General features: G+C 41.1%; 114 protein-coding genes and 3 pseudogenes (2 of these 117 only partly in view). 67 read left to right on the forward strand and 50 right to left on the reverse strand.

What is annotated here, in order from left to right:
- Positions 1–729, reverse strand: the 5' portion of a protein-coding gene (locus E4N69_RS02475) for an ABC transporter permease (RefSeq protein WP_253715049.1). The gene continues 186 nt to the left of window position 1, outside the view; 729 of the gene's 915 nt are visible here — the first part of the coding sequence; its start codon is at positions 727–729; its stop codon lies beyond the left edge, outside the window.
- 220 nt (positions 730–949) lie between these two features.
- On the opposite strand from E4N69_RS02475, the gene E4N69_RS02480 reads away from it, so the two are divergent.
- The 9 genes from E4N69_RS02480 (at position 950) to E4N69_RS02520 (ending at position 7785) form a co-directional block, all read left to right on the forward strand.
- Positions 950–2371, forward strand: coding sequence for an alpha-L-fucosidase (locus E4N69_RS02480; RefSeq protein ID WP_253824376.1), 1422 nt, complete (start codon positions 950–952; stop codon positions 2369–2371).
- Between the two features lie 144 nt (positions 2372–2515).
- Entirely contained in the window at positions 2516–3154 is a 639-nt protein-coding gene (locus E4N69_RS02485) for a TetR/AcrR family transcriptional regulator (RefSeq protein ID WP_253824377.1), read from the forward strand.
- Positions 3155–3434: 280 nt separating this feature from the next.
- Positions 3435–4013 carry an MptD family putative ECF transporter S component gene (locus E4N69_RS02490; RefSeq protein ID WP_253824378.1) on the forward strand — a complete coding sequence of 193 codons (579 nt, stop codon included), beginning with the start codon at positions 3435–3437 and terminating at the stop codon, positions 4011–4013.
- The gene (locus E4N69_RS02495; RefSeq protein WP_253824379.1) at positions 4013–4693 is read left to right on the forward strand and encodes an energy-coupling factor transporter transmembrane component T family protein; all 681 of its coding nucleotides are present in this window, start codon (positions 4013–4015) and stop codon (positions 4691–4693) included. The genes E4N69_RS02490 and E4N69_RS02495 overlap by 1 nt, the downstream gene beginning before the upstream one ends.
- 48 nt (positions 4694–4741) lie before the next feature.
- Positions 4742–5038, forward strand: a complete 297-nt coding sequence (locus E4N69_RS02500; RefSeq protein WP_162662421.1) for a DUF4258 domain-containing protein — start codon at positions 4742–4744, stop codon at positions 5036–5038.
- Positions 5016–5255: a type II toxin-antitoxin system MqsA family antitoxin gene (locus tag E4N69_RS02505; RefSeq protein WP_230977938.1), complete on the forward strand. Its 240-nt coding sequence runs from the start codon at positions 5016–5018 to the stop codon at positions 5253–5255. The genes E4N69_RS02500 and E4N69_RS02505 overlap by 23 nt, the downstream gene beginning before the upstream one ends.
- Before the next feature lie 41 nt (positions 5256–5296).
- Positions 5297–6742 (forward strand): ABC transporter ATP-binding protein, encoded by a 1446-nt coding sequence (locus E4N69_RS02510; RefSeq protein ID WP_253824380.1) that lies wholly within the window; start codon positions 5297–5299, stop codon positions 6740–6742.
- Positions 6743–6865: 123 nt separating this feature from the next.
- The gene (locus E4N69_RS02515; protein ID WP_253824381.1) at positions 6866–7153 is read left to right on the forward strand and encodes a TRL-like family protein; all 288 of its coding nucleotides are present in this window, start codon (positions 6866–6868) and stop codon (positions 7151–7153) included.
- A 98-nt stretch (positions 7154–7251) separates the two neighbouring features.
- Entirely contained in the window at positions 7252–7785 is a 534-nt protein-coding gene (locus tag E4N69_RS02520; RefSeq protein WP_253824382.1) for a hypothetical protein, read from the forward strand.
- A 53-nt stretch (positions 7786–7838) separates the two neighbouring features.
- Here the strand turns inward: E4N69_RS02520 and E4N69_RS02525 are convergent, their stop codons facing one another.
- Positions 7839–8660, reverse strand: a complete 822-nt coding sequence (locus E4N69_RS02525; protein ID WP_253824383.1) for a glycoside hydrolase family 191 protein — start codon at positions 8658–8660, stop codon at positions 7839–7841.
- A gap of 38 nt (positions 8661–8698) precedes the next feature.
- A complete protein-coding gene (locus E4N69_RS02530; protein ID WP_253824384.1) occupies positions 8699–9418 on the reverse strand; it encodes a class I SAM-dependent methyltransferase in 720 nt (239 codons plus the stop codon).
- A gap of 65 nt (positions 9419–9483) precedes the next feature.
- On the opposite strand from E4N69_RS02530, the gene E4N69_RS02535 reads away from it, so the two are divergent.
- Both E4N69_RS02535 and E4N69_RS02540 read left to right on the forward strand, forming a co-directional pair.
- The gene (locus E4N69_RS02535) at positions 9484–10317 is read left to right on the forward strand and encodes a hypothetical protein (RefSeq protein WP_253824385.1); all 834 of its coding nucleotides are present in this window, start codon (positions 9484–9486) and stop codon (positions 10315–10317) included.
- Positions 10318–10350: 33 nt separating this feature from the next.
- Positions 10351–11337 (forward strand): helix-turn-helix domain-containing protein, encoded by a 987-nt coding sequence (locus E4N69_RS02540; protein ID WP_253824386.1) that lies wholly within the window; start codon positions 10351–10353, stop codon positions 11335–11337.
- Positions 11338–11664: 327 nt separating this feature from the next.
- Here E4N69_RS02540 and E4N69_RS02545 read toward each other — a convergent pair whose 3' ends face one another.
- The 3 genes from E4N69_RS02545 to E4N69_RS02555 form a co-directional block, all read right to left on the reverse strand.
- Positions 11665–12414 carry a CPBP family intramembrane glutamic endopeptidase gene (locus tag E4N69_RS02545; RefSeq protein WP_253824387.1) on the reverse strand — a complete coding sequence of 250 codons (750 nt, stop codon included), beginning with the start codon at positions 12412–12414 and terminating at the stop codon, positions 11665–11667.
- An 84-nt stretch (positions 12415–12498) separates the two neighbouring features.
- Complete coding sequence (locus tag E4N69_RS02550; protein ID WP_253824388.1) at positions 12499–13413, reverse strand: alpha/beta hydrolase; 915 nt, start codon at positions 13411–13413, stop codon at positions 12499–12501.
- 63 nt (positions 13414–13476) lie between these two features.
- Positions 13477–15399: a beta-N-acetylhexosaminidase gene (locus tag E4N69_RS02555; RefSeq protein ID WP_253715061.1), complete on the reverse strand. Its 1923-nt coding sequence runs from the start codon at positions 15397–15399 to the stop codon at positions 13477–13479.
- A gap of 263 nt (positions 15400–15662) precedes the next feature.
- On the opposite strand from E4N69_RS02555, the gene E4N69_RS02560 reads away from it, so the two are divergent.
- Positions 15663–16337 carry a B3/B4 domain-containing protein gene (locus tag E4N69_RS02560; RefSeq protein WP_253824389.1) on the forward strand — a complete coding sequence of 225 codons (675 nt, stop codon included), beginning with the start codon at positions 15663–15665 and terminating at the stop codon, positions 16335–16337.
- A gap of 10 nt (positions 16338–16347) precedes the next feature.
- Here the strand turns inward: E4N69_RS02560 and lepA are convergent, their stop codons facing one another.
- Positions 16348–18153: a translation elongation factor 4 gene (gene lepA, locus E4N69_RS02565; RefSeq protein ID WP_253824390.1), complete on the reverse strand. Its 1806-nt coding sequence runs from the start codon at positions 18151–18153 to the stop codon at positions 16348–16350.
- Between the two features lie 210 nt (positions 18154–18363).
- Here lepA and E4N69_RS02570 point away from each other — a divergent pair, with 210 nt between their 5' ends.
- Both E4N69_RS02570 and E4N69_RS02575 read left to right on the forward strand, forming a co-directional pair.
- Positions 18364–19215, forward strand: coding sequence for an Rpn family recombination-promoting nuclease/putative transposase (locus E4N69_RS02570; protein WP_253715064.1), 852 nt, complete (start codon positions 18364–18366; stop codon positions 19213–19215).
- Positions 19216–19457: 242 nt separating this feature from the next.
- Positions 19458–20969 carry a major outer sheath protein Msp gene (locus tag E4N69_RS02575; protein WP_253824391.1) on the forward strand — a complete coding sequence of 504 codons (1512 nt, stop codon included), beginning with the start codon at positions 19458–19460 and terminating at the stop codon, positions 20967–20969.
- A gap of 233 nt (positions 20970–21202) precedes the next feature.
- On the opposite strand, the gene E4N69_RS02580 is transcribed toward E4N69_RS02575, so the two are convergent.
- The 3 genes from E4N69_RS02580 to argS form a co-directional block, all read right to left on the reverse strand.
- Positions 21203–22189 carry a hypothetical protein gene (locus E4N69_RS02580; protein ID WP_253824392.1) on the reverse strand — a complete coding sequence of 329 codons (987 nt, stop codon included), beginning with the start codon at positions 22187–22189 and terminating at the stop codon, positions 21203–21205.
- The gene (locus tag E4N69_RS02585) at positions 22186–23112 is read right to left on the reverse strand and encodes a DUF58 domain-containing protein (protein WP_253824393.1); all 927 of its coding nucleotides are present in this window, start codon (positions 23110–23112) and stop codon (positions 22186–22188) included. Before E4N69_RS02585 ends, E4N69_RS02580 begins: the two co-directional genes overlap by 4 nt.
- Before the next feature lie 88 nt (positions 23113–23200).
- Positions 23201–24964, reverse strand: a complete 1764-nt coding sequence (argS, locus tag E4N69_RS02590) for an arginine--tRNA ligase (RefSeq protein WP_253824394.1) — start codon at positions 24962–24964, stop codon at positions 23201–23203.
- Between the two features lie 331 nt (positions 24965–25295).
- Between argS and arcA the strand changes: the two genes are divergently transcribed.
- The 4 genes from arcA to E4N69_RS02610 all read left to right on the forward strand — a co-directional run bounded on the left by arcA (position 25296) and on the right by E4N69_RS02610 (position 30219).
- The gene (gene arcA, locus E4N69_RS02595) at positions 25296–26522 is read left to right on the forward strand and encodes an arginine deiminase (RefSeq protein ID WP_253715068.1); all 1227 of its coding nucleotides are present in this window, start codon (positions 25296–25298) and stop codon (positions 26520–26522) included.
- A gap of 139 nt (positions 26523–26661) precedes the next feature.
- Positions 26662–27654 carry an ornithine carbamoyltransferase gene (gene argF / locus E4N69_RS02600; RefSeq protein ID WP_253715069.1) on the forward strand — a complete coding sequence of 331 codons (993 nt, stop codon included), beginning with the start codon at positions 26662–26664 and terminating at the stop codon, positions 27652–27654.
- A 19-nt stretch (positions 27655–27673) separates the two neighbouring features.
- Entirely contained in the window at positions 27674–28618 is a 945-nt protein-coding gene (gene arcC, locus E4N69_RS02605; protein WP_162662450.1) for a carbamate kinase, read from the forward strand.
- Between the two features lie 179 nt (positions 28619–28797).
- Positions 28798–30219 carry a YfcC family protein gene (locus tag E4N69_RS02610; protein WP_162662451.1) on the forward strand — a complete coding sequence of 474 codons (1422 nt, stop codon included), beginning with the start codon at positions 28798–28800 and terminating at the stop codon, positions 30217–30219.
- A gap of 278 nt (positions 30220–30497) precedes the next feature.
- On the opposite strand, the gene murD is transcribed toward E4N69_RS02610, so the two are convergent.
- Positions 30498–31949, reverse strand: a complete 1452-nt coding sequence (gene murD / locus E4N69_RS02615) for a UDP-N-acetylmuramoyl-L-alanine--D-glutamate ligase (RefSeq protein WP_253824395.1) — start codon at positions 31947–31949, stop codon at positions 30498–30500.
- Between the two features lie 166 nt (positions 31950–32115).
- Here murD and E4N69_RS02620 point away from each other — a divergent pair, with 166 nt between their 5' ends.
- From E4N69_RS02620 to E4N69_RS02630, 3 genes are all read left to right on the forward strand, one after another.
- Positions 32116–32646 carry an adenine phosphoribosyltransferase gene (locus E4N69_RS02620; RefSeq protein WP_253715071.1) on the forward strand — a complete coding sequence of 177 codons (531 nt, stop codon included), beginning with the start codon at positions 32116–32118 and terminating at the stop codon, positions 32644–32646.
- Positions 32647–32661: 15 nt separating this feature from the next.
- Positions 32662–34083 (forward strand): asparagine--tRNA ligase, encoded by a 1422-nt coding sequence (asnS, locus tag E4N69_RS02625; RefSeq protein WP_253824396.1) that lies wholly within the window; start codon positions 32662–32664, stop codon positions 34081–34083.
- A gap of 123 nt (positions 34084–34206) precedes the next feature.
- Complete coding sequence (locus tag E4N69_RS02630; RefSeq protein ID WP_253824397.1) at positions 34207–34995, forward strand: DNA repair protein RecO; 789 nt, start codon at positions 34207–34209, stop codon at positions 34993–34995.
- A gap of 73 nt (positions 34996–35068) precedes the next feature.
- Here E4N69_RS02630 and E4N69_RS02635 read toward each other — a convergent pair whose 3' ends face one another.
- From E4N69_RS02635 to E4N69_RS02645, 3 genes are all read right to left on the reverse strand, one after another.
- Entirely contained in the window at positions 35069–35689 is a 621-nt protein-coding gene (locus tag E4N69_RS02635) for a DUF2812 domain-containing protein (protein WP_253824398.1), read from the reverse strand.
- A 1-nt stretch (position 35690) separates the two neighbouring features.
- Positions 35691–36005, reverse strand: a complete 315-nt coding sequence (locus E4N69_RS02640) for a PadR family transcriptional regulator (protein ID WP_162662462.1) — start codon at positions 36003–36005, stop codon at positions 35691–35693.
- Between the two features lie 309 nt (positions 36006–36314).
- On the reverse strand, positions 36315–36518 hold the full coding sequence (locus tag E4N69_RS02645) for a hypothetical protein (RefSeq protein WP_230977950.1): 204 nt from the start codon (positions 36516–36518) through the stop codon (positions 36315–36317).
- Between the two features lie 26 nt (positions 36519–36544).
- On the opposite strand from E4N69_RS02645, the gene E4N69_RS02650 reads away from it, so the two are divergent.
- Entirely contained in the window at positions 36545–36745 is a 201-nt protein-coding gene (locus E4N69_RS02650; protein ID WP_230977952.1) for a winged helix-turn-helix transcriptional regulator, read from the forward strand.
- Between the two features lie 227 nt (positions 36746–36972).
- Here the strand turns inward: E4N69_RS02650 and E4N69_RS02655 are convergent, their stop codons facing one another.
- The 16 genes and pseudogenes from E4N69_RS02655 to E4N69_RS02730 form a co-directional block, all read right to left on the reverse strand.
- A complete protein-coding gene (locus tag E4N69_RS02655; RefSeq protein WP_253824399.1) occupies positions 36973–37983 on the reverse strand; it encodes an SH3 domain-containing protein in 1011 nt (336 codons plus the stop codon).
- Between the two features lie 100 nt (positions 37984–38083).
- Entirely contained in the window at positions 38084–38404 is a 321-nt protein-coding gene (locus E4N69_RS02660) for a type II toxin-antitoxin system RelE/ParE family toxin (RefSeq protein WP_253824400.1), read from the reverse strand.
- A complete protein-coding gene (locus tag E4N69_RS02665) occupies positions 38404–38649 on the reverse strand; it encodes a type II toxin-antitoxin system prevent-host-death family antitoxin (protein WP_253824401.1) in 246 nt (81 codons plus the stop codon). Before E4N69_RS02665 ends, E4N69_RS02660 begins: the two co-directional genes overlap by 1 nt.
- Before the next feature lie 886 nt (positions 38650–39535).
- On the reverse strand, positions 39536–40273 hold the full coding sequence (locus E4N69_RS02670; protein ID WP_253824402.1) for a hypothetical protein: 738 nt from the start codon (positions 40271–40273) through the stop codon (positions 39536–39538).
- 245 nt (positions 40274–40518) lie between these two features.
- The gene (locus E4N69_RS02675) at positions 40519–40842 is read right to left on the reverse strand and encodes a type II toxin-antitoxin system RelE family toxin (RefSeq protein ID WP_253824403.1); all 324 of its coding nucleotides are present in this window, start codon (positions 40840–40842) and stop codon (positions 40519–40521) included.
- The gene (locus E4N69_RS02680) at positions 40830–41102 is read right to left on the reverse strand and encodes a type II toxin-antitoxin system Phd/YefM family antitoxin (protein WP_253684203.1); all 273 of its coding nucleotides are present in this window, start codon (positions 41100–41102) and stop codon (positions 40830–40832) included. The genes E4N69_RS02675 and E4N69_RS02680 overlap by 13 nt, the downstream gene beginning before the upstream one ends.
- A 161-nt stretch (positions 41103–41263) precedes the next feature.
- Positions 41264–41626, reverse strand: a complete 363-nt coding sequence (locus E4N69_RS02685) for a hypothetical protein (protein WP_253824404.1) — start codon at positions 41624–41626, stop codon at positions 41264–41266.
- 173 nt (positions 41627–41799) lie between these two features.
- Positions 41800–43332: a protein kinase domain-containing protein gene (locus E4N69_RS02690; protein WP_253824405.1), complete on the reverse strand. Its 1533-nt coding sequence runs from the start codon at positions 43330–43332 to the stop codon at positions 41800–41802.
- Between the two features lie 206 nt (positions 43333–43538).
- Positions 43539–43643: pseudogene (locus tag E4N69_RS02695) on the reverse strand (integron integrase); the annotation flags it as partial.
- Between the two features lie 217 nt (positions 43644–43860).
- Positions 43861–44433: an SAP domain-containing protein gene (locus E4N69_RS02700; RefSeq protein ID WP_253824406.1), complete on the reverse strand. Its 573-nt coding sequence runs from the start codon at positions 44431–44433 to the stop codon at positions 43861–43863.
- A 117-nt stretch (positions 44434–44550) separates the two neighbouring features.
- Positions 44551–45798, reverse strand: coding sequence for an NAD(P)/FAD-dependent oxidoreductase (locus E4N69_RS02705; RefSeq protein ID WP_253824407.1), 1248 nt, complete (start codon positions 45796–45798; stop codon positions 44551–44553).
- Positions 45799–45812: 14 nt separating this feature from the next.
- Positions 45813–47360 (reverse strand): NAD(P)/FAD-dependent oxidoreductase, encoded by a 1548-nt coding sequence (locus E4N69_RS02710; RefSeq protein WP_253824408.1) that lies wholly within the window; start codon positions 47358–47360, stop codon positions 45813–45815.
- A gap of 352 nt (positions 47361–47712) precedes the next feature.
- The gene (glpK, locus tag E4N69_RS02715) at positions 47713–49206 is read right to left on the reverse strand and encodes a glycerol kinase GlpK (protein ID WP_253824409.1); all 1494 of its coding nucleotides are present in this window, start codon (positions 49204–49206) and stop codon (positions 47713–47715) included.
- 135 nt (positions 49207–49341) lie between these two features.
- On the reverse strand, positions 49342–50451 hold the full coding sequence (locus tag E4N69_RS02720) for a D-alanine--D-alanine ligase family protein (RefSeq protein WP_253715093.1): 1110 nt from the start codon (positions 50449–50451) through the stop codon (positions 49342–49344).
- A gap of 84 nt (positions 50452–50535) precedes the next feature.
- The gene (locus E4N69_RS02725; RefSeq protein WP_253715094.1) at positions 50536–51678 is read right to left on the reverse strand and encodes a tetratricopeptide repeat protein; all 1143 of its coding nucleotides are present in this window, start codon (positions 51676–51678) and stop codon (positions 50536–50538) included.
- 51 nt (positions 51679–51729) lie between these two features.
- Positions 51730–52548, reverse strand: coding sequence for a PilZ domain-containing protein (locus tag E4N69_RS02730; protein ID WP_162662500.1), 819 nt, complete (start codon positions 52546–52548; stop codon positions 51730–51732).
- Between the two features lie 87 nt (positions 52549–52635).
- On the opposite strand from E4N69_RS02730, the gene E4N69_RS02735 reads away from it, so the two are divergent.
- The 10 genes from E4N69_RS02735 to cydC all read left to right on the forward strand — a co-directional run bounded on the left by E4N69_RS02735 (position 52636) and on the right by cydC (position 63640).
- Entirely contained in the window at positions 52636–52896 is a 261-nt protein-coding gene (locus E4N69_RS02735; RefSeq protein WP_253824410.1) for an exodeoxyribonuclease VII large subunit, read from the forward strand.
- A gap of 151 nt (positions 52897–53047) precedes the next feature.
- Positions 53048–53842: a DUF4261 domain-containing protein gene (locus E4N69_RS02740; RefSeq protein ID WP_253824411.1), complete on the forward strand. Its 795-nt coding sequence runs from the start codon at positions 53048–53050 to the stop codon at positions 53840–53842.
- Positions 53843–54087: 245 nt separating this feature from the next.
- On the forward strand, positions 54088–54984 hold the full coding sequence (locus E4N69_RS02745) for a helix-turn-helix transcriptional regulator (RefSeq protein WP_253824412.1): 897 nt from the start codon (positions 54088–54090) through the stop codon (positions 54982–54984).
- Positions 54985–55122: 138 nt separating this feature from the next.
- Positions 55123–56670 carry an ABC transporter substrate-binding protein gene (locus E4N69_RS02750; RefSeq protein ID WP_253824413.1) on the forward strand — a complete coding sequence of 516 codons (1548 nt, stop codon included), beginning with the start codon at positions 55123–55125 and terminating at the stop codon, positions 56668–56670.
- 151 nt (positions 56671–56821) lie between these two features.
- Entirely contained in the window at positions 56822–57766 is a 945-nt protein-coding gene (locus E4N69_RS02755; protein WP_253715099.1) for an ABC transporter permease, read from the forward strand.
- Positions 57756–58586 (forward strand): ABC transporter permease, encoded by an 831-nt coding sequence (locus tag E4N69_RS02760; protein ID WP_253824414.1) that lies wholly within the window; start codon positions 57756–57758, stop codon positions 58584–58586. Before E4N69_RS02755 ends, E4N69_RS02760 begins: the two co-directional genes overlap by 11 nt.
- Positions 58583–59368 carry an ATP-binding cassette domain-containing protein gene (locus E4N69_RS02765; protein ID WP_253824415.1) on the forward strand — a complete coding sequence of 262 codons (786 nt, stop codon included), beginning with the start codon at positions 58583–58585 and terminating at the stop codon, positions 59366–59368. The genes E4N69_RS02760 and E4N69_RS02765 overlap by 4 nt, the downstream gene beginning before the upstream one ends.
- 10 nt (positions 59369–59378) lie before the next feature.
- A complete protein-coding gene (locus tag E4N69_RS02770; RefSeq protein WP_253824416.1) occupies positions 59379–60158 on the forward strand; it encodes an ABC transporter ATP-binding protein in 780 nt (259 codons plus the stop codon).
- Between the two features lie 78 nt (positions 60159–60236).
- Positions 60237–61961, forward strand: coding sequence for an ABC transporter ATP-binding protein (locus tag E4N69_RS02775; RefSeq protein ID WP_253824417.1), 1725 nt, complete (start codon positions 60237–60239; stop codon positions 61959–61961).
- Positions 61962–61975: 14 nt separating this feature from the next.
- Positions 61976–63640 carry a thiol reductant ABC exporter subunit CydC gene (cydC, locus tag E4N69_RS02780; RefSeq protein WP_253824418.1) on the forward strand — a complete coding sequence of 555 codons (1665 nt, stop codon included), beginning with the start codon at positions 61976–61978 and terminating at the stop codon, positions 63638–63640.
- Between the two features lie 521 nt (positions 63641–64161).
- On the opposite strand, the gene grdD is transcribed toward cydC, so the two are convergent.
- Entirely contained in the window at positions 64162–65310 is a 1149-nt protein-coding gene (gene grdD, locus E4N69_RS02785) for a glycine/sarcosine/betaine reductase complex component C subunit alpha (protein WP_253824419.1), read from the reverse strand.
- The gene (gene grdC / locus E4N69_RS02790) at positions 65307–66857 is read right to left on the reverse strand and encodes a glycine/sarcosine/betaine reductase complex component C subunit beta (protein WP_253824420.1); all 1551 of its coding nucleotides are present in this window, start codon (positions 66855–66857) and stop codon (positions 65307–65309) included. The genes grdD and grdC overlap by 4 nt, the downstream gene beginning before the upstream one ends.
- Before the next feature lie 321 nt (positions 66858–67178).
- On the opposite strand from grdC, the gene E4N69_RS02795 reads away from it, so the two are divergent.
- Together E4N69_RS02795 and nudC are read left to right on the forward strand one after the other, a co-directional pair.
- Positions 67179–67703, forward strand: coding sequence for a cysteine hydrolase family protein (locus E4N69_RS02795; protein WP_253715106.1), 525 nt, complete (start codon positions 67179–67181; stop codon positions 67701–67703).
- Between the two features lie 66 nt (positions 67704–67769).
- Entirely contained in the window at positions 67770–68561 is a 792-nt protein-coding gene (nudC, locus tag E4N69_RS02800) for an NAD(+) diphosphatase (RefSeq protein ID WP_253824421.1), read from the forward strand.
- Between the two features lie 120 nt (positions 68562–68681).
- On the opposite strand, the gene E4N69_RS02805 is transcribed toward nudC, so the two are convergent.
- The 3 genes from E4N69_RS02805 to E4N69_RS02815 all read right to left on the reverse strand — a co-directional run bounded on the left by E4N69_RS02805 (position 68682) and on the right by E4N69_RS02815 (position 73558).
- The gene (locus E4N69_RS02805) at positions 68682–70406 is read right to left on the reverse strand and encodes a thiol-activated cytolysin family protein (RefSeq protein ID WP_253824422.1); all 1725 of its coding nucleotides are present in this window, start codon (positions 70404–70406) and stop codon (positions 68682–68684) included.
- Between the two features lie 174 nt (positions 70407–70580).
- Positions 70581–72341 (reverse strand): pyruvate kinase, encoded by a 1761-nt coding sequence (pyk, locus tag E4N69_RS02810; protein WP_253824423.1) that lies wholly within the window; start codon positions 72339–72341, stop codon positions 70581–70583.
- Between the two features lie 29 nt (positions 72342–72370).
- Positions 72371–73558: a dicarboxylate/amino acid:cation symporter gene (locus E4N69_RS02815; RefSeq protein ID WP_162662529.1), complete on the reverse strand. Its 1188-nt coding sequence runs from the start codon at positions 73556–73558 to the stop codon at positions 72371–72373.
- 206 nt (positions 73559–73764) lie between these two features.
- Here E4N69_RS02815 and E4N69_RS02820 point away from each other — a divergent pair, with 206 nt between their 5' ends.
- From E4N69_RS02820 to E4N69_RS02985, 33 genes are all read left to right on the forward strand, one after another.
- Positions 73765–75207, forward strand: coding sequence for an aminopeptidase (locus E4N69_RS02820; protein WP_253824424.1), 1443 nt, complete (start codon positions 73765–73767; stop codon positions 75205–75207).
- Positions 75208–75280: 73 nt separating this feature from the next.
- Entirely contained in the window at positions 75281–77161 is a 1881-nt protein-coding gene (locus tag E4N69_RS02825) for a phosphoglucomutase (RefSeq protein WP_253824425.1), read from the forward strand.
- Positions 77162–77327: 166 nt separating this feature from the next.
- Positions 77328–77714 carry a PUR family DNA/RNA-binding protein gene (locus E4N69_RS02830; RefSeq protein WP_162662534.1) on the forward strand — a complete coding sequence of 129 codons (387 nt, stop codon included), beginning with the start codon at positions 77328–77330 and terminating at the stop codon, positions 77712–77714.
- A gap of 268 nt (positions 77715–77982) precedes the next feature.
- Complete coding sequence (locus E4N69_RS02835; protein WP_253824426.1) at positions 77983–78375, forward strand: VanZ family protein; 393 nt, start codon at positions 77983–77985, stop codon at positions 78373–78375.
- 25 nt (positions 78376–78400) lie between these two features.
- Positions 78401–78610: a hypothetical protein gene (locus E4N69_RS02840; protein ID WP_253824427.1), complete on the forward strand. Its 210-nt coding sequence runs from the start codon at positions 78401–78403 to the stop codon at positions 78608–78610.
- A gap of 26 nt (positions 78611–78636) precedes the next feature.
- Positions 78637–79734 (forward strand): Gfo/Idh/MocA family protein, encoded by a 1098-nt coding sequence (locus tag E4N69_RS02845; protein ID WP_253824428.1) that lies wholly within the window; start codon positions 78637–78639, stop codon positions 79732–79734.
- Between the two features lie 16 nt (positions 79735–79750).
- On the forward strand, positions 79751–80869 hold the full coding sequence (locus tag E4N69_RS02850) for a DegT/DnrJ/EryC1/StrS family aminotransferase (RefSeq protein ID WP_253824429.1): 1119 nt from the start codon (positions 79751–79753) through the stop codon (positions 80867–80869).
- Positions 80870–80925: 56 nt separating this feature from the next.
- A complete protein-coding gene (locus E4N69_RS02855) occupies positions 80926–81243 on the forward strand; it encodes a nucleotidyltransferase domain-containing protein (protein ID WP_253824430.1) in 318 nt (105 codons plus the stop codon).
- Positions 81222–81713: a hypothetical protein gene (locus E4N69_RS02860; RefSeq protein ID WP_253824432.1), complete on the forward strand. Its 492-nt coding sequence runs from the start codon at positions 81222–81224 to the stop codon at positions 81711–81713. Before E4N69_RS02855 ends, E4N69_RS02860 begins: the two co-directional genes overlap by 22 nt.
- Positions 81714–81832: 119 nt before the next feature.
- The gene (locus E4N69_RS12700; protein WP_305880163.1) at positions 81833–82327 is read left to right on the forward strand and encodes an acyltransferase; all 495 of its coding nucleotides are present in this window, start codon (positions 81833–81835) and stop codon (positions 82325–82327) included.
- 7 nt (positions 82328–82334) lie between these two features.
- Positions 82335–83213, forward strand: coding sequence for a glucose-1-phosphate thymidylyltransferase RfbA (gene rfbA, locus E4N69_RS02875; RefSeq protein ID WP_253824433.1), 879 nt, complete (start codon positions 82335–82337; stop codon positions 83211–83213).
- A 36-nt stretch (positions 83214–83249) separates the two neighbouring features.
- Complete coding sequence (gene rffA / locus E4N69_RS02880) at positions 83250–84386, forward strand: dTDP-4-amino-4,6-dideoxygalactose transaminase (RefSeq protein WP_253824435.1); 1137 nt, start codon at positions 83250–83252, stop codon at positions 84384–84386.
- 77 nt (positions 84387–84463) lie between these two features.
- The gene (locus E4N69_RS02885) at positions 84464–85369 is read left to right on the forward strand and encodes an ATP-grasp domain-containing protein (RefSeq protein ID WP_253824437.1); all 906 of its coding nucleotides are present in this window, start codon (positions 84464–84466) and stop codon (positions 85367–85369) included.
- Positions 85303–85611 (forward strand): hypothetical protein, encoded by a 309-nt coding sequence (locus E4N69_RS02890; protein ID WP_253824438.1) that lies wholly within the window; start codon positions 85303–85305, stop codon positions 85609–85611. Before E4N69_RS02885 ends, E4N69_RS02890 begins: the two co-directional genes overlap by 67 nt.
- A gap of 112 nt (positions 85612–85723) precedes the next feature.
- The gene (locus E4N69_RS02895; protein ID WP_253824440.1) at positions 85724–86866 is read left to right on the forward strand and encodes an ATP-grasp domain-containing protein; all 1143 of its coding nucleotides are present in this window, start codon (positions 85724–85726) and stop codon (positions 86864–86866) included.
- Positions 86867–86874: 8 nt separating this feature from the next.
- Complete coding sequence (locus E4N69_RS02900) at positions 86875–87873, forward strand: hypothetical protein (protein WP_253824441.1); 999 nt, start codon at positions 86875–86877, stop codon at positions 87871–87873.
- A 3-nt stretch (positions 87874–87876) separates the two neighbouring features.
- Complete coding sequence (locus E4N69_RS02905) at positions 87877–89307, forward strand: MOP flippase family protein (RefSeq protein ID WP_016522274.1); 1431 nt, start codon at positions 87877–87879, stop codon at positions 89305–89307.
- 1 nt (position 89308) lies between these two features.
- A complete protein-coding gene (locus tag E4N69_RS02910) occupies positions 89309–90373 on the forward strand; it encodes a TDP-N-acetylfucosamine:lipid II N-acetylfucosaminyltransferase family protein (protein WP_253824442.1) in 1065 nt (354 codons plus the stop codon).
- 13 nt (positions 90374–90386) lie between these two features.
- Positions 90387–91880, forward strand: coding sequence for a hypothetical protein (locus E4N69_RS02915; protein WP_253824444.1), 1494 nt, complete (start codon positions 90387–90389; stop codon positions 91878–91880).
- A 1-nt stretch (position 91881) separates the two neighbouring features.
- Entirely contained in the window at positions 91882–93060 is a 1179-nt protein-coding gene (locus tag E4N69_RS02920) for an EpsG family protein (protein ID WP_253824446.1), read from the forward strand.
- Between the two features lie 39 nt (positions 93061–93099).
- Positions 93100–94215 carry a glycosyltransferase gene (locus tag E4N69_RS02925; RefSeq protein WP_253824447.1) on the forward strand — a complete coding sequence of 372 codons (1116 nt, stop codon included), beginning with the start codon at positions 93100–93102 and terminating at the stop codon, positions 94213–94215.
- The gene (locus tag E4N69_RS02930; RefSeq protein WP_253824449.1) at positions 94206–95015 is read left to right on the forward strand and encodes a polysaccharide deacetylase family protein; all 810 of its coding nucleotides are present in this window, start codon (positions 94206–94208) and stop codon (positions 95013–95015) included. Before E4N69_RS02925 ends, E4N69_RS02930 begins: the two co-directional genes overlap by 10 nt.
- Positions 95005–95952 (forward strand): GNAT family N-acetyltransferase, encoded by a 948-nt coding sequence (locus E4N69_RS02935; RefSeq protein WP_253824450.1) that lies wholly within the window; start codon positions 95005–95007, stop codon positions 95950–95952. The genes E4N69_RS02930 and E4N69_RS02935 overlap by 11 nt, the downstream gene beginning before the upstream one ends.
- A gap of 11 nt (positions 95953–95963) precedes the next feature.
- Complete coding sequence (gene wecB, locus E4N69_RS02940; RefSeq protein WP_253824451.1) at positions 95964–97037, forward strand: non-hydrolyzing UDP-N-acetylglucosamine 2-epimerase; 1074 nt, start codon at positions 95964–95966, stop codon at positions 97035–97037.
- Between the two features lie 2 nt (positions 97038–97039).
- Positions 97040–98395, forward strand: a complete 1356-nt coding sequence (locus E4N69_RS02945) for an ATP-binding protein (RefSeq protein ID WP_253824452.1) — start codon at positions 97040–97042, stop codon at positions 98393–98395.
- Positions 98367–98807, forward strand: a complete 441-nt coding sequence (locus E4N69_RS02950) for a hypothetical protein (RefSeq protein WP_253824453.1) — start codon at positions 98367–98369, stop codon at positions 98805–98807. Before E4N69_RS02945 ends, E4N69_RS02950 begins: the two co-directional genes overlap by 29 nt.
- A 63-nt stretch (positions 98808–98870) precedes the next feature.
- Entirely contained in the window at positions 98871–100193 is a 1323-nt protein-coding gene (locus E4N69_RS02955; protein ID WP_253824454.1) for a nucleotide sugar dehydrogenase, read from the forward strand.
- Between the two features lie 20 nt (positions 100194–100213).
- Positions 100214–101452: a glycosyltransferase family 4 protein gene (locus E4N69_RS02960; RefSeq protein WP_253824455.1), complete on the forward strand. Its 1239-nt coding sequence runs from the start codon at positions 100214–100216 to the stop codon at positions 101450–101452.
- Between the two features lie 70 nt (positions 101453–101522).
- A complete protein-coding gene (gene rfbB, locus E4N69_RS02965; protein ID WP_253824456.1) occupies positions 101523–102623 on the forward strand; it encodes a dTDP-glucose 4,6-dehydratase in 1101 nt (366 codons plus the stop codon).
- Positions 102624–102666: 43 nt separating this feature from the next.
- Positions 102667–103662 (forward strand): GNVR domain-containing protein, encoded by a 996-nt coding sequence (locus E4N69_RS02970; RefSeq protein ID WP_162662568.1) that lies wholly within the window; start codon positions 102667–102669, stop codon positions 103660–103662.
- Between the two features lie 235 nt (positions 103663–103897).
- Positions 103898–104515 carry a hypothetical protein gene (locus tag E4N69_RS02975; RefSeq protein WP_253824457.1) on the forward strand — a complete coding sequence of 206 codons (618 nt, stop codon included), beginning with the start codon at positions 103898–103900 and terminating at the stop codon, positions 104513–104515.
- A 10-nt stretch (positions 104516–104525) separates the two neighbouring features.
- Positions 104526–104744, forward strand: coding sequence for a hypothetical protein (locus E4N69_RS02980; RefSeq protein ID WP_253824458.1), 219 nt, complete (start codon positions 104526–104528; stop codon positions 104742–104744).
- 88 nt (positions 104745–104832) lie between these two features.
- Positions 104833–105183, forward strand: a complete 351-nt coding sequence (locus E4N69_RS02985) for an arsenate reductase family protein (RefSeq protein WP_253824459.1) — start codon at positions 104833–104835, stop codon at positions 105181–105183.
- Between the two features lie 65 nt (positions 105184–105248).
- Here E4N69_RS02985 and E4N69_RS02990 read toward each other — a convergent pair whose 3' ends face one another.
- The 15 genes and pseudogenes from E4N69_RS02990 to E4N69_RS03060 all read right to left on the reverse strand — a co-directional run.
- The gene (locus E4N69_RS02990) at positions 105249–105662 is read right to left on the reverse strand and encodes a type II toxin-antitoxin system VapC family toxin (protein WP_253824460.1); all 414 of its coding nucleotides are present in this window, start codon (positions 105660–105662) and stop codon (positions 105249–105251) included.
- Between the two features lie 458 nt (positions 105663–106120).
- Positions 106121–106792: a hypothetical protein gene (locus E4N69_RS02995; protein WP_253824461.1), complete on the reverse strand. Its 672-nt coding sequence runs from the start codon at positions 106790–106792 to the stop codon at positions 106121–106123.
- Positions 106793–106947: 155 nt separating this feature from the next.
- Entirely contained in the window at positions 106948–107652 is a 705-nt protein-coding gene (locus E4N69_RS03000; protein ID WP_253824462.1) for a hypothetical protein, read from the reverse strand.
- A 138-nt stretch (positions 107653–107790) separates the two neighbouring features.
- The gene (locus E4N69_RS03005; protein ID WP_253824463.1) at positions 107791–108567 is read right to left on the reverse strand and encodes a hypothetical protein; all 777 of its coding nucleotides are present in this window, start codon (positions 108565–108567) and stop codon (positions 107791–107793) included.
- 368 nt (positions 108568–108935) lie between these two features.
- Positions 108936–109125, reverse strand: a pseudogene (locus E4N69_RS03010) (integron integrase); the annotation flags it as partial.
- 13 nt (positions 109126–109138) lie between these two features.
- The gene (locus E4N69_RS03015) at positions 109139–109630 is read right to left on the reverse strand and encodes a hypothetical protein (protein ID WP_253824464.1); all 492 of its coding nucleotides are present in this window, start codon (positions 109628–109630) and stop codon (positions 109139–109141) included.
- Between the two features lie 136 nt (positions 109631–109766).
- The gene (locus E4N69_RS03020; protein WP_253824465.1) at positions 109767–110564 is read right to left on the reverse strand and encodes a TM2 domain-containing protein; all 798 of its coding nucleotides are present in this window, start codon (positions 110562–110564) and stop codon (positions 109767–109769) included.
- A 757-nt stretch (positions 110565–111321) separates the two neighbouring features.
- A pseudogene (locus tag E4N69_RS12765) lies at positions 111322–111666 on the reverse strand (DUF86 domain-containing protein); the annotation flags it as partial.
- Positions 111650–111958 (reverse strand): nucleotidyltransferase family protein, encoded by a 309-nt coding sequence (locus E4N69_RS03030; RefSeq protein ID WP_253824467.1) that lies wholly within the window; start codon positions 111956–111958, stop codon positions 111650–111652. The gene E4N69_RS03030 and the pseudogene E4N69_RS12765, both read right to left, overlap by 17 nt.
- Positions 111959–112117: 159 nt before the next feature.
- Positions 112118–112537: an Rrf2 family transcriptional regulator gene (locus E4N69_RS03035; RefSeq protein ID WP_253824468.1), complete on the reverse strand. Its 420-nt coding sequence runs from the start codon at positions 112535–112537 to the stop codon at positions 112118–112120.
- Between the two features lie 8 nt (positions 112538–112545).
- The gene (locus E4N69_RS03040; RefSeq protein WP_253824469.1) at positions 112546–113403 is read right to left on the reverse strand and encodes an SIR2 family NAD-dependent protein deacylase; all 858 of its coding nucleotides are present in this window, start codon (positions 113401–113403) and stop codon (positions 112546–112548) included.
- Positions 113404–113421: 18 nt separating this feature from the next.
- Entirely contained in the window at positions 113422–114237 is an 816-nt protein-coding gene (locus E4N69_RS03045; protein WP_253824470.1) for a protein-ADP-ribose hydrolase, read from the reverse strand.
- Between the two features lie 157 nt (positions 114238–114394).
- Entirely contained in the window at positions 114395–114727 is a 333-nt protein-coding gene (locus E4N69_RS03050) for a hypothetical protein (protein ID WP_253824471.1), read from the reverse strand.
- 24 nt (positions 114728–114751) lie between these two features.
- Positions 114752–114892 carry a hypothetical protein gene (locus E4N69_RS03055; RefSeq protein WP_253824472.1) on the reverse strand — a complete coding sequence of 47 codons (141 nt, stop codon included), beginning with the start codon at positions 114890–114892 and terminating at the stop codon, positions 114752–114754.
- A 210-nt stretch (positions 114893–115102) separates the two neighbouring features.
- Positions 115103–115343, reverse strand: partial view of a DMT family transporter gene (locus tag E4N69_RS03060; protein WP_253824473.1) — the 3' end only. It continues 815 nt past the right edge of the window; the window shows 241 of its 1056 coding nt (coding positions 816–1056); its start codon lies beyond the right edge, outside the window; its stop codon occupies positions 115103–115105.

The following is a 115343-nucleotide window of genomic DNA, read 5'->3' on the forward strand; positions in this document are numbered from 1 at the left end:
CATCAAAAAGGCCTTTTCAAAACCTAAGCTCATAACAAAACCCATGTTCAAAATAAACATGATAACGATCGTGTTTCTGATACACGGCAAATCGATATACCAAATTTTCTGAAATTTATTTACGCCGTCTACACGCGCGGCTTCATACAATCCGGGGTCGACGGAGGTAAGTGCCGCAAGATAAATAATGGCATTATAACCGGTATTCTGCCATAAGGCCGACCACACATAGATATGCCGGAAAAGTTTCGGCTCCCCCATAAAATTTAAGGGCTCAAGCCCGAATTCCGCCCGTATTACATTGAACAGTCCCAACGCAGGATCCATAAACTGCATCAAAATTGAGACCATAACCACCGTCGAAATAAAATACGGCGCATACGTCACCATTTGAACGGATTTACGCCAGAGCCTGTTTTGCGTTTCGTTCAATGCAAGCGCCATAATAACCGCAATCGGGATTGAGGCAAACAGCGCATACATACTCAGTATGAACGTGTTCCACATAATTTGCAGCGCAGAAGGATTACTGAAGAATTTGACAAACTGCGCCAAACCTACCCACGGACTTCCCCAAATACCTTTCGAAATACGGTATTTTTTGAACGCAAGCAGGATGCCGTACATCGGCACGTACTTAAATACGATAAAATACAGCATCGGTAAGGCGATAATGACATAAAATTGCCAATGCGCACATATTTGACGTTTTGTGTTTTTACTTAACATATATATAGTATTACACCGGTTCTTCCGATTTGAAAGTGTTGATATTTAAAAATTAGGTATGCTGATATAAAAAGAAGAGGTATTTTATGTAAAAACGGTCATTTTTTGAACATCATCGAAATACCCCTTTATTTTGCCGGCATATCAAGTACAATAATTGCACAGGCGTACCGTTATTCGTGTGGAGGGTTTGAATACCCCGACGCTGTTCGGAGGATATATGAAAACAAGTTTATATACGGAACATCAATTACAGACAATACAGAGGTGGCAAAACCTGCAATTCGGTATGTTTATCCACTTCGGCCTCTACTCGCTTGCGGGCGGTTGCTGGAAGGGGCTTCCCGTCAAAAGGGGGTATTGTGAACAAATACTTTCGCACGGGGAGCTGCCGCAAGCCGACTATGAAGCTTTACTGCATGAATTTCTCATACCCGATTTCAATGCGGAATCGATTGTCCGCCTTGCCAAGGCTGCCGGAATGCGTTATGTAGTGGTTACCTCGAAGCATCATGACGGCTTTTGTCTTTTTAATACAAAGACTACATCTTATAATAGCATGAATGCGGCTTGTAAGCGGGATATCGTTGCCGAACTCAGCGCAGCTTGTAAAAAAGAAGGGCTTGCTTTCGGCGTATATTTTTCACTCATCGACTGGCACTGCCCTGATGCTCTTCCGATAAGCGCTCACAATTCCGACCGTATTCCTCCGAAACACCATGAATATAACTGTGCTCAGTTAACCGAACTGCTGACAAACTACGGCGAGATTTGCGAATTATGGCTCGATATGGGATACCCGACCGCCGAACAATCGAAGGATATGTATGCGCTTGTACATTCGCTCCAAAAACACATTATGATTAACGGGCGGATATGGAACGATATGGGCGACTTTGCTACACTCCCTGATAATGCAATGCCCGAATTGCCGGCGAATGAATACGAATTAAACATTCCCTGGCAAACGCCGGCTTCTATTTATAAAGAAACATGGGGATATAAAAGCTGGCAGGAACGCGGCAGCATTGATGAAAAAATTGCCGAATTAACCGGAAGTTTACGCCGTGTTGTATCCGGCGGCGGTAACTACCTTCTCAATATCGGGCCGGATAATACCGGTAAGGTTATTCCTTTTGAAAAAGAAGTCTTAGAGGGAATCGGCCGCAGTGTACGCGAAGCCCCTCTTCCGCCCGCGCACAGTTTCGGCAGGGATGAAGGTCAAACCGCAGCGTTTCATGTTCCCCCTATTCAGGCAGAAAAAGACGGGTCTTTCCGCTTGACCGCCTGTACAAACCTCTTTCGCTATACGGGCGGTGAATACTATACCCTGCGGCCGATTATAACGGGAAAACGCTGGCGGTTGGCTGTTTCGCCTGAATCTACCCAAACGGTCTTTCTGTTGGGGTGGAAGTGTGTTTCCCCTCTAAAAGAAGATATAAAGCTCTGCTTTGAAGATGACGATACGCGGCTGTATTTTTCGCTCCGCAAGGGAAAAATATGCGGTCTTATCAGCTCTTGCTACCGCTTACCACAAAACCGCCGTATATGCACACTGGAGCTTTCCACCGTTGGGGCACCCAACTGCCGCGGGGAACTCATCCCTGACAGCATGGTGCTGACCTTGGAAAAACAACTTTAAATGCGACGGGTGAACAAAGCGAACAAAGCGTGAACTTTAGAAACTGTTGCATTGACGTGCGAACAACGTACACGTTCCGTTCTCATTGACAGAGAATGAGAAATATCTATAATATAACTAAGTTATATTTGACGGGTGTTTTAAATGGCAAACGGAGACTTCGACCTGACGCATAAGAAAATACTGGAATGCGGAAAAAAGATTTTCAAAGAAAAGGGCTTTGAAAAAGCCAATCTGCGGGAAATCTGTGCGCAGGCAGGCGTTACGACCGGAGCCTTTTACGGTCATTTTGAAGACAAAGAAGCTCTTTTTTCCGAATTGGTACAGCCGATCATTACCGATATAGAGTACCATTATAGCTTGCTCAAACAACAAAGTTTTACAATGTATAAAAAAGAAACGGTAATCACAAAACAAACAATCGAATCCATCCTTGATTTAAAACTAAAGGGCGCAATTAGTATGGTGTCCTATTTTTTTGATAACAAAGATATTTTCGAGCTTTTGGCGTTTTGCTCATACGGAACAAAGTATGAACATTTTTTAGATGAAATAATAGAAAAAGAAGATGAAAATCACCTGAAGATCTTAGAAATGATTCACGGAAAAAAGAAAGCAGCCCAAGTAATCACCAAAAAAGGCATTCACTTACTGAACCATGCGTACCTGTATGCGCTATCGGAAGTTGCCGTTCATTGTGAAACAAAAGAAGAAGCCGAACGCAATGCCTATTTAATTGCAGACTTCTTTAATGAAGGCTGGAAAAAAATGCGCACGGTTTAATTGTAATTATGAATTAAAACTTATTTATAATTATGAATGAGGAAAGTGAATTTTTTTAGATTCAAATATAACTAAGTTATATTACGGGGAGCAGAGGAGATGGAAATTCTTTTATTAGTTATTCCCAATTAGAGAAAACCTTTTTGAAAATAGAGGGAGCAGATTCAAGGCGCGTGCAAAAAACACCCGCAGGCGTACTTGCTGTACGTTGAGGATTGTTTTTTGCTAAGCAACGCAGAAGATGCCCGTATATTTTCAAAAAAATTAGAGGAGGTGTTTTATGAAACTAAAAGACATCGTGCAAATAGCTGTGTTGACAGTTATTGGGTTCGCAATCGGAATGGCAATTTCGATGCTGACGGGAACACTGGGAGCCATAGCCTTATACGCTTCCGCAGGATTTGCTGCTTTTGCAGTCGGTCCTGTTTTTGTGATAACGGCTAAAAAAATAAAGCAACGCTGGACGGCTGTTTTATTTTGGGTTATCTACGGATTGTTATATACCCTTATGGGCTATTGGATAATGATACCGATTTGTTTGGTTTCGGCAGTGCTTGGCGAAATCATCATCGGCGATTATTCAAGCAATGTAAAAGTTTCAATCGCTTTTTCGGCTGCAATGTTTGTCGTTGCAATGCACCCGATTATATTTGTCAAAGTATTAGGTGCGGAAGGAATTACGAAGTTCGCTCCGTCTATTTCAAGTGAACAGGCTCAGTGGATGATTCAATTTTACACGGGAAAGGCTATCGCAATAGCGGTAGCGTGCAACATCATCTTGGAATCTTTGGCAGGCTTATTCGGTACTTATATCAACAAAAAATTCTTTGAAAAGAGCAGTAAAAAGAGCGTATTATAATGAAGCCGGCAAGAAACACTCAAGGATGGTCAATGAATCCGATAACGCTTTTTATCCTCATACTGCTCACATCATTCTTGGTGTTTTTTGTCGATCAAACGATGTATTATGTGCTGCTCGGTATGAGCTTTCTCTTTTTGGTTTTATTTTCATACTCGGAAGGCATAAAAAGGGCTGTAGTCTATATCGGTTTATTTTTGCTGATAAAGCTCTTGGCATATATCGATTTGGGAATGACAACCGGAGCATTGATAGGATTGATTGCTTTATTTTTAAGGCTCTATCCTATCTTTAACATTGGAAGGATATTGATTTTAACCAGTCCTTTAAAAATTATGAGCGCATTGCGTGCGGTAAAAGCGCCGCAATCTCTTTCGATAGGACTGGTTACCGCCTTACGCTTTTTGGACGAGATGACGGCGCGGCTAAAAGAAATAAGAAACGGCATGAAGGTGCGGGGCTTGCGTTTGAGCCTGTTACATCCTCTTCGCTCGTTTGAACTCTATCTTATTCCCCTCATTTATAAATGCCTTCATGTAAGTGAAACGCTGACCTCATCGATAATCGCAAAGGGGATTGAGTACGAAGGAAAAAAGACGAGTTATAAACCGGTGCGCTTCGGCTGGTACGATACGCTGGGTTTATCGGCGGCTGTATTTTTAGTATGGAAAGTACTATGAAAATATGTTACTTTACAATAGAGATAGAATGCAAGGCGGTATTGTATATTGAATTATTTATTTTCCGCACATGTTTTTAGACGAATGGTGGAACGTGAGTTTTCACCTGATGTTATAAAATCCGTTATAGAAACCGGTTCCGTTATCAAGGAATACCTTGATGATGAGCCGTATCCGAGCAGACTGATTCTTGGATTTGCAGGCGATCGTCCGATACATGTCGTATCAGCATTCGATGCGGCCAGTGTTACCGAACATGTGATTACGGTTTATCAACCGGATGAAGCGCTTTGGTCTGCAGATTTTACTCAGAGGAGAACCCATGATGAAGTGCCAAATTTGTAAGTTCGGGGAAATGAAAAAAGGGCGTACGCAGGTTGTGCTGACCCGTAACAATGCAACGCTGATTTTCCGTAATGTTCCTGCTCTTATTTGCGATGACTGCGGAGAATATTATCTTGATGAACAGACCGCAGCGGATATATATACTCGTGCAGAAGCATGTTTTTCTTTGGGTCAACAGATAGCGATCATTGAGTATCGGCAGCTTGTTTCTGCGTAGCAAAAGTGCAAATGAATTTGTTTTTATAAAGGAATTATGCCATGAGCATAATAGAAGCGCGGATAAAAAATTTTACGTATGAAAATGATGAAAGTCCCACGCTCCACGCTATTGATTTGAATATTGAAGAAGGCGAGCTTGTTGTGCTTACAGGACTTTCCGGCTGTGGGAAGACTACCTTAACGCGGATATTAAACGGCTTAATTCCCTATCATTACGGCGGAATACTCGACGGTGAGGTGCGCATTTTAGGGAAGAACATCTTGGATTATAAAAAGGGCGAATTGGCAAAGTACATCGGCAATGTGTTTCAAAATCCGAGCGATCAGTTTTTTGCTACCATTGCGGAGGAAGAGGTTGCCTTTGCCGGAGAAAACCTCGGTATGGATTTTCAAACCCTGTGCGAAAAAACCGATGCTGCTTTTCAAACGATGCAGATAGAATCGCTTAAAGGTGCAAAACTTTCAGAGCTTTCCGGCGGGCAAAAACAAAAGGTCGCCATCGCTTCCACACTCATCTATGACACAAAGCTGCTGTTTTTCGATGAGCCTTCTTCCAATCTCGACTATGAAGGTATTGTACAATTTCAAGCGATGATACGGGATTTAAAGGCGATGGGAAAAACGATTATCATTGCCGAGCATCGTTTATTTTTCTTAAATGAATTGTACGATAAGCTCATCTACATGAAGGACGGCACTATCGAAAAAATTTTTTTGAAGGGTGAATTGACAACAGAGGATTGCAGGCGGTACGGACTGAGGGCAATACGGTATGACAGTCTTGTCTGCGAAAACCCTTCGGTACCGAAACAAGCGGTTACGCATATCGAGGACTTGAGCGTTTCTATCGGCAGGCAGGAACTTATCAGAAATCTTTCGTTTGATGTACACGCAGGAGAGATTACCGCCGTTATCGGAAAAAACGGTATAGGAAAGACCACGCTCGGCAAAGCCTTAGGCGGGCTTTTGTCTTGCAAAGGGTATATCGGTTACGGTAAGCGGCGGCGGCAGCGCTTAAAGACAGCGTATTACATGATGCAGGATGTTGACTATCAGATTTTTTTTGACACGGTAGAAAACGAGCTTATTCCTTCTTCAAAACGGAAGGATGAATCCTATTTGCAGCAAGCGGCTGAGTACCTGCGCATAATTGACCTTTGGGAAAAAAGGCTTGACCATCCGCAGGAACTTTCAGGCGGACAAAAGCAGCGGCTCGCCCTTGCAACGGCATTTTTGAGCGACAGGCGCATCATCATCTTAGACGAACCGACCAGCGGTCTCGACTACAAGCATATGGACGAAATCGCAAAGCTCATCTTACACTGCGCTCAAGAAACGCCCGTCCTCATCATCACCCACGACTTGGAACTCTTATTCAAAGTCTGCAACACCGCTCTCCTTCTCCGTGAAAACGCATACAAGAAAATTCCGGTAAACGGAAATGAAAGAGAAATTCGGGAATTTCTAACGGCTTCAGTTTTTTAAAAGAGGGGGGCTTGTTTTATATATTGATTATTGGTATAGTAGCAAGGATTTGTTTTAAAGCGAATCACTAAATTATTTTTCATGCAATATAATTTTTATGCATGATAAGAAGGAGAAATATTTATGAAGAAAGGTTTATTTGCCTTAGCTGTGTTGGTATCAGCGCTGTTTATTGCGTCCTGTTCCAGCGTGGACCCCATAGCGGGAGCTACCGGTACTGTCGGTAAGAAAACCGGTGAGGCTTCACAGAAGTTTATTCTCATTTTTCCGCTGAAAGGTGAAGGTGGAATTATGCAGGCTGCCAAAAACGGCGGTATTACCAAAGTAGGTACCGTTGACGTTCGTGTTGACTGGCCGGCAAGTCCTATTATTCCTTATAAAATTGTCACAACCGTTGTTTCCGGAGAATAGGTCTACTGTTTTCTAGGTAATGGGACGCTTCCGGCTTATAATTCAAGGAGGTCGGAAGCGCTTTATTTTTATTATTCCATATATGATAGGGTGATTCTATGAAAAAATTAATTCTTTTATCTTGTATAATCGTAAGTGTAATTGCAGCTTCTTCATGTGCTACGGCGGCATATACACGAGATAAAGAAAAGGTTATTACTGCCTATATGGAATCAAAAAATTTAAAATATTATATTCGTCCGGGTAAGATGATTGCTGAGCATGCAAACATCGATGCATATGTAATGATCGATTTTTCATATCAGATGAATAAGCGCGCCTATGTCTCGGATGCGTATACCAATTTTACTTGTTATAATCGTTTAGGCGCCTTTATCGAAGCCGCTGCATTTTTGATATCTAATAGTAAGGAGACAATACCTCTTACCGATATTTCAACCTTGGATAGAGATGTAAAAAAAGGATATATAAGAGTTTCTACGATCCTCGCAAATCAATATGTTGAAAAAGTCTTAAAGGCGCTCCATGATTCCGACTGTGTGTTGAGTATTACTTTTGATGATGGGAATACACAATCATTCGTTGCTACAGATGATTTAAAAGAGCGGATTTTTGAAGCCTTTTCAAAATAATGGCGACTAGTTTTCTAGGTTGCCGTGAGAACTTTTAAAGACTTTCTTTAAACTTAAAACAGCTTATCGAGCTCTACTGAATAGGATATGTCGTATATAAATCCGTTGCGTTCGCAATATGCTTTTATTTCTTTTGTCAGTTTTTTCGTTGCACCGTATTCGAGTACATAGACGGTGAGTCCATACGTTTTACATTGCGCCAGATATTCCATAAAATATGCTCTGTCTTCTATCGGTTTTGCTCCAAACGTATTATTCTTAAAATGTATTTCGGTAAATACGCTTTCTTGATTAACGCCATTTACTATCCCTTTAATGGAATCTTGCTGCATCGCTTCGGTGATAAATGTATCTCCGCCGTTAATGATAATGGGTTTATTCTCCGTATGTATTTTCTGTAAGATGGTTATAAGTCCTTGATATATTTCGGGTGTGTGATAATGATAATAAACGTCAGCGTTATCAAGAAAAAAACCGTCTATGCCTTTTTGAGATAAAAGCTGCGCTTTGTGTTTTATCCTTTTTTGCCATCTTTTATCCGCAACATTTACCCATTGTTCTTCGTCCCAATTTTCATAGTGTCCTAAAGCGATATCCGCAAATGCTGCATAGTCATCGCGGAATGTTTCGATAGAGCCGATGTTTAAATAAGAAAATATATGGACGTTTCCGTTTTTGTGAAGCTGCGCGATATCTTCTTGAGAAAAAAACTCCGCATCAATTACCAGCGTTTTAATTCCTTTAAGCTGCATCACTTTTTCATGATCCATACCTATCAGCACTTTATAATCTTTGGTGCTTTCTGCGGAGATACCGTCTATCACAATAATTGTAAAAAAAATTACAAACAAGCAAGTGAGCTTTTGATTTCTCATAAATAAACCTTATATTGAGAATTACGAAATTATTCCGATTATTTCTTTGCTGTGTACACTACGGCATAATCTTCTGCACAGCTTTCGGTAAAGTTGTAATCCGAATAAGAGGCAACAGATTGGAAGCCTGCCTGTTCAAATAGAGCTAACAGTGTTTGGCGCTGTAACGGATGTAATACCGTAAAGTCCGAACCTACGGTATTGTGCTGCTTGTCGATAAACTCTATGGTAAACTTGATATTCCCGTCCGGCAAAAAATCATAGCGCCGCTTAAAAATAAAAGCGTCCGTTTCTTTATCTTTAAAGTCCATTTTTTTCTCGGCAAGGATGCGGTCGTAATTGAGGACTTCAACAATAAAAATACCGTGCGCTTGTAAAGACTGATACACAGCGCTGAAAAAATGGCGAAGTGCCGTTTCATCAGGTAAATGCGGGAGCGTATTGCCGAAACACAGTACACCGTTACAGGCACCGAATTGCAGAATATCGGCAATATCCGCTTGATGAAATGCCAACTCTCCGGATGTGCGAATTCCCGAAGCTTTCTCTTTTGCGATTCCAATCATCTTTGCATTTAAGTCGAGCCCGTATATATCGTATCCACGTTGATGTAAACCCACCGCAAGGTCGCCGGTTGCACAACCTGCATCACACAATCTGCCCGGCAACGGACAAAGACGCCGGATAAAATCAAGCTTTTCCGCCTCAAGCGGGAAAAGTTCGCTGTAATGTTCTGCAATCAAATCGTATACGTTCATTCACTCTTCTCCATCGGTATAATTATGGTATACTATATCAATATAATATGCTATGGGAGAACGGTATGATCAAAATAACAAAACGCATATTTTTTTACGCAGCTTTTTTACTGTGCGCTGCACTTGTTTTTGCTGCTGATAACAGTAAAAAAACGGATAAACCGGCTATTAGAGTGTACGATTCAAAAGATAAGTTGGTGTGTGAACTCACAGAGAGCGAAGATATTGAATCCTTTAATTATTTATTGACGGAGAGTGCAGCAGTTGCTGCCGATGATGCCGCTTTTACGCAGGTGCCAAAAAATGCCAAGATAGCGTATCGCTATGATATACCTAACAATTCATCTGCCGATATACGCCTTCTTATCTACGCCGACAGTCATATTGCATATATACCCAATGCCCCGAAAGGCGATGATATGCCGGAGGTGTTTGCATGGGAGCTATTCGGAGAAGCATACAAGATACTATCCGAGCCTGCTTCGTTAAAAAAGGCACTTGCTCGGTATCAAGATAGCGACAAAAATATTTTTGTCTATGATGCAAAAGGTTTTTTGGTATCTGAGGCACGTATTCCGTCAATCTTGCACGTATTCGGCAAAGTCATGGACGTTTATGCCGGTGATGCAAATGACCACCAATTTTCGGGAAGCATTTTACCGGAAAGAAGCGTACACGAAGGAAAGCAACTGCTGTACCGCTATACCATTTGGGCTTTTAGAGATGAACCGATACGGATATACGTTTATAGCGATACGGATAAAATTGTACTCACAAACACATTTCCGGCTTGGATTGATTGCACACTGACAAAAGAAGGATATGAATTGTTTTCAAATCCGAAACGATTGATTGATCGGTTGAATAGGGTGGCGATTGAATTGATGGATATACGCTGATCGGAATTTTGATATTCCTTAAAAAGGGCGCTAATGCAATCGGTCTTAGTTATTAAACAGATAAATGATTATGATTATATATTAAGAGAGCAATTCGGCTTCCGCTGTGCGGATGAGGGGTGTTGTAAAACATATACGGTTCCGAAAGAGGTCGGAGTCGGAACTATCCGCAATATTTTCCCTTGCGGGAATGTCGGGCTTTCGATTATTCGACTCAAGCTGCGCTATCCGCTGGTGATGCAGTATGACGGCTATAATTCCGCATTTGAAACGACGTGTTGTTTTGGCGGGCATATCGCCTATTCCGAAACAGGTGTAATCGACACGTGCCTTTCGCCGAATGAGCTGGGCATTTATACCAAGCAAAACAGCTGCGGTATGATGATGTATCCGGCAGGGGAGGATATTACGGCTGTTTCTCTATTCGGTACGGATGAATTTAAGCAAGCGCTGCCCTTTGCGTTTGCAGGTATGCAATCAAAAAACACAGAGCCGGATGGCTTGACGGATTGGCTGATGGAGCCGAAAAAACCGGAACTTCCGTTGATACGGCTTTTTAAGGATATTATCGATAGTCCGGTAGAAGGCGCGATGCAGCAGATCTTTTATGAAGGTATTACCAAAACGCTGCTTACACAACTTTGGCAACGTTACATTGCAAACCCCATGCGCGGAATTACCCGTTCCTCGCTTTCTCCTGCCGAATATGCTGCCGTGTTACGCGCTCACGATATTTTATCGGAACGATATGCTGCTCCTCCGACAATTCCGCAATTAGCGCGGCTGGTATTTTTAAACGAAACCCGATTAAAACAGGGCTTTAAAGAAACATTCGGAAAAACAATTCATCAGTTTACTCATAGTATAAGGATGGAAACGGCACGATCATTATTGGATGATAAAAACACAACGGTCAGCCAAGCCGCTTATGCAGTCGGGTATGTGAATGTCAGTCATTTCTCGCAAGCCTTCCGAAAATTCTATGGAAGAAGTTTGAGGTTCCCTGCTATCTTCCCATAATAGCCGCATTACTCTGCCTCAATCAACTCATGCTCGGCAAAATGAGCCTTTCCCTCTTTTATATCACGCACAATATTTTCAAGATAGCGGATATTACTTTCAGAATAGAACGGGTTAATAGCGGCTTGTTTTTTTAGGCTTATGTTTTATAGGGTGGATGGGAAGTCCCACTATTTTGAGGCATACTATACTAGATATAAATTTTGAATTCTCTGAATTATAGGAAACAGTGCGATTTTTTAGAGCTAACAGGCTTTTTCTGAGCGGCGTAAAGCCACGTTTCATTTTAACAACGCTGCACGATGAGGCGGTGAACATACCGATTTCTTACGCGAGGGAAATGGCGGTATACAATTCGGAAAAGGTGAAGGATATTGCGTTCGCCGACAATTCGTACAGCCTCGATATGACGCGGGTACCAGTATTTCCCCACAAATAATAATACACCCCGATATTCCAAAGGCCGTGTACTATGGCTACCAGCGCGATACTTACTGCCGGATGGAATACCTGTTTGAGCTTGAGATAGGCAATGCGAAATACGATTCCGGCTCCTGCGGCGAAGAGCATAGACATACCCCCGAGGTAACGATGCGCGAGCGTGAAGAGCAGCAGGGCGAGGATTTCGGTGAAGCACAATTCAAAAAATACGGTAGTTTTAAATGAGGCGGCCTTTTTATAACGGGACTGATCCGTGCGGAGGGATAATGCTAACATGCCACGTTGGGAATGTTGATTATGCGATAAAGACTGCTGCTGCAAATCTATGGCGTTTTCGGTGGTGCCTTCCGAGCTACTTTCCGATGCAGGCACATTTCTCTGCAGCCGCGGTTCGATATAACCGGCATAGATGCGGTGCAGCCGATTTGGAGTATAGAGCCGATATAGTATTTCTTCATACGCGGCGGCACATATCGTATAAAAACAGAAAACACACTGTGCATATAGTCCGTCCGGCTTGGGCGGAAGGGTGAACGGTACCGCTGAAAACAGCGGAGGAAGCAATAAAAAAGCAGTTACAGCAGCGAATTCAATAAAGAGAAGTACATCGTTTTTATTAAAGTCGTTCCATTTCATCTCGTTATCTTATCGTGATTTTTTTTAAACTAGGTTATCGCCTATCGCGAACCTCTAAAAATCTCATTGAGTTTTTAGAGGTGCCTACAGCCGCTTTTCTATCCATTCCAAGATATCGGCTTTTACTTTCTCTTTATTTGTTTCATTCAAAATTTCGTGCCGCCCGTTCTCGTATAGTTTTAGCGTTACGTCCTGCATCCCGATGTCTTGATAGATACGGTAAAGGGTTTTTAGCGTTTTGCCTCCGTTTGAAACGGGATCTTCCGACCCGGCGGTAAGTAAAACAGGAAGAGCGGCCGGTATACCTTTTAAAGCTGTCTGCGTATGCAGTCTTTTAAGACCACGCATAAAATCCTGGAAAAAGCCTGCGGTACAGACAAATCCGCAGTATTCATCATCGATATATTTTTTTACTTCGCTTTCATCCCTCGAAAGCCAGTCAAAGGCTGTGTGCGGATTTTTTATCCTGTTGTTATATGAGCCGAACACCAATGCATTCATAAATTTTGCAGCGGATTTCCGACCTTTAAATGCGCAGTTAAGATTTGCAAGCGACAAGGCGACGGATACGCTTGGGTTGGGGCCTGCCGAACCGATGAGAACTGCTGCTTTTACCGTTGTACCGTACCGTTCGATGTATTCCTGTGTTACGAAGGAGCCGAACGAATGCCCGATGATGATAACCGGAAGCGCAGGATATTGTTTTTGTATCTCCGCATTGATTTCTTTTTGATCTTCGACAACACGTCTGAATCCGTCTCCATCGGCAAGGTACCCCATTAAGCCGCTTTTTGAACCGGTCTTTCCGTGACCGCGGTGATCGGAAGCAACTACTGCAAAGCCTCTCTCACATGCCGTTTTTGCAAAATCATCATACCGGAGGGCGTGTTCTGCCATTCCGTGCACGATGTGCAGCACAGCCTTAGGGTGCTGTTCCGGAAGCCATTTATAAACGGCGAGGGAGGCACCGTCGCTCATTGTCTGATATGCTATCTGCATTAGTTTTCTCTCCTCCAGGGCAAATACTTAAAAGTTCCGATGCGTTTGCCATGACTACCTTTTTTACCACGTTTCTCGGCAGGCGGTCATAATACGCAAGGCGCGATTATAGCGCACCGCTTGCGGTTCGAGCATTTTATCCGATTCGGGGCATGGATCGAGCCGTTCTTCTTCAAGTTCGTCGATTTGCTTAATCTTACCCTGTATGTAATCGGCCAGTACTTCCTGTGTAACTTCCAGCCGCATTAGCATTGCGCCGAAGCGGTGATCCAACACCTCCGAACCGAATCCGCGGCATTCTTCCGTCCATACCCGCCGACGCGCCTTCGCTGTTTCGGCTAATACCGTTTTTAGCGGCTTTATCTTATTTTCGATTAATGCCTGCAATGCTTTTTTATCCGCCTTCTTATACGCCTCCCAAATATCCAAGGGGAGCCGCCACTTATAGTAAAGCGTTTTCATCATCATCGCGTAAAATTCGGCGATACTGTGCTGCAAAGAATTATCCGTATTGGCTGCGTCCTCGGTAAAGGCTTGTTCAAGTTTTTTATAGACGGCATCCATATCGGTTGTTAACGTCCGTATGTAATGCAGAAATTTTGAACCGAGCGGATCTTGATATAATAGATATTTCGACGGCGTTATATCATAATTATTACCGGTTGTTCCTTCAAATAAATCCGGTTCTCCCTGCCGCATCCATTCGTCAAGCCCCATACCGGTATAGAGTTTTAGATACTGTGCAAATTCTTCTTCTTGATATTTGATATGGCAGTCAAGGTAGGCGTAGAGTACCAAGCCGAACATACAGGTGTAAAGCGGCGCTTCGCTACCGTCGTCTCCCCAGGTCGTAACAATAATTTCTTTGATTCTTTCCTTTCGACAAGCTTCAATAGCGGCAAGTGTGGTTTCGAGTGTTTTCTTATGATGGGGTATGTATCCCATCCAGCGCCATGCCCCGCCGGCAAACATGGTCTTTTTCGTTAGCGTACGGCATGCTTGAAGGTGGTCTCGATAATGTTTGCTTATGCAGCTGTAGTAATCCCAGTACATCAATCCTATCTGATTAGGGATAATCGGCTCAGTATCCTCTTTGTTATTGGAATAACAGCCGAAGAACATATCATCCCAAATAATAGGTTTAAAGCCGTATGTTTTACAGAGGGTTTTCATAAAAGCAAGATGCTCTTGCATAATATCCCCCCTATTCTTAAACCCGTTTTCATCCAAATAGCGCCCGCGCCCCAGATTATAGGCTTCGTCCATCCCAATGTGGATAATATCAGTGGAGAAAGCCTTGCGCAACGATGCAATCATCCGTGTAAGTAGGGCTTGTACTTCAGCATTGCCGACATTAAAGATGTTATCGATATCCTTATACTTGTATTCTACGGCCTCCCACATAAAATATTGCTCCATGTGAGCAAGTGTCTGAATACACGGTATCAACTGTATGCCGAAAATCTGTGCATAGCGGTCAACTTCCTGTAAATCTTTTATGGAATACCGTCCGCGTAATGCGCCGAAATAGGGAGCGCCTTCAACTTCGTACACATCTTCCATGTACAGCATAAACCACGAATGTCCCATAAAGGCCATTTCGCGAATAAACTGCTTCAGCATATCGATATGTGCAACAGCATTACGGGAAAGATCGAGCATTAAGCCGTTTTTTTCAAAAAAATGATCCATGCGGAATTCCAATAAACGCTGTGCATCCCGCCGTGTATAGACCTTTGAATCTTCGATCGTTTGGCTTTTAAGCAGCAGCATCGACAGCGCAAAATAAAAGTGCGGTGCAGAGTCCGCTTCGATTTCGCATACGCCGTTCCTAAATGTTGCGGAAATTTCGGAGTCCTTCACTTTTTTGAACGTAACAGGAATACCGTCTTCGCTAATTCTGAGCGGATAGCTTTTCCGAAGTTCCGCCACTGCGAGTGTCATTTTCTCGTCAAGATCGGATAGATCGAGTTTTAAAGGTTTCAATTGTTTTATCGCCGTACACATTATTTTATCCACTAAAACTAATTAAAGAAATCTTCTAATAATTTTAGGTTTTAGAGTTTCTCTAATAATAGTTTTCATTATATCATAGTTATAGAGAAATGACAGCCTTAATTTAACGCAATGCATAGGCTTTTAAAAAAATTATCAGGCATCTCTAAAAAACTCAGCTTTTTAGAAATGCCCTATTAACAAAGGTATAATCAATCCGCTATACTCAATACAAAAACCGGAGGCCAGCTGCTATGGAATTTATTATTGATAAAAGTATCGTTGAGCTTGGGATTAAAAGTGTTGCGATTGGCATTGCAAAAAATATAGACCCTCAGGCGCCATTATCAGATTCGTTCTTAAAGAAGCAAAAGAAGATGGAAGATTGGGCGCTGCACTGCGATGTTGAGGCGGTGTCGAATCATCCGATTACGCAAGGGTATGCAGATATGTTGCAACGTGTTGGGCGTAGTATCAAAAAGTATCCGCCGACTGTTCCGGCCTTTATTCGGAATATTCAGCGACGTGGTTCTATGCCGCATATCAACAGTGTTATCGATATTTATAATGTTGAGTCATTACATTCGTTTTTAGCGATTGGCGGGCATGATCTTGATAAGATAGACGGGCAGATAGCGTTTACCGTCAATAAAGAAGCGGGCGTTTTTCTTCCGATTTCATCGACGAAAAAACACGTCGCCGAAACCGACTATGTATACCGCGACCCTAAAGGTATTATCGCATGGCTTGGCGTCCGCGACGGTGAAAATTATAAATTTGATGACGGAACAAAAAATGCAATCTTTATTATCCAAGGGAATGCCAATACCTCTGTTGAAATACGTGTAGAAGCGCTCAAGCGGATTCAAAACGATTTAGCGGAGTGTATGCCCCAGTTGGAGTTTGAAATACAGGTTATCGAGGGCTAGTGCGCAACCGCTATTCGCTTTTGGTTTTAAGTACCGAAAGGAAGGCTGACTGCGGTAACTCGACATCGCCGACCATCTTCATGCGCTTTTTTCCCTCTTTCTGTTTTTCAAGGAGCTTACGCTTGCGGGTGATGTCGCCGCCGTAGCACTTTGCCAACACGTCCTTGCGCACCGGATTAACTGTTTCCCGTGCGATAACTTGGCTGCCGATTGCGCCCTGAATAGCGATTTTGAACTGCTGGCGTGTAATTTCTTCCTTTAACTGCTCGCACACGTGCCGTGCCTTGTTGTAGGCGTTGGGCTTGTACGAAAGCTGTGCAAGGGCGTCCACCGGTTTGCCGTTCAGCAGAATATCGATTTTAACCAGCTCGGTTGGGCGCATTTCGATTACTTCGTATTCAAACGACGCATAGCCGCGGCTGATGCTTTTGAGTCGATCATAAAATTCAAACAGCACTTCCGCAAGCGGCATTTCGTAGGTAACCTCCACCCGCTTTTGGTCGAGGTAGGTCATGTTGGTTTGCGTACCCCGCTTTTCGATGCAGAGAGAGATGATATTGCCAAGGTATTCAGTCGGGGTGATGATATTCGCTTTGATATACGGCTCATCCGCGGAAGCGATTTTCCCCTCGTCGGGATATTCTGCCGGGTTGTCGCAGATCATGGTTTCGCCGTTCCGCAGATGGAGGCGATACCGCACGGACGGCGCCGTAAAGATAACCGCTTGGTCGAATTCCCGTTCCAGCCGTTCCTGTACAATCTCCAGATGGAGCAGCCCCAAAAAGCCGCAGCGGAACCCATGTCCGAGCGCTACCGAAGAATCTTTTTCGTAGGTGAGGCTTGCATCGTTTAGCTTGAGTTTTTCAAAGGCATCGCGCAGCTGTTCGTAGTCGTTGGTATCGACGGGGTACACGGAGGAAAACACCACAGGTTTTACTGCTTTGAACCCTGCACGGGGCTCCGCACAGGGACGGGCTGCATCGGTGAGCGTGTCGCCGACTTGTACATCGGAGACGGTTTTAATACCCGCAATGATGTAGCCGACCTCTCCCGCACGGAGAGAATCCCGCTGCACAAGGTCGAGGATAAAAACGCCGGTTTCTTCTACGCGGTATTCCGCATTGCTGTGCATAAAGCGGATGGTCATGCCGGGCGTTACCGTCCCTTCAAACACCCTCAGGTGGATAATAACCCCGCGGTATGCGTCATAGTGGCAGTCAAAGATGAGCGCCTGCAAGGGGGCTTCTGCGGAGCCTGTCGGCGGCGGGAAATACTTGACGATGGCTTCAAACAGCGCATCGATATTTTTGCCGGTTTTTGCCGAAACCGCAACGGCAATATCGGGATCAAGCCCTAGGTCGTGATCTATCTGAGCGGAAACCGCCGGAATATCCGCCGCCGGTAGGTCAATCTTATTGATGACCGGCAGAATTTCGAGGTTGTGCTCAAGCGCAAGGTACATATTGGAAAGCGTCTGAGATTCCACCCCCTGCGTTGCGTCCACAATCAAAATTGCCCCCTCGCAGGAAGCAATAGCGCGGGACACCTCATACGTAAAGTCTACGTGACCGGGCGTGTCGACAAAGTTTAAAAGATAATCCTGCCCGTCGACGGCGCGGTAGGGAATGGTAACCGCTTGGCTTTTAATGGTAATGCCGCGTTCCCGTTCAATATCCATGTTATCGGTCATCTGCGCCCGATAATAGCGTTCGTCGATAACCTTGGCTTTTTCTATAAGACGGTCGGCAAGCGTTGACTTCCCGTGATCGATATGAGCAACAATACAAAAATTGCGGATATGGTCGATTGAATACATAGGGTCTTTATACTATTGGAAATGCGAGGGGCTGTCCAGAGAGGTGATACTGCAATTATAAAAAATATTGGACGGCAATATACGCTTCATAATGATATTTAGTCAGCAATATTTTCTCTCGTTTTTGGTCATGCCAGATTTCTGACAAACTAGGTTGCGCCACGCTTTTTTTTGGTATAATATTACAAGAATGAAATAGGAACTAAAACCATGGAAAAAGATTTTGATGAGCTGACCATAGCCGACGATTATATGTTTTACCGTGTCATGGAGGATCCGGAAATCTGTAAAACACTGTTAAATAGAGTTTTACAGGGAAAGGTAGGAACAATAACCAATATAGAGCTGCAAAAGACAATCGACGATGCAGGGCGAGCTAAAGGTGTCCGGTTTGACGTATGGGCAAAAGATTATAACGGGCGTATTTATGACATAGAAATGCAAGCTCTCGATAAGAAAGACCTTGCAAAACGCATCCGATACTATCAAGCTGCTATCGATGTGAGCCTATTAGGAAAAAGCAAACCGTATGAAAGTCTACCCGATACGTTCATCCTGTTTTTCTGCACTTTTGATTACCTTGAAAGAGCGTTACCAGTATATACTTTTAAAACAGTGTGCAGTGAAGACAGCCGGATAGAGCTGTACGATGGGGTAACAAAGATTATTATAAACAGTAAAGCTGCAGCGCAAGAAAAAAATAAAAAACTGAAAGTATTTTTAGAGTATATGAATGGGAAAGTAAGCGACGATGATGAGTTTATCCAAAGGCTGGAGCAGCGAATAAAAGAGGTAAAAGCGAATGAAGAGTTAAGGAGGGAGTATATGCTTGTAAATACAATTGAACGAGATGCGCGGAATGACGGATGGAAAGCAGGTATTGCACAAGGTCTTGCCGAAGGTAAATCTCTTGGTCTTGCCGAAGGTAAATCTCTTGGTCTTGCCGAAGGTTCGCACCAAAAAGCCCTTGAAACAGCCCGACTTATGCGTCAACGCGCTTATCCGGTGGCAGAAATTTGTCTTATGACCGGACTCACAAAAGAGGAAGTAGCGCAATTGTAATTTATAATTGTGAATTACCCTAGCAATTCACAATTATAGAGAATTTTTGCTGAATTCAAGTCTCTTGCTTCTATATTATTATGTGCAATAGGGGTTTTCTGTAACAAAAAAAAACAAAAAAGTTACAAAATAAGTGATTGACAAATAAAAAAAAATCAGCTAGCATATTTTTAATTAAGTATGGCCGCTCAAAAGCGTGTTACGCTTTGGCCAAGAAAGTATTAAAGGAGGTATTTTTTGTTATGAAAAAATATCTACTCGTAAGCTTGACTATTCTTTTTGCTGCTGCTTTTGTGTGGGCGGCAGATGCTGCAACTGCAGATCAGAACATTGCTATTGAAGCCGACGCAACCGTAAGTTGGGGTATTGACCTCGGCTCAAAGACTGAGTCGTATAAACACGGATTTAATAACGAAGCTTCTTGGAAGGTAAAATTCCCGATTTATAAGAAGGCTGATAGAACTTCGACCAAAAGTAACGTACCCGTATACGGCGAAGTCACCTTGAAGAAGGTGGAATTGAATATCCTTAGTAAGAATAAAGACGAAGGAAAATTCAATGTTAATGGAAAAGTTAAAGGTCTTGAAGCAAAGTTTGTGTTCTATGGTGCATATTTTACTGCGCATGATAAGCCTGAGTTTAGTACAAATTATGCTCAAATATGGGAGCCGCGCGAAAAAGACGATGACTATGAGGAAGATGATTTTAAGTTTGATGCCAGTTTTGACGGTTACGGTACAAAGCTCGGCTATGCAAACGAGAACTTGTTGGGATTGGATATCGGTTTAAAGTTCGGCTCGGATGGAAACTGGAAATCTGAGGCCGGTAAGACTCAAGTTGATTACGAAAACTATAAAGGAACTGTCGATAAGCTTGCGGATACTCCGGTTACTAATGGTGAAGTATGGATTAATGTAACGACAAGAAAGGAGTATTTCGGAGACGCAAAGGGAAAGACGAAAGTTCCTGCTGGTCATTACTCAATGTATGGAACAAAAGCTGGAGATCCTGCTCAGCACAGCAAGTATGCTATTGGATTTGACCTTTCTATTAAACCGCTTGATAAGATGCTCGAACTTGCTCTTACCGTCAACTCGACATTGAGCCCTGGCTATAAGAAGGCTAATGTAAACTTCGGTGTTGAAGCGAAATCCGCACCGGTAGAGGGGTTAGAACTTAAAGCCGGTTTTGATGGAATGTATGTTTTCAGTGGAAAAACCTTTGACTGGGATACCGTATTTACCGCTCAGTACAAGTGGGTAGGCGCCGGTGTGTATGTCGGTTCGGAAGGAACTCTGATTGGCGGATATGACGCAGAAACCAAGGCAAGAGGTATAGTTGATATGGCTGTGTTTGCACAGTTTGAAACAAAGGGTGACAAAAAGGATGCAACCAATTTAGTAGAAGGCTTGGATGCAGGTGTCTATGTCGGTATGTATCAACTGCTTGCTAATCTGAAGGCTAAGCAATTCCCGTTCTTTGCAAAAGTTTGGGGCGCATACAAGATTAATATCAACGATTCTATGTGGATAAAGCCGTTTGCAGATATCTGGCTTGAAACTCCTCATGCAGCTACTGTTGCTCTTGCCTATGACGTCGGCGTAAAATTCAGCCCGGTTGAAAAGGTTGAAGTGCAAGCTAAGTGGAATCAGGGTTCAATTAAAAAGAATACGTATGCAAAGATTATCGATAAGTCTGCCACAGGCGGCGAGCACTACGGTGCATTCGTTCTTTCACTTAAAGTTGCTTACTAAGCCGTATTCGGCCTAATAGCTACGCTTAAAAGCCTGTTCCGCACTACGCGGGACAGGCTTTTTTTGTATACGGAAAGCATACTGATTAATGAGATACTTTTTAACCTAAGATCGACAAAATAAGATATCTGGTATCTCAGAATACCGTCGCAATCAATTCCGGAGTAGATCCGTCCGCTGATATTTGCAGGATAGCAGGCCTTTCTAAAGTCGAACTGGAAGCGCCTAAATAATTAAGGATTCCGGCTGAGTATGGCATACGCAGCTTCCGCTTTTTCGGCAATGCGCGGCAGTTGCTTAAGCATATCCTGCGAAACGGCGGTATAATTGCGTATCAGCGCCGGCGGGGGACTTGCAAAACGTTGCCGTTCCAGCATGGCATAAAAGATACAAAATAGATCGGTTATGGTTCGTTTTGGTGCAAATAGTTCTGTAAGCGTTTCTGTCAACTCTGCGTAGGTCGCGCTTAAAAAATATGCTTCATCCTTTGTTGAGGTTGTAAGGTGGTTGCTCATATACAAATCCTGTATATATTTGCGGAGGCAGCGGTCAATGCTCGCATACCAGCTTTCTATGGCATTTTTCGTGTTTTTTAAGCCCTCGTCAAAGGTTAAGTCCGTATCTGCAGGAATCTGATTTGTACCGAAAGCTGCATCGGCCGGGGGGATGTGCTTTTGAATTTTCCGTGCTGTTTTATAGAGCCGCTTTAGTTGTTTACGCAGTGCAGTAAGCCGCTGTTTTGCTGTTCCAAGCGTTCTTTTCCGCAGCTTTTTAAGCAGCAGCCACACTCCGCAGCCTGACGCTGCAAGCAACCCGACCCCTAAAATCGCTGCGCCATATAACAGAAAATCGGTTCCCGGAGGTAACAGCGGCGGCTTCGGCGGCTGGAGGCTTACCCGTTCACCGGTTCCCAAAAGTGAAGATACAGAGATTGCCGGAAGTTTATTGTGTAATTGTAAGAACGTAAGAGCGGGAAAATCGATGTCACCTGTTTCCCATGGGATGAATGTAATAGCGAGATAGTACCCGGATTCCCGTTTTACGATGCTGATTTCGTTGATTGTCATCACATCGTTTTGCGTTATATTTCCGAGTGGGATAGGTACGCCGACAGTAAAGCCGCCGGCGGTTAAAGTTTTGTATTCTTTTTGAGATAACGGAAAAAGGAACTGTGCCGTATCACCGACAAAGATATGCTGGGGAATGAGTACGCCGTTCATAATGCCGCATCCACCTGAGGCCGGTATCGGCTAAAGGGCTGAGCACCGTATTTGCCGGTCAAAAAAAATTGATTCAAGAGCTTTACCGTATTACCATCGTACGGTAACACGAGCGGATATGCTCCGCAGCGTATACAGGTGTTTTCCCATTGTTGGGTATCTTCTGCTATACGGCGGATACGATCCTGCCGGAACTGATGCGAATTGGTCGGCAAGAGCCGCTCCAGTCCCGTTTCGGGGTCGGTAAAGCGCAATATCCCTGCGGCGGGCAGCGCTTCATCGTAAGGGGCAGTAATGCGAATAGCTGCAACATCATGGCGGCGTGCCAATAGCCCTAACTCCTTTTCAAAATTTTCTACTTTAAAATCGGATAGAATAATAATGAGAGCCCGTTGCCGCAGGAGTTTTGCTGCCGCTTCGAGTGCAGGAGCTAAAGCTGTTCCCTTGTTTTTGTTGCCCGAAATGGCAATACGTTCCAGGGTGCTTAGTATATGCAGGTTCGCTTCCCTGCCGCGTTGGAGCTGGAACACCCGCGTAACTTTTCCGTCAAAAGCGAGGAGTCCCGTATAACTATGCAAGTGTTCCGCCGCAAAGGTAATCAGCGCTGCTGCTTCTAAAGCTTTTTCTTGCGGCGATTGGGTGGTGCAACCTGTTTCCATCGAAGCGGAAACGTCGACAATCAGAAAAAGGCGCAAGTCTCGTTCTTCGCGATAAAGCTTCACAAAGGTTTTGCCGCTCCGCGCCATCAAGTTCCAATCGATACTGCGGATATCGTCCCCCGCTTCATATTCCCGCAGCGAATCAAATTCAATACCTCTTCCGCGGAAATGGCTGCGAAAACTTCCTGCTTGCATTCCCTGTGCAATGGAGAGCGCCGCCAGCTGTAGTTGTTTTGATCGTTCCGCTAAATAACCTGTTTTCATCTGCCCTATATACGGAAAACCTCTAAAAACAACGGTTTACATTACCAAATGTTTTTAGAGGTTTTGACAGTGTTAAGACTCCTGCCGTTTACATAACTTCAAGGAAGGGAACGAGCACGAGCCATGTTGCATTTTTCAGTACGATATATACTGCTTTTGCGAGGGCAAGCCGGGTTGCAGCGACATCTGCATTTTCTGCACCGAGGATGGGGCAATCATGATAGAAACGGCTGAACAGCTTACAAAGGTCGTAAAGATAGCTTGTTATCAGCATCGGTGCATACTGGTCGGCTGCTTTGTCTACTTGAGCGGGAAATTCCTCCAGTTTTTTCAGTAATTCCCACTCTATATCGGAGCTAAGCAGTTCAGGCTTGCAAATGCCCGCCTTTGCTTTTTTGCCTTCTTCCGTATCAGCTTTGCGCAAAATAGAAGCGATACGTGCACCCATGTATTGGATGTAGGGGCCGGTGTTGCCGTTGAACGAAAGAGACTCGGACGCATTAAAGAGCATATCCTTTATCGTGTCTACTTGGAGCAGGAAGTAGTGCAATGCACCGAGTGCAACTTTTTCTGCAACTTCTTCAGGGTTACCTACCGCCTCCTCACGTCCCTTGGATGAAATCTCTTTTAGCGCGCTATTCTTGAGCTCGGTAATAAGATCGTCCGCATCGACAACAGTGCCCTCGCGGCTCTTCATTTTACCTTCCGGTAAGTTTACCATACCATACGCAAGGTGATATAAACCGGTATACCAGTCATAGCCAAGAAGCTTCATTATATAGAAGAGTACTTTAAAGTGATAAATTTGCTCGTTACCGACTACGTAGATAAGCTTGTCAAACGGCCACTCGTTATGGCGTGTTATTGCGAGTCCAATATCTTGTGTGATGTAAACAGATGTTCCGTCTCCGCGCAACAACAGTTTCTTTTCAAATCCGATCGATTTAAGGTCGACCCAAATGGAGCCGTCTTCGTCTTTATAGAAGATACCTCTTTTTAAGCCTTCCATAATTTCGGAGCGCCCTTTGCGGAATACATCGCTTTCAAAGAAAAGCTTATCAAATGAAACACCTGTGCGGTCGTATGTTTGCTGAATACCCTGTAGCGCCCAGCCGTTCATCTTTTTCCACAGTTTTATCGTTTCAGGGTCTCCTGCTTCCCATTTCCGCAGCATTTCCTGTGCTTGCTCTTCGGCTTCGGGATGATCTTTGCTGTACTTGTGGAACTGAACATACATATCACCGACAAACTTATCGGGTTTGATGCCTTCTTTTACCGGATCAATACCGTTGCCGAAGAGCTGGTATGCCAGCATCGATTTACAGATGTGCACACCGCGGTCGTTGATAATATTGGTTTTGTATAAATCCGCTCCGCTGAACTGGAGGATACGAGAAAGACTTTCACCGATGGCGTCATTACGCAGGTGGCCGAGGTGCAGCGGTTTGTTGGTATTGGGGCTGGAAAACTCGACCATGATTTTTTTACCATGCAGGGTTTTCGTTTTTCCATAATTTTCATTTTGATTGATAATCATGTTGAGAATTTGGGCGGCCGTTTCTCCCTTGGGTAAAAAGACATTGATATATGGTCCAACCGCTTTCACTTCTCCTTTTCCCTTGAGGGCAGGATCGGCTTGCAGCTTGGGCAACAACTCCGTTGCGATTTTAGCGGGAGCGGAGCGCAGTGCCTTTGCAAAACTGAAAAGCGGAAAGCCTAAATCACCAAGGTTCGGATCGGGAGGTGTTTCCATCGCAATTCGTTCCGCAGTAACAGACTCGGCTCCTTCCGGCAGCAGCGATGTAAGTGCACGGGCGATACTTTCTTTCCATAATAACCGTATATCGTTCATAATTACCTCACTTATAGGAATTGCTAAAAACTTCTGTTTTTAGTGATTCCTTTGTGTTTCTGATTTAGGAAAAACCTCCGGAACTATTGATTTTAAGAGGTCTTACCAGTATAGGAAATTCCGTACCTTAGTGCAAGAGGTCGATCAGGGTAAACGCATCAGGCCATCTTGTCGAAAAAAATTATGAATTATTTTGCTTGCATTTTAAAAAAACTGTGTTATAATTGTCCTTATCTTACAGGGATAAGGAGGCTGGCAGCGTTTTTTGCGCAAAACAGCCTTCAAGCGGTGCAGTTGCCGCATCCCGCACTATAAGTTATAGGAGGCTTATATGTCCGTATTGAGTGTTACCAGTGAAATTAAAAAACTGCGTAAAGTATTGCTTCATAGGCCTGGTGCCGAACTACTTCATTTAACTCCCGACACCTTAGGCGAACTGCTGTTTGACGACATTCCGTTCCTTAAAGTCGCTCAGGCAGAACACGACGCCTTTGCCAAGATTTTGAGAGATAACGGAGCCGAAGTTCTGTACCTCGAAGACCTTGCCGCAGAAGCAATTAAAAAACCCGAAATTAGAACAAAGTTTATTGACCAGTTTATCAACGAAAGCGATGTTTATTCCGAAAAGTACAAGGAAAGTCTTCGCGAACTGCTGAATAACATCAAAGATAATAAACAGCTGATTTTAAAAACGATGGAAGGCATCGATATTAAGGAGCTTAATATCAAAGGTAATGCCTCATTAGTTGACTTTGTCGGCGATTCCGATTCGTCAATGATTGTCAACCCTATGCCTAACCTGTATTTTACCCGCGATCCTTTTGCTACGATCGGAAACGGCGTAAGCTTGAATAGGATGTTCTCCGTTACTCGTAACCGCGAAACAATTTATGCCGAATATATTTTCGATCATCATCCCGATTATGCAGGAAAGGTTCCCAAGTTCTATGATCGCTATGATCCGCCCCACATCGAAGGCGGTGATATCCTCAATATAAACGAAAAAGTTTTAGCCATCGGTATTTCGCAGCGCACCACAGCAAACGCGATCGACCTTATCGCAAAAAAGATTTTCTTTAACAGCGATTTGAAGATCGAAACGATCCTCGCGTTTGACATTCCCGTAAGTCGCGCATTCATGCACTTGGATACGGTATTTACGCAGATCGATCACGACAAATTTACCATCCATCCCGGTATTCTCGGCCCGCTCCGCGTATTCACTATCACCAAAGGCGCTGCAAAAGGCGAGTTGAAGATTGTTGAAAATGATACGACACTCGAAAAAACGCTCGCTCAGTACACCGGTACCGGCCATGCAGAGCTTATTCAGTGTGCAGGCGGCGACAGGATTGCTGCAGCACGCGAGCAGTGGAACGACGGTTCGAACACGCTGTGTATCAGCCCCGGAACAATCGTTGTCTACGAAAGAAACGATGTTACCAACGAAATCCTCGCGAAGCACGGACTAAAGGTTCTGACAATGCCGAGCGCGGAACTTTCACGTGGACGCGGCGGTCCCCGCTGTATGAGTATGCCGCTCGTACGCGATAACTAAATCGTACATTGCTTTATACTGCCGATGCTGTTTTTGTATTAAGTTGAATAATAAAGAAAGCGGCATCGGCAAATTTTATTATTGCCCGCATATAAGCGGGTATGAATTTTAAGCGCTATAACAATAGCAAGGAGTTTTTATGGGTGTGAATCTTTTAGGACGCAGCTTTTTAAAGTTGTTGGATTTCAGCTCAGCAGAAATCAGGTATTTGTTGGATCTTTCAAAAGAATTAAAAAAATTGAAGATGACACATACCCCGCACGATCACTTAAAAGGAAAAAACATCGTATTACTGTTTGAAAAAACCTCAACACGCACACGCTGTTCTTTTGAAGTTGCCGCAATGGATTTAGGTATGGGTTCAACCTTCCTTGATCCTGCAAGCTCTCAAATGGGGCATAAAGAAAGCATCGAAGATACCGCACGGGTTTTAGGTCGTATGTACGACGGTATCGAATACCGCGGTTTCAGCCAAGAAATCGTTGAAAAACTGGCAAAATATGCCGGTGTACCGGTTTGGAACGGCTTAACCAATGAATTCCATCCTACGCAGATGCTTGCAGACGTACTAACCGTTGAAGAGCATTTCGGTCATTTAAAAGGCATCAAGCTGACCTTTGTCGGCGATGCACGCAACAATGTGGCTAATTCATTGATGGTCGTATGTGCAAAGATGGGTATGCACTTTACCGCATGCGGCCCCAAGGACTTGTTCCCCTCCGCCGATTTGGTCAAGACCGCCGAAGCGATTGCAAAAGAAACCGGCGCAACCATCACGCTTACCGATGATGTAGAAAAAGGCTGCAAAAACGCAGACGTATTGTACACCGACATTTGGGTATCGATGGGCGAACCCGACAGCGTATGGGAATCCCGCATTAAGCTGTTGAGCAAATATCAGGTGAACAAGAAGATGATGGCTCTTGCCAACCACAACGCTATCTTCCTGCACTGCTTGCCTTCGTTCCACGATCTGAATACGAAAGTCGGACGCGAAGTAAACGAGAAATTCGGTATTCCCGAAATGGAAGTAACCAACGAAGTCTTTGAATCGGTACAGTCAAAGGTATTCGATCAGGCTGAAAACCGTATGCATACTATTAAAGCGGTTATGTATGCGACCTTAAAGTAAAGCGAGCGGCAATACGAATATGAAAAAAGAAAGAATTGTCGTAGCGCTCGGCGGAAATGCGCTTGGAAACAATCCGCAGGAGCAGCTTGCGTTAGTAAAAGAAACGGCAAAATCGATTGTCGCATTGGCAGAAAACGGCTATGAAATCGTTATCGGACATGGTAACGGGCCTCAGGTCGGTATGATTAATTTGGCAATGGATTATGCAGCGAACGGGGGCGCAGGGACTCCTGCAATGCCGTTTGCCGAATGCGGTGCTATGAGCCAAGGATACATCGGCTATCATCTGCAGCAGGCGATCGGCGATGAGCTGAAACGACGAAATGTTAAGCGTGAAGTCGTATGCCTTATCACACAGGTTTTGGTGTCCGAAAATGATCCTGCGTTCACAAACCCGAGCAAGCCTATCGGTATGTTCTATACAAAAGAACAAGCTGATAAAATTAAGGCTGAAAAACCTGACCAGACCTTTGTTGAGGATGCCGGTAGAGGCTACCGCCGCGTTGTTCCGTCACCGCAGCCGGTCGCAATTATCGAACGCCCCGTTATCGAGGAATTGGTTGCTAAAGGGCACATCGTTATCACCGTCGGAGGCGGCGGTATTCCGGTTCTGCAAAAGGCGGACGGTTTGCACGGCGTCGATGCGGTTATCGACAAGGATAAGTCCTGCGCAAAACTCGCAGCAGATGTTAAAGCCGATAAGCTTGTCATCTTAACGGCAGTTGAGCAGGTTTGTATTAATTTCAATAAACCCAATCAGCAGGCTTTAAGCAAACTGAACATTGCCGAAGCGGAAAAATATATTGCTGAAGGGCATTTTGCGAAGGGCAGTATGCTTCCCAAGGTGGAAGCATGCTTACAGTTTGTCCGCAATCACAAAGAAGGACAAGCGGTTATTACCTCGCTGGCAAATGCAGGCAATGCGCTGAAAGGTGGAAACAGCACGGTTATTACTGCAAACTAATCTATCGCGCTGACAGTCGACGCCGCACAAATAAGTACATTGCTGTTTGCTGCGGCGTGTCGGCCTATTGCCGGTACTCCGGTTAGAAAGACGTTGTCTTTTAACCGGAGCTTGCATCATATATATATCGTATAGATGATGAAGGCAAACCGGTTTTTAAATAAATTGGAGGAAAAAAAATGGGAAAAGATAAAAAAAAGAGGGCGTCCCTCTCGGCATTCTCGATCCTGTACATTATTTTACTTGTACTGGCTGTAATCACTTGGATTATTCCCGATGTACAAAACGCAACGCTCGGAACAATCGTTATGGCGTCCTACAATGGATTTTCCAATGCGCTTGACGTCTGTTTCTTCGTATTGGTACTCGGCGGCTTCTTGGGCATTGTAACAAAAACCGGCGCTCTTAACGCAGGTATTACTCATCTTGTCAAGAAGTTAAAGGGTAATGAGCTTATTCTTATTCCGATCCTGATGACACTGTTCTCAATCGGTGGAACGACTTACGGTATGTCCGAAGAGACCGTTGCTTTCTATGGACTGTTGGCGGCAACGATGGTCGCTGCCGGTTTTGACTCGATGGTAGGTGCTGCAACCGTATTGCTCGGCGCCGGTGTAGGTGTTCTCGGTTCAACGGTAAACCCCTTTGCAACCGGTATCGCTATCGACAGCGTTAACAAGAGCTTTGAAGAACTCGGCATTCAGAGTAGTGTAAACAACGGTGTAGTTATCGCGTTGGGTATTGTTCTTTGGCTTTCTTCTCTCATTATAGCATGTGCGTTTGTAATGTCTTATGCAAAGAAAGTAAAGCGAGATAAAGGTTCTACCATTCTTTCCTTGCAGGAACAAGAAATCATGAATACGGAATTCTCCAAGAAAGATACGGACGTTGAAGTTGCCTATACCGGAAAAATGAAGTTTACGATGGGTGTCTTCGCATTCGGTTTCTTCGTAATGATTATTTCCGTTATTCCGTGGGATAAATTCAATGTTACCATATTCCAGGGCTGGTCTTCATTCTTAACAGGTGCTGCAATCGGTGAATGGTGGTTCGGCGAACTCGGTATGTGGTTCTTTATCATCGGTTTGATTATCGCGTTTATCAACAGATTCACCGAAAACGAAATTGTTTCCGCATTCATGGAAGGTGCCAAGGATATCATGGGTGTTGTTCTCGTTATCGCTGTTGCTCGTGGTGCTTCCGTACTGATGGGCGAAACCGGTTTGGATAAATACGTTCTCGAACATGCTTCCAAAGCGTTGGAAGGCTTGCCTGCATTTGCATTTGCACCGCTTTCATACATCTTGTATGCACTGTTGTCCTTTGTTATCCCGTCGACCTCAGGTTTGGCAACCGTATCAATGCCGATTATGGGGCCGCTTGCTCAGAACTTAGGCTATAACCCCGCTGTTATGGTTATGATTTTCTCCGCAGCATCCGGTATCCTGAACCTGTTTACCCCCACGAGCGGTGTCGTTATGGGCGGTCTTGCGAGCGCACGTATCGAATACAGCACATGGCTCAAATTTGTCGGAAAACTACTTGCTATGCTGTTTATCGTTAACCTCGTTGTTCTGACTGTAGGAATGATGATTCTGTAAAGATAATCTCCGGGCATAAAAGCCTTGAGGCCGTTGGCACCTAAAAATTTCGGTTTTTACGTGCTACATATTTAATCAACATACCCCCGACGCAAGCGTCGGGGTACAATGCTCAACGTTTCGCATTGTATGTTCTATAAGGTGGTTGCAGTCGGCTTTAATACCCTTTGTTACGACGCAAGCGTCGGGGTATTAAACCCTCCGCACGAATAAATGAAAACAGCCTATTAACTCAAACGGGTTAATAGGCTGTTTTTTTACTTTTAGAGGAAAACGCATCAGATGTTTGACCAATATTGTCGTACGGCTTCCTTAAAGCGGAGTCCGCGGTCAAACTCATTTTTAAACATGCCGAAACTCGTAGCGCCGGGGGAAAACACGACGATCTCTTGTGTTGTAGTATGGCTGTTTTGCGGCACCGTATTGTTGCTTTGCGGCGTATGTTCGCATTCTCGGTGGACGGCCTCAAGTAGTGTCGATAGGTCTTGAAAGGGACCGAAGTACGGAGTGTGTTGTGCTTGCAGCAGCGGGATTAATTTATCGGTGCCCGTACCGGCGAGTAAAAACAAGGCTTTTGCTTTTTTAAGCTCCGGTGCAAGCGCGGTAAAATCGAGTTTTTTGTCGGTACCACCGGTGATGAGGATAATCGGTTTTTCAAAGGCATTGACCGCTGCTGCCGCCGCTTCGGGAATTGTCGCTGCGGAATCATTATAGAATTTGAATTGGTCTGTTTCGTAAAAAAATTCGAGCCGGTGAGGGATACCGCCGTAGTTTTGCATAACGGCTGGAATTTTTTCCGGATTTACGCCGTATAAAGCAAGAGCGAGCGAGGCTGCCATAACGTTTTGCTTGAGCGCTGCGCCGGGCACCGCAATTCGGGGCGGCAGTAATAACCGATCATCGCCCGGTGTCAACCGCATCCATGCGGAGCCGTCGGGAGCTATCCATGCGCCGACAAGATGCGTCGGCAGCGGGTGTGCGCTGTACCAAAAGACCTGTCCGACAGTTTCCTGTGCAAAGGTCTTTCCCCATCCGTCGTCGTAATTGCATACGGTGTAATCGGTCTTATCCTGATTGCGGTAGATAATTTTTTTGTCGGCGACATAGCGTTCCATCGAACCGTACCAGTTTTGATGATCGGGCATAATGTGAGTGATAATCGCTATTTTCGGTTTCAGCTGAGGGCAGTGTGCGAGGTCGCCAAGCTGCCAACTGGAAAGCTCCAACACAACCGGTGTGTCAGAATTTGTTTCGGTTAAGAAGGTGAGCGGACTTACCGTGATGTTGCCGCCGAGAAATGCCGGTATGCCGCATTGCTGCAGTCCGTAGTATAGCGCGCTGACGGTTGACGATTTGCCCTTGCTACCGGTTACGGCAAGCACCGGCGCAGAACTCAGCTGCAAAAAAATCGAGATATCCGTTTCGATGCAGTGCGCTGCGGCAAGATACTGGTTCCCCTCGGATTTTACGCCGGGGTTTTTAATCACCATATCCGCCGTACGGAAATCTTCGATATTATGACCGCCGAGCGCAAAGCGTACATTAGGATAGTGTCGCAGCTCTGCGACGGAGGGTGCAAGCTCCTCCTCGGTTTTCATATCGGTTACGATAACCTCTTTTGCACCGTGTTCCGCAAAAAAACGCGCGGACGCAAGCCCTCCGCCGTTTAAACCCAGTCCCATAATCGTTACCGAAAGCCCTGCAATATCGTTTAAATTCCGTATCATCATTCAACGATAGTATCAAAAAAAAAGCCTTTAGGAAAGAATGGAGATCTTTAAAAACTCGGTTGGTTTTTTAGAGATGTCCCAAAGCATTAAATCCCGCATTAATACGCCGGAATGTCCGTTTTTGTATTACCTTGACTATTATACCCCGTAAAGTTAAAATGTTAATATGAAAGATACATTGATAGATGGTGCCGTCCGTAAGATTCCTGATTTTCCTAAGAAGGGAATTTTGTTTTATGATATTACGGGGCTTCTGATAAATCCTGAAGCGTTTCACTATTGCTTGGATAAGCTTACGGGCTTTTATAAGGATGAAAAAATCGATGCGGTTGCAGCGATCGAATCGCGCGGTTTTATTTTTGCGGCTCCCTTTGCCGATAGGCTCGGTATTCCGCTGATTCTCATTAGAAAAAAAGGAAAGCTGCCGGGTGAAACCTATTCCTGTTCTTATGACCTCGAATACGGGCAGGCAACGATCGAAGTTCACACCTCCGATATACAAAAAGGCCAGCGGATATTGCTGCTCGACGACTTGATTGCAACCGGCGGCACGCTGAACGCTGCGCGGAAAATGCTGAATCAGGGCGGTGCCGAGGTGGTTGGCTTTTGCGGCGTTATCGGATTGCCGTTTTTGCACTATGACAAACTTCTCGGCGATTTGCCGATTAAAACACTGATCGAATACGACAGCGAATAGGGATGAATTTTTAAAATGATTACATTAATTAAAGATATACTGACACAAAAACCGGACGGGCAGGAGGTCGCCGTCTACGGATGGGTGCGTACCAAACGTGAAACAAAAAACCTCATTTTTATTCAGGTAAACGACGGTTCATGCTTTGCCTCGATTCAGCTCACCTTTGACCGCGATAAGGGGATCGATGCGCAAACCGAAAAAGAATTAAGCAGGATTACGACCGGTGCCTCAATTAAAGCGGTCGGAGCATTGATCGAATCTCCCGCATCGGGACAGGCAGTAGAGGTTGCCGCAAAAACGATTTTTGTGTACGGCGAGGCTTCCGGCGAAACCTATCCGTTGCAAAAAAAACGGCATACGTTTGAGTTTTTACGCGACATAGCTCACTTACGTGCCCGTACCAATACGTTCGGAGCGGTTGCCCGTGTGCGGAACCAAATGGCTTTTGCTGTACATAACTTCTTTCAAGAACATGGGTTCCAGTACGTGCATACGCCGCTGATTACCGCTTCGGATTGCGAAGGCGCCGGCGAAATGTTTCAGGTAACCACGCTCAATATGCAGGAGATTGTCCGCAAGGCTTTAAAAGATAAAGTTGATCCTGCCACCTTCGCAGTCGATTACAAACAAGACTTCTTTGAACGGGAAGCCTATCTGACGGTTTCCGGTCAGCTTGAGATAGAAACGTATGCAACGGCGCTTTCACGGGTTTATACTTTCGGGCCGACCTTCCGTGCGGAAAACTCGAACACGACGCGGCACCTCTCCGAATTTTGGATGATAGAACCGGAGATGTCGTTTTTCCGGCTTGAGGACAACATGGATTTAGCGGAGAAATTTGTTGTCTACCTCCTTAAATGGGCGTTAACTCATTGCAGAGCCGACCTTGAATTCTTTAATGCACAGATTAAACCGGGTCTTATCGAAACGCTGGAACACGTGGTGGAGTCCAAGTTTACCCGCATCACTTACACCGATGCGGTGAAAGAACTTGAAAAGCACGCTTCCGAGTTTGAGTTTAAACCGTTCTGGGGTTGCGATCTTCAAAGCGAGCATGAAAAATATTTGACCGAGCAGGTTTTTAAAGGCCCCGTTATCGTAACGGATTATCCCAAGGAAATAAAAGCCTTCTATATGAAGCAAAATGATGACGGTAAAACGGTACGGGCGATGGATGTGCTGGTGCCGGGGCTCGGCGAGATTATCGGCGGTTCCGAACGGGAAGACAACCTTGCCGCGCTGGAAACCCGTATGACCGATCTCGGGCTTGATGTCAAAAACTACTGGTGGTATTTGGATTTGCGCCGTTACGGAACCGTACCGCATTCGGGATTCGGGCTCGGATTTGACCGGCTGCTCCTCTATGTTACCGGTATGGCGAATATCCGCGATGTTATTCCGTATCCGCGGACACCGAAATCTGCGGAATTTTAACCCCGGCAGCGTGGTGTACCGCAACGCTGCGCACTTATACGGGATGTACCGGTATGCAGCGTACCGGTATATGATGCGTTTGTATGTACCGTACTTACACGCTCCGACCATAAAACCGGCAGTATGAGTAACCGTTCTTGGAATACCGAGGCGCTTGTGCTGTCGGTTTCTTCTTTTAGCAGTGACCATCGGAACGTGTCGCTTCTTGTGCCGCAGGAGCACGGGTGTACCATTGTACCGGCAACCCTGTTTGGCGGCGCGCGGAGTAAACTGCGGGGGATGGTTTCTACCTATCAAAGCGGGCAAGTCTGGCTTTATTCAAACCCGATAAAAAATTCAAATAAAATTACCGATTTTTCAGTGAGCGCCTATCGGATGGAGTTGCGCGAAAGTTTAGCCCGCAGCTGGTGCGCTGCCGTATGCAGCGAAATCACGATAAAGACCTGCGGCACGGTGAACTGGCAGCTGGTGAACGCTTTTTTAGATGGGCTGTGCGTTTCCGACGATGAAGGATGCGAGCGCGGGCTCCTGCGCTTTTTATGGCGGCTATTGCAGACCGCAGGCGTTGCCCCCGATATATTCCACTGCGGCACATGCGGCCTCGAGATTGCAGTCGACGCTGAAATTGCGACAAACGCCGCGTCCTGCCCGACGGAAACGTGCTGCGCCGTGTATAGCCCCGCAGAGGATGAGTGCTTTTGCAGCTCCTGCCGCCGGTTCGATGCCCATACGTTTCCGCTTTCTGCAGAGGCTTTTAGGTATCTGTATGCCGTAACGGAAAAAGCTCCCGGCTATTCACGGCACTTGCCGCTCAGCCCCGCCGCTTATGGGGAGCTTAAGCGGTTCCTCTTCTTCTTAACCGAAAAGATGGCAGGGGCACCGCTCAAAACCTTTCAGATGGGGTATGTGTAATTTCTAAAGTTGCAGAGGGGTTAATGGGCATCTCTACAGACGATACCTTGAGTGTTTGAAAGATGCCCTTATATCAATCTGTTAACTCAGACTCCTTTTTATATTTTTTATAGTTTTTTTGTGCTTTGTATAATATGCTTGCAACTATCAATGTAACTAACCCGATAATCCCACTCAAAATAATTTTAGAGACTTCAAAGTTGCTTTTGTATACTTTATACGCAGAAAATACAAACAATGCAAAAACAATGATAAATCCTTGCAAATAAGCATTCTTGATATTTTTATAGTGCTCTGCCAAATCGGAATTATCGGTCAACAATTTTTGCGGTTCTTTTCCGTTATTTTCTACTACGAGTATTTCTTTATTAAAGCCTTGAAAAGAATTAGCTATTTTCCCATCACCATGTGCATACGGTCTAAATCTAACTTTTCCAAACACTATGCTACATTGGTTTAATGGAGCTCTATACACCCTTGTTTCATTCTCTTTTAGCATTTGTATATAGCTATCATTTTCGCTTGATGAGTTTGCGCCTATAAATTGTGTAGAATAAGAATAATTTTTATCGGTTTTTTCAAAATTATATACGAAATTATTGATCGCCTTTAATCGATAACCTTTTTTAGCCGTTTCATTTAGCCATGTTTCCAAATCACTTATCGGGTCTAAAAAAAATTTAATTTTCTGCATATTATCTACCTCGTATATTTTTTATCAATAATTGAAGTTCATGCAATCGATTCGCCTCTTTTTTAACCTGTTCTTTTCCTGCTTCGGTTATAATATAATTGACTTTTCCATCGACTCTTGAAGATTCAACAATCCATCCTTTGTCTGCCAGATTCTTTATGGCTCCATAGAGAGTCCCCATTCCCAAAACAACTCTTCCATCGGTTTTTTCTTCAATAAATAATTTAACTCCATAGCCATGCAGTTCCTTATATAAGGCTAATAAAACCAATAATGTCGTTTCAGTTAAAGCCCCGCTAGATATATTATCTCTCACACTTATTGCTTCCTTTCTTTATATCACTATGCGTAATATATCACTATCCGTAGTATTTGTCAATATAATGAATATTTTACTCAACTTTTAGTTGATAAGTCACAAATCTTACATTGAGACAATAACATCACAGAAGAATTTTCTGGATCACCGCTAAGTGGCACAAATTATCAACCTAACGTTCGCTTAACCTGCATTGCCGCAAAGGTAATGGCAGGTTGAAGCGGGTGTTAGATGTCTTTTATTTATTTTTCTATGATGAATGATCTATAACACAGAAAAATTCTATATGAATCAAAGCGTACACACTTAACCCCAAAATGTGTCTTCTGCCGATTGTTGTTCGGCAAAAGTCCATACTTCTTGTATCTTGCCATTTTCTATTTTGAATAGATCAATACCCGGATCATTGAGCTTATCAGCACCTTTCTCCGCTATGGAAACAACACTTGCAGCAACAACACACTCGTTGCTCGCAGCCCAATGGGTAATATCATCTGAGTACGGGCACAAAAAGGTTTAATGAACTCGAAAGATTAATGCCTACAACAACTCGAACTGTTTTAACAAGACAACTCCGTCAGCTTGAAAAAGATAAACTAATCGACCGCAAAGTCTTTGCCGAAGTCCCCCCTCATGTTGAATACTCTTTGAGTAAATTGGGAACTCAGTTTCAAAAAGTATTAGACGAGATTGAGATTTTTGGTTTGAATTATATTGCCGAATTAAATAAAATGTAAAAAGGAAAAAGTAGGTAGCATTCTTATCGATACATTATTTTTTATAGTGAAACCTGTTTATGGCATCATTTTCGATCTATAGAATGTTTGAAATATCAAATTCCCGTAGATAGGTCTTTTGGCAATTGTTCATAAATGGCGTTGGTTGTTAACCTGATATGATTTTAAACTGCAATACGATTTGCCCTTGTTGTCGGTTTTGAAAACTGTGTTATGTGTTTTTTCAATTACATTGAATCAGCTTTTTTCTGATGTTCTTCCATAATCGGATCCCAATAATCACGATATTCCTGTTCGTATTGTGTGTTTTTTGCAGAAATCCCATATACAATCAGTTTTGAAATTAGACGATATCTTAATTCAAAAAGACTTTGTGTTTCTTTCCAATAGCTAAAAAAAGATGTGCTGACTCCTTTAATTATGTTTAGCGGTAAATTATCATCCGAATAAGCGATTTTATATATTAAAGGCATTTTAACTACATCTGAATAATGCCAATGATGTCTATGTACAAACGGCTTGTTTAAATATCGTTTACCGTTAATATAACATTGAGCCTCATCAATAGGCTCAATTTCCAAAATTTCTATTTCATCAATTGATTTCGGAATATACCAATGAATTTCTACCTGATGATTATTCAACACTTTCCATGTACTTTGGTTGTCGTCATCGTCATAGTTTTGGAAAAACCAAGCTTTATCGGAATCAACAACTTCTTTGTCCTTTAAATCCGGATCTCTTGATCTTGAATAGGTGTAGGTATACTTTGTATAAAAATTAAAGTGATTATCTTCTCTATAACCTTCACCGGAATATGTGTTCTTATCCGGGAGAGACCAGTTTCCGCATTTTAAATATTCTTTTAATTGATTTGCCGTTTTTGGTTTAATAAATTCAGGTTGAAAATGCGATAAGTAACCGCCGAACACCCAACCGTATTCAGCTTTATCATCTGTCCATTCATAAGGCGGAATTAAAATTTCAACCCATGGGGCTGTAATTTCGTCGATTGTTTCTTCTTTCCCAACAGCAATAATTTTTACAGGTAATCTGTGCGGTAATCCGCAAAGACGATTTGATTTTAAAGACGGATAGCCTCTCACTTTTAATCCTTCTTTGGAATTAACATACATTGTATCAATTACTTTGCCATTTTCATAAAAATTATTTTTGTCCGCAAAAACCGATGTAATTATTAAAATCGATACTAATAAAGTTGAAAAAAATTGTTTCATATTTTTTTTCTCCAAAATTACGCCGTGGATTGTACACATAACATTCGCTTGACCTGTATTTGCCGCAGAGGAAATGTTGGGTTGAAGCAGGTGTTAGACACTATATGCTCTTCTCACCAAACAAAACACGAACAAAATCTCTTCTTGAATACAAAATCCTTATAATTCTTATAACTTCGTCTTCAATTCTATAAAATATTGAATAATTATTTGTAAGCACGAACTTATAATTGGTAGGGAATGAAACATATTTTTCCACAGAAATCCCTCCATTTGGAGAGAACGTCAAATTTTCATAAGTTTCTATAATTTTTGAAATAGTATTATGTGCTGCTATGGGATTTTGAAGTTCATTCTCTATATAATTTTTAATTTCAAGTAAGTCTGCTGCCGCTTGCGGAGCAATCTTTATCTCAAACATCAAAGTCCCGCCATTTTTCTGACTTGAGTTGTGTCCAGCCATCCATTTTGCAAAGCAGATTCTTCGCCTTTCTTCAATTCAGAAAAAAGAGTTTTCGTAGCCGTCAATTTTTCGTAATCTCTTATAGAAATTACCGCATAACACCCCCTGCCATTTTTAGTAAGAAAAACCGGCGATTCATCAGCAACATCCTGCAAAACTTCATTATAATTACGCAAATCTGAAACAGGTTTTATAGTAATCATACATACCTCTAATATTCGTAATATTTTACGAAATAATTATCTTAAAACATTTATAAACTGTCAAGTGGATTAAACATCCATACCACACAATGATTTAGTTAGTTATAATGCAGAATCCCTGACTCTCTTGTTTTTTACTAATGGTGAATAAATACATTTCCATGACCGTCCGAAGGACTTATCTATAATTTATCGTGCTGTAAGGTATCCATCTAACAACTGGTTATACCGCAGAGAGCTCGACCCGTTTTCAATTACGAACCTTTGTTATACGTTTCATCTTACTATAGTTAATTACTTGTTTCATTAAACAGATTTGTTTCTATTTAATTTTTATTTTATTTAAAACAAATGCAATAAGATTAATCAACAGCTAAAAACTTTTTTATACACTGGCTGCAGCCATTCCCAAAAAGGCAAAAATTTTCTATATGAAAATAACTCATATCTGATCCAAAAGAATATAATGTATTAAATAATGGAAAAACCGGTAAGAAGATAAACCCTAAACAACTTTTTAACAAAGACTTATTTTTCCTTAAAAAAATCCAGCCAACAATAGAAATAACATATGTTAAAAAATAGGCAGTAGTATGAAATAAAAAGAGTTTATTAATTCTAAAAATAACATCTATACCATATAGAGAAGTGTAAATCATATCTTTATCTCTTTTTCATTTTTCTTATTTAAATAAGCGAGGAAAGTCGTATGCCTTTTCTCATGTTTCCAGCACAGAGGGCTGTACGTATAACATTCGCTTAACCTGCATTGCCGTACCCGTATAGGGTTTGGCGTGGAAATTGCATAAAAGAAGCGGAGCCGCTTTAGCGGCGCAGCGATATAAGCAATTTCCATGACAAAGGCAATGCCAGGTTGAAGCGGGTGTTAGAAGAATTTTTCCTGAGCAACCAATTCCTGTACGATACTATCAATATAATTGTTTTTATTTACACCTTTAATTTGTTTGTTTTCAGAAGAATACATTTTAACTTTACCTTGTCCAAATATTTTTATTGCGTCAGATCCAATTGACACAATAAAAAATAATATTTTTATCTTATTTTGAAAATTAAAAATACTATTAATTATATTTTTGTAATCATTATATTTTTCTAAATTATTTTCTTTGTTATAAACGCGTTGTATATGAACTATATATCCACATTTTTTTGAACATTTAGCTTTGTTTATATCTCCAAGAATATGCGTTTCAAAATCATTAACCCCTCCTGCACTTTTTTCTGTTCCAAATTCCAGTATAAAATCAGGAGTTAAATATGCATTTTTTCCTTTTCCTATTTTGAGGTTAATCGGATCATTAATTTCTTTTAAATCATCTTCATTAAATATAACAAGATCACTTCTTGCATAATCTATTCCATTGATTCCATATTCGCGATGCATACAACATGTCTTATATTTATTCTTAGATACTTCATCATATTGATTAACTCCAATTGTCAAATTGGTATCAAAAGGACTAATTAATTCCGGCAATATTTTTGATAGTTTTGTGTAAACTATTGAATGAATATCTGATTCTGAGAAATATAAAACAGGATTTAGCAAAATATAGTTTAAGGCTTCAGCTAAAGCTTTTTCAAATTCATTTCTACTTTTCATTTTATTTCCTCCGTGCCGTAGGCATCCTTCTAACGGGGCGGCGGATAAGCTGCAAGGGGCGAGAAAGTCGAAAGGCTTTTGAGCTTCGCCGTCAGCTTAATCCGCGTGTTGGACGGCGCTGAGTGCCGGACGACAGGCGGAGGTTCCGCCGCCCCGTTGAACGGGCGCGCAGCGTCCGTTCAACTAACGCTTAACCTGCATTGCCGTAAAGGCAATGGCAGGTTGAAGCGGGTGTTAGATTTTCTTTACTGTGACTGTGGTAATAAACCAATTTTTAGATATTTTTTCATGAGTTCGTAAATATCATTTTTTTTGTCGCCATCGCGTCTTATTCCTACAGCTACAATAATAACCGCAACTTCACTCTCTTTAACTTGATAAATTATTCTATATCGTTGTCCAACAGAACGGATAGAACGATAATCCTGTAAATTACCTTTTAAAGGCTTTCCCACTTTTAGAGGATACTCTTTTAATACCTCGATCTTTTGCAGTACCTGCTGTTGAGATTTATTGTCTAGTTTAGCAATAAATTCAGCGGCAATTTGGGTTAATTTTATTGTATACACATTAGACCCGCCTTGAATGTGTCAAAATCTACAAGATTGTTTTCATTTATCTGCTTAATTCCAGTAGACAGGTCTTTTGCCAATTGTTCATCTGCAAGTATTTCCAAAGTTTCTTGAATACATTCATAGGTATCCCAACGAATCAAAGCAAATACTTCTTTTCCATGATTAGTAATGGAGATTGTATCATCATAATTCATTGTATTCTCAAGTGATGTGATTTTCTTTCTTGTTTCTGTTATGGTCATAGTTGAAATCATAAAATTCTCCCATCACTTATAATGTACATTATTTTGTACAAAATAACAAGAGCAAATGGCAAACTTGCACGACAAGAGCATGAAGACTTTTAGACAAACTACAATAGGTATACTTATACCCGGAACATCTAAAATATACCTATTGTTTTATTGATAAAATACTATTTCTTATATTTTACAGCTAAACCTGACATTATATATGTCCGTTCATTATAAAATATTCCATAGCTCGCTTGTTCATAATCGAGTGATAAGTTAATAACATCATCTGCGCCAAATTCAGCCTTTGCTTTTTCATATAATTTGCTATATGCAGCACCGCCCCAAGAGAACAAGCCTAAGACATTATGTGCTATTCCCCTATACTCAACCCTACCTAATATCTCATACTGATTTTCTGCTAAGTTTACAGAAACACCATGATCTCGAATAGGGTTTACACTTGTACAGCTAACCATTAAATACAATGCACTAATCATTACAGCCAATGCACCAGTCATTGCAACTAATCTCTTGTGTTTCATTTCGACCTTCCTTTCGCAATGTCTTTTTCATTGCAAGTGTTTTTTCGGCCGAAAGGATGTTTTTGATTGGTTCCGCACCTGCCTGCCGTAGGCAGGTCAACCTAACATTGTTTTAAACCGCAAACTGGCTCGACCAGTTTGTCGGCTTTGAAAACGGTGTTATGTGTTTTCTTCTAATCATACATCTTTAGAATTTTTGTTCGTTTTGCTTTTTTTAAAATCTCAAAAAAATACTGTTCATCAAGAGTATTATCTTTTAGAAAATCTTTATGTATTTTTTCAAAAATTTCCATATTTTCTTGATATAAACCGCTTTGCGGTGAAATAAAGTACACAGTTTTTAAAAGAGTTCGTATTTTTATACTAGTATCTTCATTGCTGATTTTCATTCGTTTTCCATCAATCATAGCCCAACCATTATCATATTCGGGTCTTGTTATTATTTTATCTTTATAATAACAAACTTCTTCATCTTCATATGAATTTTCAGATACAGACAAGATAGATTGTTGTGGTTTTGTAACTACCATCATAAGAGAACCACCCGGATAAACACCCAATCTAAAAATAATTAATCTCTCAATTTTCATTTCATGCCATTCAAAAGAATAAGTTTCATTTTCAGAATCAATAGTAATTTTTTTTATATCTATATCCGAATTTCCTTGTGAAATCCAAAGAGATAAATTATCACAATTTTTTTGAAGAAAAAGAATGATATCATCAATTTCATCTTTTTTTGAAATTGTTTTTATACAAGGACTTGACGAACTAACTTCAAATGTATATTTAAAAATTATTTCATCAAACAAATTTGTTGTTCTAATAGCATGACAATAATACTTTTCAATATCTTTTTGTTTTGATTGTTTATTTTGATATAAAGAAATATAACTTTGAATTTCCTCAAAGTTTTGAAATCTATCAATAGGATCTTGTGCCAATAATTTTTCAACTATACTGTTGAAAATTGATTGCTTAAAATGTAGGTCTATTGTTTGAAAGCCTCTAATGGTTTTCTGACAAACCAACCAATACATTATCTGTCCAAATGCATACCAATCTGCAGCAGGTGTAATTTCATCAATATTTTTATCAGCTTGTTCAGGTGCAGAGAAAGAATAATTACCAAGTCTATCAGAAGGTTTTGTATCCACTAATTTTATATAATAGTTTTTATCAAATGAAGCTATATCACAATCACCAATTAATAGTTTTTTATTTAACATAAATAAATTTTGAGGTTTTAAATCTCTATGAATAATATTTAATTGATGCATTATTTCTATCTTTTGACCTAACTCATTAAATAATTTTATCCATAATTCAAAATCAATTTCTTTTTCTCTTATAAATGAAGCAAGCGTATTTTCTGCTAAAGGCATAATTGTAAATGGTATGATTAATTCTTCCGTAATACGAAGTGAATGAAAATAAATTTGCGGTAAAAATATATTTGAATTCTGTACTAACTGAAGGTTAATATATGCTTGTTTAAATCTTTTATATGCTGAAGACTCCTTTTCCTTTATATTTTCTAAAAATAGTTTAATAGCAAATTTACAAGTTGAATTTTCAAGTACCGCTTCATGCACAATAGATGTACCACCTGAATTAATTCTTTTTCCAATATTTATTTTTGCAAGTGGTGTTACGATTTCTGGATTCTTTTTTATATAATCATTTACAATTGTATCAATATTCATTTTTTTCCTTTCTGTTTAATTTTGCTGACCGAAGGGCAGTCCACATAACACTCTTTCGACCCTTCCTCATAATATCATAAAAACTACGCGCTTTCAATATAAACTGCTACAAGATAAGAAATTAAATCTTTCTACCATAATACTCGCCTGAACACATCACTAACAGCCAGATTAGGCCTATCTTCACTAAATGATATAAAGACAAATCACATTCGGTCGATAGGGCTTTGAACGCCGAGACCACCGCGATTGAGGACATGGGTGTAAACCATAGCGGTTGAAGCATCGCTGTGACCGAGAAGCTCTTGAATGATGTGAAATGGTTGTGGTCGGTTTTAAGATCCTGTGTTACGATACAGAGCGCAGCCGAGGAACGATAGGTATTAAACCTCATGAATCGAATGTTAAAAGAAAAAAAGTTACCTGCTGGGCAATCCGTCTAATATTCGCTTAACCTACAACGGGGCTTGCCCCTGTTGTCCGGTTGGAGCGGTTAGATTACATTTTCTCTATATATTTATCTCTGCGTCAGGGTTGTTGATTCTTTTTCCACGTTGTATAATCTTTTTTGGCTTTCATAGCTTTTAGCTTATTCCACGCGTCTAATGCCTCTTCTCTTGTTGCATTTTTTTCATTTGCCAGATAATCACTGATGAAGTTATTAAATTTACAGGATGGAATTTGGGGAAGCTTTCCTTCAGTTTTGTTTAACCGAATGTATTCACAAATGACATCATTATACGTTATTTTTTCACCATGAGAAAGTTTATCTTCAATCCATCGATTAAGCCAATATTTTGCCCCTGATTTCGGTTGTAATCCCGGCATCCGTTTATCCATTTCACTATATATGAATTCCCATGTTTCTTTTTTGTTGCTAAAATTTTCAACATAAGTATGACTATTCAATATATCCCTATTCCGGCTTTTACTTCGATAATAATTCGTTTTATTCACTGTTCCGGTTTTCAAAAAATGAATAATCATCTTTTCAAGCTGATCCTTTCGTATTTTTGAATCAACAGGTATTTTAAGCGATTTTGCTAATGCTTTGAGTTCACTCATGTACCAATATTTATTCTCAAATTCTTGTATTGTCATAGAGTCTTTTGCTTATGTACCGTAATTATTGTATGACTGTATGCATTAACGGTTATCATACTATCATCAATACTGATATCCTGATTTCTGTGCGCACCGCGTCCGGCTAGCACCCTATTACTGCGCCGTAACTTCTGCGGTGATTGGTTCTGTCAAAGAACGTATCTTTTCGGCGCTCAACGGTATGTTGATCATTTCGGAGGGAATCATGCGGGCAATCCGTTTTGTTGCAAGCACCGTGTTTCCCGATTTTACCGATACGATTGAGTTTTGGTAGATGGCATCCACCCGCATAAAGAGATTCACTCCGTCGGGCATGTGCGTCAACACCTTGCGCGGCATCACATAGCGGATACCTTTGCCGGGCATACAGGGAACGGAAGCTGAATCGGGTAGAGCGCCGAGCGCGTACAGCCCTGCGTGTTTTCCGGCGATTCTGCTTTCCCGTGTTACAAAATCGACGATGTCGTGTACATGCAGCACATTACCGCAGGCGAATATTCCCGGTATCTCCGTTTGCATCGCGCTGTCAACCATCGGTCCGTTAGTAATCGGGTCGAGCGGAACTCCGGCTTTTACCGAAAGTTCGTTTTCAGGGATCAGTCCTACCGAAAGGAGGAGCGTGTCGCAGGGGTAATAGGTTTGCGTGCCTTCAATTTCGTTAAAATGCGAATCAATTTGCGAAACGGTAACGCCTTCCAACCGGTTCTTTCCGTGGATAAAGCTGATATTATGGCTTAACAAAAGCGGTATACCGTAGTCCTCCAAACATTGAGCGATATTCCGGTTGAGCCCGCTCGAAAACGGCATAATCTCTACGACAGCTTTTACCTTTGCACCTTCGAGCGTCATGCGCCGTGCCATAATCAGGCCGATGTCGCCGGAGCCGTAAATGACAACCTCGCGCCCCATGCGGCAGCCTTCCATGTTCATCATCCGCTGCGCCATGCCCGCGGTATATACACCCGCCGGACGGTACCCTTTTACGGCAATCGCGCCCGCAGTGCGTTCGCGGCACCCCATCGCAAGCACAACGGCTCCGGCTTGTATGGTTTTAAGCCCGTCCGTCCCGGCCGCAGTGATAACCCGCTCCGGCGAAATATCGAGTACCATCGTATTCAGCATTATCTGAATATCCGTTTGCGCAGTCTGCATAATAAAGCGCTGCGCATATTCCGGCCCGGTCAGTTCTTCTTTAAATTCATGCAAGCCGAAGCCGGCGTGGATACATTGATTAAGGATGCCGCCCAATTCGCGGTCGCGTTCGATAATCAGAATTTTTTTTACGCCGGTTTCCCGCGCGGCGAGGGCTGCCGCCAAACCTGCGGGGCCGCCCCCGATCACTACAACATCATATTTCATCATGTTCTTTTTTCCGTTTAAGATTTTGGGAAATTACCGCTGCGGATTTCACTCTCTGCGGTGTTCTTTAATCTTCCCAATATGATCTCCGTACCTCTGTCCGATTTGGCGATGTTTTCCATCGGCAGCTGTAATTCCCTGCTGAGGATTTCCAAAACGCGCGGCGTACAAAAGCCTCCTTGACAGCGCCCTGTTCCGGGACGTATCCGCCGCTTAACACCGTCAACGGTACGCGCTCCGGCAGGACGGCGGATTGCTTCAACGATTTCCGCCTCCGTTACCGTTTCGCAGCGGCAGATGATCCGTCCGTAGAGCGGATTTTCCGCAATTAGGGCTGCCCGCTCTTCGTTGGAAAGGGAAGAAAACTGACGGATACCTTTCCGTGCACTAACAACTTGCGGCTTTTTTATCAGCTCCGCTCCTGCATACTGCAAAAGTTCCGCAACATATTCGGCGATTGCCGGCGCCGAGCTCAATCCGGGAGATTCGATGCCTCCGGCGTGGATAAATCTCTTTGCATGCTTTGAAGCATAGATCATAAAGTCGCCGGTACTCGGACGGGCGCGCACGCCGGTAAAGGTGCGGATGGTTTTTCGGAAGTCGAGCGCCGGTACCGATTTTTTTGCGGAACTGTCAATCTTGTTCAGACCGGCAAGCGTTGTCGAAGTATCCTCGCGGTCGTCAACGTCCTGTGCCGTCGGCCCTGCCAAAAGGTTGTTATCATAGGTGGGGGTCACCAGAACACCCTTGCCCATTTTGGTCGGCGCCTGAAAGATAACGTGATGTACCAGATCGCCGCATACCTTATCCAACACACGGTACTCACCTTTGCGGGGATTGATAGTGTAATCGTAATCGCCGATCATCGCGGCAATTTTATCCGCATAGAGCCCTGCGGCGTTGATAACATACCGCGCGGTAAAAACTCCTTGCGATGTCGTTACGGAAAAGGTATGTTCTTGCGCCGACGTTTGCGCAGTTACAGCGTGAACGTCGGTCTCCTGTGTTGGCGCATGTTGAATATCCTCATCTATTTTTTGTATGCCGGTTACCTCGGCATCGCATATCAGCTCAACGCCGTTTTCTACCGCATTTTCGATAAAGGCATACGTCATTCCAAAGGGACACACGATACCGGCAGTCCCGCAAAACAGTGCTCCCTTCGCTTCGGGCGAAAGGTTCGGCTCTTCCGCTAAGGTCTTTTCCCGATTCCAAATCTCAAGCTCCGGCACGCCGTTTGCAATGCCCCGTTCATAGAGCTTTTTAACTTCCTCCATATCTTCATCGGAGAAAGCAACGACTAACGAGCCTATCTGTTTAAAATGAAACTGAAGCTGCGGCGCAAGGCGGCGGATCAATTCGTTTCCGCGCACATTGAGGCGGGCTTTTAATGTGCCCGGTTTTGCATCAAAGCCTCCGTGCACGATAGCGCTGTTTGCCTTGGAGGAACCTTCGCAAACCTCCGAATGCTTTTCGAGCAATGCAACGCTCAGCCGGTACTGCGACAGTTCCCGCGCAATAGCGCAGCCGACAACGCCGCCTCCGATTATAATCACATCATACATATTCTTCTTTATCTTCCTTAACGATGTGAAATTTTATCTAAAATTTCACATCGCTTTTTCACCAAAAAGTCAAACGCATCAGATAGATAATGAAAATGCTGCAAAAGCATCCTTGAAATGATTTTTGAAAATAGATGACGTAGATACAAGGAGCTAGCTGAAAATAAAGCGGAGATACGTCCAAAAATATACGTCCATGTATATTTTTGGACTTCGAGTTTGCAACGCAAACTCGCTACTGCATGGAACCACCGCCATCCGTGGCGGTACTGATACGTTGAGCATTTATTTTCAGCGTACGACGCAGTAGATGCGCCGTATATTTTCAAAAATCTGATGCGTTCGCCCCCTATTAGTCTTCCCAACCCATGGCGCGCGTTATCGCCTTTTGCCAACCGGCATAGCGCTGTGTCCGCGCCGCTTCATCCATTTGAGCATTAAATACGCGGTCTACTGCCCAGTTGCGTTTAATTTCTTCCATATCTTTCCAAAAGCCGACTGCCAGTCCCGCCAAGTATGCGGCGCCGAGTGCGGTTGTTTCCAGCACCTGCGGACGGTGTACCGGTACATTCAAAATATCGGCTTGGAACTGCATCAAAAAATTATTGACCGCCGCGCCTCCATCTACTTTCAGCGCCTTGAGCGTGATGCCGGAATCTTTTTCCATTGCGGAAAGGACATCCCGTGTCCCGTAGGCAATCGACTCAAGGGTGGCGCGGACAATGTGTTCACGCTTGGTGCCGCGGCTTAAACCCACGATCGCACCCCGCGCATACATATCCCAATACGGAGCGCCGAGGCCGGTAAAGGCGGGCACAACGTATACGCCGTTGGTATCTTCTACCCGCTCTGCGTAATACTCCGTTTCTGCAGCGTCGTACACCAGTCTTAACTGATCCCGCAGCCATTGTACGGCTGCTCCCGCTACGAAGATGCTTCCCTCAAGCGCATAAGTTACCGTATCCCCGATGCCCCACGCAATGGTCGTTAACAACCCGTTCTGCGAGATAATCGGCGCAGTGCCGGTGTTCATCAGCATAAAGCAGCCGGTACCGTAAGTGTTTTTCGCCATGCCCGCTTCGAAGCATGCTTGTCCGAACAGCGCCGCCTGCTGATCTCCCGCGGCTCCTGCAATGGGAATATCCGCGCCGCCGAAGGTGCGTTCATCGGTTTTGCCGTACACGCAGCTTGACGGTTTTACCTCCGGCAGCATTGAACGCGGAATATTCAGTTCCGTCAGAATTTCATCATCCCATTGCAGGGTGTTGATATTGAACAGCATGGTGCGGGATGCATTGCTGTAGTCGGTAACGTGTACCTTGCCGCGGGTTAAATTCCAGATAAGCCACGTGTCGATATTCCCGAACAGCAGCTCGCCCCGTTCCGCCCGCTCGCGTGCTCCCGCTACATTATCAAGTATCCATTTTATTTTCGTGCCGGAAAAATAGGCGTCTATGATAAGTCCGGTCTTTTTTCGTATCGTATCCGTCCAGCCCTTTGCTTTGAGTTCGTCGCAGATTGAAGCGGTACGGCGGCATTGCCACACAATCGCATTGTATACGGGCTTTCCGGTATTCTTATCCCACACGACGGTGGTTTCGCGTTGATTGGTAATTCCGATTGCTGCAACCTCATCGGGGCGCGTTCCGGTTTCTTCCAATACTTGCCGGGCAACACCGCTCTGAGTCCCCCAAATTTCCATAGCATCGTGTTCCACCCATCCGGACTTAGGAAAAATCTGGGTGAATTCCTGCTGTGCAGTAGCGATAATCATACCGGCTTTATCAAATAAAATAGCACGGGAACTGGTTGTTCCCTGATCGAATGATAAAATATACTTTTTCATATCAGTCCTTTACATGGAAACGGATTCCATTTTCTCTTCTTTTACCGATATTTATTTGTGTAGATTTTGAATGAGCTTTAATTATACGCCAAGACATCTTCTAAAAACTCGGTTAGATTTTTAGAAGATATCCCGTCAGCGAAGTTTCCAGTCGGTTCTGATTTGTCGTGAAGAATTGAATCGATCTATTGCGAGTTCAAATAAATGCATGATGAGTTCTCGGTACGGCATCCCCGACGCTTCACACATCTTGGGGAACATGGAAATAGCAGTAAAGCCCGGAATGGTGTTTACTTCGTTCAAATAGATTTTCTTTGTTTTTTTATCTATAAAGAAGTCAACGCGCGCTAAGCCGCTTAAATCAAGCGCTTGGTAAGCCTTGCCGGCAATATTGCGGATTTCTCGGCGCTGTTCATCGTCGATATCGGCAGGAATTTTCAGCTGTGCACCGTCGGGATCGATATACTTTGCATCATAATCGTAAAATTCATGGGAGGGGATAATTTCTCCCGGAGTGTAAACTACACACTCATCGTTACCGGTTACGGAACACTCGATTTCGCGTGCGGCAATACAGGCTTCGATCAATACCTTACTGTCCCAAAGAAAGGCTTCTTGTATCTTTTGCAGCAACTCGGCACGATTAGTCGCTTTACCGGCGCCGACGGAACTACCGACCCGGCACGGTTTTATAAACAACGGGTATTCCAATTCCTTTTCCGCCTGAACAATAAATCTTTCGCACTCTTTCGGATTATCCCATTGGAATTTTCTTACACAAAGGAAAGGAACAATCGGCAACTGTTCGTGCTGCCAGATTATCTTTGTCTTTTCTTTATCCATTGCCGCACTGCTTGCAAGCACACCGCCGCCGACATACGGGAGATCAGCCATTTCAAATAAGCCTTGAATAGTGCCGTCCTCTCCAAAGCTGCCGTGCAATACCGGAAATACAACATCCGCTGTAATCGGCTGTCCGTTCACGGATAAACCGGCTGTAACGCCCCCGCCCGGGATGACGGCAACTCGTGCAGCTTTATTGCACTCTATTGTTAAAACCGCAGATGTATCCTTACGGATATGTTCTAAGAGAGACTCAGGTTGTAAATACCATTCGCCGTTTTTGGTAATGCCGATTAAATGTACGATATGTTCACTGCCGATAGCACGAACAACAAAAGAAGCGGAAACAAGCGAAACCTCATGTTCGCCTGACCTTCCACCATAGATAATCGCTATATTCATAGTATACTCCGCATCAAATTAAATCTAAGGGAAAACCGGTGAGCAAAGCTCACCTCTAAAAACGGAAGTTTTTAGAGGCCCCTTTTATGTATTTTCCAATTTTTTTAAAATTTCAACGGCGAGTGCATCTTCGGGATAAATATCAAGAACCGTTCTAAAAAATGCTTTTGCTTCTTCAGTCCTTCCTTCTTTTAACGAAATAGTTCCTAAATTTGAAATAATCTTGATATTCTCCGGTTCCTGTTCAAGTGCGCTCATCAGCCAACGGCGACTTTCATCAAATTGACCGAGCTCCATTAAACAGATGGCTAGTTCATTGCAAATATCACAATAGGCGACCGCCAGTTCCTTAGGAGTCTTTTTGCCAAGCTCCAGGCAATGGAGAAACGCTTCTGAAGCATCCTTCCACCGCTCCTGACGACGCAATGCCCAACCGAGTAAAAACCACGCATTCCATACTTTAGGGTGATGCTCTAAAAACTCCCGTATTTTTTCAAGCGCCTTTTCTTCTTCACCCATTTGGATAAAATCAAAAGCACCTTTAAATAGCTCGTCATCGAGCGCTTGTGTTTCTATCCAGTCAATGAGCTCGGAAGCCTTTTGCCTACGGTGTGCCGTTAATTCATCTTGTGCCGTTTCAATATGCAGATATGTCTCGAATACGCTTTTTGCCTTAGGAAAATTCTTTTGACGGATAAAGAAAAAACCGGCATTAAAAAAGGCATCAGGCAACGGCGGTTCGGCAGCCAACACCTCTTTATACGCTTGAAAGGCTTTATCGGTATAATAGTCGGCATAGTCTTCTGCACCGGCTTGTTCATAAAAACGAGCACGTTCATCCATCAACAACGCAACGTTCAGTTTTGTTTGCATATTTTCCGGAAACAGCCCTTCAAGTGCGAATAGTAGCTGTTCCGCTAAGTCAAAATCGGCATTTTTTATCTTTAGAATTGCGGCATTAGTCATCTCTTCGAGAATATTCGGCCGTAGTTCTTTAAAAATATCTCGATAGTATGCAATATGTTGATTATCCCGTTCATAAGCGAATACATTCAACATACCGGCTAAAATCATCTCTTCTGAAATAGTTTCCGGTCTAAAATCTTTCCCTTCATCCGTTAAAAGAAGCGGAAGCGGTATCGATGAATCAAAGCCCGGAATTTTTGCCGTTAAAGCATATTCCTCAGGCATTTTGATGTAGATGAGCTGCTTATCGGAGTTTTCCATATTGTATGTATCCTATTACTTACGAAAATTATGCGTATGTTTATAGTCGGATTAAGGGTAGATTTTGCGCTGTTGATTAAAATATTGGGTCAATCGTATTTTATATGCAAGCGGTACGGTCGAGGCATTATACGCCATCGCTACTGCAATAAGGTCTTTTCGTTTTTCGACTAATTCCGCTCTGATGATTTTACCGCGTAACCCAACAATGACAGTAGGATCGTCAAAATCAAATTTTAGCACACAATCTTTATTGAGTAGGAATGGGGCAATCCCCGCCATAATAAACTTTGCGCCGGAAAATGAAATATCTCGCACGATACAACGCCGTGGAATGTTTTCGATGTAGACAATCGTCTCTTTTTTGGTCAGCGAGAGCTTTCGCATTGCCTCCGCATTTAATTCGATACGTTCATTGCCGCGTTTGGTTGTATTCGCTTTTGCATCGACGAGGAGCCCTAATTTTTCAATTAGGTCATCAGGAGCGCGCTGCGTGTATTCAATACTAAGTAAGAGTAAATCGGGTGTCACGGTATACGGAGTACAACTTACAACTTTCCCAGAAACAAAAAACGAAAGATCGCTTTTTCCGTTTGTTTGCGAAAAAGAGAACCACAGAGAGACAGCCGTAGAACCTTCGCATATTTTTTCATATATTCCGCAGTGCTGTGGTACGATGACCTTTGCTCCTATCATCGAAGAAGAGTTGATGACGCATGGCCATGGCCCTCCTTCGGATCCGACGCAGCGTATCGACGACTGCTGTGCATTAAGATTCATCGCTTGGATAACTTCTTTCGTAAAAGTTATTTCTGCCTTTTGGAAAAAATCGTAATATTTATTGACCTGTTGGCTCGTCAGGAAACCCATATTTATAATAATAAATTTATTTTGTTAAAAGGTCAAGGTGAGAATGAGCGGCTGTTCGGTTAGGAACCCATCGGGCAGCCGCTTTTAATGCGCCTTGACGATGCAAAAGAAAATCTGCTGTACACAATGCAGGCACTTCAGACCGATACGAAGCACCGGTTCGCCTGGCTGACTCGAAGCATTGAAGGGGCAAACCCACAGGAAATACTCAACAGAGGGTATTCTATCGTTTACAACCGGCAGGCAGAGCTCGTACCTCGCCGCGCACAGGATGCGGCAGCGGCGTGTGATCTTCGTATTAGGCTTGCCGACGGCAAAATCGAAGTCTCCATCGGTAATACCCGTTGATGCCGCTGAAATGGCGCAGCTGAAAGACATTGACAACCGTGCAACGAAAATGCGAATTGAACAACATTATAGATTGACACTTTGTTCGGTTGTTCAATATATATGTAGAATTGTATTGAGAAAAAATTATAATAGTAAAAAAGGAGATATCATGGGAATCTTAAATAATGCATTCAACAAGAAAGATAAAAAAAAGGAAGTTAAAGCACCGCTTATTTTATCTATGCCGATGTTTAAAGGCGATAGCGGGTATTCATTGGAGAAAGTTATCGAGGATTTAAAATCATATTGGGGACTTACGGTTGATCAGATAGAGGGCGATGATACTACCGCTTTATTCGAAATCGGCGAAGAACGTGTAGTCATTGCGTTGATGCCTGCGCCGATACCCGCTGAGGAATTTGAATCCATGTACAGCTATTCTTACCTTTGGAAAGATGCTGAGAAAGAGGTAAAAGAACATACACAGCATGCAATAGTCTCGCTTTTAGCCGGCAATACCTCGGCAGTGGAAAGGTACTCTCTATTAACTAAAGTGAATGCTTCTATTTTGAGAACGTGTGAAACGGCAATAGGGGTATATCAAGGCTCATCGACACTGTTACTCCCAAAAAAGCTTTATCTTGATTTTGCTCATTTTTTATTGGAGGATATGTTACCGATTCAGCTGTGGGTGTATATCGGGATTATCAATGGCGATGAGAAAAGCAGTGTTTATACGTATGGGATGAAAGAGTTCGGTAAATCCGAGATAGAAATAATCGATGCAGATATGAAAGGCAGTGAAGTATATGATTTTCTATTATCTGTCCTTGAGTATGTTTTACAGCAAGATGTAACGCTGCACCACGGAGAAACCATAGGATTTACCGAAGAACAGAAAATTAAAATCACAGAATCGGAAGCAATTTATTTGGAGGGCACATCATTAAAAATAGAATTATAGATTACTGTATTTCTTTCTGTCCGGTAATCAACATAGAGAAGCCTTTGTGTGTTCTTCCCCTACTTTAAAGTAATATCGCCGTAATAGCCAACCTCACGGCCAATCTATGTAATCGACAGTCGATGCCGTCCAGAGGCGGTTAAGGAACGGCGGGTATGAAAACCTCCGCATGAATAACGTAAGCATTTCGGAATGAAAAGATGTGGTTTAATGAAAAGATGTGGTTTGAAGCATGAGGAAAATAAATGAATAAAACTGCCGAATATAAAACAGCTGTGATACAATTGTATAAGGGCGTTAATCTTGAATTTTATGATACAGAAACCGATGAAGTATATTTTCTTCTCGGAAAACCGCGTAATGTATTTAGAATTGATTATTGCAAACACGGTATTTTGGAAGGTGAATTTGAAAATAAATCTTTTTCATATTTAGGCGAAAAAGAAGCGGCAATTAATTACGAAAAACTTGCACTGTTAAAAACATATTTTCCACTGAGGATTTACAAAGGAGTAAGCATTTTATTTTTTCTCGATGAACTGGATGAAAAATTTACCGCCGTAACGGAAATCTTTGATATCGATATTAATAAGATTTGTGCAAAATTGGATTTAAAAAACGGATGGTATAAACTGAAACCGGAATCGGAAATTACAAAAATTTTAGATGCGTTATATGTAAACACGGATATGCACGATCATATTTATTTTCAAATTAAAATACTTGAAATTCTTCATTATTTGAACAGGCTTGGTCTATCGGCATACCGGACGGCAGAATTTTTTTCAGGCTATAATATCAATAAGGTAAAAAAAATTCATGCCTTTATTGCCGATAACCTTGATAAGAATATTTCATTTCAACAGCTTGTAAAAACGGAAGGAATAAGTTACACGATTTTTCAAAAATTGTTCAGACAAATATACGGCGACAGCCCGTATTCCTATCTAAAAAAATATAAACTAAAAACGGGAGCGTTTTATATTTCTTCTACAAACAAAAAAATAGCGGAGATAGCGGCTGATTTGGGTTATGCAAATGCGAGTAAATTCTCCGATGCCTTTAAGTCCATATACGGGCAAACACCGCTGCAGTACAGAAACACCCTTACGAACCCTGCTAAAGACGATAAAAATTCATAGAATCTTCAAAAGTATTTTTCAAAAAAAATATCAAAATGGAGTATTTTCGCCCAAAATGGAGTGGAAAGAAAAATCATTTTGCGTATAGTAAGTTGAAACTAACTTCTATTTATATGTTTTAAGGACGGTATAACTTCTATGAAACGCTTGCTATTGGGGATTCTTTCAATTGTGCTGCTAATCTCATGTACGGTAAAAAGCGAAACACCCACGGATACGGAACAGACCGTGCTGAAAATAGGCGCCATAAAGGATTTTAAACGGTCGCTTGAAGGCTCGACGTTGGTATTTGATACGCTTTTGCAAATGACACTCGATTACAAACCGCTTCCCAATATCATTACCGAATGGACGCGGAACGATACGGCAACGGAATACCATCTTACCATACGGGATGATATTCTTTTTTCCGATGGAACTCCGCTTACCGCGCAAACCGTAAAATGGGATATCGAAAACGTTGCGCCGATAACGTACTGCGTATTTTCATCTCTGTTGAAAGAGGTCAGCATAACGGATACGACGCATTTAAAGATCAGCTTGACTGCTCCGTATTATTTTCTGCCGCAGGATCTTGCGTTGGTAACAGCGATAAAAGAAAACGGAGTTGATGAAGCGTTAAACATTACCGATTTTATTGGAACCGGCGCATATATTTTGAAAGAATACGACGAAGGCCAGTCGGCTTCTTTGATAAAGAATGAGAACTACTGGAATAAAGCGGCAGCGCCTTCAATTCCGCAAGTAGAGTGGCTTGTGATCACCGACGACAATGCACGGAATTCGGCTCTTTCGTCAGGGCAAATCGACGTGCTTGGCATAAGTGAGCATTATCTTTCGATACAGTATCCGTTAATCGATGATTTAATAAAGGCAAAAAAGATGAGCTTTTTTGAAGAACCGAAAGACGCTTTTACTTCACTTATGACTATCAGCTTTAATTGGAAAGAAGGTTTTTGCAGCGATAAAGCGTTGCGCGAAGCGCTGGAATACGGAATAAACCGACAGGCGCTCGTTGATACCGTTTTTTTCGGCATACCTCAGGCATCGGGACATCAATTTAACCCTGCATTTACCGATGGACCTCAAAACGAAAAACCATATACCTATAATCCGGAGTTTTCAAAGACGCTGCTTGCCGAAGCGGGTTATCGGGACAGCGATAACGACGGTGTACTCGAAAAAGACGGAAAAAAAGTTTCGTTAAAATTTTTAATTTCTTCAAAAGAAGATTACCAACGCGATTTGGCCGTTTTTATAAAATCGGAATTGCATAAACTCAGAATAGATTGCGAAATTATTCAGGTTACCGGTGAAGCAATGAGGGAGCATTTTAAAACCGGCAATTATGACTTGGCTGTTTCTCATCCGTGGTATGAACCGATCATCGGTACCGTAACCTATTTTGGATTTGATGATAATTATACCGACTACGGATTAAGCTATGCCATTAATGCAAAGTCTGTGGAAGCGGCGCGCGCTTTGGTCGAATCGGCAACCGAAGAACAAATTAAAACCTACGCGGGAGCATTATGGAAAGAACAATACGAGCAGTGCGTAACCCTACCGTTATGTACCAGTTCCCGCATGGCAATTTTTAATCCGCGTTTTGAAGGCTTCCGGTTTAACGGGAACGTATACCGCATCGATTTAAGCGGCGTCAAACTCCGTACCGAAAAACGGTAGTGGTGCAGCGCTGCCGATTGGAAAATGCAAGAGCATCTCTAAAAGCACTGATTCGCAGATCCGTGTTAGCGAATATGATGATTACTTTCTTACAGGATAAGCGATAAACTTGTAGTTTTTGAAAGATGCTCATAAAAGGAAAAAACGTTTTATGAGTCCGTTACATGTATTTATCAGAAAATTAATTATGATTATACCGACGGTACTGTTGCTGTCTTTTTTAAGTTTTTCCGTAATTTATTTTGCGCCCGGCAGCGCAGAAAAGTTGTTGCTGAATGCAAAAAATGCACGGGGCTTTATAAGCGACAAAACAGTAGACGTATACGGCAAAAAGCTCGGACTCAATAAACCGTTCGGCAGGCTGTATGCGCATTGGTTATGCAGTTTATTAAAAGGAGATCTCGGTACATCGTATTTGACAAATAAACCGGTTTCCGGCATTTTTATAAAACGTTTTTCGGTTACTTTTAAACTCGCATTGTTAAGCCTGCTGATTTATTCGGCATTGGGTATTCCGATCGGAGTGCTCGCATCGGTAAAAGAAAATATACTGTGCCGTTTCTTTTTGCAGCGGTGGCGTATCATTTGTATGTCGATACCGTCATTTTGGATTGCCGTTATTTTGGTTTGGTTTATTGCGAATTATATTCCTGTTATTCCTACAATAGGTTATCACGGAATAAAAAGTTTAATAGTTCCTGCTTTTTTACTGGGCATTATGTCGTTTTCCAATTTAACCTGCGTTATCCAAAGTAAAACTCAAGCGGTGTTAAGTAAGTCGTTTATCATCTTAGCGGGAGCGCTCGGCATTCCGCAAAAGATCATTTTTATAAGGCACGTGCTTAAAAATATCGCAGCCCCTGCAATTGCAGTAGCCTGCATCGATTTTAGCGGATTTATCGGCGGGGCAATTTTAATCGAAAATATCTTTTCTATTCCCGGTTTGGGGCTGATGCTTGCCGAAGCGCTCAATGTAAAAGATTACCCCGTTATCGCAGGAACACTTTTTTTGTTGGGACTTTTTATCAATCTTTTAAACTTCTTTGCAGAGATGGTATATCTTATAATCGACAGACGAGGTATTTATGAAAACTAAAAAGAATTGCAAAGTTCGTATTATCGTCTATTCGATATTGAGCTTTGCCGTTCTTACGGCAGTGGTATTATCCGATATTGCAGCTGCTCCGGAAATACATGCCTCATTGGAACACAGATTTTTGCCGCCGTCGATACGGCATCTATTCGGTACGGACGATTTCGGTCGGGATGTTTTTTTAAGGACGCTGCAAGGGTTCAAATACACTTTTTTTATTGCGCTCACTGCTCAGGTTTTCAGTTTTTTATTAGGTGGGATAATCGGCCTTTTTGCAGGATATTACGGCGGACTGTTCGACGAAATACTGTATTATCTTTGCAATATCATTCTATCGTTTCCGATGATTGCCGCCGTTATCTTTTTCTCCGCTGTTTTCGGAAATTCCGTTTTTATTTTAATCGTCTTATCGATTGTTTTCGGTATGATATTTAATATAAAGGTAGTCAGAAGCGAAATAATGATACTGCGGCACAGCGATTTTGTTACGGGATTAAAAATTATCGGCGCTTCCGATTTGTTTATCGTAACGAGGCATCTTTTAAAGCCTGCGTTTATGCTGCTTTTACCGACGTTCCCGCTCATCTTGGGACACATCATTATCGGCATTTCCGCATATTCATTTTTGGGTTTCGGTGTGCAGCCGCCTCATCCGGAAATAGGCTTGATGTTAAAAGAATCTATTCGGTTTATCAATTATGCGCCGTGGCTGATGGTTTGTCCGGGATTATTTCAATTCTCTGTTATCCTCATCTTTGCCGATTTATCCGAAGCCGTTCAAAATTTTATGCAGTACGCACGGGATATCAGGAGAAAGATATGACGGATGCCGTTTTAAGCATACGTGCGCTGACAGTCGATTTTGTAGTCGGAGAAGAAAAAAAACGGATTATAAAAAATATTTCTTTAACTGTTAAAAATGAAATATTTGCGATTATGGGAGAAACAGGCAGCGGTAAGTCTGTTCTTGCAGCAAGCATTCTGGGGATGCTGCCTTCAAATGCAATAACCGAAGGTAGCATTTTTTATAAAGGTAAAGCGATTTCCGGTTTAACGGAAAAGGAATATAACACCATTCGCGGAAAAGAAATAGCATTGGTGCCGCAAATTTCTGCGGACTCTTTAAACCCGCTGTTAAAGATTAAAAGTCAACTTGCCGTACCGATTACGGTTCATAAAATTTGTAAAACGGCGGATGAAGTATATTCCCGTTCTTGTGCATTACTGAAAAGTGTGTCGCTTAATCGGGATGTATTAAATCTATATCCGTTTCAATTAAGCGGCGGGATGCAGCACCGCGTTTTAACTGCGCTCGGCCTTTCGTGTAAACCTTCCGTACTGATTCTTGACGAACCGACCCGCGGAATGGATATGATGTTGCGGAACGAATACGCTGCGCTGATTAAGTCGATTTACGATACGGAGCATATTGCAATTATTTTTATAACGCATGATTTGGAACTTGCGCACAAACTTTCTCACCGCTGCGCGCTTATGTATAACGGGGCAATTGTAGAAGAAGGAGAAACGCAATCGGTATTCAAAGACCGCCGTTCTTCTTATTTTCGTTCTTTGATGGCAGCGATGCCGCAAAATCTTATGTGAAGGCGATAGTATGGAATATATTCTCCAATGCAGCGCTCTTTCAAAATCATTCCGCAGCAATACAATAGTCGGGGTATCCGCTTCTATTTTAAAAAATATCGATTGCAGTATTGCACCTTTTTCCGCCACCGGCATCACCGGAGAAAGCGGCTGCGGCAAAACGACACTTTCACGCTGTATTCTTAATTTAATAAAACCCGATAGCGGAATCGTTTTGATACACGGTAGGCCGGTTTGTGCATACGGCTGCAAAAAAGAATTTTTCCGCACCATACAAGCAGTGCAGCAAAATCCCGAATCGGCGCTGGATCCGGATTTTACGGTACGGCGCAGTTTGGAAGAAATGTATACGCTCCATAAGGAGCGCTTTGCTTCAAAGCAGGCGTTTTTGAAGGAATTGGAGTCGTTATGTAAAGATGCCGGAATTGCATACGACGAATTGGATAGACTTCCGTATTGTTTTTCAGGCGGTCAGCTACAGCGTATTTGCATTATCAGAGCGGTCATTATAAAACCGGAAATTCTGATTCTTGACGAACCTACTTCGATGCTTGATGTTGCCGTTCAGGCGCAAATCTTGTCGCTACTCTCAAAGCTAAAAGAAAAGTATAAACTGACGTTAATTTTGATTTCGCATGATCTCAATGTAATCGAATATTTCTGTGATTATTTGATTGTTATGCGGGCAGGCAGCATTGTCGAATCGGGCGTATGCAAAGAAGTATTTGCTCATCCGGCACACGAGTATACGGCAGCTTTATTGAAAAGCAGAAACTTACATTTGAACTAAAAAGAGTTCTATTGGGCATCTCTAAAAATCTAACGGAAGTTTTTAGAGGTTTCCTATTGTAATTTGGAGAAAATAGTTATGATGATTCACAAACGGGTGATGGAACTGACGAAAGGTGTGCGTACCGGTATTGTATGCAAAGCCTTGATAGGGGTTGCCATTTCTGCGACCTATATTGTACAGGCAGCGACGCTGGGCACGATCGTCGGGCTGTTGTATAAACGGGCTGCATTTTCCGCACTGCTACCGTATATAACATATCTGGCAGCAATTATCGGTACGCGGCTTGTATTAATCTATATAAATTCCGTGTATGGAAAAAAGATTATCGGCACAGTAAAAAATATACTCAGACGGCGCATTTATGCAAAGCTGCTAAAACTGGGACCCGCATTTTTGGATGACGAGCGTACCGGTACATTGGGCTCTACAATGGTAAGCGGTGTCGATTATTTGGAAGGTTATTTGACGCTGTATCTGCCGCAGGTGCTGGTATGCCTTATCGCTTGCTCTGCAATGCTTGTCTATATTTTTTCAGTGCATTATGTGCTTGGGCTTATTGCGTTGGTAGCATTGATTATCGTGCTCATATCCCCGATCGTGTTCGGAAAAGTATTGTCGGAATCTTCCAATGCGCATTGGGCGGCGTATCAGGAGCTGACGGCAGAAATATTAGACGGTGTACAGGGGATTGTAACGGCAAAGGCAAACAATGCGCAAGAACGAATCGGCAGCGTATTAAAAGGAAAAATGAAAACGCTTTTTTCCGAAACGATGAATAATCTCAAAGTCAATTTAACGGAAGTGGGGATTGCCGGATTTGCTTCGGGCGCAGGCGTCAGTTTCACCCTTGCGGTTTCCGCTCTTCTGGCGGTAAAAGGGAGTATTCCGCTTTCTTCGCTTTTGGTTCTGCTTTTTATGACGAATGAAGTGTTCAGACCTGCGGCCGATTTAAGTGCGTATTTTCATCAAGGCTTTATGGGCATTACTTCTTCAGGCAGTATTTTTGCACTGCTCGACGAAGAAGAAAAAATACACGATACGGGGACAAAAACACTCGATGTAAAAATGCCGGGCGGTTTTGAAATTGCGTATACGGATGTCTTATTTTCATATAACGAAAATGAAGCTCCCGTTTTTGAAGACATGAATTTTACGGTCAAAAAAAACGAGCGGCTTGCAATCGCTGGAGAATCGGGAAGCGGAAAAACAACTCTTATCAATTTGTTGCTCCGCTTTTATGATCCGCAGGCGGGACGCATCGCCATTAACGGAATCGATATACGGGATCTGACGCTAAAATCGCTCCGCAGTTTAATTTCCGTTGTTTCGCAGGAAACATATTTGTTCAACGGTACGATAAAAGAAAATCTGCTGCATGCAAACGAAGCGGCTGATGACGGTATGGTAATCGAAGCATGCAAAATTGCGCATATCGATTCGTTTATTCAAAGCCTGCCTGAAAAATATAACACGCGTGTCGGGGAACGGGGGCTTAATTTTTCAGGAGGACAGCGGCAGCGTATTGCTATTGCACGTGCCGTGTTGAAAGATGCGCCGATTATCGTACTGGATGAAGCGACCTCCGGTGTCGATACCGAAAACGAAAATGAGATCAAACATAGTCTTTCGGTGTTATTAAAAAACCGTACGAGTATTACCATTGCCCACCGCTTAAATACAATAGAAGATTGCGACCGTATTTTAGTTTTGCGGCATGGACGGATTGTCGAAGAGGGAACTCATCATCAGCTGTTTGGAAAAGACGGTTATTATAAAAAACTGGTACAAGCGCAGCAGTAGAGAGGAGCGAAGAAATGTTCGAAAAATATAAACCGCTTTTAAAATTGATCGTATATATCAAAGAGTATAAAAAAGAATTCATGATTTCAGTGCTGTATGGAATATTGAATAGTGTTTTTTCGCTGCTGACGGTATTAACCGGAGCGTATATTACCTCGGCGGCACTGTCCCGTGCGAGTGTTCAAACCGTGTTGTATTTGTTTATCCCTCTTTTAGGGTTTATATGCGGAAAAGGGCTTTTTTCTTTTTTGGAAATGTACGAATGTCATCTGGTTGCTTACAAAATTATAGAGAAAATACGGGGGCTTTTATACGATGCAGTTTCGGCATCGGCGCCTCAATCGATGGCAAAAACAAGGTCGGGGAACATAACCGCTGCTATCGTTGAGGATGTGGAAGCAACTGAAATCTTTTACGCTCATACCGCAGGTGCGTATATCGTTGCTGCCGTATGCACCGTACTGTATCTGACGGCTCTTGCGTTTCTCTCGTTGCGTATTGCCGCCACCGTATGCGCTGCTTGTATCCTTGTTGCGGCAGTGCCGTATTTTTTCAACCGTGTTACCAAAAAAACGGGAGAGGAAATACGAGAGGGCGCGGCGGCCGTACATGCGGAAGCGGTAGATACTGTTCAAGGGTTGCGTGAAATTTTGATTTTTGGAAAAGAGAAAAAATACATCGAAAAGGTCGTACGGGATACACTCAGGTTGAACAAAAAAGAAAGGAAGGACGGGCGATTTAAGGGTGTGCAGGGGTTAACCGTCAATCTGATTACCTCCGCTGTATTGATTGCGTCGCTTTTATTCGCTCATACAGAAGTTATTGCCGGAACATTGCGGCCGGAAACAGTTTCCGTCGTGATTGTTTTTTCGCTGTTTGCCTTTATACCGGTGATGGGTGTTTCGGTAACGGCGGGAGCGATGAATATTTCCAACGGAGCGGCAAAGCGGATTTTGAATATTCTTGAAGAAGCATCGTCTGTTACCGATACCGTACCGTATATTCCGCAATCCGAACTGCACCTTGCAGGCAGTGTCGAGTTTAAGGATGTGCGTTTTTCTTATGAAAAAGACCGGGAGGTACTGCACGGTATTTCTTTTTTCGTGCAGGCGGGAGAGAGCGTTGCCATTACCGGAGAGTCGGGAGCGGGGAAATCGACGATAGCGGCTCTACTGATGCGTTTTTACGATCCCGACAGCGGCGCGGTGTATATCGGCGGAAAAAATATCAAAGCATTGAATCAAAAATCCGTGCGGGATATGATTGCATATGTGCCGCAGGATGTATATCTTTTTAATAAAAGCATTAAAGAAAATATTGCGCTCGCCTGTCCCTGCGCTTCCGATGAAGAGATAAAAGCCGCAGCGCAGATTGCAATGGCGGACGGCTTTATCGAAAAACTGGAATACGGATACGATACAAATGCAGGCGAGCGCGGCGTACAGCTTTCAGGCGGGGAAAAACAGCGTATCGCGATTGCTCGCGCCGTTTTGAAAAAATCTCCCATTTTGCTAATGGACGAGGCGTCTTCCAATTTAGACAGCGAAAGCGAGGCCTTGTTTCGGCAAGCGTTGAACAATATCCGCAGAGGCAAAACTATCCTCACAATTGCGCACCGTCCGTCTACCATAAAAGAAGCGGATAGAGTTATCCGAATCGATAACGGACGGATGGTATAAAAAGTTAAAAGACCGAGAAATGGTAGGTATTAAATCCGCGAATAAAGACGTTCTGAAAGGTGCCCACTCTGCACTCCTGCTGCTGCAAAAACATTACCTCTTAAAATGCGCCGCGGTTGTTGATTTTATCTTGTTTTTACGGGTTTATTTTAATAGAATCAACGCATAGCAAAAATTACAAGTAAACGGTGACGGATTCTGTACTTTAGGTAAATTGAGAATTTATAATGAAATTGAGGTATATATATGTATATAAGAAATGAAATAGAGAGAATAATTAAAGGCAATAATATAAATCGCTCGAATTGTTTTGAATGTTCAAAAATCAGTTATAAATCAATAATAAAAAAAATTGAACGGAAATTTGTATTAAACGGCGGCAATATACATTTAAAATAACAGAAAGAATATAAGACCTCTAAAAACTTGCTTTGCAGGCCGCAGCAGACAAGGAAATGAATTCCCTGACAGAACAAACAGGGAAGCTTGCAGTTTTTAGAGGTCTCCTACAGTAATTCTTTTTAGATATAGTTCGCTGCGGTTAAAATCTTACGCGCTTTTTCAGCGTCTTCTCCGGCAAGCAGGATAACGGGGCCGGTACAGCCCATGCCCGCTTCCGCATAGATGTTCTCTTTCCAGAGCGTCTTGCAGGCATTTTCTATGTCGATAACGTCGATGCCGTGGATTTCTTCCGTAACGACCTTCTTAGGCGGCACCGCGACTGTCTCCGCGCTTGCCTCTTTTGCGGCGCCGAACGAGTCGAGTATGGCTTGCAGCCCCGATTTTTCGGCGGCTTGCACCTCGGCACGGCACAGCGCTTGCAAGTTTGCCTGCGCGCTGCGCGCGGAATACGCCAAGGCTGCGGCGATAACCGGGGCGCCCGATGCGCGGGAAACAATCGCGACAACATCGGTCATATCCTTACCGGCGCAGGGACCGTAACCGGAACCGGAGGCTTCGTAGCTACCGCCTGTTAAGAAGGAGCTGAAAAGCTTCATCAACACATTGCCGGTTAAGGTATCACAGACCATCACATCGGGCGTCCCTTGCAGCAAATCGTTTCCGCGCATGCGTACCCCGCCGTCGGCGCGGTGCGATTCGGTGAAGCGTATCGGATAGCCCGCTTTTTGCAGCTTTAACAGCGCTTTTTCAATCGTCGCAACGCCGTCGATGTTTAAAAGCCCGACCGTCGGGTTTTCAACACCGTTTGCTTTTGCAACGGCAATTCCGGCAAAGGTGTTTAACAGCATTGCCTTATACCGGTCGGCATCGGAGGCTCCGGTAGTGGACGCAATAAACATCTCTTTGCCGAAGCCGGGCGTTACTACCTTTCCGATTGTCGTAACGCCGAGCGGGAAAGTATAGTGCATTGTTACAGCGGCTTTTATTTCGCCCGTTTTAAACAATTCTTCCATTTTATGATGCGCGTCTTCCAGCGTCGGCGCTTCATACCAGCGGAACCCTTCGGTTTTCGGGCCGCCGATCAGCACAATATCCAATCCGGGATTGGCATGGGCTGCCAGTTTTGCCGCGCGGATAAGCTCCGCTTCTCCGTGCTCGCTGCCGGGGACGGTTAAGCCGACCGGAAAGGCTTCCGCAAAGGCGCCGGTTTCCAGTCCCTTCGCCATCAGACTGAAGGCATCGGCCAGTTGTTGTTTTGTACTGCTCATTTTGCGCCGTCCTCCGCTAAGATACGGGCAGCGACATCGCGCATAGCATCGGCTACAATCTTCTTAATTTCCGCTTCACCGGCGCCGCCCGCAGCACCGGAACTTCCCTTACCGTTGTTCGCCTCAATTAAAAGGCTTAAACCGTCAAAGAGGTTGGTCAAACGGCCGAGGAACAAGCTGCCTTTTCCGATAATCATTGCGCGGTGCAATTTACCTGCAAGCATATCCCGCCGTGCATGGCCGATAAAAGGAACGCCGGAGGGAATATGTCCCTGCGTAGGCGCAAACCCTTCCACACCGTATTGCTTTACAAATTCTGCGATTTTTGCTCGTTCAAGCTGACCTTTCATAACCGCAAGCGCGGCGATCATCTTTGTGTTCGCTTCCGGCACATTACCGGCGCCTGCAGGAGCGGTAATTTCATGATTCTGCAACTCCGCAGCAAATTTTTCGACATCGGTAATCTTCATCCCTGCGGCGTTCAGCGGATCGTAGATAAGCGCTGTCATAACCGCCTGCGGAGAAGAACCGGAAGAAATCGTATGTTTGCCGATGACATCGGTATTGATAATGGGGTTTACACCGTCGTCTTCCGTAATTAAAACGGCGAAACCGCCTACCATATCCTCAAGGAGCGGCATCTCTTTTTTAACATGATCTTTACCGTTCATACCGAGCTTAGGTACGGAACCGCCGGCGACAACCATCACGGTCTTAAAGATACCCGACCGCACGAGCGCAGCGGCATTTGCCAATGCGTGTACCGGCGCTGCACAGAAACCGCGGATATCACAGCCGGTTGCATGAACGCATCCCGCTTTTTCGCCGACGGATTTTGCGATGTTGCCGCCTCCGCGCTGGTTTACATCGCCCGCAGCTTCCTCGGAACACTCGATAATATAATCGATGTCCGCCGCATTGATGCCTTCAAGCTCCGCGAGGTGCCATGCGGTTAAGATGCCGGTTCCCTTGGTAACAAGGTTTTCGAGCATCGTATGAGCGCTCAAGTTCGGGTCGGTGTCATGCGCTTGTTTGACACAGCCGACCAGCACGTCATTGTCGTATAAACCTTCCGCCGTGTGCGATTGCACCAACTTTTCGATATCGGCCTTGGAATGGGCTTCTCCCAACGTAATCGCCTTATCCTTCATTAACGGATGATTTTGAATAATCGTTGCCGCTTCGGCAGTAAATTCTTCGGTTAAGTATACCAGTTCAAAAACGTCGGCGTACTTCATCAAAATATAGAGTTCTTTTTGCGTTGCAATTTCACCGAACGGCCCAAAGCGGTCGGCTTTTTCGGTGCACTTAAACCACGGCTCGGGGATACCGGGCAAATCTTCAGGTTTTTTGTTTCCGATATATACCTGATTGGGCGGATATTGAACAGCTTGCTCAAAGGTTCTTAAATGAGACGGGATTGCGGCAATATAGGGATCGGCAGGATCTTTCGCAATCGCTGCGGTCTGAGTTGAACCGTTCCGTTTTAACAGATCGGGGCTGTATGCCAATGTGTAACTTGCCCCTTTAATCACTGCGTTTTTCATAATACATCCTTATTGATAAGATATTTAGGCGCTTCTAAAAATTTCAGTCTTTAGCAGGCGCCCTATTTAGGAAAAGGCCGCCTTATAGCAATACACGGTTTTTCCTATAGAATGGTAGCATTGACTTAATTTCATAGCCTACACTTTGAAAATGCTCTTGTCAAGCATTCATTTTTTATAGAATTTTTTATAGAAGACAGTGTTCGGTTTCTTATTGATACATGCCCTCGTCCGTATTTGAAATAAATGATATAAAGTTATATATGGAGAGATACATCCAGTTGTTCCATCAATAAATTTGAGATAGACGGAGGATTTTCTATGAATGATGTGTTGGCTGTTATCGATATGCAGAATGATTTTGTCAGCGGGAGTTTGGGGACAAAGGAAGCGCAAGCGATTGTTCAAAATGTCGTAAAAAAGATTGAGACCTTTAGTGGTAATATTGTATTTACGCAGGATACGCACCCAAGTTCATATCTGCAATCTCAAGAAGGAACGTTTTTACCTGTTCAGCATTGCATAAAAAATACGGAGGGATGGGAAATTGTTGCTCCGATTAAAAAGCTCATAACCGATCAAGTCTATGAAAAACCTACCTTCGGTTCGCTTTTGCTGGCGGAATCTTTAAAAAGTTTGCATGAAAGAACCCCAATCCGTTCTATTACGCTGATAGGATTGTGTACGGATATTTGTGTTGTGTCGAATGCGTTGTTGTTAAAAGCTTTTTTTCCCGAAATCCCCATTTATGTTGATGCTGTCTGTTGCGCGGGAACAACGCCCGAAAATCACAAGGCGGCGCTGCAGGTTATGAAGATGTGCCAAATTATTATCGAAAATGAATAAGTATCATTTTTAGCAATCGGAATATGTCGATTTGACTTAAACCGATAAAAGGATATACTGAAACGTATGGCGCTTATAGATTGTCCCGATGGGGCTGATTTTGAATTCGGTGTTTTAATACAAAAGAAAAATATTTTTATTTTAGGAAATGGACAGTTGCCGAACGGTAACGAAGTATCTAAAGCTCTTAAAAAATATAATGATAGTGATATTCTCGGTCTTTACGGTGAAAAGGCATATCACACGTTTGCGGCAGCTTTGTCGCCCGAAGCGGCGGGGCCGAAAGGTTTTAAACAAATTCCGTACCGAAATCTATTTATAACGGAACCTGCTGAGCATGCCGCGGTTGTTGCTCGCGCAGCGCTTTTACTCGATTGGCTGCATCATACAAAGTATTGTTCTTCTTGTGGTAGCCGCCTGTATTTGAGCACAACCGAAACGGCACTGGAATGCCCACAATGCCGCAGAATATGGTATCCGGTTCTTGCGCCGTGCATTATTGTACTTATCAGCAAGGGTGAACAAATTCTTTTAGCGCGGCATGTACAGCACATCTCCGACCTTTATACTTGTATTGCGGGTTTTATCGAAGCGGGAGAAACGGCGGAAGAGGCGGTTGCCCGCGAAATACGCGAAGAGGTTGGTTTAACGGTTAAGAATATCCGGTATCGCGGAAGCCAAGGCTGGCCGTATCCCAATCAGCTGATGCTTGCCTTTCGCGCCGAGTACGTTTCGGGGGATATTACCGTACAAAAGGAAGAGCTATCGGATGCTGCATGGTTTACACGCGACGCATTACCGCCGATACCGCTCCCCGGATCCGCCGCTTACGATCTTATCTGCGGCGACTGGTTTTAGGTACACGGACAGGACAATCCGTTTGCTGTGTTTGCCCTGCCTGCTTTTGAAAAACCCGTGCAAAATTTTGGATAAAACTTTGCACAGGTTGTTTAAAAGTAGTGTATCGCCCTTTTCTTGTTAACTCTCTTTTTCAACTTTAAACCGAATATCGAACACCAGCGTTTCATTCGGATTATCTTTGTGATAGAGCGTAAAATATTGCAAGGAACTTTTTTTGAGTTCGCTTGCCTTAGGCGTAAGTAGCATAGAATTATTCCCCTGTTCATTGCTTACAAAAACTTGTTGCACACCATTTACATAGCCCTTTATATTGAAGGAAAGCTGAACAACAGAAGATTCGCTTAATACAATAATATTATTTGTTTGCGCTTGAGGCTGTACCTTTTTCATGTACGTACACGTTAATTTTGGCAGAGGTTTCGTATTACTGTAGTTAAAGATCGCTTGCCGCAGCTTGTCTTTATCAAACGGCTGCATGCCGATACTACCGGTAACATCTATAGTTTTATGGCCTGTATAATGTATATTTTCTACCGTTGCGGTTACCTTGTATCCTTTTGTCGGTACCTCAATACGTTCTACCGTCTTGTATTTTTCGCTATATTTGATATATGCGACGGCATTATCGTCCAGGAATCTTAATTGGTACTTAATAATCTGCCCCGGATTCTTTGCAGAAAATCCCTCTTTTACAATATATTTTTGAAACTGTCTAAGATCGGTAACAGCCTCGCTGCCGCCTCCGATAATATTGATGGTAATCGTCGTTCCTTTTTCCAGTTTTTTGATTGCCAGATCGATGTCGGCTTCGGCATGATTTGCTGTTGTAACTTTAAATACTGTGTCGAGATTGGCTTTAAGCTCTGATTTTTCCTGATCGGATTCAATAGTAAGATATGCAATTCGTCCGTAAGAAACCGACGACACATATACCGGCATTCTGTCGCCTACGGCTGCTCGCGGTATATTGATCATAAGCGGAGCTGCTTCTTGATTTACATCGACGGTATAAAACGTTTCAACGAATTTGATAAGGCGCCGTTCCTTTTGGTCTCCATTTTTGAATTTAAAGCCTGCTGCAATTTTGCTTTTAATTCCAGCTGCACCGAAACCAACCCCTATTTTAAGCTGCGCTTCAAGGCTTTTTTCATTGGTAATCTCCATCTCTTCATAGCTTGAATGGGCAGAGGCATGGTATGTAATACTTTGACTGAGGATTCTATTGCGCAGATCTCTATATGATGCTAAATTCGGGAAAATTGCGTCGGACGTAATCCCTGCTTTTCCATCTTTACCTTCTTTATCTTTTACTCCCTGTAAATCGAATGAGATCGTCGCTTTTCGCTTATTGCCTTCGGTAATTTCCCGGTAGCTCTCTTTATCAAGACTATCGCCACGCAGAACGGAACCGGGATAGATTGAGTTCTGAGCAGGATCAAGCATGAGCGTGTCATCAAAGGCAGCCGAAATATCATGCTCAACTTCTTTTTCGATGTATTTTACCACCATACCCTGGGCATTAAGCTGCGGCTCCGTTTCACTAATCTGCCGCCCTTGAAAAATCATTTCGCGCAATCTCTGCGGTGATCGTGCAAGCGTTTTAGGAATATCAAGCCCTTTATAAGTAAATTCCTCTTGCTCGTTGCTTTGGCTGTTACCGGAATTACCGCTGTTCCCGTTACTCGGTTTTGCAGGTTTTTGCACCGATTTGTCCGTTTTAATTTCCCTCACTAACGGCTTTGTCGGTTGTTGGCACCCCGTTATACCGAATAGTACAAGACAGAACAACAGTGATTTCCATTTCATACATGTTGCGAGCTTTACTCGTTTTTGTTGCTGCATAAAAACCTCCTTGCGGTTGATGCTGTCTGTCTTATAAAGCACGTAATGTAAAATGGCTTGAAATTCGGAGAAAAAAATAAAAAATTTTAAAAAATTTCGTGCAAAAATAAGGCAACCGCCTGAGATATCTCCAATTCGGTTGCCTTAGTGTGTAGAAAAAGCTGTAAAATTAATTTAATAAATAGCGGCGGTTCCTTTTATCACGACGCCGGTTTTTCCGTTCAGCGTGATAATATCGCCTGTTTTTAATATGCTTGTTGCCTCGGAGGCGCCTACGATAGTCGGCTTCGACAAGTTCATTCCCATCAAGGCGGCGTGTCCGCTCAAGTTGCCGTTTTCAGTAATGACGGCGCCTGCCCGCTCGATAAAGGAATTCATTAAATCGTTGGTCGTTTGGGTTACGATGATGTCTCCGTCCGCAAAGTCGGTCAGTAAGTCTTGCTCGGAACGGATAACCTTTACTCGGCCGGTTACAACCGACTGAATGCCAGTGCCCTTACCCTTTAGCAATATCTTCCCGACGGTTTCAACTTTCAACAAGTTTGTCGAACCGACCAGTCCGATCGGAACTCCGGCGGTCAGTACGGCGAGTTCGCCCTCTTGTACGAATCCATTCTCTTTTGCGACGTTGATGCACTGCTCGAACATTTCGTCTGTCGATTTAAAATAGGACGTGACAATCGGATATACCCCCCAGTTAAGTGATAACCGGCGTGCAGTTGCTTCATAGGGGGTTACGGCAACAATCGGCGCCTTGGGCTTGTATTTTGAAAGTGCCCGCGGCGTTTCTCCCGAAGAGGTCGCGGTAACGATAACCTGTGCATTCATTTCCAACGCCATAGAACAGGTTGCGTGTGCGATGGCATTCGTAATGGTCAAAGAATGCTCCCGGGCAACCGCCCCCATAATCTTGTCGTAGTTTAACGAATTTTCGGTTGTAACGGCAATGCGGTGCATCATCTTAACGGTTTCTACCGGATATTTGCCCGCAGCCGTTTCTCCCGAAAGCATAATGGCGCTCGTTCCGTCAAAGATAGCGTTCGCAACATCGGTAACCTCCGCCCGTGTCGGCCGCGGATTATGCGTCATCGACTCGAGCATCTGGGTTGCCGTAATTGCCGGTTTACTTGCCTTCAGTGTTTTGCGGATAATCATCTTTTGCACGAGCGGAATTTCTTCCGGCGGAATTTCGATACCTAAATCGCCGCGAGCAACCATGATGCCGTCGGAAACTTCAATAATCTTGTCGATGGAGTCGACGCCTTCTTGGTTTTCGATTTTCGCAATAATATGGATATTGTTCCCATTCGCTTCCTCCAAGACCTTGCGGATGCTTAAGATATCCGCAGGGCCGCGGGTAAACGAGGCTGCTACAAAATCAACCTCATTTTGAGCGCCGAACTTTAAGTCGGAAATATCCTGTTCGCTCAGAAAGGGGAGGTTGATTTTTGCTCCGGGAATATTGATGCCCTTATGATTCGATACGGGGCCGTCGCTCATGACGGTACAGATAATATCGGTGCCGTTATCGATCCGCTCGACCTTCAGTTCGATTAAGCCGTCATCTATAAGGATGCGATTATTAGGCTGTACTTCCTGCGCAAGGTTCTTATAGGTTACGCTGCATATTTTTTCATCGCCGACAACATCGCGTACGGTAAGCGTAAATTGCTGTCCCTTGCTCAGCTGTACGGAATTAACGCCGAAATTTTTCAGCCGTATTTCCGGCCCCTTGGTGTCCAGCATAATCGCAATCGGCAAGTTGAGTTCCTGTCGAATCTTTTTGATACGGTCGATACGGATCTGGTGCTCTTCATGCGTACCGTGCGAAAAATTAAGGCGGCATACGTTGAGCCCTGCCTTAAATAATTCGCGCAGTATTTCTTCCGAGTCGGAAGCGGGACCGATAGTACAGACAATCTTTGTCTTTTTCATCTTTTCTCCTATCGAATAAAAGTATGTCTTTACGCTTTCTTCTTATCCTTCGAGATGGCATCCACTAGAATGGCAATTGCGCCGTCTCCGGTTACGTTACATGCAGTTCCGAAGCTGTCCTGTGCAATATAGAGCGCGATAATCAATGAACTCATTGTGTCGTTAAAGCCGAGAATGGACTGAACAAAGCCAAGCGCTGCCATAACGGCGCCACCGGGGATACCGGGGGCTGCAACCATTGCGATACCCAAGATTGCGATAAACGGAAGCATAACGCCGGCGTTTGCCGTTTGTCCGTGCAGGATCAGGATAGCCATCGAGCAGCTGGTAAGGGTGATAGTACTTCCTGCAAGATGAATGGTTGCGCAGAGCGGAATAACAAAGTCCGCAATTTTTTCCTGAATACCGATTTTCTTTGCGGAAGCGAGCGTTACCGGTATGGTTGCTGCGGATGATTGAGTTCCCAATGCGGTAACATACGCCGGTAGCATCGTCTTAATCGACGTAAAGGGATTCCGTTTTGCAATGGTACAAGCAATGATGTACTGAATAAGTATCATGATGACGTGCAGTGCAATGACGATTGCAAATACTTTGATGAATACCTTGAGGATAAGCCCAACCTGTCCCGCATGGGTCATGTTGGTAAACACGCCTAAAATATGGAGCGGTAGCAGCGGGATAATGATAACTTCGATAACTTTCGTAACGATATTCTGAAATTCGCGTGCTGCGTTTTTTAATGTTTCAGAACGGGTTACCGCGATACCGATACCGAGAACAAAGCTTAAAATCAACGCAGTCATAACGCCCATCAGCGGCGGCATATCGATACCGAATAAGCCGGGCAGCAGCGCATCTTCAGGGTTCGCATGGGAAAAAACATCCGCATGAGAACTTAAAAAGAACGGGAAGAATATGGAATCGGTTACAAAGGCCAACGTACCGGCAAGCAGCGTTGAACCGTACGCAATACCGGCAGTGATAGCGAGCAGCTTTCCTGCGTCGGAACCCAGATCCGCGATACCCGGAATGACAAATCCAAGAATGATCAGCGGGATGATAAAGCTGAGAAAGTTGCCAAATACCCCGTTAAAGGTTGCCAAAATCTGAACAGGCAACGGCAAATGGATGGAGCGCGTCAAGTTACCGATTAAAATACCGGCAACGATTGCAATAACAAGACGCGGCAATAGACCTAATTTTTTTGCACTCACAATAAACTCCTTTTTAAAAGTGTCCGAACATCTCTAAAAGCTGACCGGTTTTTTAAAGGTGTCCGTCTATCTTTTTATAGTGTAACTGACTTTATTTCACTTGTCCAGTTTTTTTTGATATTCTGGCGCCGCGATGTACCTCTTTTATAATTCCCTTCAATAGTATATACTGCTCCATCTGATGAAAATTCAATAAGAGGTACACTATGGAACTCACGTATAAAGCCAAAACAGCATGGGAAAAGCTCACCGACAGCGAACTTGCCGAAATGCAAACGCTTTCTCAACACTACATCTCGTTTTTAAACAGCGGAAAGACCGAACGCGAATGCGCCGCTCATATCATACGGCAGGCAAAGGAAGCCGGTTTTAAACCGCTTGAAGAGGTCATAAAGAGCGGAAAAGCGCCGGCGGGTACAAAGGTATATCTCAACAATAAGGATAAGTCCGTTGTGATGATGGTGCTCGGCGAGGATATCATGCAAGGTATGAATATTGTCGGCGCTCATATCGACAGCCCGCGCCTTGATGTCAAGCAGATGCCGCTCTATGAAGATTCAAACCTCGTGTTTTTAAAGACCCATTATTACGGCGGTATCAAAAAGTATCAGTGGACTGCAATTCCGCTCGCTATTCACGGGGTCATTTTTACCAAAGAGGGCAAGAAGGTTGAAATCTGCATCGGTGAAGATGAAAACGATCCGGTGCTTTTTATTAGCGACCTCCTGATTCACCTTTCAAAAAAGCAGTTGCAGGAAACGCTGGCCGAAGGGATTACCGCCGAGCAGCTTAACGTACTGGTCGGAAATATGAAACCGGCAACGCCGGATGAATCGGATGATAAGAAAAAAGACAAATCTAAAGAGGATAAAAAAGGAGATAAGGCATCTCCGGTTAAGGAAAATATCTTAAAAATCTTGAATCAAAAATACGGCATTACCGAAGAAGATTTCCGCGTTGCGGAGCTTGAGATTGTCCCCGCGGGAAAGGCGCGGAATGTCGGGCTTGATAACTCGATGATTGCAGGGCACGGCCACGACGACCGCGTATGTGCCTATACCACACTGAAAGCGATACTCGAAGTTTCGGGTACTCCTGCAAAGACCGCCGTCGCCCTCTTTGCCGATAAAGAAGAGATCGGTTCGGTCGGTAATACCGGCATGACAGCGCTCTACTTTGAAAACATGGTCGCGGAGATTGCCGCCCTGCAAAAAGCTCCCTGCGATTTAGGCGTGCGCCGTGCATTTGCCAACTCATGTATGTTGTCTGCCGATGTATCCGCCGGTTATGACCCCGCGTTTACATCCGTATTTGAAAAGCTCAATTCGGCGTTTATCGGCAACGGTATCTGCATCAACAAATACACCGGCTCCGGCGGCAAAGGCGGCTCAAATGACGCAAACGCCGAATATCTCCAAAAGATCAGGCATTTATTCGATACCAACAATGTTGTCTGGCAGACGGCGGAACTCGGTATGACCGACGCCGGCGGAGGAGGCACGATAGCCTACATCCTCGCAAAGTACGGAACGGAAGTCGTAGACTGCGGAGTGCCGGTATTGTCGATGCATGCCCCCATCGAATTGATCAGCAAAGCCGACCTTTTAATGGCATACCGTGCCTACAAGGCGTTTTTAAAAGCACATTAAAGCTAAGCGGAACCTCTAAAAGCTGTAGTTTTTAGAGGTTTCGGTTAATCGATTTCGATACGAGAGAATATTAATGAATACAGCATACCCTGAATTACAGCAGGCTTTCGAAAAGATGATCTTATCGGCGTCGGGCTGGCGCAAAGTGTTTGCTCAATCCGGAAGCGAAAACGACGGAGCGCCGGAGATTTCCGCTGCCGACCGTGATATTGTTTTCTTTGCAGCTCAATCATTTGCGGAATTCTTACAAGCTGAGTTTCCGACAATCCGCACGGTAGTCATAGCACGCGACAGCCGTCCAACCGGAGCAGCGCTTTTAAAAGAGGCGGTAACTGCATTTGCAGCCGCTGGGAATACTTCTGCGGCAACAAGCTCGGCTGTACTAGCGATACAATCGGTTGGGATAGCCGCGGCGCCGGAGATTATGGCGTATGCACGTTCCGCAGGGGCGGCTTTCATGTATATTTCCGCAAGCCATAACCCTATCGGGCATAACGGCTTTAAGTTCGGGTTGGATACCGGCGGCGTACTGGATGGAAGTCAATCCGCGCGGCTGATAGCCTTATTCACACAAAAATGCGCCGCTGCACACCAAGATACCGCAGCTGTCCTGCGTAAACAGGCCGCCTCGGCACCGGTGCACGCAGTGTTTGAGGCAGAAGCAGCGCACAAACAAGCGGCGCTTACCGCCTATCAAAACTTTTTACAGGAAGTAATTGCCGATTCAAAAGACAGCGCGGAACAAGCACGGTTCTTTGACGGCATCCGCGCTCAATGCACCGCGCTTGCGGCAGCAGGTAAGCCGTTTACGCTGGTTGCAGACTTTAACGGCAGTGCCCGCGCCGCTTCGGTAGACCGAGCTTTCTTTGAAAAGCTTGGTATGCAGCTTGTCGGTATTTCGGAAAAGGCCGGAAATATCGTCCACGGTATTGTTCCCGAAGGGGGAAACCTCAAAACCTGTGCAGCCAAGATCGAAGAATTGCACCGGAGCAATCCCGCACAGGCGGAGAACACGTTGTTCGGCTATATGCCCGACTGCGACGGAGACCGCGGCAATATCATCTACTGGGATGAGGCGCAGCAAAAAGCGCTGATTCTTGAAGCGCAGGAAGTCTTTGCGCTTTCGGTCATCGCAGAACTGAGTTATCTGCACTACAGCGGTAACATCAGCGCGCCGCTTGCGGTTACCGTCAACGGACCGACTTCGCTCCGCATTAACGAAATCGCAAAAGCCTTGGATGCGGAAGTGTTTTATGCGGAAGTAGGCGAAGCCAATGTAGTAAACCGGGCGGAAGATGCACGTCGGTACGGTTATAAAGTGCGGATACTCGGCGAAGGTTCCAACGGAGGGAATATTACGTACCCCGCCGCCGTGCGTGACCCGCTGAATACGCTCTTTGCAATCAGCAAGCTCCTGCTCATAAAGGATATGCCTGACCGCTCCTGCCCGTTCCGTATCTGGTGCGAGCGGTCGGGGCAAGCGGCAAAGTACCGGAAAGACTTTACCTTTGCGGATATTATTGCAACACTCCCCTGCTATTGGACTACCCCGACGCAGGAAGCCCGGGCGCTGATGCATATCCATACTACCGACCATACCGCACTGAAATCTGCATATCAGAAGATTTTTATGCAGGAATGGGCGGATAAAAAACAGCTGCTGAAAGACCGGTTCGGTATAGCAGCCTGTAAAGTATTTGCATATAATGGGACGGTTTGTACAGAAAACCTCAGGGATTTTGGGGTTTCCGCAAAGGGCGGTCTCAAAGTGCAGTTCTATAATGCAAGCCATACGCCGATTGCCTTTATCTGGATGCGCGGTTCCGGTACCGAACCGGTATTCCGCATTATGGCGGACATCAAAGGATATGATCAGGCAGCGGAAGAATATCTGGTGCAGTGGCAGGGAGATATGGTACGCAAAGCCGATGCGGCGGTATCGGTAAAAAATTAAGGGAAAGTGGTATAACTTCGGTAGCCGCAGTAAGGCTGCCTCGTTAACCGTCAAGTTTTCTTTCGAAAACTTGCTTATTAAACATGTGCGCTTTTCGCGCACGAATTCGCCTGCCTCCAAAATTGATATTTTGTTCGGCTGTCGAATTTATGGGAAGGATACAAGAATGGGAATTCGAGGAGAATTATTTACCACTCAAATTCCGGTAGAAAACCGGACATATTTTTTTAATGTGAAAGAGAATCGGCTGGGTGATGTTTTTTTGCAGATTGTCGAAAGCAAAAATACCGACGGTGCCGGTTTTGACCGCCATGCAATTGTCGTATTTCAGGATGAAATGCAAACCTTTTTGCAGGGGCTTAACGAAAGCCTTGAATTTATCGAAAAAAAGCGAAAAGAGCAGCTCAAAGAAAAACGGGAGAAAAAACAGCGGAACATTTCTGCGGAAACAGCCGGCGTAGAAAAAAAGAAAATCATCAATAAACATAACCCAAGCGCAAAACCGAAATCCGCGCGTAAGGTGCGTATCGTCAAAAAAGACGGCGCAGAATAGGTTGTTACGCATCCCGCAAACAGTATGTTGACAAGAACAGGGCTGGGAAACCTCCAAAGTTATAGCTTGCATTTAGACTAGACTTGGTGTATATTTCTACCGTTTGCGGTTATCAGCCTTATGCGGACTGGAGCCTGTTTCGGCGGCACGGAAAGCAACGGCGGTCATTTAATATAGTGCGACATACTGCATGCTTAAAATTGTTAAAATTAAAGGCAGCTATGTTAATGGTGAGGTGTGCTCTCATTGTCTTTCAGAGGTTTTAATAATGATGCTGAAGAAATGTATTGCTTGCGGTATGCGCTGTATGTCGATTTGTATCGCTGTTGTTATCTTTCTCCTTTCTGCACAGTCAAAGCTGCCTATTCCGGAGACCGTTTCTTTTCCCGGATTGGATAAGTTCTTACATGCATGTGCTTTCGGGAGCTTCGCTTTTACGCTTTCTTATTGGTTTTCTACCGATAAGTGGCTTGGAAAACCGCTCAAATACTGTACGATTGTCTGCTGTATTGTTGCTTGCTATGGTATTTCCGACGAAATACACCAAATCTTTGTTCCCGGGCGTGATGCTTCTCTATATGACTGGTTTGCCGACTGTATCGGCGCGGTGTTAGCAGTATTTGTACGTCTAGGGATGGTAAAATTCTGCGTGAAAACTTGATTTTTAGGAAAAAAAAAGAGCGTGAATGAATGCCGCAATTATAGAAAAGCTTACCGCTTTTTTTGACGCTAAACCCGAAATCATCCTTGCAATGCCTAAGGAAAGTGCTTTGCTGCATAGGCATACTATGACTGCTCTTTATTGGTATGAAGATTATTACCCCATCTATAAGCGCGGGCAAACGTATATTCTTGAGCATGCTTTTAAACGAAATCTTGCCGGTGATGTACAATGAGTATTGATAAATGAGAGGTGTATGAAATGAAATATAAGATTGCGTTAATCGGCTGCGGCCGAATTAGTTTTAAGCATATTGAAGCCTTTGTTGCGATGCAGGATAAGGTTGACTTAGTTGCTGTCTGCGATCCTGTGGCGGAACGGGCAGAAGAGAAAAAAGCTGAATACACTAAAGCAGTGTCGAATGCAGCAGTAAGAGCCTTTGCCGACTATAAGGAAATGCTGGCAGCGTGTAAACCGGAGGTGGTAACGATTGCAACCGAATCCGGTAAGCATAAGGATATTGCAGTACATTGTTTGCAGAATGGCTCGCATGTAATCTGTGAAAAGCCGATGGCACTTTCTACGGCTGATGCGCAAATGATGATCGATACGGCAAAACAGTATGGTAAAACATTGGCGGTGTGCTTTCAGAACCGCTTTAATGCACCGGTGGTAAAAGCACGCGAAGCATACGAAAAAGGGCGTTTCGGTAAAATGCTGCACGGGATGATCCAAGTGCGCTGGAACCGGAATAAAAGTTATTATGATCAGGCAAAATGGCGCGGTACATGGGAACAGGACGGCGGTACTTTGATGAATCAGTGTACGCACGGTATTGACCTTTTGCAGTGGATGATGGGAGAGGATGCAGTCCGTGTGCAGGCACAAACCCGCCGATTTATCCGCCCGATTGATGCAGAAGATTTCGGTTGTGCGATTGTAGAATTTGCTTCCGGTGCTGTCGGCATAATAGAAGGAACTGCCGATGTGTATCCTAAAAATCTAAACGAAACCTTGAGTTTATTTGGTACGGAAGGTTCCGTTGTTATCGGCGGCTTGGCTGTTAATAAAATGGAAACATGGCGTTTTGCCGATGCGGAACAGGTCGGCGATACGGAAGAGAAAGTGCTCAATCCCAATGAAAAAGATCCGCCGACAGTGTACGGCTTTGGGCATACAGCTCTTTTCAGAGATGTTATCGATGCAATCGAGCATAATCGTGAACCGCTTGTTTCGGGCGAAAAAGGCAAAAAAGCTTTAGAGATTATCTTGGCTATTTATAAATCCCAAAAAACCGGTTTGCCGGTTGCACTGCCCTGTGATTTTTCAACCTTGGAAATGAAAGGGATTTTTAATTAATGAGGAGAGAAAAATAATGAATGTACCTTTTTATACGGCAACAAGAGAATATACGAATCTAAAAACAGAATTTGATGCAGCGTTGTCTTCCGTGCTTGAAACGGGTGACTTTATTTTGGGGAAAGCAGTAGCAAACTTAGAAGAAGGGATAAAACAATACTCCGGTGCAAAATATGCGGTCGGCGTTGCAAACGGCAGTGATGCTTTGGTGATTGCTTCCGATATCCTCGGATTTAAAGACGGTGCAGAGGTTGTAACCCCTGCTTTTACATTTTTTGCATCAACCTCCTGTATCGCCCGCTTAGGCGGTAAGCCTGTCTTTTGCGACATTGATGAAGATACCTTCTGTATGGATATGAAGGATGTAGAAAAACGTATAACAAAAAATACGGTCGGGCTATTGCCTGTGCATTTGTTTTTGCAGACGGCGGATATGGAAGCTTGTATGGCGCTTGCAAAAAAGCATAATCTCCATGTGCTGGAAGATGCCGCAGAAGCGTTCGGTATGCAGGATATGTATAACGGCGTTTTACATCAGTCCGGGACTATCGGTGATATGGGGATTTATTCCTTTTTTCCGACCAAGACACTCGGCGGCTACGGTGATGGCGGCATGATCGTTACGAACAACGAAGAATATTACCTAAAAGCCAAGAGTTTGCGTGTCCATGGAGCGACAAAAAAGTATCACCATGATTATATCGGCTATAACTCGCGGCTTGACAGTTTGCAGGCAGCCGTTTTGAATGTTAAGCTCAAGCATATTGATGAGGCGATTGCAAAGCGAGCTGAACACGCAGCTCAATATCGGGCTTTACTAAAAGATATCGGACAGATAAAACTTCCCGTCGTAAAAACGAAAGGAAAAGAAGTATACTATGTATTCAATATCCTTGCTGAAAACAGGGATGAGTTACAGACATATCTCACCGAAAAAGGTATAGGCACAACGGTATATTACCCCAAGTGTCTGCATGAACAGGAGTGTTTTAAGTATCTCGGTTACAAGAAAGGCGACTTCCCTGTTGCAGAAAAACTCTGTGCTTCCGTACTTGCTTTGCCGATGTACCCTGAGTTGACCAAAGACGAAATTTCCTATACCTGTGATGCAATAAAGGCGTTTTATAAGCGGTAGAGCGATTCTTTAAAGAAGATAGGCATACTGCCTGCATGGGATTGTTTTGGATAGTAATGCGCCTAACCGGAGAAGCTAAAAATATCATTATTGCTGCTGTTCGTCGGCATTTTTCTCAAGCGGAAAAAATTATCCTATTCGGTTCTCGCGCTGATGATAACAAGCGAGGCGGGGATATCGACATACTGGTACAGACACCTGTTTCTACTGCCGTAGCCTTTGAAGAGAAATTACAGACAGTTGCAGCTCTGCAGTTAAAACTCGGTGAACAGCGGATTGATCTTCTTACCACAACGGGTGTTGATGATGGGCGCTTAATTGTACAGAATGCGTATCGGCAGGGTGTTGTATTATGGACGAAGTACTCAAATTGAAATGCGCTTCTGCACTGGAAGAATGCAAGAAGCATGTGCAACGGATTAACACGGCGCTCAAATTTTTGGAGCCTTTGTTCCCGCTTACGCAAGATCGGCTGAATGCTTTGTCCGATGAACAGACCGCTGTTTTAGATCAGTTTTTATATCGATTTGCCAAGTTGCAGGATTGTATCGGTTTAAGGCTCATCCCTGCCGTATATAGCTTGTTGGAAAATGATACGACAGTGCATCCGTTTATAGATATTTTGAATCGACTTGAAAAGCTTGGCGTTTTAACTTCGGCAGCAGATTGGCAGTATTTTCGTTCGTTAAGGAATAATTTTGCACATGAGTATCCCGAACGATCAGAAGATATTGTCAATGCGATCAATGCATTATATGCTTCATGGGATAGATTTATGATGTTATACATGAAGCTCGCCGCCACGGCAGGTAAGTTGCTTGGTACGGATAGTTATAGAAATTAATAACAACTAAAATTTTAACTGTCGAATTGAGAAGACGTTTTATACAAGCAGATTGTATTGTTTTACGAAGGCATTTTTACATTGCTGATTTTTTATTGAGTAAGGAATATTAAAGATTAATGGCTAAGAATTATTTTGTGCACGAATCAAGTTATGTAGATGAAGGTGCGGAAATAGGTGAGGGAACCAAAGTTTGGCATTTCACGCATATTATGAGCGGCGCTAAGGTTGGTAAAAAGTGTTCGATCGGGCAAAATGTCAACATCGGCGGTAGAGCTGTTATCGGCAACGGGGTGAAGATACAAAATAATGTTTCACTGTATGATGATGTTATAATAGAAGATAATGTGTTTTGCGGTCCCTCTTGTGTGTTTACCAATGTCATAAATCCTCGTGCCTTTATTGAACGCAAACACGAATACAAACAAACTTTGATCAAAAAAGGTGCATCCATCGGTGCAAATGCTACGATTGTCTGCGGGGTAACCGTCGGCGAATATGCCTTAATTGGAGCAGGAAGTGTAGTAACAAGAGATGTGCCTCCGTATGCACTTGTTTATGGAAACCCCGCACGGGTGCATGGCACGGTGAATGCAGCGGGGGAGAAGGAGTGAGGGGGAGATGAAAGGAATTATTTTAGCAGGTGGTAGTGGTACTCGGTTAAACCCGTTGACAAGATCTATCTCAAAACAGATATTGCCGCTTTATGATAAGCCCATGATATACTATCCGTTGTCTACGCTTATGTTGGCGCGTATCCGCGAGATTCTTATTATATCAACACCGCGGGATATACATCTATTTAAAGAATTACTTGGTGATGGCGGTTGGCTCGGTATGCAGTTTGAGTATGCCGTACAGGAGAGTCCCCGCGGTCTTGCTGATGCCTTCATCGTTGGAGAAAAATTTATTGGTAATGACTCTTGTGCATTAGTTTTAGGAGATAATGTTTTTTATGGACAAGGTTTTGGAAGCACTCTCGTAAACGCTGCTTCTGTCGTCTCTCAAGATTCCGGTGCTATGATTTTTGGCTATTATGTACGTGATCCTTATTCTTATGGAATAGTTGAGTTTGATGAGGGTGGAAAAGCAATTTCAATCGAAGAGAAGCCAAAGAAACCTAAGTCAAATTATGCGGTACCGGGATTATATTTTTATGACAATGATGTGATTGAAATTGCGAAAACTGTAAAGCCTTCACTTCGGGGTGAGATAGAAATAACGTCTGTTAATACTGCTTATTTAGCTGCTAAAAAGCTAAGGGTAGAAAAACTTGGGCGCGGGTTGGCTTGGCTTGATACGGGTACCTTTGATGGTCTATTAAATGCTGCTAATTTTATTGCGACCATACAAAAGAGACAAGGTTTGTATGTGTCATGCGTTGAAGAAATTGCTTATCGGCGAGGCTGGATTACGGCAGCGCAGTTATTCAGTCTTGCGGATTTATATAACAACGAATATGGCGAGTATCTAAAATACCTTGCCGAAACAGCAAATTAGGCTTATATGAATTTGTTTTAATAGGAGAATAATGTTATGATTAATTTTAATGTACCTCCCTATGTTGAGAAATCGGTAGATTATATAAAAAAAGCTATCGCTAATAGGAAAATCTGTGGCGATGGAGAGTTCACTAAGCTCTGTTCTCAATGGTTTGAACAGAAAATTAAAGCTCCAAGGGTTTTGCTTACCACATCAGGGACAACAGCATTGGAGATGGCCGCAATTTTATGTGATATTCAACCCGGTGACGAAGTGATTATGCCTTCCTATACTTTTTGCTCGACGGCTAATGCTTTCGTGCAGCGAGGTGCTAAAATTATTTTTGTTGATATTCGCCCTGATACAATGAATATTGATGAAACTAAAATTGAGGCAGCTATTACTGAGAAAACAAAAGCCATCGTACCTGTCCATTATGCTGGTGTTTCATGCGAAATGGATAAAATTACAGCTATTGCAAAAAAACATAATCTTTTCGTGGTAGAAGATGCTGCACAGGGTGTGATGTCTACCTATAAAAATAAATCTTTAGGAACCATAAGCGATTTTGGATGTTACAGCTTTCACGAAACGAAAAATTACAGCATGGGAGAAGGCGGTGCTATTGTAGTAAATAACCCTAAGTACATTGAAAAGGCTGAGATAATCCGTGAAAAAGGGACAAATCGCAGTCAATTTTGGCGTGGACAAGTGGACAAATATACTTGGATAGAATACGGTTCATCTTTTTTGCCGAGTGAACTAAACGCTGCATATTTATGGGGGCAGCTTGAAGTCGCGGAAGAAATAAACAACAACCGGCTTGCGAATTGGAATATTTATTATACTAAGCTCAAACCTTTACAAGGTAAAGGTTTGATTGACTTACCCTTTATACCGTCTGATTGTATACATAATGCTCATATGTTTTATATAAAAGTAAAAGATATAGAAGAACGCACTGATTTGATTGCATTTTTAAAATCAAAAGATGTCGGCTCTGTATTCCATTATGTACCTTTGCATTCTGCACCGGCTGGATTAAAGTACGGTATGTTCAGCGGTAAAGATATATATACAACAAAAGAAAGCGAGCGTTTACTACGATTGCCAATGTATTATGGTTTAACAAGCGCTGAGGTTGATTATGTTTGTGATTGTGTCTTTGAGTTTTATGTAAAATACGTTTGATGTGATAATGCGATCGATGAAATTCTTGTATAATTATTATTTAGGTACTTATTATCAGTTTTGAGAGGAGAAACTGGATGCAAAAAATATTAATATTAGGTGCAGGTGTATATCAAGTACCGCTTATTCGAAAAGCAAAAGAATTAGGCTATTATGTGGTTGTAATGAGTATTCGAGGGAACTATCCCGGCTTTGCTTATGCCGATAAGGTTTATTATGTAGATACGACTGATAAAGTTCAAGCTCTTAAAATAGCTCGGGCAGAAGATGTATCGGCGGTTTGTACGACGGGTACTGATGTGTGTGTGCCTACAATCGGCTGGATTTGTGATGAGTTAAAATTACCCGGGATTACCTATGATACAGCCATGAAGGCATCAAATAAATGGCTAATGAAACAAACTTTATTGCAGCATGGTGTATGTACCCCGAACGGGTATAAAGTTACCTGCATAGAAGAGGCTAGTGAATACTTTGCAAGACTTAATAGGAATGCTGTGTTAAAGGTCGTTGATAAATCAGGGAGTAGAGGTATTATTCACGCTCAAACTGAGGCTGGGCTAAAATCAGCATATAAGGAATGTATGAAGATAACTGGTGAGAATTATTTATTGATTGAAGAATATATCGCAGGGCGAGAGATAGGTGTTAGTGGTATGATTCAAAACGGTAAAGTCCGATGTATTTTAGCCCATGAAAAAATAATGACGCAAAATGATGGCGTCTCAATTCAAGTAGGTCATATTTTCAATCAATCAATCAATCAATCAATCAATCTTGCGCAGCAGCAATTCATGCTTTATGTATCGATAATACAGCCTTTAATTTTGATATTATCCTTCAAGATGAAAATGTATATATTCTTGAAGTGGCTGCACGCTGTGGAGCTACTGGTATACCGGAATGTATGGGGATTATGTATGAGACTGATTATTTTAAATGTATTATTGAGAACGCAGCGGGAAGAGATGTTGGTGTTCTAGGAATAAGCGATATATATGCGGCAAGTTTATTATTCTTTAGTAAGCGAGGAGGTGTTTTACAATCAATTGATTACCCGCAGATAGGGGCTGTGTCATTTGATTATAACATAGGCGATACCATCCCAAAATTTGAAAATGCAACCAATCGAATTGGGCAGGCTATTATTTCTGCGTCTAGTCAAGCAGAAATTGATTATAAGCTTCGTCTGCTAGAAAATGTTCAAATCATAGTTGCCGACTAAAATGACTGTCAGTTGGACGAAAGGAGCGCGTTGTATTGATATAACTGTTTAAAAATCAGTGATGACCGTTTTGGGTATAGTATCAGATTATACTAAATTCAAGGCGGTTAATATGAAAGAGAAATTAGTTATTATTGGTGCAAATGATTTTCAAGCACAGCTTATAAAAAAAGCAAAAGAATTAGGATATGAAACGCATGTGTTTGCGTGGGAAGATGGTGCTGTTGGGAAAATTATAGCGGACTATTTTTATCCTATTAGTATTGTTAATAAGGATGAAATTTTAGCAATTTGTAAAAAAATAAAACCAAGCGGCGTGTGTTCTATTGCGTCTGAAGTCGCAAATATTACGGTTAATTATCTTGCACGGAAATTAGGCTTGGTATGCAATTCTGCTGAATGTGTATTATTATCTACCAATAAGCACGAAATGCGTAAGGCTTTTGAGCGGAATGGTGATCCTTCCCCTAAGAGCTTTCTTGTTGATCAAACAACAGACGTAACGGTATTGCCGGTCGAATTTCCTGTTTTGGTGAAGCCGACCGACCGATCCGGTAGTAGAGGTATTACAAAGGTTTTATGTAGTGCGGATCTTGAAAAGGCTATTATGTTCGCTTGTGAAGAATCTTTTGAAAAAAAAGCTCTCGTCGAAGAATTTGTAGAAGGAAAGGAGTATAGTGTTGAGTTTATTTCTTACAAAGGACAGCATACCTTTTTAGCATTAACGGAAAAATTTACTACAGGTTCTCAGTATATTGAATATGCCCATAAAGAACCTGCAATAGTAAGTGAGCTAATGCTTAATAAGATTAAAAATATAATTTGTAAGGCTCTTACAAGCCTGCAAATACAGTACAGTGCATCCCATTCTGAAGTTAAAGTAGATAAAAATGGTAATGTTAAAATCATTGAGATAGGATCCCGTATGGGAGGTGCCTGTATTGGCTCAGATTTGGTGCCTTTATCGACTGGATATGATTTTATGAAAATGGTGATAGATATTAGTGTTGGTAAAACTCCTGATTTTTCGATTAAACCTCATTATAAACACGCCCTTATCCGATTTATTGTATCTAAAAATGATTTTAAGAGAATGTGTGATTATAAAATGCGGCATAGTGGTGCTGTGATTAGAGATGCAGTTATTCTTGATGAATTTCCAGATAACATAAAGGATAATTCTGGGCGCTATGGGTATACGATTTTTGGGTTTGATTCTGAAGCTATTGATCAAAGTATTTTTGGTGTGGACTAGGAAATATAATGCGGGAATACGGTGGATATTTACCATTGGAATTAACGCCGCTGCATAGTGATTTAGCATCTCTATGGAACGGTGTCAAGTCTGATAATATTTTAGCATTGAATAGTGGACGGGCTGCCATATATTATGCGCTACAAATGATGAAGCCAGAAAAAGTATATGTTCCGCACTATATTTGTAAAACAGTCGTTGATGTTGTAGAGAGATTGGGGATACCATATAAAAAATATTATATAGCAGAAGATTTGCGATGTCCATCTTTATCTCTTAAAGAAAATGAATGTATTTTAGTTGTAAATTATTTTGGAATATTGGATTCGTATATCGCTGAGTATATACGGCAATATAAAAATATTATCATCGATAATACACAAGCTTTATTTTGCCCTCCTGTTTTAAAAGATGGAGTGTATAATGTATATTCTTATAGAAAATTTGTTGGAGTATCTGATGGAGGCGCTTTAGTTGCTTCCTGTTTGAGACCGCTTGCCAATCTACAAAAAGATACTTCATATTCAAGAATAAATTTTTTAATAAAAGCTATTGAGTGTGGAACAAATGCTGCGTATATGGATTATCAAGCGGCTATAGCTTCTTTTGCCGATGAGTATCTTGAGATGTCTCTTTTTACACGCCGTTTGTTATTGTCGGTAAATTATAAATATGTAAAAACAATGCGAATGCAAAACTATGCAGCACTTCATACATTCCTCCAACAATATAATAGATTAAAATGTAGTGAACTTGGAAAAAATACCGCGGCTTGCTGGTATCCGTTATTATTAGCAGAGGATATAAGTGCTGCTATGATTAAAAATAAAGTATATGTGCCAAGACTATGGAAAGAGCTTTTAAATGAGCATTTCACCGGTACCTTCGAATATGAATGTTCATCACATTTACTGTTGCTTCCGATTGATCAGCGGTATACGATTGCGGATATGCAATATATAGCTTCATTGGTTAAAAGGTATATTGTTGCTGCGATGAAGGAGTAATATTTGTCGAGCTTAAATAAACAAGTCTACAGTGGTGTCCAATGGATAACCCTTTCGACTATTACTCTTGTAATAACGCAGATGGTTTCAACTGCCGTTTTAGTGCGTTTGCTTGATAAGAGCGACTTTGGCTTGATGGCGCTCGTGATGGTTGTAAAAGGTTTCGCCGATATTTTTATGGACTTTGGCATCACCGTTGCTATTCTGCATAAACAAGATATGTCGCAAAATCAATATAGCAGCTTATATTGGTTAAATATGTTTGCCGGTATTATTATTTATGTAGTGATCTGCTTAATTTCGCCGCTTATCGCATCGTTTTATCATGAAATTGCGCTATTAAAATTAATTCCTTTGATGTGTTTGGCTATTCCGTTTTCTTCGATCGGACGGCAGCAAAAGACGCTCTTGCAAAAAGAATTGTATTTTAGAGCAATTGCAGTTGTCGATATCATATCTGCTTTAATGGGGTTATGTGCGGCTCTTTATTTTGCTTATACCGGCTGGGGTGTTTATGCGTTAGTATTTTCTAATCTGGCTCGATATACTGTTGGCAATATTATTTATTTTTTTGTGGGGGTAAAAATTGTTCCAATAAAATTGCATTTTAAGTTGTCCGAAACACTCTCTTCTTTGAAAATAGGGGGATATCATACCGTATCACAGGTTATAAATTATTTTACCGGTAGTTTTGATGTTTTGATTATAGGGAAACTGCTTGGGGCTGAAGGTCTTGGTATTTATAATTTAGCGAAAGATTTAGTGACAAAGCCTTCCGCCCTTGTGGCGCCTATTGCATCAAAGGTTGCAACGCCTATTTTTTCTAAAATGCAAGATGATTCCGAACAGATGAACCGAAGTTTTTTTTCTGTGCAAAAAATTGTTTCGTATTTGAACGGTTTTGTCTATCTTGGCGTATTTGCATTAGCAGAGCCTTTTGTCGCTTTTTATTATGGTGAAAAATATCTGGTATGTGTGCCTCTTATTCATGTATTGGCAATTTACTATTTTATACGTCAGTATGGAGACACAATCGGGATGGTGTGTATTGCAAAAGGAAGAACAGATATAGATATGTGGTGGAATATTATTGTAGTGTGCTTTACGCCTTTAGTATTATGGATTGGTGCGCAATATTCTATTTTGGTTGTTACTTTTGCTTTGTTACTATCTCAACTTGTTTTAACATATCCAGGTTGGTATATGTATTCAAATAAATTATTAGGAATACCGTTTATACGCTATTATAATAACTTTCTAAAAACGGTGGGTGTATTCATTTTGCCAATTATAGTTTCGTTACTTTTAATTCGGTTTTTATCGTTTCCTGCCATTGTAGTGTTTTTAATTACAGGAGCTGTGTTTACGGTCATAACGTTTGTTTTATTGTTGGTGTTTGAAAATTCTTTAGTTAATAAGATAGTGAGGCGCTAGTGTGATTTATCATTTTTTGCCGCAAGGGAATTATGCAGATCAATTTCTTTCTTTTATGCGTCTTAATAAAAAAAACTTCTCAGATGAGCATAAGTTTTTATTTTTATCCTATGGTGAAAATACGGAAAATAAGTCTTTCTGTAGTGATGATTCTAAGGATACCTTTGATTTTTTATCAATACTAAAAATATTTTTGTGTTTAAAGAAACATGATGCTGTTATTATTCATAATTATTCTCACCCCTATTTGTATCTCGCTTGTGCTTGCGTATGGTGGAAACTCGATAGGGTCGTTTGGAAAGTATGGGGCGGTGATTTATACTGGCATACTGAAGTCAAAAAAGGTAAATATAAAATTTATGAGTTTTTGCGGGCTTTTACAATAAAACGATTTGGTTATGTGAGTACTGATCATTCCGAGTTTGAACTCATAAAAAAATATTATAATACAGGTGCTAAAAATATATATACCACTTATCCGCGAGCGTTTTTTGAATTTCATGCACACGCACCTCAAGATTATGTTTCTATTCTCGTAGGTAATTCGCGGGATCCTTCAAATGAGCATATAGATGCATTGCGATTGCTGTCGCGTTTTAAAGATGAAAACATTAAAGTGTATGTAATACTTTCTTATGGGGATTGTCCTGCCGGTTATGTTGATAATATAAATCGGATAGGGAAGACTTATTTTGGAGATAAATATATCCCTATCACTGAGATGATGGACTTAAAGACGTATCAACAATTTTTATCGAATGTTGATATTATGGTTTGTAACCATCGAAGACAACAGGCGTGGGGGAACCTACTGGTAATGTTAAAATATGGAAAAAAAGTCTTTATCCGTTCTGGTATATCAACCGAAGAGGATTTTAATGAATATGGTTTAAAATTTTTCTTGACAGACGATATTGAATCTATGTCTTTTAGCTCATTTGTTGGCTTTCCTGAATCAGAGGCTAAGCAAAATGATACTATTCTGACAAAGATGTTCTCAAATGAAACTCTGTTCTCTCTTTGGGATAGTTTATTTAAAACAATAACCTCTGTATCTGCGTTATAGGGAGTATAAATCTATGAAAGAATTTGATATTTCACTTGATAATGCCGTTTTTACGTATGTGCTGCATACTAAAAAACATAAGGACTTGTCACAATTTATTTATATTGAAAAATATGGTCTTTATCTTAGTTATAGCAAAAAAACCGAAGTTTTAACCTTTCAAAATGCTCATGGCTTTGTGTATATCGTCGGATTATGTGTTGACTCTTTTGGGGAGATAGAGCGATGTGATATACCTGAGTTCTTATTACGATCTTCTAACATTATTACCGATATTATAAAAGCAGCGGCACGGTTTGCCGGAAACTATGTTATCTTTATATCTCTCAATAATAATTTTTATGCCTTTTCTGATGCTACCGCTTGTATGCAGATAAATTATGCTCTTGATGAAATATGCCTTTCGTCATTTGACCATGTTGTTGCAACTACGTTGGCTTTGCCGGTAGACAATAGAGCTCTTCGCATTCGAATGAGTTCTGACTTTGTGGCCGCTATGCCGAATGATATAACTATTTATCAAGGCGTAAAAACAGTACTCGCTGATCACTATATCAATATAAGAAGTAGAACAACTACGAGATACTATCCCTATGGCGAGTTACAGTATTTCGAGAATCCTCATGACGTTTTGAAGCGTCACGTGGATTTAATTGATAATATTGTTAAGGAGTATGCAAAATATTATAAGATTGTATCTCCCCTAACAAGCGGATGGGATTCTCGTGTGGTTGTTTCATTCCTTTTCAAAAATATTGAAGATTTTCAGTCATATATTTTTGTACATAAATACATGACTGAAATAACTGATGATTTACGTATTCCGCGGGAAATTTGTAAGTGCTTAGAAATAACGCATAGAGAAATTCCTGATTTAATTCCTGATGAATCTTTTATTGATGCAGTGTATAGTATTATAGGTAAATATTACTATAAAGATGATATCGCAATGGCATATACTTATAAAAAAGTATTTGGTGATACAGCCACAATAAATGGAAATATTATAGATCACCTTGGCAAAAGCTCTTTAGTTAATCTATTGCCTGTATGGTGTGCAACATCAGCCTATTTTACAGCAAAAGAGCGTAAAATATCTATTGATTCTAAACTTGAGGTAGAAAACTATCTAAAATCGATGAAAAATGATGGCATTCCTTCACAATATGTGTATGACTTATTTGGAATTGAGGATCAATGCGGACGTTTATGCGGCTATTCTCAAAATATCTATGCTGCTGCGGGTATTACTTTGCTGAATATATTTAATTCTCATGCTATTATCGATGATTGGGTCAGGATTAAGCATAAAGATAGAAAGCTACATTGTATTCATTTATATTTCTTAAATACTAATAATAAACGTTTGTTACAATTTCCTTTTAATCCCGATGAAAAATTTAAATTCATGGGTAACTCTAAAATATTATTTTTTTGTGCTACTTATATTAGACATTTCTTGCGAATATTACGAAAGCCACATCTAAAACAAAATAAAGGGTATTAGTGTGATTTTTCCGTATTTTATTCCCCCATCTTTAGCGTTTATCGCGGCCATTGTAGAAAAAGGAATGCAGCCCAATGTAAAAAGGGCTGTTTACAGGTTAGTTGTATTGTCTGCTGTTGTAGTATATTGTTGTGTTTATTTAAATGGGAGTGATTGGCCAAATTATGAAATGTTCTTTGAAAAAATCACATGGTATAATTGGATAAAGGAGTCAAGAGATTTAGGGTTTGAACTTGGGTTTAGTTTGTGCATGCTATTATTAAAAGTTATCGGATTTAATTTTATGATAGCATTAATCATAATGAAAAGTTTTTCATTAATTACTATATCGCATTTTTTTTATAAATTTTCTTTATCGAAATATGCGTATGGCGATGCAAGGAATATTTTTTTATTGTTGTTTATTTTTTATATAACAAATGGTATGTATTTGTATGTTGAAACAATAATTAGATTTTCAATAGCACTTGCAATTGTTATAAAAAGTTTTAAATATCTTTTTATCCATAAGTTTATTCTATTTTTGCTTCTTGTGCTTCTTGCTTCGCTGTTTCACAGGACTGCCTTGGTTGTGGTTCCACTGTATTTTATTAGAAGTATTAAATTGTCTAGTATTTGGCTGTTCGTATTGGTGGCAGTTGTTTATATCTTTTTCACTCCACAGATGTTGTTGATTGTTTTTAAATTCATAAATGGTTATGGTAATAATATATTTATTGCAAAGCTTGTTGCATATCTTGAATTGACGATACGACTGCGACAAATTAACCCTTTGGCAATTGGCAATATTGTACATTTTTTGTTTTTTATTTTAATACTGCTGTTTCGCAAAAAGCTTGAGCATATTTCAAAATACGGAAAACAGTTTTTTGCTGCAACAATGATTTTTTTTGTTGTTTATTTTATTACACTTTATATGGGGCCTGTTTCTCGGATTAGGTTGTTTTATAACTTCTTTTTTATTATCGCTCTTGCAGAGCTTTTTTCGATGACATCTATAAATCGTGGAGTTATATTTTTAATTACTGCTATTTTTTGGATATGTGGTATGTACTTATCGATAGAAAGAAATTTTTGTTTTAAACATTATACTAATTATATAACCGCTACTATAGAAGGTAAGGCTGATTTGACCTTACATGAGAAATTTAGCATTTATAGATCATGGTCTGTTGAATAATAATTTTATGACTATAATTTATAACATGAAGGATGCTTTATGCAAATTTGCCATGTAACTTCTGTCCATTCTGCTAAGGATGACAGGATATTTTACCGCGAATGCATTTCGTTGGTGAACGCCGGATATACGGTTTTTGAAATTGCCCCTAATGTACCGGATGAAGTATGTAACGGTATCCATATATGCGGCGTTCAGGTGCCTAAAAACAAATGGAAGCGGAGCTTTTGGGGACAAAAAGCTGTTTATCATAAATGCGTGGAAGTTGATGCTGACGTATACCATTTCCATGATCCGGAACTTATGTCTGTTGGAGTAAAGCTGAAAAAGTATAAGAATAAGTGTGTGGTTTTTGATTCGCACGAAGATGTGCCGGCACAAATTTTGACAAAAGAATGGATCCCTCCTTTTTTACGTAAATTTGTATCTAGAATATATGCGGAATACGAAAAACGAATGCTGTGCAGCTATGACGCGCTTGTTTCCGTAACGCCGAGTATCACTACGCGTTTATGTACGTTAAATATGAATGTGTACCAATTGACGAATTACCCTTTATTGGGTAGATCTATTACTGCTGGCGAACGTACATGGGGGGATTCAATATGTTTCGCCGGAGGAATCGCCGCGCAATGGCTGCATCAAAACATTATAAAAGCTATAAAAGATTGTAGAAATATAAAGTATCGTTTAGCAGGATGGGGGGCAGCTCCTTATCTTGAATATCTTAAAACGCTTGATGGTTGGCAGAATGTTGAATTTGTCGGTAGAATATCTTTTGATGCTGTTCCTCAGTTTTTAATTCAATCTACTGCTGCAATGGTTTTGAATGATTATGTCCCTAATGTGGGTTATAAACTTGGTTCTTTGGGTAATAATAAGCTTTTTGAAGCTATGCAAATGGGGCTTCCTGTTATCTGTACCGACTTTATTCTATGGAAAGAAATTATCGATGAATGGAAATGCGGTATTTATGTAAACCCGCATGATATAAAAGCGATTAGAGATGCTATTAATTATCTTATTGAAAATAAAGATATAGCAAAACAAATGGGGGATAATGGCAGGCGTGCCGTTATGGAAAAATATAATTGGAATACACAGGAAAAAATACTTTTGGAAATGTATAAAGGGCTGGAAGAAAAATGCAAATAATTATTTCACATGATGTCGATCATCTTTATCCTTCAGACCATATTTTACGCGATTTAATTTTTCCTAAACTATGGGTAAGAAGCTTTATACAACTTTGTAAAAGGCAAATTAGCTTTTCTTCGTTTTGGTATAGATTGATTTCTATTTTTGATAAGCGGTTAAATCGTATTCCTGAAATCATTGCATTTGATAAAGCTCATGGGGTTAAATCCACTTTCTTTTTCGGAATGGATAATATCTTAGGTTTATCATATAAAAAAGAAAAAACAAAATCTTGGATTAAATATGTTTTGGATAGCGGTTTTGATGCGGGCGTGCATGGAATTGAAATTAAAGATATAGAGAAAATGAAACAAGAATACAGTAACTTTAAAGATATATCCGGCTTATCTTCTTTTGGGATAAGAACTCACTATGTGCGGTATGATGATAACACTTTTAATAAAATGGAAAAAATCGGTTACCTTTTTGATACTTCGGAATTTAATAAAAAAGCAATAGGGTTAAAGGAACCTTATAAAGTCGGAACTATGTGGGAGTTTCCGCTCCATATTATGGACGGATATATTATTCACAACAATCTTGAACATGCAAAGCAGAAAACAATCGTAGCTCTTCGAGAGGCCGAAAAAAAACAATTACCGTATTTTACTTTTCTCTTTCATGATTATATGTTTAATGGAAAAACATATCCTATTGATAAAACTTTTTATGAGTGGTTTGTAACGTACTGTACGGAAAATAATTACCCGTTTATCTCGTATCGAGATGCCCTCAAGGTTTTGAATCATGCCGAATAATGATACAATAAGTGAAGTAAATAGTATTTTTGAGCAGCCATGGTGGTGGAATGCCGTTACAAATCAAAATTGGGACGTTATTGAAGTAAAAAACGGCAATGAACTTATTGCCCGTTTGCCTTATTATATAACGAAGCGGTTGGGTCAAAACATTATCACATTGCCACCTTTAACTCAAACAACAGGGCCGTGGATAAAGCCTTTAATAGGAAAACCGGTAAATAATTTGGCGCGTCGAAAAGAAATACTTGATGAGCTTATCGAAAAAATACCTAAAAAAATGAATATAGATCTCTACTTGAATTCTGAAAATTTCTATATATTGCCGTTTCGCTGGCATGGTTTTAAGTATGAGCCGACTTTTTCTTATCGAATAAAAACTTTGAATGATGTCAATATTATTTTTTCTTGTTTTCGAGATAAAACGCGAAATGAGATACGAAAAGCGGAGAAACTTCTATCGATTACTGAGTCTTCTTCAATAGACATATTGTGTGATATACAAGATAAAACATTTAAGCGGCAAGATAGAATAAATCCTTATCCTAAAGACTTAGTAAGTAAGCTAGATGAGTCCTGCTGTACGCATAATGCTCGTAAATTTTTAACCGCTATAGATGCAAAAGGGGTTGTACACGCAGCCGCGTATTTTGTGTATGATACAAATGTTTGTTATTATTTGATGGGCGGTGCTGATCCTGAATTTCGCAGTAGCGGAGCTCAAAGTCTTCTGTTGTGGGAAGGCATCAAGTTTGCAGCCACTGTTTCAAAGCAATTTGATTTTGAAGGCTCCAATGTGGAAGATATTGAGCGAGCTTTCCGCTCTTTTTCCGCGGATTTTGTAATAAATTATCGTATAACTCGGTTGAATCCTTTATTATCCTTTGCCGATTATCTAAAGCCGAAAATAAAACATATCATAGGTTATAAAATATAAGGAATACTTTTATGCACATTCTTACAATCATCGGCGCTCGGCCCCAGTTTATAAAAGCGGCTGTGTTAAGCCGCTATGTTAAAGCCAATCCGCAGCTTGGTGTAAAAGAGACAATCATTCATACCGGTCAGCATTATGATCAAAATATGAGTGATATATTTTTTACCGAAATGGATATTCCGCAGCCCGATTATAATTTGCATATAGGTTCCGGTTCTCACGGTAAAATGACTGGTCTTATGCTCGAAAAGATCGAAGAATTGCTGTTAGAGTTAAAACCTGATATCGTGCTTGTATACGGTGATACCAATTCTACATTGGCAGGTGCCCTAGCTGCAAGCAAGTTGCATATTCCGGTAGCCCATGTGGAAGCTGGTTTGCGTTCTTTTATGATGACAATGCCGGAAGAACAAAACCGTCGTCTGACAGATCATCTCTCAACATGGCTTTTTTGTCCGACGGATACGGCTGTAGAAAATCTTAAAAAAGAAGGAATTATTTCTACCGGTGGTATACCATCTGCAGATAATAAGGTTGTATGCAAAACGGGAGATATTATGTATGATGCATCGCTTTATTACCGTCAGAAAAGTAGTCCGTTGCAAACACCGAGTAATTTTATATTGTTGACCATTCACAGGGCAGAAAATACTGACAATCCGGTACGGTTAAAAAATATTGTAGATGCTGTTAATTCACTTTCTGAAAAGCGGTTCGTTTTCCCCGTGCATCCCCGTACAAAGAAAATACTGGCGGAACATGGATTGCATTTTGGAAGCCACGTTACGCTTATAGAACCTGTCGGTTATTTGGAAATGCTTAAATATGAAGAAGCTTGTACTGCCGTGCTTACGGACTCAGGTGGTGTACAAAAAGAGGCATTTTTCTTTCAAAAACCGTGCATCACCATGCGTGACACCACTGAATGGGTTGAACTTGTAACTTCCGGCTGGAATACGCTTACCGGCGCTGATACCGAAAAAATCATATCGGCGATCCACGGTATTTATACTCCCGTGGATTATCCTCAGCTTTACGGTGATGGTCATACGGCAGAAAAAATCATAGAGGTGTTACAAGAATAAGTATGAGTAAAATCAGGATAAAAGATTTTGGACCTATTCATTCAGGTTTTCAGAAAGATAATTTTTTTGATATTAAAAAGCTCACTTTGTTTGTAGGACATCAAGGTGCAGGTAAGAGTTCCGTTGCAAAATTGGTTTCTTCTTTTGAGTGGCTGGAAAAGGCTCTTTTACGGCGGGATTTACCTTCAAAAATACTTTCAGAAAATACTGTACGGACAAGTAGTTTTTTTAAAGAGTTATTTAACTACCATAATATTTTATCCTATTTTTCAGATAAAACGGAAATAGATTATATAGGTCAATATTGTCATTTTACTATCCGAGGGAAGAATTTAACTTTAGAAAATAAAAAAACGGAAGATTCTATTTATGAAATGCCTAAGATTATATATATACCTTCGGAAAGAAGTTTTATTTCTTCGGTTGAGTCTCCTGAAACAATATCAGGTATTGCTCCCGCTTTACATACTTTTCTTGAAGAAAGCCTTAAAGCCGGAAGGAATCTTGACGGTATGAAATTTAAGTTGCCCATTAAAAATATTTTTTTGCAATATAATAAAGACAAAAAAGAATTTTTTATTATGGACAATAATGCAAAATACAAAATTAACTTGACAGAATCTGCAAGCGGCTTTCAGTCATCGTCATTATTGTCTCTTGTAAGTACATATCTTTCCGGTTGTATTGATAAACCTGATTTTGATTCAAAACGGAAAATGCCTGTTGAATTACAGGAAAATGTAATTGCAAAATATAATAAGTTGTTAAGTGTTATGGGAGTAGCAGCTTCTTTTTTAGGAGTTGTTTTGTCTAGTTCTTTTTTAATACCCGCCGGTTTAATGGCTATACTTACAGCGGCCGGTATTAGCTTACCTCCTAATAAAAAAAAGCAATCCGGTGATGATAAACTGGCTTCTACAGTAAAAAAATATTTTGAGGGAGTAATGCCTCTCTATTTTTTTAATATTGTGGAAGAGCCTGAACAAAATTTGTTCCCTAACTCTCAAAAGGATGTAGTTTTTCATCTATTGGAATGTTTGAATAAAAATACAAACAACAAGTTACTTGTTACTACCCATAGTCCCTATGTGCTTGAAACTTTCAATAATTGTATTTATGCAGGAACACTGCAGAAAAGAGGTGTTGATGTAAAAAATATTATTGCTTTGCCGTATCAAATCCATTATGATGACGTTGCCGCTTATGCAATAAAAAATGGAAGCATTATTGATATAAAACGAAACGATTTATATCAAATCGATCCTGCTGAGATTGACTTGTATTCTTCTGAGATTAATGAAGTGTATACTAAATTATTGGATGCCGATTATGAAAGGACTGATGAAAAAAATACCTGATGAGTGTTGTGAATACTATGGTAGTGATAAAATATTGGTATGTCAGGAGAACAAGCGAAAATTTGTAATGCACAATAACTCCGGTAGAAACCTTCTCAAAATTCGTGTTGACGGTTGCTTGATTACTTCAGGTACTCGATGTGATTTTGCTGTAGATGATAATAGTACGGATGTGTATTTGATAGAGCTAAAAGGTAAAGATTTACGGAAGGCTTGTATTCAGTTAAAAAACTCATATAAGTATTTTAAGAAGAATTTTAGTTATAAAACTATACATTGCCGTGTGGTTCTATCAAAAATCTCGAGCCCGGCGGTGGCCTCATGTGAATTAAAAGAAATGTTAAAAATGGTTAAAGAAGAAAAAATATCCTTTAAATATAAAAATGATCGTTTAGACGAAATTCTTGAATAGATGAAAATACATTCTTGAAATTGCTTGTTTTAGCATGCACAATAAACTTTTAGGGAGTTCGCTATGTCAAACTTTGAAACAATCATCAGAAAAATCGAAAGCAATGCCGAAGTTGTCGGTATTATCGGTTTAGGTTATGTCGGCTTGCCGCTTGCTGTATCTTTTGCAAAAAAGGATGTACAAGTCTTGGGCTTTGAGAAAAGCTCTAAAAAAGTAGAATTGGTGAATACTGGAAAAAACTATATCGGTGATATAAAAGATGAAGATTTAAGCCGTGTAGTAAAAGAAACAACAAAGCTTTCTGCAACAACTGATTTTTCTCGAATTAAAGAATGCGATGCGGTCATTATCTGCGTTCCGACACCACTCGACCATTTTAAAAAACCCGATATGAAGTTTATCGAACAATCTTGCATCGATATCGGCAAAAATATGAAAGCAGGTACTTTTATTTCGCTTGAAAGCACTACCTATCCGACAACCACCGAAGATTTTATGAAGCCAATTATCGAAAAAGAATCAGGCTTAAAAGAAGGTAAAGATTTTTGGCTTTGTTTTAGTCCCGAACGGGTTGATCCGGGGAATAAAGATTATAAGACTGATAATACGCCGAAAGTAGTTGGTGCTTTAGGCGAAGATGCTCAGAAAATTGCAATTGCTCTCTACAGCAAGGCGATTCAGCATCTCTATCCTGTCTCAAGTCCCCGCGTGGCAGAAATGGTTAAAATACTTGAAAATACCTATCGACTTATCAATATTTCACTTATCAATGAACTGGCTCTTTTAGCGGGTAAAATGGATATTAATATTTGGGAAGTGATAGACGCCGCAAAATCGAAACCCTACGGTTTTCAGGCCTTTTATCCCGGTCCCGGTATCGGCGGACACTGTATCCCGCTTGATCCGTTCTATCTTGAGCATATTGCAAAAGGCTTTAATTTCGATTTAACAATGATAAATACTGCCGGCAATATCAACAATCAGATGCCGCATAAAATGATGAATAAGATTATGTATGCGCTTAATCGTAAGCAAAAAGCAATGAATGGTGCAACAATTCTATTCCTTGGTGTTGCATATAAGCCGGATATTGATGACCCGCGTGAAAGCCCTGCCTTACTTGTTATGGAGGAATGTGCTAAAAAAAGAGCAAATGTCCTGTATCATGATCCGTATATCCCTGAATGTATTGACGATCACGGAAAAAAATGGGTCGGTACGGATTTAACCGATGCACTTTTAGCTAAGGTGGATTGTGTTGTATTTACAACCAATCATTCATGTTTTGATATTGAGCATATTGTAGCAAAATCGAGCTTAGTGGTGGATTTACGCAATGCGGTAAAAAGTGTCCACATTGAAGATGATAAAGTATTTAAGCTGTAATATCCTTTAATGGAACTTGAATGAATATTCTATTTATAAGCCATTATGCAGGTTCTCCAGAAATGGGAATGGTGTTTCGTCCATATTATTTTGCGAAAGAATGGATAAAACAAGGGCATGCCGTTACTATTATTGCAGCTTCTTTTACTCATATACGAAAAAAGAATCCAGATGTAGAGAATGATTTTCAAGAAATTTCTATTGACGGTATCAGATATGTATGGATAAAGACTCCTCAGTATCATAATATATTTCAACGTGTTTTGAATATCTATGCTTTTGTGTCTAAATTGAACCGTCAGGCTAACAATATCGTTCAGCGTTATAAACCCGATATTGTTATTTCTTCATCAACCTATAATTTTGATATTTATCCTGCAATTAAAATTGCGCAATATGCAGAGGCAAAATTAGTATATGAGGTGCGTGATTTATGGCCGCTAACCCCGATTGAATTGGGTGGTTATTCTAAATATCATCCTTTTATTATGGCAATGCAAAAAGCTGAAAATGTTGCGTACAGAAAAGCTGATTCTGTGGTTTCTGTGTTGCCATGCGTTCATAGCTATATGCATCAGCATGGCTTAGATTTAAAGAGGTTGGCTATTATTCCGAATGGGATACCAAATGAAGATTGGAATAAGGAAAATATAAAGGCATTGAGTAACAATGAGTTGTCTTCGTTTATAGCTCAGGAAAAGGCAAAAGGTAAAATTATCATTGGTTTTACAGGAGCTCACGGGCAGGCAAATGCCTTACAATATTTGCTTGATTCCGCCCTATTAGTAAACAATAGACTGTTTACTATTATTTTATTAGGTGATGGTCGTGATAAGAAATCTTTGCAAAAATACGCTAAAGATAAGATAATTGAGAATGTATTTTTCTATTCCCCGATTTCAAAGCAAGAAATTCCTTCTTTTTTAAATTTGTGTGATATTTTGTATATTGGCTTGGTTGCAAAGTCTCTTTTTCGGTTTGGTATTAGTCCTAATAAAATAATGGACTATATGATGGCTGCCAAACCGATTATTAGTGCTATCAGTGCCGGTAATGATCTGATTTCAGAGGCGCAATGTGGTATAACTGTTGAACCGGAAAATCCACAGGCTATTGCTGACGGTATTTTAAAACTTGCTGCTTTGTCCGAAGAAGAGCGTGAAGCAATGGGAAAAAGAGGGCGCGATTACATCCTAAAGAATCAAACCTATGATATTTTAGCAAAAAGATTTTTAGATTTTGTAACAAGACAGTTATAAGAGAGTGTGTTTGAAAATAAGTGTGGTGTATTTTTAAAGCCTTTCATTATATCTCAAGGAGTTACTCTAAATGCGCAGTTTAACAAATATTCTCATCACAGGCGGTGCCGGTTTTATCGGTTCCAATTTTATCCGCACCTTATTAAAAAAAGATTCCGCATTTACAGGACGTATTATCAATCTTGATGCATTAACTTATGCTGGTAATGCGGCAAGCCTTTCTGATATAGAAGCTGAATTCGGTGGAAGTGCTGCTGATGCGCGGTATATTTTTATTCATGGGAATATTTGTGATAAAGGGCTTGTCGGAAATATTTTTGGAAAATATAACATTGATACTGTGGTGCACTTTGCAGCAGAGAGCCATGTAGACCGTTCTATCTTGGGACCGGAAGTTTTCTTACAGACGAACATACTTGGTACTTTCACACTGTTGGAGGCAGCAAAAAAGGCATGGCAAAAGAGCGATGGTTCCATGCGGGATGATGTGCTGTTTCACCATATCAGCACGGATGAAGTATACGGTTCGCTTGGAGCGGAAGGCTATTTTCAAGAAACTACGCCCTATGATCCCCGCTCCCCTTATTCGGCAAGTAAGGCGTCAAGCGATCATTTGGTAAAGGCGTATTTTCATACATATGGATTGCCTATCACTGTATCTAATTGTTCAAACAATTACGGACCGTTTCAGTTCCCGGAAAAGCTCATTCCGCTGATGATTTTGAATATGCTGGAAGGTAAACCGCTGCCGGTGTATGGCGACGGGATGCAAATACGCGACTGGATTCACGTTGAAGATCATAACCGCGCCGTGCAGCTTATTATGCAAAAGGGCAGAGTAGGGGAAACCTACAATATTGGCGGTGAAAATGAATGGGAAAATATCAAGCTGTTACATAAGCTCATTGATATTGTTTCTCAAAAAGCTGATCTAGATAAAGAAAAAATTACTGCTTTAATAACCCATGTAACCGATCGGCTTGGGCATGACCGGCGCTATGCTATTGATTGCACAAAACTTAAAATGGAGCTGGGCTGGAAACGTATGTTTGATTTTGAAACCGGTCTTGCACATACTGTTGACTGGTATTTACAAAATAAAGATTGGATTGAAAGTGTTCGCTCCGGTGAATACCGAAAGTGGATTGAAAAAAACTACAGCAGACGTTGATAGCATGATTATGTTATACTTGCAAAAATGAGAGGGTATATTTATGAATGATGAAAATAATGTTGTCGATGAAATATCTTTACTGGATTTAATTTCCGTATTGTGGCGGTGGAAATGGCTTATTGTCGGAGTAACCGGTTTGATATCGGTGGCTGTGTTTGCTTATGTTTTTATCGGTAAAAAAATGGCGCCTGAAAAATCATATATGCCGGATCTATATACCAGTACGGCTTTTATACGGGTACAGATCGATGCCGGCGCTGCGAGTGATGCCTTGGTGTCAATGCTGCGGCAAAGTAATCCCAGTAATCTAGCTGAATTGGCCGGCAGTGGAATAGTACTTTATATTGCAGGGAGTAATTTATTTCTTGATACTGTTGCCGATGAATTGCATATCGCCGAAAAATATGGGATTAAAAATTCTGTCAAAACAGAGACAAGGAATATAGTAAAGGGTCTGTTTAAGGTAAAGATGGACGAAAAAAGCGGAATATTTTCAGTAACCGCTACGCATATTGATCCTAAGTTTACGCAAAAAGCCGTATCGGTCGCTGTCGATTATTACGAAAAGTGTTTTGCGGAGCTCGGTTTGAATAAGAAGGCTCGAGAAAAAGAAAATTTGGAAAAAAGTTTGGAACAATCCTTTAATGAAATAAAACGCTTGGAGCAGGAAGTTGATAATTTGGAAAATAAAAAATCTCGTTCAGGTGGGGGAGAGAACGTTGTGCCTGCGATAAAGCAAATTAAACGTGAAATTGCTATCCAAGAACAGGTTTACGAACAGTTAAAAGTACAATATGAACTCTTAAAAGTAATAATTGCAAGCGAAAATCCCGCATTTCAAATACTGGCTATGCCGGAAATACCCGAAAGAAAATCAAATCCGCCGCGGACAAAAATATATATCATTGCTTTTGTCGCAGGATTGTTCTTTTCAATCTTTCTGGCATTTCTCTTAAACGCGCTACAAGAAATATGGAGAGATCCTTCAGTTCGCGCAAAATTTTTATCAAAAAAAGAAAAGCACCGCGAGTCATAAATTTGTTTTATCTTTTTTGCGGTCGCCACGCCTTTGTTATTCGTAGCTTCAAATTCTGATGTAGAAGCTATAACCGCTTATCGTTCCTGGAATAGAACAGAGTGTAATGCGGAACGGCGTGGCAATACGCTCCGACGCATATCCGTATATGCCTTGTCGTAAATTTGACTTTTATATTGCGATAGCCGTTATCCCTCCTCTTTAAAAATCCCACAAAATAGTATATGCTTTCTTCATGAGCAATACAAAAACCGACAGAGATTTTCTCTTTGCGCTTGATTATATATTGAATAAAGCGAATCTACGCGAGATTGAAGCATTTGCCGCAGCGGTTGAGCGCCGGCAAGCTCAGCTTGAGGGAGCAATAAACGGTAGCATCCCATTTACTCCGGAAGAAGCAGCCAAGAAAATGTCGGAATCGATCTACGCTTCTATTGATGCAAGTATGGATGGTGTTCGGCATACTTTTCGGGATTATGCCGCCGATATCTTGCAAAAAGAAGCGCCGGAACTTTCTAAGGAACAGATTGGCGAGCTGGTCGATTCATGGATTCCGCAATCGAGCAGGGCGGGCGGTAAAAACCGTCGTGCTTCTTTGGTAAAGAACGGCTCGGTGCAGGGTGTTCCTGCCGATCTGTTATACGAAATGGTTATACAGTTTGTTTCCTATAGTTTGGGAGAAATGCCGGTTGAAACACAGCGCAACCTTACTGCTGCAATGCATGATTGGACGGGCTCTTATTGGCGGCGCTTTCCTACCGGAATAAAACAAGAAATAAAAGCTTTTTTGAACGGAGAGACAACATCCGGCGAGTTTCAAGGTCATCTACGTGATATGTTAGGGTTAGCATAAGGAGATTTACATGCAAGAAAACGAGCAGCCGTTCGAGGCGTGGACCGGATATTATAAAATAGAATATCTTGATACTGAACCCAAAGTTACGGAAAAAGAGCTCTTCGATACGGTATTTGCCAAGCTGGAAAAAATACAAAAGCAAGCTATACTCGAAAAGATTAAAAGAGTAGAAGCTCAGCTTATAAGTCTGGAAGAGGAATTGGATATATTTTTAGCACAAAGGTAATAAGTGTCTGTGCTTTAAGTTTTTCTTTTCATAGTGTAAGCAATATAGAGTATGGCGGATGTTCAGATTTCAATTCGAAGGAAGATATATGACTTTTATCTATTATCCTAAATGCACAACATGCATGAAAGCAAAAAAATGGCTTGATGATCATCATATTGATTATATTGAGCGGCACATCAAAGAAGATAATCCATCTGTCGCTGAATTACAGACCTGGCATCGGCAAAGCGGACTGCCGCTGAAAAATTTTTTTAACACAAGCGGATTGTTGTATAAAAGTTTACAACTTAAAGACAAACTTTCCGGTATGACTGATGATGAAATGTATAGTATCTTGGCATCGGACGGCATGCTTGTAAAACGACCGCTTATTATTACGAAAAATAAAGTTCTTATCGGCTTTAAAGAAAAAGAATGGAAAGAAAGTCTTGTATAAGAAGATGTGTTATTAATTTTTGCGACAAAGCAAATGTATGGTTGAAGCGGGTGTTAGATGATTTTCTAGTTACAAATATCTATAGACAATTTTTCACACACGTTTGCTAAAGCTCCATCATTTGTTATTAAAGTCGCATCATTCCTTCTTGCTAATACAGCATAATACATATCATAAATCGAATGATTATTTTTCATTCCTTCTACTAGAGCTTCTTTCCATAATTCTCTTGTTTCAATAAAATCATCAACCATATCAATTCCATCTTGAACATATTGAATACAATCAATATGAGATATGCGACCTGCCTTATAATATTTCCATAAAACATTTGTAATTTCGGCTATAAACAAATCGGGGGCAATAATCCAAGTACCTTGATGATATATACTCTTAAATGTATTGTCTTTTTCTCTTTGAAAAATAATCTCTATATAGATGCACTTACATCTAAAACTACAATCATCTGTTACGATCATCTCTTATAAAAGAAACCGGATCGATTTTCTTAATTTCAGATGCTATCTGTCTCTTTTCAAGTCTATCAATCAATCGTTTACGTCTTCCGATATTTGATTCTTGTTGCTCTAAACTCTTTTCAAGTAAAACTACTACTTGTTGAGCTATAGTTCTATTTTCATTTTTTTGCAACGTATGAAATTTTTCTATAAATATCTTCCGGACATTCTCTTACTTGTAATAAAGGCATATAATCACCTTCTGCATATAATATACAGCTATTTGTATGTTATATCAAGCAATTTTGAACTTCTAGTAATATAAATCGATTCAATTAGGATACTATAAAGAAAAATGCTTCCCCGCATCTTTTATGCGTGCAGCGTCCGTTCAATATCTGCTTAACCTGCATTTGCGGCTTGTCCGCAATGTCAGGTTGAAGCGAGTGTTAGACGTTATTTTTAAATATAACTATATACTATTTAATTATATTTACTTTTATTTTATCAAACTCAGTTGGTAAAAACTCTAGTTTTATTGAATCGTTAAAATATTCGCTATCAAAGCCTTGTATTATTATTGTTCCGATGAATTTTTCTACATCATATTCTCCTAGACATTCATCAAGAAATAAAAATCCAATCTGACTATAAATTTCACATTCGATCTCAGTGTATCCATTACAAAAAAGAACAATTCCTATTTTACTTTTATCTTCATCTTTTATAAACATAAACCTTATATCATTTGGACAAACTTCTTTATCTTCTATTTTAATTGAATTCTCTATTTCCCTTCTCGGGCGGAATTTTATAAAAGTCCATTCTGATAATTCCGGTTTTAATGAATACAATTTTTCGACTGCAGGAAATGCATCTAGTATTCCATCTGCACTAATTACAAAATCTCTTTTTCCATTTTTTACAGAACTAATTTCAAACGTTAGATCAGGATTTATTTTATGTAATTGAATTTGAAGTTCATTAAAAATTTTTTCCTGATTTATTTCATAATTATATATTAATTGTGAGTTTTTACAAAACCACCCCCAAAATTTTTCTTCTTTTGTATTTACAAAACGTGATATTAAGCCCATAAACATAAATCCTATAATAAATATAATTTTTTCATTTTCTTTCTTGTTGTCCATTGGGCAATCCGTCTAACTAACGCTTAACCTGCATTTGTGCCTTTGCCGACGCGCATAGCGGCGGCAAAATTGGTGCGAGAGTTGCGGTGCCGTATAGGCACTTTAAGCAACGTTCGTGTCAAAACAAATATCAGCGTTGAAGTGGGTGTTAGGCATTATTGTTTATATCCGCTGAGCTCCATTATTTGGGATAAATATTTCCAATAATTTTCTGCACTTTTTTTATACTTTTTGATATTTCTTTCATCTAATTTATATTTAAATTTTTCATTAAAGAATAGGTAGTTGAAAAAATGATATACAAGTTTCTCTTCTTCTTTTAGTCCCGAATATTCTATTTTTTCTAATAGTGATTTATCTTCTAAAAAAATATATTCTTGAATTCCATGATCTAAATCCATACAATAATAATAAAATCTTTCATCAAATGTTGTAGGATCATTTTTCGTATTTCCCCAAACTAACCATGGCCATATATCAAGTAAAAACTTATTAATTGGTTGCTCATATTTTCCATAATTAAAAGAACCCTGATTCCAATCATTAGTAACTAAATTACCATTTTTATTGAAAACTGCTTCTTCACCAGTTTCTTTTGTATAAACCACATTGTCATTTTCATTTCTCATTTTATGAATATTATTTTCATAAACAAATTTTAAAATATAATTTATTATAGATATATTTTCTTTTGGAATTTCTTTTGTAATATCTATATTTAATTCTTTTAATCCGTCTTCCAGATATTTTTTTAAATCAATTGTATTTTTTGAATCTTTGAATACAGAGATAATAGTTTTTTCTGCAAAGATATTTGAAATCAACAGTAACATTAATGTAATTAAAATAATTTTTTTCATTTTCTCTCCTGCACCGAAGGCGTCAATCTAACATCCGCTTAACCTGCATTTGCGGCTTGTCCGCAATGTCAGGTTGAAGCGGGGGTTAGACATTTTTTTTGTTATGAAAAACTATAGTTATTCATAACACTTTTTAGATTATCGAATTTTTCCATATTTCAATAATCTTTCGACATCCTTTCTTATTTTTTCATAGTCACAATTATCATATTCGTTCTTTTTAAATACTAAATGAGGAACCTCGTCTTGTCCCGGTGATATCCTGTATAAACTTATCATTGCATAATCATCCATTAAAATAACGGCCATAGTTGTATATAAATTTTGTGTGTAAATTTCTAATTTATGATCCCTATTTATAGACTCTTTCTTCAGTTCCTTAATAAAATCATTAATTTTATTTATGTAATAATCTCCTTCATGATCGTTTTTCCTTGTTAACACAGAAATTGAGTCCGCTGCATCGGGATCCAATAAAATAAATCTTGTCGTTTTATAACTTTGATTAAATCTTTTTCTGAATAATTCAATATTATTAGCAAAAAATCTTTTACCATCATTCATTACTACTGTAACGATTTCGCTTTCGATAAAATTCTCTTCATAAGTATCGTTTTCTAGTGGAAACCCTGATTCAAAACCTTCTAATCCTTTTTTTTCAAGTCTGTCCAAAAAAGGAAGATTTTTCTCAAGCAAAGTCCGCAATGTTTCCTCAAAATGATTTCTTTCAAAAATACTTATTATAATTGTGAACAAAGCAGCAGTAATTATAGAATAAGCAATTGATTTACATATTTCAATAGCAATTGGATCCTGTATATAATTATAGGTAATATATAATAAGACCGCACTTACAATAATTAATATCAAAGCAAAAACAATTGTATTTAGTTTATAAGACTTTTTTACCTTCATCTTCATTTATCTCCTTATTATTTTCGCGGTAACGGACAAAATAACTATCGTTTTTTGTCTTTACTAGAATTTTATTTTTTCTCAGTATGAACAAAATTTTTCTTTCTCTTCTGGGCGCCGAAGGCGTCCACCTAACACCTTTTCGACCATTCCTCATAATATCATACGAACGCCCCATTTGCAATCTAAACTATCGTGGATTAAAACAACTATATCTTTCTTCCATAATATCCGCCGAAACACATCATCGACAGGCAGACTAGGCCTATCTTCACTAACTAGGATACACCTTCGGTCGATAGGGCGTGAAAACCGGCTGCAACCACTTTGTAAGAACAACACTTTGGAGAATTTGCATCGGGAGGGTTGATTGGCTTTGGAATACCTAACCGTAAAACAGCTTCATGCAGGGTTCGCTGAATGACCGAAGGGGCGATATGGTGTTCCCCTGTTTCTTTATTCTGCCATCGACGTGTTTGGAGAAATACCCGCTGCCAGACTTGAGTTTTACCGGCATTAGGATATTTTTTTTGTGAGAGCAAATGGAAGCGACCCTGAACTGAAATCATTTCTACAAAGGTAATTCCGCCACAAGCCATTCACCGCTTTTTTCGTCTTTTCTCATAGTAACTTCGTCTTCACCTTCGTCAGTTTTGCCCTCGTAGGAATATGCGATTTTTATCGTGTAAAAAGCGGTTGCGTCCCCTTTAAGCATAAATTTTTCAGGACTAATTGTAATGGAAATTGTATCGGCTATTCCGTAGAACTGCGCATAAGCCTCATTCATTTCGTCGACTAATATCTCATAAAATGTATTATTCACGATCAAATCATGCCAGTCGTCGGTTTGCTTAAAATAGCTGACAAAGAACGCGGCGAGTACAGCCGATGAGGCTTTTCTATCTTTCCAAGAATTACCGCTCAAAGGCTTTCCTCCGTAAGTTGCAGTAACCTCTTTTCCATTCCGTACAACGATGAATGATTTTTCAGTGATTAGCGTATTCTGCGCATACAAAACAGTTACTGTGAAAAGCACCGCGGCTAGTCTGATGATGTGTTTCATTATTCCTCCTTAGCTATTGATTAATATCTATTTGCATTATCAATTTTTTCGCCTTGAAGAGGTCAATCTAACATTCGCTTAACCTGCATTTGCGGCTTGTCCGCAATGTCAGCGTTGAAGCGGGTGTTAGGACAATCTACCAATTTCTCACTAAGTTTTTTTCAGAATCCTTCATTCTTCCAAAAACTGCAAGAATGAAATCTATGCTATTTACGAGCACTGATATACTTACAAAACCTATTAATAATATAATAAATACACTTCTATCTATAAGAAGAAGTGAATACCAATAGCGAAAAACCAAAAAAAATTCAGTAACAATAATCAATCCAAGTAATAATTTTCCAATACCTATTACCGTTCGTCCTATATAGAATCTATCAATTCCTAAAAAACCTAAAAATGCAGAATAAAGTATTAAATAAGTTCTGCTTTTTGGTGAAATTCTTTTATTATTTTTTATTTCCAAATATCGGCTTTCGCTCTTTACAATCATACTACCTGCTGATAAAATAAAAGAAATATTTCTTATCAGAATAAATATATATAAAATGGAATTCTGTGCAGAATTAAATGCAGAAAAAAATGTAAGGTAATTTACTCCTTTCTGTGACACAGCGATAAATAAGGCGGAAACCGAAAAAGGATTATCAAATATTATTGTTATGAGAATATAAAAATAAAGTGTTAGAATTCCATACTCCCTTTCATTTGAATTACTTTTTAAACAGAAAATTCCCAGTAAAAAGAAAAAAATAAAGTTCTTAATAATTTCTTGCCACGGAACAATAAATATATCTTTATACTCATCTAAGGATGACAAATATCTTCCTACAATACTTTTTTGAAAAAAAATTAAAAGAATTATTGCAATAAGTAAACTTAGTTCTGTCCAAAATGCAATTAATCCTGTAACTTTTGAAAACTTATTCATTAATTCTCCTGAATTTTGCACGCCGTTAGGCGTGTCGTCCTAACATCTGCGTAACCTGCATTTGCGGCTCGCTCGCAATGTCAGGTTGAAGCGGGTGTTAGATGTTTCCATCTATTTTATTGGCTTTTAAAACTACATGTATCATATCATCATTTTTATACTGCTTGCCTAATTCTTTTATATTCTCAATAAATTTTTTACTATCTTCAATATATTCATAAAAAGAATACACCTCAATATTTCCTTTTGCATAACAATAAAATATTTCATTATATTTTTTACACAATTTGAAAAATAGCTTATAGTTTTTTGTTTTAATTAAATAATATAATAAATGCATTACAGGATGTATAATAGTATCCATTACCATATACCGCCATAATTCAAATGAAAAACCTATTGGCAAATCTTTTCTTTGTAAATCCGCTTCTGTATACAACAGCACAATATTTTTATATTCATTCAGTTCAAAGATTAGTTTCTTCTGCAATTCTGTAATATGCTTATTCTTATTTTTTATATAATTTTGTTTATTGAATATATCGATATTACTTATTTCTTGAAAATCTTGGTTATGTACAATAGCGTTTAGTTTATTTTTTGAAAACATAATCCATTCCAAAAGATGCGCAATGACATCTTTATAATTCCAATCATCATAATTACTGACAAGTTGTTCACTTTTGTAACTACTTATAAAATCAGCAATATCTATTTCTATTTTATTGATTTCTGTTATTATTTCTTTAATTGTCATTTTTCTTTTTTCTGTATCCATAATTTTTATCAGCTGGTTCTTAAATTCAGGAATAATGTTTTTTGCAACATCCCACACAATTTCATAATCAACGGAAAAATAACCATGAATGAGTTTATCTCTCATACCGGCAATATTTCTCCATGGAACTTCTTTATATTTAATGATTATATCATTTGAAATGTTTTTAACGGCTTCTCCAATAATTTCAATACTCCGTGCAAATGCCCGTTGCGTTTTTTCATCTTTTAGAAACGCCTCTTTTGTCATAGTACCTGTTTCAGATTCCAAAAAAATGATTTCATCAAAAATATGATTATACAAATCTTCATTGGATCGATACATATTCAACCTCATTGAGTATTCTCTGACCAATATACGGACTTAAACTTTCTATAGTTAATAAATCTATTTTTGTATTCAAATTATCTTCCAAGTAATAAACTAAATTTATAAAGTTATTATAGTTTTTTTTATTAGTATGAAATTCTACTAATATATCAATATCGCTATTTTTATTTTGTTGATTATGTACATAAGAACCAAAAAGACCTATTTTTTTTACGCCATAGGACTGGAGAATGTTTTTATTATATTCTAAGAAATGAAAAATCTCTTTTTTTTCTTTAGGTTTCATACTTCTATTATACCTTTTTTTAATATTAAATCTAGATTTATACCTGAAAAATTCAGCTCGTGCAGTAGCACGAGTCCGTCTAACTTGCGTTTTAAACCGCAAACGGCTTGTCCGTTTGTCGGCTTTGAAAACTGTGTTAGGCGTTTTATTGCACTCATGTCAAATATCTTTACTTAAATCGGCAATAGTTGTTTTGCTAAGCGAATCCTTCATTGCTTTTTGGGCATCATCTAATTTAGCATCAAGCACAAGATGAATTTTACTTCCCACAGGACATTTAGGATTCGGATTAGGATGAAAATTAAAAATATCCCTCTCTTCCTCTCCCTCATTGATTGCGTTGTAAACATCGAGAAGCGTTATTTTATCTGCGGCTTGAGCCAAGTGCGACCCGCCGACCCCTGCGGCAGTTTCCACAAGTCCCGCTTTTTGTAACTGAAGCAAAATTTTTCTTATGATAACGGCATTTACACCCGTACTTGCAGAAATAAAATCCGAAGTAACACGCATATCTTTTTCAAAATACCGGATACACAAAAGAGTATGTACCGCTGCCGTAAAACGAACACTTATTTTCATATTTCCAATTATACCATTTTCTTCAAGACTTCGCCAATATCGTCATTGATACAGATAGATTGCTTTTCTATTTTGAGCGGCACAACGGCTTCTCCAAAATTGATGCAGGCATAACCCGCATTCGGATTTTTTTCAGTCATTTGCCAAAACGGATACTTTATGATTCTGGGTGTGTTTCCGCCGACACCGAGCTCAAGGAACAAAACTTTTCCGTCGCCTTCCTGTTCACCGCTTTTTATTATATTCCGAGTTTGCAAAAACTTTTCATATTGTTTTGATGCCTTGTACCAGCCTTTTTCCGTTACAAAAGTGTGGTCTGCCCTAAGATTCATGCTCATCGGCTTTCCGCAAACAGGACAACGGGGAACAAGTTCTGTCGGAACTTTCATTTCATCACGAAATTCCCACATTGCCCGGATTTGTTTTTCATTGTCATAAGTTTCCTCATGACACGGCTCGCTGCATTGAAACAATCCGTAGTCGCCCTGCGTGTAAAATAGCCGGTTTTTGTCAAAGCCGGCTTTTTGAAAGCAATGGTCTACATTTGTTGTGATTACAAAATAATCCTTGTCCTTCACAAGCGAAAACAAATCTTTATAAACCGGTTTCGGCGGATCCATATAGCGGTTTATCATAATATAACGGCTCCAATATGCCCAATGCTCTTCGAGGGATTCAAAAGGAGTGAACCCTCCGGAATACATATCATGAAAACCGTATTTTACTGCAAAATCTGAAAAATATTTTTCAAACCGTTCTCCGGAATAAGTAAATCCTGCCGAAGTGGAAAGCCCGCTTCCGGCACCGATGACAATTGTTTCCGTTTCTGAAAGAACCTGTTTCAATTTCTCAATCTTCTCTGTCATACAAAAGTCTCCCTATTTTTAGCGGCTGAAAATAAGCCTCCTGTAAATTTCCTCGTCTTTTTCAGTGAACACATTAAACACAACCTTCATTCCGCCGGCAGGACCTGTCATGTTCGGGCATGAGCCGGATTTCTCATTTTTTTCTTTCCATTCTTTGACGGCAGCGACCGCGATTTCTGCCGCCTCTTCCTGCGGAAAACCGAAAACGCCTGTTGAAATACAGCAGAACGCTATCGATTTAAGGCCCTTATCATGAGCCAAATCGAGACAAGATTTATAGCATGAAGAAAGCAAATCGCAATCAGTTTGAGTAGGATGTCCGTCCGCAATCGGACCTACAGTATGAAGCACAAACTTACACGGCAGATTAAACGCAGGAGTGATTTTTGCTTGTCCAGTCGGCTCTTCATGCCCTTGTTTTTTTATAATCGAATCGCAGGCGGCACGGAGCCTGATTCCTGCAAAGGTGTGTATGCAGTTGTCGATACAGTAGTGGCACGGCTGCCAGCAGCCTGTCATTCCGCTATTCGCTGCATTTACAATTGCGTCAACTTTAAGTGTAGTGATGTCGCCTCGCCAAATATAAAGATCATCACAAGCCGGAACCAAATCTGCGATGTCGGTAATTCCGCTCAATTTAATTTCTTCCTGCAAATACTCATCTTCAATATGCAAAAACTCTTCACTTGCAGGAATGGCATGACGCACATTCACAAGTGAGCGAAGAAGATATTTTTGCTCTGTTTCACTTTCAGGAATCTGTACTCCTCTATATTGTGAATTTTCTGCGAGAAGATATTCAATTAAAAAACGCCTCCGCTCTGTCTGTGTCATAATTCACCTTCTTTAAAATTGAACAGCTAAACAAAATATCAATTTTGGAAGCTGTTCAATTCTGCCGTTTTGTAACAAAGTAAAAAACGGCATACAATAAAGCGATGTTTGCCGAAAGGCAAACTCGTTTTGTTTTAAGCGGCACCATTTGTACCGCTTAAAACAAACATTCCTTAAAAGAAAACTCTATCGGCCTTGAAAAATCCTTTCGCTCTTCCAAACCTTTTACATGACCAAGATTATTCACTGAACCGCAGATATTCTTCAAATAAAAAACTTTGAACAACGGATGTTCTTGATTGTTATTGTAAAGTTCTCGAACAATCTTGCTTTTTTGCATTATTGCCTTTTTAATCCCGCGGATTTCTTCACTTTCTGCCGGAAATACAACTTCTGCACTGAACCGAATCCACGCTGTTGTAATTTCATCTTTCTGCAGACGGCTTCCGCACAAATCTATAAACGGCGATTTTTGTAATTCCGCATACATCGCCTTTTCGCTGTTTGTACAGAATCATAATTTATCATCATGCAAAATCATATACTGAACCGGACGCACTTTCGGCTTTCCGTCAAGCCCGATTGTAGCCATATACTGTAAGCCTATTTCATCAAGATATGCTGCGATATTGTTTATACTTAGTTTCCTTTCCATTACAACCTCATTAAAAATGCCCGGTTTCTGTGTAAGTTATTCGAACAGTTGTTCTAATTAACTTACATCTATAATATACAACAAATCGCTTGTAATGTCAATAGAACTTCTGATTTTTTATGAAAAAAAATCGAAATTTAACACGATTTTTATGCAAAACACTACTAATTGCGTAAAATATTTCTATTTCAATCTGTTTTGAAAACCGTGTTATGTATTTTTTTCTTTCACTGCCTCAATTTTCAATTCATTCTCTAATTCCTCAATGCTATGATGATGATCATGTTTTGAATCAGAAATAAAGTGATTATGTAAATGAGAATGGGATATTGTATGGGTATGCGTTATGCCGTGATGTGTATGTGTAAATGTATGCCTATGTCCGTGCAAATGTTCTTTAATTAATGTATCATACACTATAAAAAAAGTGCCTATAATCATTACAACTAAC

The organism is Treponema sp. OMZ 906, from assembly GCF_024181185.1.
Taxonomy (GTDB): domain Bacteria; phylum Spirochaetota; class Spirochaetia; order Treponematales; family Treponemataceae; genus Treponema.

What these genes read in the sequence shown, in the direction of transcription:
- E4N69_RS02560 (WP_253824389.1), top strand. Translation starts at nt 15,663, where the DNA reads ATGGAATTTATTATTGATAAAAGTATCGTTGAGCTTGGGATTAAAAGT.
- E4N69_RS02730 (WP_162662500.1), bottom strand. Translation starts at nt 52,548, where the DNA reads ATGGGTTTCCTGACGAGCCAACAGGTCAATAAATATTACGATTTTTTC.
- E4N69_RS02990 (WP_253824460.1), bottom strand. Translation starts at nt 105,662, where the DNA reads ATGATCGTAACAGATGATTGTAGTTTTAGATGTAAGTGCATCTATATA.
- E4N69_RS02530 (WP_253824384.1), bottom strand. Translation starts at nt 9,418, where the DNA reads ATGAACGTATACGATTTGATTGCAGAACATTACAGCGAACTTTTCCCG.
- E4N69_RS02975 (WP_253824457.1), top strand. Translation starts at nt 103,898, where the DNA reads ATGAGCAATACAAAAACCGACAGAGATTTTCTCTTTGCGCTTGATTAT.
- E4N69_RS02510 (WP_253824380.1), top strand. Translation starts at nt 5,297, where the DNA reads ATGAGCATAATAGAAGCGCGGATAAAAAATTTTACGTATGAAAATGAT.
- E4N69_RS02635 (WP_253824398.1), bottom strand. Translation starts at nt 35,689, where the DNA reads ATGCAGAAAATTAAATTTTTTTTAGACCCGATAAGTGATTTGGAAACA.
- E4N69_RS02915 (WP_253824444.1), top strand. Translation starts at nt 90,387, where the DNA reads ATGAAAGAATTTGATATTTCACTTGATAATGCCGTTTTTACGTATGTG.
- E4N69_RS02735 (WP_253824410.1), top strand. Translation starts at nt 52,636, where the DNA reads ATGCGCCTTGACGATGCAAAAGAAAATCTGCTGTACACAATGCAGGCA.
- E4N69_RS02930 (WP_253824449.1), top strand. Translation starts at nt 94,206, where the DNA reads ATGCAAATAATTATTTCACATGATGTCGATCATCTTTATCCTTCAGAC.
- rfbA (WP_253824433.1), top strand. Translation starts at nt 82,335, where the DNA reads ATGAAAGGAATTATTTTAGCAGGTGGTAGTGGTACTCGGTTAAACCCG.
- E4N69_RS02630 (WP_253824397.1), top strand. Translation starts at nt 34,207, where the DNA reads ATGAGTAACCGTTCTTGGAATACCGAGGCGCTTGTGCTGTCGGTTTCT.
- E4N69_RS02770 (WP_253824416.1), top strand. Translation starts at nt 59,379, where the DNA reads ATGGAATATATTCTCCAATGCAGCGCTCTTTCAAAATCATTCCGCAGC.
- E4N69_RS02960 (WP_253824455.1), top strand. Translation starts at nt 100,214, where the DNA reads ATGAATATTCTATTTATAAGCCATTATGCAGGTTCTCCAGAAATGGGA.
- E4N69_RS02495 (WP_253824379.1), top strand. Translation starts at nt 4,013, where the DNA reads ATGAAGCCGGCAAGAAACACTCAAGGATGGTCAATGAATCCGATAACG.
- E4N69_RS02685 (WP_253824404.1), bottom strand. Translation starts at nt 41,626, where the DNA reads ATGAAACACAAGAGATTAGTTGCAATGACTGGTGCATTGGCTGTAATG.
- E4N69_RS02955 (WP_253824454.1), top strand. Translation starts at nt 98,871, where the DNA reads ATGTCAAACTTTGAAACAATCATCAGAAAAATCGAAAGCAATGCCGAA.
- murD (WP_253824395.1), bottom strand. Translation starts at nt 31,949, where the DNA reads ATGATGATACGGAATTTAAACGATATTGCAGGGCTTTCGGTAACGATT.
- E4N69_RS02740 (WP_253824411.1), top strand. Translation starts at nt 53,048, where the DNA reads ATGGGAATCTTAAATAATGCATTCAACAAGAAAGATAAAAAAAAGGAA.
- grdC (WP_253824420.1), bottom strand. Translation starts at nt 66,857, where the DNA reads ATGAAAAACGCAGTGATTAAAGGGGCAAGTTACACATTGGCATACAGC.
- E4N69_RS02860 (WP_253824432.1), top strand. Translation starts at nt 81,222, where the DNA reads ATGGACGAAGTACTCAAATTGAAATGCGCTTCTGCACTGGAAGAATGC.
- pyk (WP_253824423.1), bottom strand. Translation starts at nt 72,341, where the DNA reads ATGAAAAAGACAAAGATTGTCTGTACTATCGGTCCCGCTTCCGACTCG.
- E4N69_RS02620 (WP_253715071.1), top strand. Translation starts at nt 32,116, where the DNA reads ATGAAAGATACATTGATAGATGGTGCCGTCCGTAAGATTCCTGATTTT.
- E4N69_RS02835 (WP_253824426.1), top strand. Translation starts at nt 77,983, where the DNA reads ATGATGCTGAAGAAATGTATTGCTTGCGGTATGCGCTGTATGTCGATT.
- E4N69_RS02840 (WP_253824427.1), top strand. Translation starts at nt 78,401, where the DNA reads ATGAATGCCGCAATTATAGAAAAGCTTACCGCTTTTTTTGACGCTAAA.
- E4N69_RS02655 (WP_253824399.1), bottom strand. Translation starts at nt 37,983, where the DNA reads ATGAAACAATTTTTTTCAACTTTATTAGTATCGATTTTAATAATTACA.
- E4N69_RS02505 (WP_230977938.1), top strand. Translation starts at nt 5,016, where the DNA reads ATGATGAAGTGCCAAATTTGTAAGTTCGGGGAAATGAAAAAAGGGCGT.
- E4N69_RS02890 (WP_253824438.1), top strand. Translation starts at nt 85,303, where the DNA reads ATGTATGAGACTGATTATTTTAAATGTATTATTGAGAACGCAGCGGGA.
- E4N69_RS02665 (WP_253824401.1), bottom strand. Translation starts at nt 38,649, where the DNA reads ATGATTACTATAAAACCTGTTTCAGATTTGCGTAATTATAATGAAGTT.
- E4N69_RS02845 (WP_253824428.1), top strand. Translation starts at nt 78,637, where the DNA reads ATGAAATATAAGATTGCGTTAATCGGCTGCGGCCGAATTAGTTTTAAG.
- E4N69_RS03035 (WP_253824468.1), bottom strand. Translation starts at nt 112,537, where the DNA reads ATGAAAATAAGTGTTCGTTTTACGGCAGCGGTACATACTCTTTTGTGT.
- E4N69_RS02690 (WP_253824405.1), bottom strand. Translation starts at nt 43,332, where the DNA reads ATGAATATTGATACAATTGTAAATGATTATATAAAAAAGAATCCAGAA.
- E4N69_RS03005 (WP_253824463.1), bottom strand. Translation starts at nt 108,567, where the DNA reads ATGAAGGTAAAAAAGTCTTATAAACTAAATACAATTGTTTTTGCTTTG.
- E4N69_RS02705 (WP_253824407.1), bottom strand. Translation starts at nt 45,798, where the DNA reads ATGATGAAATATGATGTTGTAGTGATCGGGGGCGGCCCCGCAGGTTTG.
- E4N69_RS02760 (WP_253824414.1), top strand. Translation starts at nt 57,756, where the DNA reads ATGAAAACTAAAAAGAATTGCAAAGTTCGTATTATCGTCTATTCGATA.
- E4N69_RS02885 (WP_253824437.1), top strand. Translation starts at nt 84,464, where the DNA reads ATGCAAAAAATATTAATATTAGGTGCAGGTGTATATCAAGTACCGCTT.
- E4N69_RS03045 (WP_253824470.1), bottom strand. Translation starts at nt 114,237, where the DNA reads ATGACACAGACAGAGCGGAGGCGTTTTTTAATTGAATATCTTCTCGCA.
- E4N69_RS02805 (WP_253824422.1), bottom strand. Translation starts at nt 70,406, where the DNA reads ATGCAGCAACAAAAACGAGTAAAGCTCGCAACATGTATGAAATGGAAA.
- E4N69_RS02900 (WP_253824441.1), top strand. Translation starts at nt 86,875, where the DNA reads ATGCGGGAATACGGTGGATATTTACCATTGGAATTAACGCCGCTGCAT.
- E4N69_RS03015 (WP_253824464.1), bottom strand. Translation starts at nt 109,630, where the DNA reads ATGAAACACATCATCAGACTAGCCGCGGTGCTTTTCACAGTAACTGTT.
- E4N69_RS02830 (WP_162662534.1), top strand. Translation starts at nt 77,328, where the DNA reads ATGGGAATTCGAGGAGAATTATTTACCACTCAAATTCCGGTAGAAAAC.
- E4N69_RS02710 (WP_253824408.1), bottom strand. Translation starts at nt 47,360, where the DNA reads ATGTATGATGTGATTATAATCGGAGGCGGCGTTGTCGGCTGCGCTATT.
- E4N69_RS02775 (WP_253824417.1), top strand. Translation starts at nt 60,237, where the DNA reads ATGATGATTCACAAACGGGTGATGGAACTGACGAAAGGTGTGCGTACC.
- E4N69_RS02745 (WP_253824412.1), top strand. Translation starts at nt 54,088, where the DNA reads ATGAATAAAACTGCCGAATATAAAACAGCTGTGATACAATTGTATAAG.
- rfbB (WP_253824456.1), top strand. Translation starts at nt 101,523, where the DNA reads ATGCGCAGTTTAACAAATATTCTCATCACAGGCGGTGCCGGTTTTATC.
- E4N69_RS03000 (WP_253824462.1), bottom strand. Translation starts at nt 107,652, where the DNA reads ATGAAAAAAATTATTTTAATTACATTAATGTTACTGTTGATTTCAAAT.
- E4N69_RS02520 (WP_253824382.1), top strand. Translation starts at nt 7,252, where the DNA reads ATGAAAAAATTAATTCTTTTATCTTGTATAATCGTAAGTGTAATTGCA.
- E4N69_RS02945 (WP_253824452.1), top strand. Translation starts at nt 97,040, where the DNA reads ATGAGTAAAATCAGGATAAAAGATTTTGGACCTATTCATTCAGGTTTT.
- E4N69_RS02795 (WP_253715106.1), top strand. Translation starts at nt 67,179, where the DNA reads ATGAATGATGTGTTGGCTGTTATCGATATGCAGAATGATTTTGTCAGC.
- E4N69_RS03050 (WP_253824471.1), bottom strand. Translation starts at nt 114,727, where the DNA reads ATGTATGCGGAATTACAAAAATCGCCGTTTATAGATTTGTGCGGAAGC.
- E4N69_RS02970 (WP_162662568.1), top strand. Translation starts at nt 102,667, where the DNA reads ATGAATGATGAAAATAATGTTGTCGATGAAATATCTTTACTGGATTTA.
- E4N69_RS03020 (WP_253824465.1), bottom strand. Translation starts at nt 110,564, where the DNA reads ATGAATAAGTTTTCAAAAGTTACAGGATTAATTGCATTTTGGACAGAA.
- E4N69_RS02995 (WP_253824461.1), bottom strand. Translation starts at nt 106,792, where the DNA reads ATGGACAACAAGAAAGAAAATGAAAAAATTATATTTATTATAGGATTT.
- cydC (WP_253824418.1), top strand. Translation starts at nt 61,976, where the DNA reads ATGTTCGAAAAATATAAACCGCTTTTAAAATTGATCGTATATATCAAA.
- glpK (WP_253824409.1), bottom strand. Translation starts at nt 49,206, where the DNA reads ATGAAAAAGTATATTTTATCATTCGATCAGGGAACAACCAGTTCCCGT.
- E4N69_RS02515 (WP_253824381.1), top strand. Translation starts at nt 6,866, where the DNA reads ATGAAGAAAGGTTTATTTGCCTTAGCTGTGTTGGTATCAGCGCTGTTT.
- E4N69_RS02820 (WP_253824424.1), top strand. Translation starts at nt 73,765, where the DNA reads ATGGAACTCACGTATAAAGCCAAAACAGCATGGGAAAAGCTCACCGAC.
- E4N69_RS02825 (WP_253824425.1), top strand. Translation starts at nt 75,281, where the DNA reads ATGAATACAGCATACCCTGAATTACAGCAGGCTTTCGAAAAGATGATC.
- E4N69_RS02755 (WP_253715099.1), top strand. Translation starts at nt 56,822, where the DNA reads ATGAGTCCGTTACATGTATTTATCAGAAAATTAATTATGATTATACCG.
- arcA (WP_253715068.1), top strand. Translation starts at nt 25,296, where the DNA reads ATGTCCGTATTGAGTGTTACCAGTGAAATTAAAAAACTGCGTAAAGTA.
- E4N69_RS02485 (WP_253824377.1), top strand. Translation starts at nt 2,516, where the DNA reads ATGGCAAACGGAGACTTCGACCTGACGCATAAGAAAATACTGGAATGC.
- E4N69_RS02585 (WP_253824393.1), bottom strand. Translation starts at nt 23,112, where the DNA reads ATGAAAACAGGTTATTTAGCGGAACGATCAAAACAACTACAGCTGGCG.
- E4N69_RS02680 (WP_253684203.1), bottom strand. Translation starts at nt 41,102, where the DNA reads ATGATTTCAACTATGACCATAACAGAAACAAGAAAGAAAATCACATCA.
- rffA (WP_253824435.1), top strand. Translation starts at nt 83,250, where the DNA reads ATGATTAATTTTAATGTACCTCCCTATGTTGAGAAATCGGTAGATTAT.
- arcC (WP_162662450.1), top strand. Translation starts at nt 27,674, where the DNA reads ATGAAAAAAGAAAGAATTGTCGTAGCGCTCGGCGGAAATGCGCTTGGA.
- lepA (WP_253824390.1), bottom strand. Translation starts at nt 18,153, where the DNA reads ATGTATTCAATCGACCATATCCGCAATTTTTGTATTGTTGCTCATATC.
- E4N69_RS02545 (WP_253824387.1), bottom strand. Translation starts at nt 12,414, where the DNA reads ATGAAATGGAACGACTTTAATAAAAACGATGTACTTCTCTTTATTGAA.
- E4N69_RS02700 (WP_253824406.1), bottom strand. Translation starts at nt 44,433, where the DNA reads ATGACAATACAAGAATTTGAGAATAAATATTGGTACATGAGTGAACTC.
- E4N69_RS02670 (WP_253824402.1), bottom strand. Translation starts at nt 40,273, where the DNA reads ATGAAAAGTAGAAATGAATTTGAAAAAGCTTTAGCTGAAGCCTTAAAC.
- E4N69_RS02525 (WP_253824383.1), bottom strand. Translation starts at nt 8,660, where the DNA reads ATGAGAAATCAAAAGCTCACTTGCTTGTTTGTAATTTTTTTTACAATT.
- E4N69_RS02850 (WP_253824429.1), top strand. Translation starts at nt 79,751, where the DNA reads ATGAATGTACCTTTTTATACGGCAACAAGAGAATATACGAATCTAAAA.
- E4N69_RS02720 (WP_253715093.1), bottom strand. Translation starts at nt 50,451, where the DNA reads ATGAATATAGCGATTATCTATGGTGGAAGGTCAGGCGAACATGAGGTT.
- nudC (WP_253824421.1), top strand. Translation starts at nt 67,770, where the DNA reads ATGGCGCTTATAGATTGTCCCGATGGGGCTGATTTTGAATTCGGTGTT.
- E4N69_RS02765 (WP_253824415.1), top strand. Translation starts at nt 58,583, where the DNA reads ATGACGGATGCCGTTTTAAGCATACGTGCGCTGACAGTCGATTTTGTA.
- E4N69_RS02935 (WP_253824450.1), top strand. Translation starts at nt 95,005, where the DNA reads ATGCCGAATAATGATACAATAAGTGAAGTAAATAGTATTTTTGAGCAG.
- E4N69_RS02950 (WP_253824453.1), top strand. Translation starts at nt 98,367, where the DNA reads ATGAAAGGACTGATGAAAAAAATACCTGATGAGTGTTGTGAATACTAT.
- E4N69_RS02725 (WP_253715094.1), bottom strand. Translation starts at nt 51,678, where the DNA reads ATGGAAAACTCCGATAAGCAGCTCATCTACATCAAAATGCCTGAGGAA.
- argS (WP_253824394.1), bottom strand. Translation starts at nt 24,964, where the DNA reads ATGAACGATATACGGTTATTATGGAAAGAAAGTATCGCCCGTGCACTT.
- E4N69_RS03040 (WP_253824469.1), bottom strand. Translation starts at nt 113,403, where the DNA reads ATGACAGAGAAGATTGAGAAATTGAAACAGGTTCTTTCAGAAACGGAA.
- E4N69_RS02980 (WP_253824458.1), top strand. Translation starts at nt 104,526, where the DNA reads ATGCAAGAAAACGAGCAGCCGTTCGAGGCGTGGACCGGATATTATAAA.
- E4N69_RS03030 (WP_253824467.1), bottom strand. Translation starts at nt 111,958, where the DNA reads ATGAAACCTAAAGAAAAAAAAGAGATTTTTCATTTCTTAGAATATAAT.
- E4N69_RS02750 (WP_253824413.1), top strand. Translation starts at nt 55,123, where the DNA reads ATGAAACGCTTGCTATTGGGGATTCTTTCAATTGTGCTGCTAATCTCA.
- E4N69_RS02550 (WP_253824388.1), bottom strand. Translation starts at nt 13,413, where the DNA reads ATGCAGATAGCATATCAGACAATGAGCGACGGTGCCTCCCTCGCCGTT.
- asnS (WP_253824396.1), top strand. Translation starts at nt 32,662, where the DNA reads ATGATTACATTAATTAAAGATATACTGACACAAAAACCGGACGGGCAG.
- E4N69_RS02985 (WP_253824459.1), top strand. Translation starts at nt 104,833, where the DNA reads ATGACTTTTATCTATTATCCTAAATGCACAACATGCATGAAAGCAAAA.
- wecB (WP_253824451.1), top strand. Translation starts at nt 95,964, where the DNA reads ATGCACATTCTTACAATCATCGGCGCTCGGCCCCAGTTTATAAAAGCG.
- E4N69_RS02610 (WP_162662451.1), top strand. Translation starts at nt 28,798, where the DNA reads ATGGGAAAAGATAAAAAAAAGAGGGCGTCCCTCTCGGCATTCTCGATC.
- E4N69_RS02570 (WP_253715064.1), top strand. Translation starts at nt 18,364, where the DNA reads ATGGAAAAAGATTTTGATGAGCTGACCATAGCCGACGATTATATGTTT.
- E4N69_RS02660 (WP_253824400.1), bottom strand. Translation starts at nt 38,404, where the DNA reads ATGTTTGAGATAAAGATTGCTCCGCAAGCGGCAGCAGACTTACTTGAA.
- E4N69_RS02650 (WP_230977952.1), top strand. Translation starts at nt 36,545, where the DNA reads ATGCCTACAACAACTCGAACTGTTTTAACAAGACAACTCCGTCAGCTT.
- grdD (WP_253824419.1), bottom strand. Translation starts at nt 65,310, where the DNA reads ATGAGCAGTACAAAACAACAACTGGCCGATGCCTTCAGTCTGATGGCG.
- E4N69_RS02895 (WP_253824440.1), top strand. Translation starts at nt 85,724, where the DNA reads ATGAAAGAGAAATTAGTTATTATTGGTGCAAATGATTTTCAAGCACAG.
- E4N69_RS02575 (WP_253824391.1), top strand. Translation starts at nt 19,458, where the DNA reads ATGAAAAAATATCTACTCGTAAGCTTGACTATTCTTTTTGCTGCTGCT.
- E4N69_RS02855 (WP_253824430.1), top strand. Translation starts at nt 80,926, where the DNA reads ATGCGCCTAACCGGAGAAGCTAAAAATATCATTATTGCTGCTGTTCGT.
- E4N69_RS12700 (WP_305880163.1), top strand. Translation starts at nt 81,833, where the DNA reads ATGGCTAAGAATTATTTTGTGCACGAATCAAGTTATGTAGATGAAGGT.
- E4N69_RS02580 (WP_253824392.1), bottom strand. Translation starts at nt 22,189, where the DNA reads ATGAACGGCGTACTCATTCCCCAGCATATCTTTGTCGGTGATACGGCA.
- E4N69_RS02535 (WP_253824385.1), top strand. Translation starts at nt 9,484, where the DNA reads ATGATCAAAATAACAAAACGCATATTTTTTTACGCAGCTTTTTTACTG.
- E4N69_RS02540 (WP_253824386.1), top strand. Translation starts at nt 10,351, where the DNA reads ATGCAATCGGTCTTAGTTATTAAACAGATAAATGATTATGATTATATA.
- E4N69_RS02925 (WP_253824447.1), top strand. Translation starts at nt 93,100, where the DNA reads ATGCAAATTTGCCATGTAACTTCTGTCCATTCTGCTAAGGATGACAGG.
- E4N69_RS02480 (WP_253824376.1), top strand. Translation starts at nt 950, where the DNA reads ATGAAAACAAGTTTATATACGGAACATCAATTACAGACAATACAGAGG.
- E4N69_RS03055 (WP_253824472.1), bottom strand. Translation starts at nt 114,892, where the DNA reads ATGGAAAGGAAACTAAGTATAAACAATATCGCAGCATATCTTGATGAA.
- argF (WP_253715069.1), top strand. Translation starts at nt 26,662, where the DNA reads ATGGGTGTGAATCTTTTAGGACGCAGCTTTTTAAAGTTGTTGGATTTC.
- E4N69_RS02490 (WP_253824378.1), top strand. Translation starts at nt 3,435, where the DNA reads ATGAAACTAAAAGACATCGTGCAAATAGCTGTGTTGACAGTTATTGGG.